Below are 114,489 nucleotides of genomic sequence, written 5' to 3'. Positions count from 1 at the left end.
GCTGAAGCTGCGCGTGACGCCCGACTCGCTGCGCCTGCTGCGGCAATACCGCTACCAGCCGGGCGCAGCTAACAGCCTGCGCGTGAACTACACCTGGCCGCTGCTGCTCGACCGCCAGCACAACCTCTGGATTGGCACCATCGGCGGCGGGCTGCACCAGCTCAGCACCGATGCCCAGGGCCGCGAAACCGTGCGCAGCTACCAGCACTACCTGCCCGAGAGCGACGCCGAAAGCCTGCTCAGCGACGATGCCGGCAACCTCTGGATTGGGGGCACCGGCCTCTACCGCTTCACGCCCCGCACCCACCAGTACCTGCGCTACGACGTGGCCGACGGCCTGCAAAGCAACGCCTTCAAGATTGGGGCCGCCGCGCGCGGGGCCGATGGCACGCTCTATTTCGGCGGCATCAACGGCATCAGCTATTTTCAGCCTTCGGCCATTCAGCCCAACCCCTACGCGCCGGTGGTGCAGCTTACGGGCCTGCGCATTGCCAACCAGCCGGTGGCGGTGGGCCAGCCGTTCAATGGGCGGGTGGTGCTGGCTAGCCCCTTGTCGCAGCCCCAGACCGTTACGATTAAGCCTTCGGAAAACGACTTTTCGGTGGAGTTTGTGGGCCTGAACTACGCCAACCCGCAGAAAAACCGCTACGCCTACCAGCTCGAAGGCTACAACGACGACTGGGTATACCCGGCGCCCGGCCAGCGCACCGCCAGCTTCGCCAACCTGCCGCCCGGCCACTACACCCTGCGCGTGAAGGCCAGCAACGGCGAGGGCGTGTGGTCGGCCCGACCCGCTAGCATGGCCTTCGACGTACTGGCGCCATGGTATAAAACCGGCTGGGCTTACCTGCTATATGTCAGCGTATTGGCAGGTGGCATTATACTCTATCGACGCTTCGAGATAACCCAGCAGGAATTGAAAAATAAGCTCGTGCTGGAGCAGTTTCAGACCGAGAAAGAGAAGGAACTGACCGGCCTCAAGCTGGGCTTTTTCACCAACGTGAGCCACGAGCTGCGTACCCCCCTCACCCTCATCCTCGGGCCGATGGAGGACATCATGCGCAGCCCCGGCCCGGTAGCCGACCTGCGCGGCAAGGTGCGCCTCATGCACCAACAGGCCCGCAAGCTGCTGGATTTGGTTAATCAACTGCTTGATTTTCGAAAGGTTGAGAGCGGCCACGTGCCGCTGCGCGCCAGCCCTGGCGATGCCGGGCACTTCCTCAGCGGGCTCTACGCGGTGTTTCAACTCAAGGCCCAAGAGCGCGGCGTAGACTACGTGCTCGATGTGCCCACCGAGCCGGTGCGGCTCTATTTCGACCGCAGCAAGCTGGAGATTATTCTGACCAACCTGCTGGCCAATGCCTTTAAGTACGTGCGCGACCGGGGCCGGGTCGAGCTAAGCGCCACTATCATCGGTAACGCCGGCGGCGAGGCGGTGTACCAGCATGGGCAGCTGACCGGCAACTACCTCAAAATCAACGTAAGTGACACCGGAATTGGTATTCAGCCCGCCGAGCTGGACCGCATTTTTGACCCCTACTACCAGGCCTCGCACACCAATACGCTGCGCATGGGCGGCACGGGCATCGGGCTGGCGCTGGCCCGGCAGTTTGCCCAGCGCCACGGCGGCCAGCTCGGGGTGGTGAGCGCGCCGGGCGTGGGCACCACCTTCGAGCTGCGCCTGCCCTTCGGCCAGCAGCACCTGCAGCCCGAAGACATTCAGCCCGAAGAAGTTGACACCGAACTCGGGGCTAGCCCGGCCGCCGACGAGCTGCTGGCGCTGGCCGCCCTCGAGGCGGAAGCAGTCCCGGCTAGCCCCGCCCCCGCTGGCCCGCCGCGCCTGCTGGTGGTGGAAGACAACGACGAGGTGCGCCAGTACCTGCGCCAGATTTTTGAGGCCGACTACGAGGTGCTGACTGCCGAAGACGGCCTAGCGGGCTGGACTGCGGCCCTAACCCAGCTGCCCGACCTCATTATTTCGGACGTGATGATGCCGCGCTCCGATGGCCTGGAGCTGTGCCAGCGCCTCAAGCAGCACCCCAAAACGGCCCATATTCCGGTGCTGCTGCTCACGGCCCGCACGGCCGAAACCCACGAGCTGGAGGGCCTGGGCATGGGCGCCGACGACTACCTGAGCAAGCCCTTCAACCCGGCCCGGCTGCAAGCCAAGGCCGAGGGCCTGCTGCGCAACCGGCGCAAGCTGCACGAGTTTTACCAGCGCCACATCCTGCTGCAGCCCACCGAAATAGTAGTGGCCGACGCCGACCGCGAGTTCTTGGAGCAGGCCATGGGCGTGGTCGAAAAACACCTCGGCGACTCGGAATTTAGCGTGCAGGTGCTGGTGCGCGAGATGGCCATGAGCCAGTCGGTTTTTTACCGCCGCATTAAGAGCATCACGGGCCAAACGGCGGTCGAGTTTATCCGCGACGTGCGCCTCAAGCGCGCCGCCCAGCTGCTGGCCCAAACCACGCTGCGCGTCTCGGAAGTAGCCTTCGAAGTGGGCATTGAGGATGCCAAGTATTTCCGCAAAGCGTTTCAAAAAATATACAACTGCACGCCCTCCGACTACGCCCGGCAGCACCGGGCTAGCCCCGCCGCCAGCGAGGCGCGGGTGCTGGATGGCTAGCCACCAACGCTCAGGACCCGTGAACTAGCGACTATTACTCAATTAGTTGCCTATTATCTGCGAAGCTGAGGCTAGCCGAGGCGTGAAAAAAGCCCCGTTATTCTGCGGAAATGCCCCCGGCCCAAACTGGCTGGTCGTGCTACTATTGCGGTCGTATTGTAGCGGCTGGCCGGCGTGGCGCAGCCTTCATTTCCCACCCTTCTCTGGTATGCTCCGCTCTTTCCGGACTACGTGGCTGCTCGGCGGCCTGCTGCTGGCGGCCGGCTTCGGCCCCGCCGTGCGCGCCCAAACTGCCCCGGCCGACGCCGCTTATTTCAAGCCCAAATTCATCAAGGCCCAGCTGCTGAAAACCACCCGCTGGCAGCTGGCCCACCCCCGCCACAAGGTAACGGACTGGACCAACGGCGCCTTCTACTCGGGCGTGTTTGCCGCCTACCAGACTACCAAGTCCAAGCTCATCCTGGACTCGCTGATGGCGATGGGCAACCGCACGCAGTGGCAGCCCGACAAGCGCTACGACCACGCCGACGACATCGTTATCTGCCAGACCTACCTTAACCTCTACCGGCTCAAAAAGGACCGCCGCATGCTAGCGCCCACCCTAGCGGTGGTGGAGAAGCTGCGCACCGTGCCCGGCCCCGAGGTGGCGGGCCACGGCATCACGTGGTGGTGGTGCGATGCCTTGTTTATGGGTCCGCCCGTGCTCGTGAAGCTGGGGATGATTGAAAACCAGCCGCAGCTGCTCACCTTCAGCGACACGCTGTATCAGCAGACATACAAGCGCCTCTTCAACCACCAGCAGCACCTTTTTTCGCGCGATGCCTCTTACTTGCTGAATGCCCAGGGTGAGGGCAAAAAGGAAAGCAATGGCCAGCCCATTTTCTGGAGCCGGGGCAATGGCTGGGTGATGGGCGGCCTGGTGCAAATTCTGCAAGAGCTGCCCGCTAGCCATCCCACGCGGCCTTTTTACGTCAACCTCTACAAGGAAATGAGTGCCCGGCTCATTCAGTTGCAGCAGCCCGATGGGCTGTGGCGCTCCAGTCTGCTCGACCCCGGCGCCTACCCCGGCGGCGAGGCCTCGGGCTCGGGCTTCGACTGCTACGCCATGGCCTGGGGCATCAACCAGGGCATCCTGGACAAAGCCACCTACCTGCCAGTAGTGCAGCGGGCCTGGGTAGCCCTGAACAAGTGCGTATCGGACGAAGGCCGCGTGGGCTGGGTGCAGCCCATCGGCGCCGACCCGCGCCGCGACTTCTCGGCCGATAGCTGGGAGGTGTACGGCACCGGCGCCTACCTGCTGGCCGGCTCCGAAGTCATCAAGCTCAAGCCCTAAGCGCGCATGAACCGCCGCAATTTCGTGGGCCGCGCGGCTACCGGCTTATCGGCTCTGGCGGTGCCGGCCAGCGGCTGGGCCGCGGCTAGCCCGCCCGAGGCGGCGCACTCGTCCGCTCGCCCGACCAACGACCGCGCCTACTGGCTAGCCACCCTGCTGCGCGTAGTCGAGTCGGTGCTCACCAATGCCGCCGCCGGTCGCCTGAAAGCCACCATGCCCGTTGAGGCCGCGCCCGGCCAGCAAGAAGGCCGCCGCGCCGTGACGCACCTCGAAGCCCTGGGCCGCACCCTCACCGGGCTAGCCCCCTGGCTCGAGCTAAAAGACGTGCCGGCCGACGAAGCCGCCCGCCAGCAGCGCGCCGCCGAGCAGGCCCGCCAGGCCATCGCCCACGCCGTTAGTCCGCAGGATGCTGACTTCCTGAATTTTAATCAAGGCGGACAGCCGGTGGTCGATGCCGCTTTTCTGGCCCACGCGCTGCTGCGGGCCCCTAGCCATCTTTGGGAAAAGCTGCCCGCCGCCGCCCAAACGCAGCTGGTACAGGCGCTGCAAAGCACCCGCGTTATCAAGCCAGTGTATAGCAACTGGCTCTTGTTCAGCGCCATCATCGAGGCGGCACTACTGAAATTCACGGGTAGCGGCGACCTCATGCGTATGGACTACGCTATTCGGGAGCACCAAACCTGGTATAAGGGCGATGGCACCTACGGCGATGGGCCTGATTTTCACTGGGATTACTATAACAGCTACGTCATTCAACCCATGCTGCTCGATGTAGTGGGCACGCTGGTAGCTGCCGGCAAAGAGCGCCCCGAACTGCTCGAAACCCTGCGCACCCGCGCCCGCCGCTACGCCGCCGTGCAGGAGCGGCTGGTGGCGCCCGATGGCTCGTTTGCCGCCTTCGGCCGCTCGCTAGCCTACCGCTGCGGGGCATTTCAGCACTTGGCGCAGTGCGCGTTGCAGGGCCTGCTGCCCGAGGCGCTGCCGGCCGGGCAGGCGCGCGGCGCGCTCACGGCCGTCATCCGGCGCACGCTGGAGGCGCCGGGCACCTTTGATGCGCAGGGCTGGCTGCAAATTGGCCTCTGCGGCCACCAGCCGGGCATCGGCGAAACCTACATTTCGACGGGCAGCCTCTATCTGTGCACCACGGCGTTTTTGCCGCTGGGCCTGCCGGCCACGCACGCCTTTTGGGCTAGCCCGGCGCAAGACTGGACTGCCCGCCGCATCTGGTCGGGGCAAGACGTGCATACCGACCACGCCCTCTAATTCAATTAGTTACTTTTTTGCATGCAGCTTTCTTCGTTTGATTTAACCGGCCGGCTAGCCCTCGTGACGGGTGCCAACCGCGGCATTGGTCAGGGCATCGCCCTGGGCTTGGCCGAAGCCGGCGCCGACATCATTGGCGTATCGGCCAGCCTGGCGGCCGATGGCGGCGACACCGGCCGCCAGGTGCAAGCCCTGGGCCGGCAGTTTCACGCCTACCAGGCCGATTTCAGCCAGCGCCCCAGCGCCGACGCCTTCACCCAGCAAGTGCTGGCCGACTTTGAGCGCATTGATATTCTGGTCAACAACGCCGGCATCATTCGCCGCGCGCCGGCCGCCGAGCACTCTGATGCAGATTGGGATGACGTGCTGAGCGTGAACCTCGACGCGCCCTTCCGGCTAGCCCGCGCCGTGGGCGGGCGCATGCTGCAGCAGGGCGGCGGCAAAATCATCTTCACGGCCTCGCTGCTCACTTTTCAGGGCGGCATCAACGTGCCGGGCTACGCGGCCAGCAAGGGCGCCATCGGCTCCTTGGTGAAGGCGCTGGCCAACGAGTGGGCCGGCCGCGGGGTGCACGTGAACGCCATCGCCCCCGGTTACATCGCCACCGACAATACCAACGCCCTGCGCCAGGATGCCGACCGCTCGGCCAGCATCCTTTCGCGCATCCCGGCCGGCCGCTGGGGCGAGCCCGCCGACTTCAAAGGACCCGCCGTGTTCCTGGCCTCCCCCGCCAGCGACTACGTGCACGGCACCATCCTCACTGTGGACGGTGGCTGGATGGGCCGCTAAACCAGTAGCGCGAAGCGCTGGCTTCGCGCTACCTCCTCTTCCTTATTTGCTTCCTACATTATGACCCAACGTTTTGCCATCGGCCCGCGCGAAACCGCTCGCCTCGACACGGCTGGCCTGCGCCAGCATTTTCTGCTTGAGAATATCTTTACGCCCGGCGCCATCGAGCTGACCTACACGCACTACGACCGCATGCTGGTGGGCGGCGCCATGCCTACCGAGGTCCCGCTAGCCCTGTCCTGCCCCGAGAGCCTCAAGGCCAGTTACTTTCTGGAGCGCCGCGAGCTGGGCGCCCTCAACGTGGGCGGCGCGGGCGAAATCGTAGTCGATGGCACGACCTACGCGCTCGGCTCGCAGGACTGCCTCTACGTAGGGCGCGGCAGCCAGCAGGTCGCGTTTCGCAGCCTCGACGCGGCGAGCCCGGCCAAGTTCTACCTGCTCTCAGCGCCGGCCCACAAGGAGTACCCCACCACGCGCCGCACCCAGGCCGAGGCTACGCCGGTGGAAATGGGCGCGCTGGAAACGGCCAACCAGCGTACCATCTACAAGTACATTTTCAGCGAAGGCATTGCCAGCTGCCAGCTCGTGATGGGCCTGACGCAGCTCAAGCCGGGCTCGGTCTGGAACACCATGCCTTCGCACGTGCACGACCGGCGCATGGAGGCTTACCTCTACTTCAACCTGCCCGCTGGCCAGCGCGTGCTACATCTGCTGGGCGAGCCCAGCGAGACGCGCCCGCTGTGGGTCAGCAACGAGCAGGCCATCCTCTCGCCGCCCTGGTCCATTCACACCGGCTGCGGCACCAGCGCCTACGCCTTCATCTGGGGCATGGCCGGCGAAAACCTCGAATACACCGACATGAACGCCGTGGCCCTCGCCGACCTCCGCTAGCCTGCTTTACTCATGAAACCGCTCCTGTTTGCCCTGCCCCTGGCGGCGCTCGGGCTTGGTGCCGCCCTGGCGCCCGCCCCCACCGCCACCATCACCGTGCGTAACAAGCTGAGGCTGGCGCGCCAGTCCGAAACCATCAGCCTGCCGCTGGCGCAGCTGCCGGCGGCCGTGCGCCAGCTGGCGCCGGCTAGCCTGCGGGTGCGCGAGGCTAAGGCTAATAAACTACTGGTTAGCCAATTGATGGACAACAACGGCGACGGCAAGCCCGACGAACTGCTGTTTCAAACCGAGGTGCCGGCCGGCGCCACGCTGGCCTTCACGGTGGCGGCCAGTGGCGAGCCCGTACCCGCTAGCCCCCTCACCACCTTCGCCCGCTTCGTGCCCGAGCGCACCGACGACTTTGCCTGGGAAAACGACCGCGTAGCCTTCCGCACCTACGGCCCCAATGCCCAGGAGCTCTACGACAAAAAAGACCCCGCCGGTACCCTTAGCAGCGGCATAGACTGCTGGCTGAAGCGCGTGAGCTACCCCATTATCGACAAGTGGTATGGCCGCCACGTGCACGAAAAGCCCTTTGCCTATCACACCGACACCGGCGAGGGCTACGACCCCTACCACGTGGGCAGCAGCCGCGGCGTGGGCGGCACCGGCGTTCTGGTGGGTGATAAGCTGTACACGTCACGCAACTTCGCTAGCTATAAAGTGCTGGCTACCGGGCCCATCCGCACCGTGTTTGAGCTGACCTACGCGCCCTGGGAGGCCAATGGGCGGCAGGTAACGGAGAAGAAAATCATCAGCCTCGACCTGGGCTCGAACCTGACCCGCTACGAGGAGCAGATTGCGGCCGACAAGCCCCTGCCCAACTGCACCATCGGCCTGACCCTGCACGAAGCCAAGGGCGACGTGAAGGCCGACCGCCCCGCCGGCTGGTGCCGCTACTGGGAGAAAATCGACGACTCGTACCTGGGCACCGGCGTAGTAGTGGCCCCGAGCTACGTGCTTGACTACCAAGACCACCGCAGCGCCGAAAAAGACCAGAGCCAGCTATATATGGTGACCAAGCCGCAGCAGGGCACCGTTATCTTCTACGCCGGTTTTGGCTGGCAGAAGAGCGGGCAGTTTGCCTCAGCTGCCGCCTGGGACGCCTACCTGGCCGAGTTTGCGCAGCGCCTGGCCTCGCCGCTGGTCGTGACCTGGAAATAGGCTAGCCCTGGTTTTTGGCGGGCATTTGCCGGGTTCCTATCAAAACCACCCGATAGCTGTTTTCTTTGCGGGCGCGGAGCCTGTTGTTCCGCCTTTTTTACTTATGGCAAATTCCACCCTTACCGGCCTGCGCGCCGGCGTGCTGCACGGCGACGAAGTGCAGGCCCTCTTTCAACACGCCAAAACCCACGGCTACGCCCTGCCCGCCGTGAACGTGACCGGCACCGACACCGTGAACGGCGTGCTTGAAGCCGCCCGCGACCTCAACTCGCCGGTTATTATTCAGTTCTCGAACGGCGGCGCGCAGTTTTTTGCCGGCAAGGGGCTAGCCAACGACAAGCAGCAAGCCAGCATCGCGGGCGGCATTTCGGGTGCCCACCACGTGCACCTGATGGCCGAAGCCTACGGCGTGCCCGTGATTTTGCACACCGACCATGCCGCCAAAAAGCTGCTGCCTTGGATTGATGGTCTGCTCGACGCCGGTGAGAAATACTATGCCGAGCACGGCCAGCCGCTGTTCAGCTCGCACATGCTCGACTTGTCGGAGGAGCCGATTGAGGAGAACATCCACATTTGCAAAGAATACCTGGCCCGGATGGCCAAAATCGGCATGACGCTCGAAATCGAGCTGGGCGTGACCGGCGGCGAGGAAGACGGCGTAGACAACTCCGACGTGGACTCGTCAAAGCTCTACACCCAGCCCGAGGAAGTGGCCTACGCCTACGAGCAGCTGAGCGAAATCAGCCCCCGCTTTACCATTGCGGCGGCTTTTGGCAACGTGCATGGCGTGTACAAGCCCGGCAACGTGAAGCTGCAGCCCAAGATTTTGCACAACTCGCAGGAGCACCTGCGCCAGAAGCACAGCATCGAAGCCGCGCTGCCCATCGACTTCGTTTTCCACGGCGGCTCGGGCTCGTCGCAGGAGGAAATCCGCGAAGCCATCGGCTACGGCGCCATCAAGATGAACATTGACACCGACCTGCAGTGGGCGTTCTGGGAAGGCATCAAGAACTACTACGTGAAAAACGAGGGCTACCTGCAAAGCCAGATTGGCAACCCCAGCGGCCCCGACTCGCCCAACAAGAAGTACTACGACCCCCGCGTGTGGCTGCGCGAAGGCGAAAAAACGTTCGTGGCGCGCCTCAAGGCGGCCTTCGAAGACCTGAACGCCGTGAACCGCCGGCCCTAGCCCGCCGCCCCATAACCTTCGCCCCCCGGCTAGCCGTATAGCGCCCACACCTTGTATTGTTTCTGATTATGACAAAGACACTTTTCTCCGCGGTAGCCCTCGGCCTGCTGGCCGCTACTACGGTACTGGCGCAGACGACTCCCACCACGGTTACCAAAGATGGCGGCGATAAAACCATTACGACGGCCGACGGCATGACCGTAAAAACCAAAGTAGCCAGCGATGGCAAAATGAAGGTTAAGGGCAAAGACGACGCCGGCAACAGCATGAAAGCTACCACCAAGCCCCGCAAGGGCGATATGAAAATGGATGGTGACGATATGAAAATGCATCACAAAGGCATGCACCGCAAAGGCATGATGAAGGACAGCGCCGCTATGCGCTCGTCGTCGGGCATGTAACTGCGGGCACTTGCCTTTATTGAAAAGGCCTGGCTTTCGCTTGAAAGCCAGGCCTTTTGCGTGTTTGCGGGGCTGGCTATTCGCGCACCACGCGCTGCACCAAGCTGGTGCCTACTACACGCACTATGTACAACCCGCGGGATAAGCTAGCCAGGTCCAGCTCACCACCACCGCTAGGCAGCCCCGCCGAACTCACGGTTTGCCCCAGGGCATCGAGTACCTGCACCGTGGCCGGCCCCAGGCTGGCGGGTAAGGCCACGTGCAGGCGGCCAGTGGTTGGGTTAGGATAAAGCTGCCACGTGCCCCCCGCCGCCACGGGCACGGCAGCCAGCGGTTGCTGGTAGGCCGCCGTAGCGGCCTTAGCCGCCGCCTGCAGCTCGGCCAGCGTGGGTGCCACCAGCACGGCAAAGGCCACCGTGGCCGAGTCGCCGGGGGCTAGCCGGGGCACCAGGGTGCTGACCACCTGCGACACATCGGAGCCCTGCGCATCGGTGCCGGCCTGGCGGTGCGCCCGGCCGAAGCCATCGCGCAGGGCCAGGTATTTTTCGGCCGGACTAAAGCCATCGCCGAGGTAGATGGGCGTACCTACCGGTGCGGCATTGTCGATGGAGTAGATGCCCGTCGGGCGCGGCCCCAGCACCTGCACCCCAGCGTAGAAGCGCGGGGCCAAGGGGTCGTAGCAGTAGCCCATGCGGCTGACTGAGTCCCAGCGGGCCACGTTGCGGGCGGCCTCACCGGGCAGGTCCCAGTCGGCAAACAGGCCGGCGTAGAGGGGTTTCAGGGTATCGGCGGTGAGGTTGCGCAGCGAATAATCAAGCAGAATTACGTTGCGCCGGGCGGCCGGGCTAGCCCAGCTCTGGCCGCGCTGGCGCACGCGCACGCCCACCGAGCGGGGCAGCTTGGCATCGGGCAGCGAGTCGCGAAACACTCCGCGCGCCTCCTGGTCGGCGCGGGGGCCGGGGGCTAGCCGCCGCACCTGGGCCAGCGTAAAAAATGACTGCCGCACCGTGCCGGGGCTAGCCCGCAGGTGGTCGGCCACGCGGGTGGGCGAAGTAGCCAGCAGCAGTCCCCCTTCGCTGAGCAGCGGCGTGCTGCCCCGGTAGCTCAGGCCCCGGCCCACGGCGGCCGTGGGGTCGTCGTAAGCGAGATTGCCCCGGCTGGTCAAGCTCAGGCTGATATTGCCGGCATCAAGCTGCACGTAGTCAGGATTAAGCAGCACATCTACGTATTGGTCTGACACATAACCGTTATCACCTACCAGGTGGTAGTTCAGGGTGGCCGTAGTATTGAGCGGTACCGTGCCCGCTACCGCTAGTCGAAAAGGTGCGGCGTCGTTGCTGGCCTCGTTCAGCGTAGCAAGATTACCAGCCGCAAACGTACCCCGGCGCACGGTGAGGTAAGGCGACAACGAGCGCAGCGTCACGGTAAGGCCCCCGACGGGCAGCAGCAGGTTGCGCACCGTAGTGGCTAGCCGGATGGTATCGCCGGGCGCGTAGCCGGCCGGCTGCACCGGGCTGAATGCGCTACGCACCACCCGCGCCTCACGCTGACTGAGCCCGGCCACGGCCCGGGCAATATTAAGGCGGCCGGTGCCCAGGTAGCCCTGGTAATTGCCATTGGCCGCTAAGGCATAGATGCTGGCATCGGCGGTGCGGCGCAGCTGAGCCATCACCTGCTCGGCCGTGAGCTGCGGAAAGCGTGCCCGCACCAGTGCCGCCGCGCCCGCTACCTGCGGCGCCGCAAAAGAGGTGCCCGAGCCGTGCCAGTAGTCGGTATCGGGCGGGCCGGCGGCGGTGGTCGTGGGCCGGCCATACGCAATAGCAATATTGACGCCCGGTGCCACTAGGTCGATGCGCCGGCTGTAGGTAGCAAAGCTGGCCTTGCTATCGGTAGCATCGGTGGCCGACACCGACAGCACGTGGTCGTAGGAAGCGGGGTAAAACAGGATGTCGCCGGACGTGTTGCCGGCGGCGGCCACCAGCACGGCATCGCGGTTCACGGCGGCGTAGGTGCACACATCCTGCTCGAAGCGCGAGTAGCCCCCTGCTCCACCCCACGACATATTGATAACCCGGCAGCCGTGGTCGGCCGCGTACACAATGGCCTCATAGCCCGCAAACGAGCCCGTAGGCGTACCCGGAAACACCTGCAGGGGCAAAAATTTACTCTTAAACCCCACCCCGGCTAGCCCCTTGCCGTTATCGGCCTGGCCGGCCACAATGCTCGACGCCTGCGTACCATGCCCGGTGTAGGCCTCGTACATGGGGTCATTGTTGTTGTTCGAAAAGTCCCAGCCCCGGAAATTGTCTACGTAGCCGTCGCCATCATCGTCCTTACCATTGATAGGGTCGGCATAATTGTACTTTACCTGATGCAGCAACTCCTCGTGGGTGTACCGGATGCCGGTATCCGTCATGCCAATCACGATGCTCGTATCGCCCTTCGTAAAATCCCAGGCGCGGTAGGCCTGCGTCAGGCGCAAATGGTACTGATTATTGGCGGCCGTCGAGTCGGCCAACGGGTCGTTAGGCTGGTACTGCGGCTCGCGGATGTAAAGTGGCTCGACATATTCTACCACGCCGGTAGCCAGCAACTGAGCGCGCGCTTTGGCCAGCGCAAGGCTAGCCGGCACGGTTAGCTCGTATACCTGGCGCAGGTTTACACTACCGGGCCGCTCGGTGTTAGGTAGCTGGCTAAGAGGGAATTTCTGCGTAATACTGGTAGCGTGCAGCGCGGCTAGCGCGGGGCGCAACGCGCCGAGACCCGCCGCCGCCGAACCCGCCTCGGCGTGTAGCTTCAGCACCAGCCGGCCCGGAACAGTGGGCGGCCCCGCGAGCCCCGGCAGGGCCAGCAGCCAGCAAACAAACCCGAGTAACGTATAAAATAATCTCATGCTCAAGAACACCTCAAATAGGACTACGGGTAAATATACGACCACCGCCCGCCCTACTTACGCAAAGAAGCGGCTTCTTGCGCGCGCAAAGCGCTCCTTTTTTGCGATTCAGTAAATTACTCGTATTTGTACCTCTCCGCCCCGCGCACTGTTTGGAATTTTTACGGGTCACGCGCCTTTGCGGCAGCCAGTACGGATTGCGGCGGCAATGCAAGTGTACTTTGCAACCCATGCCCTCAGTGGGGTGGGCAAAAGTATACTCACTCCGTACCGTGGCAGGTGGGTAGCTAGGGTGTTTTCAGTGGCAAACAAGACGGCGCTACCCCGTCGCAAACACAGCATTTTTATCTGGAGTCAAGCTAAATCCGCAGCCAAAGCTAGCCTTGGTAGCTGGCCGGTTTACACCACTGCTACCCACTCAACTGCTAGCCAACAGCCCCAATAAGCGCCTGATAGTGAATGAGTACGCGCTAGCCATGCGTAGCTACCCCCAGTGCGCCACGCTGGCCGGCAGGCCGGCCTCGCGGGCCAGCGGCGCGGCCCCCGAGGCAAACAGCCCTGCCAGCACGGCATTGGCGTCAGCGGCTAGCCCCAGGTGGTAGTCGGGGTGCAGCTTCTCGGCTTGCTTCACAGCTTCTTGGGCACGGCGCACCAGATGCTGCAGCAGCGGCTGCGTGGGGCCGTGCAGCCGCGCCACCAGCCCCGGCTGATGGGCAAACACATTGGCCAGCAGCCGCAAGCTCAACTCGACTTCGCCAAAGGCATCTTCCGTAATGCGGGCGTGGTAGGCTAGCCGCGCCTGCAATTGGCGCAGGATAACCAGCAGGTCGTTAGGCGTTTGGTGATAGCCGCGCACGGGGTCATCTACCTGCTGGCGCAGGGCGGCGCGGCGGGCTTCGAGGGCATCGGGGCCTTCGAGCAGGCGGTAGGCTAGCTGTTCGGTCAGCACGGCATCCTGGGCTACGAGGCGGGCTAGCAGCTGGTCTTTTTCCTTTTGCGGCAGGTCAAAAAGGGCGCGGCGGAGGGCGGGCGGCAGGGCAGGCAAAGATTGTAGAGCTAATAGCTTATCAAAGGTTCATGCGGCGAGTTTACCACATAAAGCGTCATTGCATTATGGCGAGCGTCAACCCAATAATTTTTGTGGTCGCGCCAGACACGTAAGGTATGCAGCACCGCCACGAAGCCGGCCTAGCTTGCCCGCTGCCCGAATCTACTGCGCCCTCCCGTTTCGGGGCAGTTGCCACTACCTATACCTAAGGTATGCAGGTATTGCCGCGTATTATCGAGCCTAATAAAATTTTTTATTCCAATACTCGTCAAATTTATTGCTTACCAGCGCCGCGTCTTACCTAACTCACTGTTGTATAGAATATTAATCTCTGCGAAAAGGGCGACTGTTGTAATTGGCCTTAGGGGCGGTATAGTCAGCTGAATAATACCGCCTGAACTCTTTCTTCGTGTAGCGGCCACTGAATACCTGATGAGCTACGTATTTCAAACTTCGGCATTGGGCTGTTGCAAAAACTCAGCAACAGCAAAAACCACGGAGCCATTCACCACGAGGATAACCTATGTCTCATTGGGAAACGGCGGAGCGGAAGCATGACCTACTTGATAAGGGCTAGCCTCAAACTGCACAAAAAAGCCCGCAGCCGGGAAGGCTACGGGCTTTTCTCAACTGGCGAGCCAGTTTATTTATCATCGCCTTCGGCCGTCAGGGTTTTGCCCTGGTGCTGGGTTTCGGGCAAGGTATAGCTAGCCTCGCTGGGGCGCGCCAGCTCGTCGGGCACGTTTTCGGAGGATGCGGCCATCGGCGCCTGCATATCCGAGCGCATCGAGTCATCCATCATATCAGCCATTTGCTGGCCGCTATTGTCGTCGAATACTTGGCCGGCCGTTTCGCGGTCGAGAAAGCTGTCCGACTCCTTTTCGGTTTCGGTGCGCGCGGTGGTCTTGTTGTCGTCGGCCGACGATTTACCGTTGAGGTCGTTGCCGGGGGCAGTTTGCGGAATGGAAGCCATAATGCGCTAATCTTTAGAATGTTCCTTGTCGTTATTTTCCTGCCAGGTAGCTTTCTGCTTGCCACCGGCGTAGCGCGGGTCGTCGTCTGACCAAGCGGCGCGCTGCGCGTCGGTATCGGCGTGCTGGGCGGAGCGCACGGCGGCGGGGTCTTGGTTTTGGGTTACGTGACCGCGCTGGTCGGTGGGATTAACGGGAGCCTTTGCGGCATCCTCGGGGTCACGTATCTCACTGAATTCGTCGGGGTTATCATTTGAGCCATCACGGCCCCGGCCAGCGGAAGCAGCCGCCGCAACTACTTCGGGCTTGCCAAAGTCACCGTAGACCGGTGTGCCGGCTTCGGCCTGGGTGGCGGATTCATTGGGGTTGAGATGAGCTTCCTCGGCGCGTTGGCGCTGGCCGATGGGCAGTTGGTCGTTATCTTCGGCAGAGGCAGAACCAGGATTCATTGGGAAGGAGGAAAGAAGTTCGGGGGTCGCCGGTAGCCCGGCGTCGGGGGTGTTTACTGTAGTTTGCGGGTTCGCGTTGCTGCCGACGCGCTATTAGCGCCGTATTTTTCGCCGCGCCTACGTACACCAGGCAGCCACTCCGGCTTTGCACCTCCTTTCTTACCCGCATGACTATTCACCACAACGCTGCTAACCAAGAATTTACCGTCGGCGCGGCCGACCAGCAAGCCGAGCTGGCCTACTCGCTGCCCGCCGCCGGGGTCATCGATTTTGTGCACACCTACGTGCCCGAAAACCAGCGCGGCCAGGGCGTGGCCGACGAGCTGGCCAAAACTGGCTTGGCTTACGCCCGCCAGCAGCACCTGAAGGTGCGCACCAGCTGCCCCTTCATGGCCGACTATGTACAGCAGCACCATAAAGAGTACGCCGACCTGCTAGCCAGCTAGTTAGTGAGCGGGCTCAGCGTTCAATAGGTCGAGCTGCCAGGCCAGTTCTTCTGCCCGAATAGGGTAAGGCTGGTCGTGGCGAATGGCCTGATAAACAGCTTCGAACAAGCTCATATAGCTAGCTGGCGCGGCCTCCTCGGCCACGGGCGGCAGCAGCTGGCTGGGGTCGGCCGGGTTGGCCAGGGTCAGGCGGCCTTCCTGGCCGGGCTGCTCGCGGCCGTAGGCGGGGTCGGTAGGCTTGATACCGGCCAGCAGCTGGGGTTCCTGGGGGTCGGTGCGGTCTTTCTTGTAGCTGCCCCGCGTGCCGTGCAGGATAAACGCCGGGCCAGGGTCGGCCACGAGCAGGCTCGACGTTACCCACACGTGCAGGCCTTCTGGGTAGCGCAGACGAAACGCAAAAAAATCATCAACCCGCGAGCCAGCGCGGTAGCAGCCGGTTGTTTTTTCGAACGACAACGGCTTGCCAAACAGCGCTATAGCCTGGTCGAGCAGGTGCGGCCCCAGGTCGTAGAGCACGCCCGAGCCGGGGCGGCCATCTTCCTTAAATACTTTGGTATGCAGCACCGGCCGGTAGCGGTCGAAGCGAAAATGCACCTCGATAAGCTGGCCTAGCCGGCCGCTTTCCACTACCCGGCGCACCGCCCCAAAATCGGTGTCCCAGCGGCGGTTCTGGTAGCCTAGCAGCAGGCGGCCCTGCTGCCGGGCCAGAGCGCATAGCTCTTGCCACTGGGCCACGGTAGTCGCCACGGGCTTCTCGACCAGCACGTGCCGGCCGGCCAGCAGGGCCTGCCGCGCGAGGTCGTAGTGCGTATCGTTGGGCGTATTCACCACCACTAGCTCGATGGCAGGGTCGGCCAGCAGGGCCTCGGTGCTGGGGTAGCTGATAATTGCGGGGTAGTCGGCAATCATGCGCTGCTGGGTGCGCTCGACCACCGCGCGCAGCGCAAAGCCGGAATGCGCGGCCAGAAACGGCGCGTGAAAAAGCTTGCCCGACATGCCGTAGGCCAGCAAGCCAGCACCGATGGGTGCGTCAGAGGAAGGAGTCATGCCCAAAAGTAGGGGGTGGTGGGGCTAAGCAGTAGCAGTTTCAAGCGCGGCGGGCACTGCCACGGCGGCGCGCAGCGGCTCGGCTAGCCTGATGACGCACACGCCCGGCGCCCGCAGCCAACTCGCCCGCGCCAGCTGCCCCAGCCTGATAGTGCCGGTGAGGTAATTGCCACGCTGCGCCGAGCGAAACTCCTCGTGCACGGCCGTGAAATCGGCCCGGTCGGGCGCACCGCCAGCTTCGTCAAACGTCACGAGCACGTCGAGTTCGGCCGCGTCGGGCGTGAGGGCTAGGTGAGCGTTCTGGTGAATTTTCTTGTAGCCGTAGCGGTAGCCGTAGGTGAGCGCCGAAAGGTCGCTGAGCACCGCCGAGGCCGTGGGGAACGCCCCCGCCCCGCGCCCCAGAAAAAACTGCCGGTCGGCAAAGCCGCTCTGGGTGATGAGGCCATTAAACTCGTCGTGTACCTGCGCCAGCTCGTGGCCGGGGCGCACCAGCGTGGGTAGCACGGCCGCCGCCAATCCGCCGCCCGGCAACCGCCGCGCCTCGGCTACCAGCTTGATTATCAGACCCTGCTCACGGGCGTAGGCCGTGGCTAGCCCGCTGATATTTGTGATGCCCACGGCCAGCAAATCGGTGGGTGCTACCACCGCGCCGAAGGCGTGGGCCAGCAGCAGCACCAGCTTGTTGCGGGCGTCGATGCCTTCCACATCGAGGGCGGGGTTGCTTTCGGCAAAACCCAGCTCCTGGGCCCTAGCCAGGGCCGCGGCGTAGGGCTGGGCGTCGCGGTGCATGGCCGTGAGGATGTAATTGGTCGAGCCGTTCACGATGCCCTCCACCGATTCGAGCAGGTCGGTATCGTAATATTCTTCCAGGTTGCGGATGACCGGCAGGCTGGCGCAGGCCGCCGACTCGTAGAGCAGCGGCGTACCGGTAGTCTGCTGAATCTCAATCAGCTCGGGCAGGTGCTCGGCCAGCATCTTCTTGTTGGCCGTTACCACGGCTTTGCCGCGCAGCAGCGCCTCTTTCACAATCAGGTATGCTTCGTCGGCATCGTCAATCAGCTCCACTATCACCGTGAGACCAGGGTCGCTCAGCAGGTCGTTTTTATCGAAGGTGAACAGTTCGGCCGGCAGCGAGCGGACTTTATCCCGGCTTTTAACGGCGATGCGGCCAATGCGGGCGCGCAGGCCCGGCGTGCGCTCCAGCACGGCGTGCAGGCCCTGGCCCACCACGCCAAAGCCAAAAAGACCAATGTTGAGGTCGGTACGAGTCATGTAAAAAGAGAGAAATAGAACGGTTGAAACGCGCGCCGCCTACCCTACTCTCATCCAAAACTCCTTACCGGAAGAGCCCAAAAAAAGCCCTTCCGACAAGTCAGAAGAGCCACGCGGCCGCTAGGGTCCGCCTCACCTCTCATAACTTATCTGCTTCCGAAACTTGGCCGGGGCCGCGTTTCGAAACAGGAATTAGCACCTTCGCATTGCTGCTGGTTGCTAAGGCATCGCCGGGCCTGTCCCTCCGCCTTTCTGGATAAGAGCCCCGGTGCCGGAGCGTGCCGCAAAGGTAAGGCCGGGAATGTCGCTTCTCCCAACTACGGGGCGCGGTGCCGGTAGCCAGCGCCATACGGCACCAACTCACTTCCACCACGAAACCTTGCGTTGTATATCTTATAATACAACGCCTTGGCTTGTTTGCTGTTGCTATTTTAACCAAGATTTTTTCCTGGGTACCAGTCTGCGAACCTAGGTTGCGTCTAAACTGAGCTTCAGACCATCAGCGTGCTAACTGCCGGGGCTAAAAGTTTATTTAGAATAAGTAAAAACATCGAAAGCTCACGGGGAGCCGTAGGGTTTGGAATCAGCCAAAAACGCTGGCTGCCGCTGCGCTGGCCGGCTTTATTTCCTTTTCCACTCTCCTGCCCTATGAGTGCACACTTCATTCAAGAGCCCCTTGATAAAGCGGCGCCGCGCGTGGTGCCCGCCCAGGCCGTAACGCTCAACGTCAACGGCGAAGACCACACCATCCAGCTTGCGCCCTGGACCAGCCTGCTCGACGCCCTGCGCGAGTACCTGGACCTGGCCGGCACCAAAAAAGGCTGCGACCACGGCCAGTGCGGCGCTTGCACCGTCCTCGTTGATGGCAAGCGCATTAACTCGTGCCTGGCCCTGGCCACGGTGTACCAGGGCAAGAAAATTCAGACCATTGAGGGCCTGGGTACGGAAGACAACCTCTCGCCGCTCCAGCAAGCGTTTGTCAACCACGACGCTTTCCAGTGCGGCTACTGCACGCCGGGGCAGATTTGCTCGGCGCAGGGCCTCATCAACGAGGGCCGCTGCAAGACCGAAGACGAGGTGCGCGAGCACATGAGTGGCAACCTCTGCCGGTGCGGCGCCTACACCAACATCCTGTCGGCCGTGATGGAAGTACTGCACGACGGCCAGGTAGTGGTCGATAACGGCACGCTGGTAACCATTCCGGCCCAGCCCACCAAATCCAGCTCCGCTAGCTAAGTAATTCGCTATGAATAGTTTCACTCTTATCCAGGCCACGGCCGCCGACGAGGCCGTGCGCGACCTGACCAGCCACGATGGCGCGGCCTACCTGGGCGGCGGCACCAACCTCGTGGACTTGATGAAGTACAACCTTGAGCGGCCGACCCACCTCACCAGCCTGGGTTTGCTGCCGCTCACCGACATCACGAGCCTGCCCGACGGCGGCCTGCGCCTGGGCGCCCTAGCCACCAACGCCGACACTGCCTGGCACCCCGAGGTAGAAAAACGCTACCCACTGCTGAGCCAGTCCATCCTGGCCGGGGCTACGCCGCAGCTGCGCAACGCCGCCACCAACGGCGGCAACCTCAACCAGCGCACCCGCTGCTACTACTTCTACGACCTCGCCGCGCCCTGCAACAAGCGCGAGCCCGGCACGGGCTGCTCGGCCCTCACCGGCCCCAACCGCGTGTGCGGCGTGCTGGGCACCAGCGAAAGCTGCATCGCCACCAATCCTTCGGATATGTGCGTGGCCCTAGCCGCCCTCGAAGCCACGGTGCGCGTGCAAGGCCCCGATGGCGAGCGCACCATCAAGTTCGACGACTACCACCGCCTGCCGGGCGATAAGCCCGAAAAGGACAACACCTTGCAACCCGGCGAGTTGGTAACGGCCATCGACCTACCCGAGGAAGGCTACGCCGACCACTTCACTTACCTCAAGCTGCGCGACCGTAGCAGCTACGCCTTTGCGCTGGTGAGCGTAGCGGTAGGCTTGAAGATGAACGGCAACGTCATCGAAAAAGCCCGCTTTGCCCTGGGCGGCGTGGCCCACAAGCCCTGGCGCGACCAAGAGGCCGAGCAGCTGCTGGAAGGCCAAACGACCTCGCCCGACTTGTTCCGCCAAGTGGCCGCCAAGGTGTTTGCCGATGCCAAGGGCTACGGCGAAGGCTCGCTGCACAACTCGTTTAAGCTTGAGCTAGGCAAGCGTGCCATCGTGCGGGCGCTCAAACAGGCTACCGAGATGAGCCAGGTCGTGAACCCGAACGTGTTTTTGAATTCTAATCCGTAAGCTAGTATGAGCCAGACTATTGCCGCCCCGCCTACCGTGCGCCTCGACAGCGACGTGATTGGCAAACCTATTAATCGCACCGATGGCCCGGCCAAAGTGAGCGGCGCGGCCAAGTACGCCGCCGAGTTTGGCGTGACCGGCCCGCTGTGGTACGGCTACATCGTGAGCAGCCCAGTAGCCAAGGGCAAGATTATCAAAATCCACGCCGCCGAGGTGCTGGCTATTCCGGGCGTGCAGCGGGTTTTCTCGCACGAGAATGTGCCCTCGCTAGCCTGGTTCGACCGCAATTACAAGGACGACGTGGCTCCCGGCGGCTCGCCCTTCCGCCCACTGCACGAGCCCGAAATCATGTTCAGCCAGCAGCCGGTGGCGCTGGTAGTGGCCGAGACGTTTGAGCTGGCCCGCTACGCCGCCTCGGTGCTGCGCATCGAGTACGACGTGGAAGAATTTAACACCGACCTGGCGGCCGCTGCCCCCAAAGCATTTGAAGCGCCGAAGGGCAAAACCGGCTTCCTGCCTCCACCCAAGCCCAAGGGCGACATGGAGCAGGCCTACGCCGATGCCCCGCACAAGATGGCTGGCGAGTATGTACACCACGCGCAGCACCACAACCCAATGGAACTGTTCGGGACGACCGTGGACTGGCTGGGCGACGGTAAGAAGATGAAAATCTACGATAAGACCCAGGGCGCGCCCAACGTGCAGCAGTACATCGCCAAGATTTTCGGCCTGAGCAAGGAGGAGGCACGTATTATCTCGAAGTTCACGGGCGGCGGCTTCGGCGCGGGCTTGCGGCCGCAATATCAGGTGTTTCTGGCCGTGATGGCCGCCTTAGAGCTGGAGCATTCGATACGGGTGGTGATGACGCGCTCGCAGATGTTTAGTTTGGGCCACCGCCCCCACACGGTGCAGAATATTCGTCTGGCTAGCGACGACCAGGGCTACCTGCAGGCGATGGAACACAACGCGCTGGGGGAAACTTCGCAGTTCGAGAACGAAACCGAAACGGTGGTGAATTGGTCGGGCATTTCATACACCGTGCCCAACAGCCAGTTCGATTATAAGCTAGCCAAAATTGACGTGAACACGCCGGCCGACATGCGCGCGCCCGGCGCCGCCACCGGCAACTTCGCCATCGAAAGTGCCATTGACGAGCTGTCGTACAAGGCGGGCAAAGACCCGCTCGATTTCCGCCTGCTTAACTACACGTATTCCGACCCTACCGAGAACAAGCCCTTCAGCAGCAAGCGCCTCGACGACTGCTACCACGAAGGCGCCGCCCGCTTCGGCTGGGAGCAGCGCAACCCCGCGCCCCGCTCGATGCGCGACGGCAACCTGCTGGTAGGCTGGGGCGTAGCCGCGGGCTGCTGGGATGCCTCCATGCAGAAAGCCGAAGCCAAGGCGGTAATTTCGGCCAACGGCCACCTCACCGTGCGCAGCGCCACCAATGACCAGGGCGCGGGTACTTACGTGATTATGACCCAGATGGCTGCCCAAACCCTCGGGCTGCCGATGGCGCAGGTCACCTTCGAGCTCGGCGATACCGAGATGCCCGCCGCTCCTATCCAGGGTGGCTCCTGGACGGCCAACTCGGTGGGTGCCGCCGTGCAGAATGCCTGCCAGGAGCTCGGCAAAAAGCTGCTCAAACTGGCCCAACAACTGGACGACTCGCCCCTAGCCGGCGTGAACTTTGAGGACGTGCAGTTTGCCGACGGCCACATCCGCGCCAATGAGGACATCAGCCGCACGGTTGCCATCGCCGACATTCTGGCAGCGAGCGGCGAAGCCAAAATCGAAGCCGACGGTAAGGCCGGCCCGAACCCGATTAACATGCTGAAGTACTCGATGCACTCGCACAACGCGGCCTTCGTGGAAGTGAAAGTGGACGAGGACCTGGGCACCGTGCACGTCACGCGCGTGGTAAACGCCGTGGCCGCCGGCCGCATCATGAACCCCAAAACCGCCCGTAGCCAGGTGCTGGGCGGCACGGTTTGGGGCATCAGCATGGCCCTGATGGAGGAGGCCTACCTCAACAACGACCTGGGCCGCTACATCAACCACAACTACGCCGAGTACCACATCCCGGTGAATGCGGACATTCACAAAATCGACGTAATTTTTGTGGAGGAGGAAGACGACATCGCCAGCCCCATCGGCGTCAAAGGTGTCGGCGAAATCGGGATGCTGGGCGTAGCCGCCGCCATCGCCAACGCCGTGTACCACGCCACCGGCAAGCGCGTCCGCGAATTACCGCTGACGATTGATAAGCTGCTGTAAGATTTGGATTAGGTTAAATAGCAAAGCGCCCCGTAGCCGATTGGCTGCGGGGCGCTTTGCTATTTAACCTAATCTTGTTTTTCATTTACCTGAATTTCACCTTCCCAAAAACAGCCCACTAGACAATTGGTGTATGGGTCAGTGCCATTATAATTTAAGCACCACTGCCAATCAACGATTTCTACGTTCGTTGGGAATAACAAACTAAAATTATTATCGAATCCGATTTTCAGGTTATACAACTCATCAAGTTCTACGCCAACAATGTCTCTTCTCATAGCAGCAGCAACTATGGCACACTTACTAATATAACCTTTGTCAACTGTCGTTTTAAAGTGAGAATAATTATTCTCAAAAAACTTGTTGAGATAATCCTCGTCTCCTGATATTACCTCTTGAGCCACTAACCAATAGCCATCGATATACAAATTCCAGGTATCACCTACACTGAATCTTGATATAAAAGAGCCAATTAGCTTACTTTTGAGTACTTCGAGTGCCTGCATCTTTAGTGTTAAAACCAGACAAAAGCTATTCTGCTTGAATCACCAACGGTCCATTCAACAAATTCCCCTTTATCAATGCAGCATTGACTTGAGCCGAAAGCAGCGTGAGTACCGCGTAAGTATTTGCAGGAGCGTTTAGCACAAAAACCGTGAGCGTGTATTTCTGAAAATTCTGCTGGTATTGCAAATTTTTGTCAAACGTGAGCAAGGCGTCAAAGTCGTCAGCTACCATTAATTCCAGCAGTTTGCCATTCTTGATGCCGTTCCAGCCTTTATCGCGCACCGTAAAAACCTCGTGCTCGGGAAAGTCTAACTTCAGCTTCTTCGGCAGGTTCTCATCAAGCAGCAGCCGCATATAATTGCACTACATTCTTGGCGGTAAGGAGCTTAGTAGCCATATCCAGCAAGGCTATGGCCTGCGCTCTGGTAACAGTGGGAAAGTCGTCTAAGAACTCATCCAGCGGTATGCCCGCTTCCAGATGGTCAAATAAGGTTTCTACTGGTACGCGCGTACCCGCAAATACAGGTTGACCACCGAGTATATCCGGGTCAGTAGTTATCAGGTCGGCGACGTTCATTGCTTACACTAGTTACTTTTTAGGCGCTGGAAACTTCGGCGGGCCGGCTTTTTCAAGAAGGGCGTTGACTTTTGCTAGCAGCTCAGGAAATAGAACGACGTTGTCGTATTTGTCAAGGCTAGGGTCAATCCGAATATTGGGCACCTTAGACTTCTCCATAGCGAGCGTTTTTCGGAGTACTACCGCCAATGCTTAGCGTCATGGCGTTTGCGGTTAGGTGCCTAAAACTACTATAAAACGCCTCGAAACTACAGAGTTCCGAGGCGTTTTACTTTTCGCTGGCAAGGTGTTTTTCAGGTTTCGCCCAAATTCTAGGCTGCCACGCAGACGGCACCAGTAAATTTGTGGCCGTGGTGACGGCCTTTCCAGTGAATGCCCGTTACCCTGGCGGGATGATGCGCAGCCCGGTAGCTGGCTGCCCGGCGGCGGGGGCTAGCCCGCGCTGACGTCCGCAATCCCGCTTTTTTCGACCACTCAGGGCTACCCTGCCCCTTACGATAAGGCTCACTATGAGTACTCTTGCTACCCCCGACGCCCCCAGCCCCCGCGCTACCCCCGGCCAGCCAGTGATTGGCGTGGTCATGGGCTCCAGCAGCGACTGGGACACCATGCAGCACGCCGTGCAGATTCTCACGCAGTTTGGCGTGGCCCACGAAGCGCGCGTGGTATCGGCCCACCGCATGCCCGACGACTTGTTTGCCTACGCCGAGCAGGCCGGCCCGCGGGGCTTGCAAGCCATCATTGCCGGGGCGGGCGGGGCCGCCCACTTGCCGGGCATGCTAGCCGCCAAAACGACGGTGCCCGTGCTGGGGGTGCCGGTGGCCAGCCGCCACTTACAGGGCGTCGATTCGCTGCACAGCATCGTACAGATGCCCAAGGGGATACCGGTGGCCACGTTTGCCATCGGCACGGCCGGGGCAGCCAATGCCGCGCTGTTCGCCGTGAGCCTCCTGGCCCTGCACGACCCGGAGCTGGCGACCAAATTGCGGGCCTTCCGCGCCGACCAAACCGAGGCCGCCCGCGCCATGACCCTGCCCGTATGAGCGCCGCTACACACGCGGCGACGATGACGCCGATTTTTCCGGGTAGCCGGGATGCCGCCGGCCGACCGGCTACCCTAGGGGTGCTGGGGGGCGGCCAGTTGGGCCGGATGTTTGTGCACGCCGCCCAGCGCTTAGGCTACTTCACCGCCGTGCTGGAGCCCGACGCGCAAAGCCCGGCCGGGCTGGTGAGCCACCACCACATTCAGACCGCTTACGACGACCCGGCTGGCCTGGCGCAGCTAGCCGACCTATGCCAAGCCATCACCACCGAGTTTGAAAACGTGACGGCCCAGGCCCTGCACACGCTGGCGCAAACCCGGCCCGTGGCGCCGGGCGCGGCCGTGGTGGGCATTGCCCAAAACCGCATCGAGGAAAAAGCCCACTTCGCGGCCTGCGCCGAGGTGTCGGGGGTGAGCTGCGCGCCCTACGCGGTGCTGGAAACGCCGGACCACCTGCAAACCGTGCTAGCCGAGCGGGCCGATTTGCTGCCCGGCATCCTGAAGACCGCGCGCCTGGGCTACGACGGCAAGGGCCAAATCCGGGTGAAGACCGCCGCCGAGCTGGCCGCCGCCTGGGCCGAGCTGGGCAACGTGGCCTGCGTGCTGGAAAAGATGCTGCCGCTCACCGCCGAGTGCTCGGTGCTGGTAGCCCGCGGCTGGGATGGGCAGGTTGTGAGCTTCGCCCCGCAGCGCAACGTGCACGAGGCGGGCATTCTGGCTGTGACCCACGCCTACGAGGGCGCGGTGCCCCCGGCCCTGGCCGAGCGGGCGCGCGAGGCGGCCATCGCCATCGCGCAGCACATCAACTACGTTGGAGTGCTGTGCGTCGAGTTTTTTGTGGTGGACAACGGCAGCGCGCACGGCGGCCTGGTAGTCAACGAGATGGCTCCGCGCCCGCACAACAGCGGCCACTACACCATCGACGCCTGCGACGCCTCGCAGTTTGATTTGCAAGTGCACGCGATGGCGGGCCTGCCCCTACCCCAGCCGCGCCAGCACTCGCCGGCCATCATGCTCAATCTACTAGGCGACGTGTGGTTCGGCCCCGACGGCCAGCCGCGCGAGCCGGACTGGTACGCCGTGCTGAGTCTGCCCGGCACGCACCTGCACCTGTATGGCAAGCTGGAAGCCCGCGCCGGCCGCAAGATGGGCCACCTCACAATCACCGGGCCGGATGTAGCCAGCGTTAAAACCACGGCGCGCCGCGCGGCGGAGCTACTCGGCTTGCCGGGACTGGATGCTATTTAGGTAGTAGCATTTTTGAGGAACCGAAAAACCCGTTTGTCATGCTGAGCTTGCGAAGCATCTCGCCCGCCGCGTTAGGAATACTACCCTAGCAGCGCAAGCGAGATGCTTCGCAAGCTCAGCATGATAAGCGGGTTTTTGCTTTACTTCTTGAACAGCTTTACAAACTATTCTCTGGTATTTCCAAAAGCCGCCGCGAACTCCTGGGCAAATTCTTCCAGCTTCACCCTACCTAGGGCGGGCTTGTGCTGCGCGTAGTCCTCGGCCAGGGCGCTGCTGCTCATGCTGGCGTAGATGTCCACAATGTCGGCGGCGGTGCTGGCGGGCAGGCCATTTTGGAGGAGGTTGGCGCGCATTTGCTCGTCGGTGAAGGCGACCCAGCGCAGGTCGGGCCGGCCGATGGCGGCGCCCAGGGCTTGGGCTACCTCGTCCTGGGTGCGCTCGTCGCTGGCTACGTAGCGGACGGTGCGGCCGGCCGGGGCAGATTTGCCCAATTCCTCGGCGGCCGCGGCGGCGATGTCGCGGGGGTGCACCAGCGCCACCCGGTAGCTGCCGGGGCAGTTGGCTCCCATAAAACCAGCGCCCTTTATCATGCCCACGAAACCGTAGTAGTTGGTATAGAAGGACGTGGGACGCAGGTGGGTGAGCGCCAGGCCCGGCACCCTGGCCAGGATTTCCTCCACATCGTGCGAGCCCAGAATGCCGCCGGTGCCGTGGTCGCGGTGCGCGCCCCAGCTGCTGAGCTGCACCACCCGCCGCACGCCCGCCTGCCCGATGGCCTGCGCGTAGTGGCGGCCGATGCGCTGGAAATACGCCCGCGAATCGGGCTCGCGGTGGCCGCCCCCTATCATGGCATACAGAGCATCGGCCCCGGCGCAGGTGGCGGCCAGGAAGTCCGCATCTTCAAACGAGCCAATGGCGGCGGTGGCCCCCAGGGCTTCGATGGCGGCCCGGCGCTCGGGCTGGCTGCTGATGACTGTGACGGTGTGGCCCTGCTGCACTAGCGCGGTGGCGAGCGGCTGGCTGACGTTCCCGAGGGAACCAGTGACAATTATTTTCATAGTGCAAAGCTGCGGCTGGCTAGGGTGCGGTGGAAGGGCAAAAGGGCGGGAAGATTGGGCCAAAGGGCGGGGGTAGCGCGGACGTTCAGTCCGCGAGTAATGGCTTGCTTCCTTTACTATCCACTCGCAGACTGAACGTCCGCGCTACTGCGCTGCCGATACCCGGCCGGCGACACGCCGGTATTATTCCGAAAAAACCGGCCGAACGCCGACTGGTCGGCGAAGTGCAGCGTGTCCGCAATCTGGGCGATGGTGAGGGCGGGGTTTTGCAGCAGCACGCGGGCTTCAAGCAGCACGGCTTCGGCCAGCCAGGCTACGGCGCGCTTGCCGGTGGCTTCCTTCACGGTTTCGGCGAGGTGCTTGGGGCTGATGCACAGCTTATCGGCGTAGAATGCCAGGCTGCGCTCGGCGGCGTAATGGGTGTTAACCAGCTTCTTAAAATCGGCGGCAATGAGCTGGCTGCGCGTTTGGATGGTATTCGGCGCAGGGTGCTGCGCGCTGTAGATGGGCGCCGTTTCGTGCAGCAAAATGTGGATGAGGCTGCGCAGAATCTCCTCGCGGTAGGCGTGCGGCGCGTCGTATTTCTGCGCGATGGTGTGCAGCAGGGCCGTGATACTCGCCGCTTCAGTGGGGGGTAGGGTAAACACGTGGCGGGCGTCGCGCTCGAAGAACGCAAACGCATCCAGGTTTAGCCCGCCGCCCGCCGAAATGAACTCCTTGGTAAAGAAAATGCTCAGCGAGTCACAGTCGTCCGACATAAATGGCCACTGTTTGATGACGTAGGGCGAGAGCACCATCAGCGAATCGGGCCCTAGGTCATAGGTTTCGAGGTTGACTTGCAGGCGGGCGCTGCCGCGCAGCACGATGCCGATTTTATAATAATCGCTGCGATACGGCAGGTTGATAGGCAGGTGCGGCGCCGTAGAATTTGGCCCCAGAAAAAACACGGCGGCCGGTTTTTCCGTGGCTTCGGCAAGAGCAGGTAGCTGATAAACGGGGACGTTGGCGGTCATACAGGGCAAAGTACTCGCGGCTGGTCGAGAAGCAAACAGCCGCCGGTGCTGCAGCGCGCAGCGAAGCATCTCGCGTGGCCAGTAACCAGTGACGATTGCAACCGCTGCGCGCTGCAGCACCTTCGTTAAGTTACAACCTCTGGCCGGAAACCCTACCTCTGGCCGGGCGGTTCACATAACCCCGCCCCGCTCTGGGGCGTACTGCCTACCCAGCCTTTTCCGCTCCGATGACCGAACTTCAACGCCTGCTTCTCGCCTACGACCAGCACCGGGCGGCCCGCCGCCCCTGCGCGCTGGCTACCGTGGTCGAAGTACTGGGCTCGGCCTACCGCCGCCCCGGCGCCCGTATGCTCGTGACCGAAGATGGCGAGTTGACCGGGGCCATCAGCGGGGGTGCCTGGAGGGCGACGCCCGGCAGCGGGCGCGGCGGGCCATTTTTCAGGGCGAGCCGGCGCTCGTCACTTACGACACCCGCGACGAGGACGACCCGCGCCACGGCCTCGGGCCCGGCTGCCAGGGCGTGGTGCGCATCTTGCTCGAGCCCTTGCATTTTGATAATGCTGACAACCCGCTGGAGCTGCTGCGCGGCTTCGCCCAGCACCCTAGCCCCGCCGTGCTGGCTACCGTGTTTGCAACCGATGCCAGCGGGCTGAAAGCCGCCGTGGGCCAACGGGTGCTGCTTTCCGAAACGGGCGTAGTGCGCGGCACGCCGCTGCTGGCCGCCCCGCTGGCGGCCGCCGCCCATGCCACGCTGGCGCAGGGCCAGTCGCGGGTGCTGGATATTGAAACCGATGCCGGCGCGGTGCGGGCTTCGCTCGAAGTTCTGACGCCGCCGCTGCGGCTGGTGGTGTACGGCGCCGGCAACGACGCCCAGCCGCTGGTGCACCTGGCGGCTTCGCTAGGGTGGCACATTACAGTAGTCGATGGCCGGCCCAACCTGGCCACCGCCGCCCGCTTCCCCGAGGCGGCCGAGGTGCGCATCGTGCCCGTGCGCGAGCTCGAAACTGCCACGCCCGACCCGCTAGCCTACCACGTGCTGCTCAGCCACAACTACGCCTACGACTTGGCCGCGCTGCAAACCCTGCTGGTTTCGCCCGCGCCCTATATCGGGCTGCTAGGCCCCAGGCTCAAGGCCCAGCGCCTGCTCGATGAGCTGGCCGCCTTTCCGGCCGCCCAGGTGCAGCAGCTGCGCCAGCGCCTGCGCAGCCCCATCGGCCTCGACCTGGGTAGCGAAACCCCCGAGGAAATTGCCCTGGCCATCGTGGCCGAAATTCAGGCGCAGCGCAGCGGGCGCCAGGGGCGGCCGCTGCGCGAGCGGGCCGGCACGGTACACGTGCCGGCCACCAGTACAACTACCAGATGACTTGCGTTTTGCGGTGAACGGGTAGACTACTACCAGCTTTATAGCGTAGACCCAGGTGCGGTGTTCTACGCCAGGTCATCTTTATTTTGAAGTACCCTATCGGCGTAGGCATTGCCTTTATGAAGCACCCTACGCTAGCCCACACAGGTATCCCAATTGCCCCCTCCCTCGATTTTACCCTGGCTGATGATGGGGTGCGGCCCCGCGTGACGCCCGATAAGCAACGGCTGGTGCGCCTGTCGGCGCTGGCGGTACTGGTGGCCCTCACTATCAGCATAGTGGCGCGGGGGCTGGTGTATCTGATTAACCTCGTGACCAACCTGGTATTTCACGGCGAAGTTTCGCTGGCCTACCACAGCCCGGCCGATAACCACCTCGGCTGGTGGGTGGTACTAATGCCAGTTCTGGGTGGCCTGGTGGTGAGCCTAATGGCTCTCTACGGCTCCAAGGCCATCCGGGGCCACGGCATTCCGGAGGCAATGGAGCAGATTCTGACCAACCAGAGCCGCATCAAGCCGTCCATTATGTACCTCAAGCCGCTGTCGGCCGCGGTGTCGATTGGCACCGGGGGGCCGTTTGGGGCCGAGGGGCCGATTATTGCCACGGGCGGGGCGCTGGGCTCTACGCTGGGCCAGCTCATTCCCATCACTCACCACGAGCGCAAGGTGCTGCTGGCGGCGGGGGCTACGGCCGGCATGTCGGCCATTTTTGGCACGCCCATCGCGGCGGTTTTTCTGGCTATCGAGCTGCTGCTGTTCGAGTTTTCGCCCCGCTCGCTACTGCCGGTGGCGCTGGCCTGCATTACGGGGGCGGCGGGCCACCACCTGCTGTTTGAGCAGGGACCGGTGTTTGAAATGGCGGCGCTGGCGGCGCCCAGCAATGCGGCGCTGGCTACGTACAGCGCCATTGGACTGGTAATCGGCCTGGCGGCGGTGCTGATTACCAAGCTAGTTTACTTCATCGAAGACCTATTTGAAAAGCTGCCACTGCACTGGGGCTGGTGGCCGGCGCTGGGCGGCCTGGCTGTGGGCATTATTGGCTATTTTGCCCCGCACACACTGGGCGTGGGCTATGAGAATATCTCCACCGTGCTTTCGGGTACAGCTCCGCTGAACTTGCTGCTAGCCCTCTGCTTTTTGAAATTCGCGTCGTGGGCCATTTCGCTGGGCAGCGGCACCTCGGGCGGCACGCTGGCCCCGCTGCTCACCATCGGCGGAGCGGCCGGCGCCCTATTGGGCCTAGCCGTGCGACACTTCTTTCCAGCTTCCGACATTACGCTGCCGCTGGCGGCGCTGGTGGGTATGGCGGCTATGTTTGCGGGAGCCTCACGGGCGCTGCTTACTTCCATCGTCTTTGCCGTAGAGTCGACGGGGCAGGCCCAGGCGCTGCTGCCGCTGCTGGGAGCGTGCACAGGGGCCTACCTGGTGTCATTTCTGCTGATGGGTAACACCATTATGACCGAGAAGATAGCCCGCCGGGGCGTCAAAACGCCGGTTGACTACGAGCCTGACCTGCTCGACAAAGTACGCGTGGAGCGCGTGCTGCAAAGCTCAATGATAGCCATCAGCACCGACAACACCATTGGCGAGGTGCGCGAATGGACCGAGCGCGAGCCCGAGCGCACCACCCCGCACTTGGTGATGGTGCACCCCGATGGCACGTTTGCCGGCATCCTGAGCCTGCTCACGCTGGCTAGCTGGCACGCCGACGACACCGCGCCCATCAGCACCCTGCTGGAGCCGCGTACCACCGCCGTGCTGGCCACCGATTCGCTGCGCACCGCCGTCGAACGCATGGCCCGTGAGGGAGTTGACGTGCTGCCCGTACTTGCCACTGGCGACCAGCCGCAGGTAAGCGGCGTTATCTCCTACCGCGACATTCTGGCGGCGTACCGCAATCGCCTGGAAGATGATGGCAAGCGAGCACCGCACATTCTGCTTAAGCGCAAGAGCCTGCGGGTGCTGCTGCGGGGCCAGGCGCTGTTTCAGAGGCAGCGCTCGGGGGCGCAGTAGCCGCATCCGCAACCGGCTTTACTGCCGCTACTCGAACCCGCGCCCGGTGTCCTCTTTTTCCTCCTTGCGCTTCGACTTGGCGGCCTCGCCATCGCGGCCGAAGCGGTAGCTGAAATTGAGGAAGGCTACCCGCGACTCGCGCTTGTTGTAGCTCTGCGAATCGAGGCCGGCAGCGTAGGCCAGAAAGTTGTATTGCAAGGTGTTGAACACGTCCGACACGCGCAGCGTGAGCGTGCCGCGGTCTTCGGGCAGGAAGGTGTATTTGGCGGCGGCATCCACGTTGAACGAGGTGAGGCGGCGGCCCTGGGCCGTGACCACCGGCGAGCGGTAGTTGAGCGACACCTGCACGTCGAACTTCTTGGTGAGCGTGAAGGTCGAGTTGAGGCGGGCGGTGCCCACGATGTTGCTGTTAGTGTAATCCGAATTAGTCACCGTGGTGCGCACGAGGCGCCGGAAAGTTGAGGCCGAGCCGCTCACCTTCCACCACGCCGCCAGGGGTAAGCTGCCCACCAGCTCCAGGCCATAGTTGGTTTCCTGGCCGATGTTGAGGCGGGTGCTGCTCGTGACCTGGTTGCCGGTGAGCGGGTCGGTGATAACCTGGCGGAAGCTGGTAATCGTTTGCAGCTCCCGGCTGTAAAAGCCCGTCACGGCCACCGAGGCTTTGTTGGCAAAGCCTTTTTGGTAGCCCAACTCGGCCTGGCCTTCGTACTCGGGCAGCAGGGCGGGGTTGCCGGCGCGCAGATTTAGCGGGTCGGAGCGGTCGAGGAAGGGATTGAGCTCGCCCTGGTTGGGGCGCTGCACCCGGCGCGAGTAGCTGAGCTGCACCTGGCGCTCCTTGGGCAGCTCGTAGGCCAGCGTGCCGCTCGGAAACAGATTGAGGTAGCTGCGGCTAAACTCCTCGCCCGTCAGCTGTTGCTGGCCGTGGGTGTTGGTTTGCTCCAGGCGCAGGCCGGCCTGGTAGTGCAGCTTGCCGCGCTCGCCGCCCAGGCTGGCGTAGGCTGCCTGCACGTATTCCTGATACAGAAACACCGACTGCTGCGTGAGCGCCGGGCTGGTGCTGCTGAAGTCGTAGCGGTTGTCGGAGCGCTGCCAGGTGCTCTTGAGGCCCGTTTCAAAGCGCCCCTTCTCCCCTAGCGGCTGCGTAAAATCGACCTGCGCCGCACCCTGGTGCAGGTAAGTATGAAAGGCCTGCTGCTGGGTAGCTAGCGTGCCATCGCCCAGGTAGCGCAGGTTGGCGGCCAGGGCATTGTCGGCAGATAGGGGCGTGTACACGGCGCCGGCCGTGAGCTCGCGGCCGGGCCTAGCGGGCCAGCTGCGGCGGTAGTCGAAAGTAAAATCAGCCGAGTTGTTACGGCCTAGGCTGGCATTCTGGCGGTCATTGGTGCCCACGTACACCGGCTGGCCGAGCGTGAGGTCCTGCTGGCGCGAGAGAATAATTTCGTCGTTCTGATAACTATTGAAGCGCGGCTGGGCGGCCAGCGTCAGCGTCTGGTCGTGGGGCAGGGCGTATTCCAGGCCCACGCGCACGGCGTGCGAGGTCTGGGTGGCTAGCCCATCGCGGCCCTGGTGCAGGAACAGCGTGTGGGCATCGGTGGTCGGCAGGCCGGTGGCGGGGTCCGTTACCGGGCCGATGGTGGTCTGGTCGAGGCTGCTGTTGGTGAAGCGCTGGTCGTAGCGGAAGTCATACGAGCCAAATATATTAAGCTTGCCCCGGCGGTAATTCAGCGTGAGCGAGGTATTGTACTTATTGCGCGTGCCTACTCCGGCCGCAGCCACGCCATTGAGGCCGTCGCGCTGGTTTTTCTTGAGAATGATGTTGATAATACCGGCCGAGCCTGCCGCGTCGTAACGGGCCGAGGGGTTGGTAATAACTTCAATGCGGTCGATGCTGCTGGCCGGAATCTGGTCGAGGCTACCCCCACCCGCGCCGCCCGCCGCGCCGGTCGGCTTGCCATCGATGAAGATGGTGACGCCGCTTTTGCCGCGCAGGCTCACGGCGCCGGTCTGGTCCACGGCCACCGAGGGCACGTTTTGGAGCACATCGGTGGCCGTGCCGCCCACGGCGGTGAGGTCCTTGGCCACGTTCACCACCCGCTTATCAAGGTCAGTCGTGACGGGCGGGCGCTCGCCCTGCACCACTACTTCGGTGAGCTGGGTAGCGGCCGGGCGCAGACGCAGCGTGCCGAGCTGCGCCACCGGCGCGGCCGTAGTTAGGCTCAGCTGGCGCTGGCCCACGCGGTAGCCCAGCACATTAGCGCGCAATACATAAGACCCTAGCCGCAGCTTTTCGAGGGCAAACGCGCCGGCCTCGGTGGTCTGGGCATCGGCTACGGCCGTAGAGTCGGGCAGGTGCAGCACTACCACGGAGGCGAAGGGAATAGGCTGACCGGTGGCCGCATCGAGCAGCGTGCCGCGCACGGCGCCGCTCTGGGCCTGGGCTAGGGTGGGTGCGCCCAGCAGCACCAAGGCTAGCAGCCCGGTTATTCTTTCAATAAAGGACATGAATAATTTTCTCTAAAAGCGCCCGAAACTACCGGCCGATTCTGTGGCGATTTGGACAGCGCAGGAGGAGTTTACCTTCTTTGACGCCATACGTTTGCTTAGCGCTGGCTTCCTTTACCACCACTCCTTAGTGCTGCCACACGCTCATTCTATTATTTCTGGACCTGCCGCCCCCTCGATGCGACGGTCGGGGCCGAGCGACTGCTCGAACAACTCTGGCGCGCTCAACTGGGCGCCTATTATCCCCTACCCCGCCAACGACGGCCCACCTGCACCACCACTTGCAGGCGTACTTTGCCTACTGCAAGCACCGGCGCCAGGCTTCGGCAAACTCTCTATTTATCCAACCAGCTATTTTTATTTGCTAATCCCCACTACAGTGTCCAGTTGTTGGGGAGTAATACAATTATCATCAACAACGTCGGTATTTTCGAGCCTAAGAGCCCTTCGAGCGAGATGATGCACTACGGCGTGGCCAAAACCGCCCAACTGGCCGCATCGCGCGGCCTGGCCGAGCTTACCAAGGGCATTAACGTAACTGTAACCTCATTACTGCCCGGCCCCGCGGCCTCGGAGGACGCGGAAGGTTTTGGGGAGAAGCTAGCCGGCGAAGGCAAAACCCGCGAAGAGACCGAGCACGAGTTTTTTCGCGATGCGCGGCCCTCATCGCTGCTCCAGCGTTTTATCACGGTGGAGAAAACTGCCAGCACCGCCGCCTACTAGCTGCGCCAGATTTAAGTTTTAGTAAGCAGCCTTGCTCCCAAGCATTAGTCATTAATCCTCTTGTTCGGGGCCGCCGAGCAGCTTCCAGGCTACTTCGTTGCCTTGCTGGCCGGCGAGGTGCAGGGCCGACATGCCCCGGTAATCGTGGATGGAGGCGTCGGCGCCGGCGTCGAGCAGGATTTTTACGATTTCGTTGCGGCCAAAGAGAGTGGCAAACATGAGGGCCGTGCCCCCGTTGCCGTTGCGCAAGTCGAGGCTGGCGTGGCGCTCGATGAGCAGGCGCGCAATGTCGGCGTAGCCCTTAAAACTCACACCCATGAGGGCCGAGTTGCCGCTGGCATCCTGCAGATTGGGGTTGGCGCCGGCATCGAGCAGGGCGCGGGCCGCATCGAGGTGGTTGTCGTAGGTAGCTAGGATGAGGGCAGTGTAGCCCTTGCCATTCTGGGCGTTGAGGTAGACCTGCGGGTTTTGCAGCAGGTCTTTGATATCGGCCACGTCGCCGCGCCGGGCGGCGTCGAAGAGCAGTTCGTTGAGTTGGGCGGAGGTGGGAGACATGGCGTTTTTGGAATTCGGAACTGCTACGACAAACCGGGGGCGCGGGATGTTTGGCGGCAGTTTATTGCAGGTTTTTAATCAGCGCGGCGTAGAAGCGAATAACCTCCTGGTAGGCGCTGGGGTGCAGGCGCTCGTTGGTGCCGTGCAGGCTTTCGATGGCCGCCTGGTCCATGAGCAGGGGCATGAAGCGGTAAGTCGCCTGCGGGCAGAGGCTGGCGTAGGCGCGGGCATCGGTGGTGCCTACCACCACGTAGGGTGCCACCAAGGCCTGCGGAAAAACGCTTTTGATAGTGCGGGTGAGCGTGGCAAACGCCGCATTATCAGTGCCCGACACGGGCGAGGCGGCGCGGCCTGCGCCTACTATTTTTACTTGCACTAGCGGGTCGTTGATAATTTCTTTGACCCGCCGCACCACAGCCCCGACCGAGTCGCCGGGCAGCAGCCGAAAATTGACGGTGGCCGTAGCCCCGCTGGGCAGCACGTTGTCTTTGTCGCCGCCCCGGATGATGGTAGGGGCCGTGGTGGTGCGCAGCGCCGCATTGCCTGAGGGCGTGGCCGCCAGCGATTTCTGAATGAGCGGCCCAAACAGCCATTGATTAGCAAAAACGAGCCGCTTGCCAAACGGCACGGCCGGGGCCAGGTAGGCGAGCAGGCCGCTCACGCCGCCATTGAGCCTAGCCGGAAAGGGCTCGGCTTCGAGCCTAGCCACGGCGGCGGCCACCCGGCCCACGCTCGTGAGCGCGGGCCGGGTGGCCGCCCGGCCCGGTGGCCGCCAGCTCCAGACTGAGGTAGCCCTTTTCGCTCACGCCCACCAGCGCCACGGGCTGGGTGAGGCCGGCCACGCCATCGGCTTTCACGAGGCCGCCCTCGTCGAGTACCAGTTCGAGCTGCGGGTGCTGGGTTTTGAGCAGCGCGGCCAGGGCCGTGGCGCCGCGCAGACCCAGGGTTTCTTCGTCGTGGCCGAAGGCGAGCAGCACCGTGCGCCGGGGCCGCAGGCCAGCGCGCAGCAGGGCTTCCACGGCTTCGAGCTGGCCCAGCACGTTGAGCTTGTCATCGAGTGCGCCGCGGCCGTAGAGGTAGCCGCCGGCCTGCTGGCCGGCAAAGGGCGGGCGCGTCCACTGGCTTTCGGTGCCGGGCAGCACGGGCACCACATCCTGGTGGGCCAGCAGCAGCAGTGGCTTCAGGGCCGGGTCGGTGCCGGGCCACTCGTAGAGCAGCCCGTAGTGGTTGACCGTCTGGCGCTTGAGCCGCTGGTGCACGAGCGGAAAGGTGCGCTGCAAATAGGCCTGAAACTGGTCGAAGGGCACGGTGTCCGTCTCGGCATAGTGGCTGCGCGACACCGTGGCAATGCGCAGCGCACCCGCCAGGTGGGCCGTGGCCGAGTCGGGCACCACGGCCACGGCCGGCGCGGCGGGCACCGGGCCAAGCTGGTGGTTGGGCAGGCGCAGCGTGTTGACGAGCAGCACGGCGGCTAGCCCAACGAGAACCAGAAGCAGCACGAGTAGGAAGCGACGCATAGGCCTGTGTTCACTTAAAAGTCGTAACTAAACAAACATTGTGATGCTGACGAAGAAAGCGTTTTGCCAGCGTAGAGTTATATAACTTATCCTGCCAAGATGCTCCTGATAATGCGTGGGATATTCCGCTACTCACCCCACCAGCCGCTGCGCCAGGCGGCGCAGGCCGGGCAGCTGGGCTAGCCGCGTGCCCAGGTTCAGGAGCCAGGGCCGGGTGCCGAGCAGGCGCTGCAAGCGGAAGCTGTGGGCGAGCTGCGGCCCCAGCTGGCGCTGCAATTCCTGGTCGTAGGCCAGCATACTTTCGGCGCTGAAGTCTTGCTTCGCAAAGCATTCGCGGGCCTGCCCGGCCGCCATGATGCCACTGCGGATAGCCAGGTCGATGCCGTGGCCCTGCAAGGGGTCGATGAGCGAGGCGGCATCGCCGCACAGCAGAAAGCGCGCGCCGCTGGCCGGCCGCTGCCGCCCGCCGCCCATGGGCAGCCCGAACCCTTGAATGGGCCCTATCTGGCGCGCCTCACGAAAGCGGCTGGCTAGCCCTGGGTGGGTGGCCAGCTGCTCCAGCAGCAGCTTTTTGAGGTCGATTTTGTGCTTGGAAACCAGTTCGGAGAGGATCCCCAGGCCCACGTTGCAGCGCCCCGCCCCCACCGGAAATAGCCAGAGGTAGCCGGCCAGGTGACTGCGGCTGAAGAAAAACTCAGTAGTGCCGCTCTCGGCGTCGGCCACGTTTTCGAAGTAAGCGCGCACGCCGGCGCTGTGGTGGGCGCGGGCTAGCCGGGGCTCGGGCAGCAGGCGGCGGCCCACCACCGAGTTGGCACCGTCGCAGCCAATGGCGAGGCTAGCCGTGATTTCCTGGCCGCTGGCCAGGTGCAGCCGGGCGCAATCAGCGGTTATTTCAATAGTTTTCAGCGCCGCATTTTCGAGCACTTCGGTGGCGGTGTGCTGGCGCACGAGGGCGAGCAGGGCGGCATCAAAATCGAGGCGCGGACTGTTGAAGGCGGGCAGTTTCCAGTGCAAATAAAAGCTACCGCCGCTGGGCGCCACCAGGCGGCTGCGGTGCACGTCGTCGCGCGGCTCCAGCTGCCACAGCGCCGCCACGTAGGCCGGGTCGAGCTGGCCCAGCGCCTTGAAGGCGTGGCCGGGCACGGCATCGCCGCACACTTTATCGCGCGGGAAAGTGGCCTTATCGAGCAGCGCCACCCGCAGGCCGCTGCCGCGCAGGGCCAGCGCGCAGGCCGTGCCGGCCGGGCCGGCGCCCACGATGGCCACGTCGTAAGCGGGTAAACTGGGAGCAAAAGCAGACACGCGGTAAAGGTAAAAGCCAGCCTGACTTTGGAGCCGGCCCCAGAAAGCTAGCCGGACCAAATCCGGCGTTAATTGGATTGTCGTACCTACTTTTCCGCCCGTCTTCTTCACCGGCCGCTACTTCGGATATGGATTGCGGCTTTTTTGGCAAGTACCTTGCTCAACTTAGTATCTGTTTGTTGGATTCTGCCGTTAGCTACCTCGTATGGACGACCTCACGCACGCTAATTACGGCCTCTCGGCCCCGCCCGAAGCCAATACTACCGAAGAAGTAGATAACTCGCTGCCGCGCGCCGTGCTGCGCTCGGGCACGCATTTTCTGCTCGACGGTACCTGGCGCTTTGGCCTCGACCCCGACGACGCGGGCCTCATCGAAGAGTGGTTTGAAGGCCACGACTACCGCTACACGGCCCAGTGGCCGGGCTCGATTGAGGAGCATATTGTGCAGGCCCACGCCAATGAGGCCAGCACCGGCTGGCAGGATAAGGTAGTGGCCTGGTACGAGCGCGAGTTTCCGCTGCCCGAGGTGGCTAGCAGTGGCAGCGGCAATTCGCGCTCGCTCATTCAGCTCACCTTCGGGGCCTGCGGCTACGAAACGCGGGTGTGGCTCAATGGCAAGCTGCTGCGCACCATTGAGGGCGAAGACGTACACTACGGCGAGTATACCTCGTTTACGTACGAATTGCCCGAGGCCGACCTGCACCTGGCCAACCGCCTCACCGTGCGCATTGCCGACACGATGGATGCCGAAACCACCCGCGGCAAGCAGGAATCGCACGTGTATAAGCGCGGCGGCATCTGGTATCAGACGCACTCGGGCGCCGTGCGCTCGGTGTGGCTCGAAGCCGTGGAGCGCAACCGCCTGCGCTCCAGAGTGGGCGTGGTGAGCACCATCGAGGACCAGTTGGTGCGCTTCAACCTCACCATTCGCATCCACGATGCGGGCGACTACACTGTGCGCCTGCAAGTATTCGAGCCCGACGCGGCACCTACCGATGCCCCGCTGGCTAGCTCCGATTTTCCCATGCGGCTAGCCGCCGGCCAGCAAGAGCAGCGCTTTTCGCTGGAGGTGCCCGGCGCCGAGGTGTGGTGCCCCGAGAATCCGCACCGCTACCGCCTCGTGGCCCAGCTCATTGACAGCACCAACTACTCGGCTCAGATTGAAGCCCGCTTCGGCCTGCGCAAGATTGAGGCGCGCGGCCGCAAGGTGTATCTGAATAACGAGCCGATTTATCTCGACGGTATTCTTTACCAGCCGGGCACGGCCACCTTCGCCGAGATGCAGCGCCACATGCACGCCATGAAAAAGCTGGGCTGCAACCTCGTGCGGGTGCACATCGCCGGCATCGACCCGCGCATCTACAACCTGGCCGACGAGCTAGGCCTGCTGCTGTGGGTAGAGGTGCCCAGCCCGCACAGCAGCACGCCCCGCAGCCGCGAAAACCACCGCGCCGAGCTGCTGCGCATGCTCAGCCTCATGGAAACGCACCCCAGCATCATCATCTGGAGCCTCTACAACGAGGATTGGGGCGCCCAGGACATTGCCACCAACCCGGCCACCCAGCGCTACATCGTGCAGATGTACAACTTCATGCAGCTGGCTCACCCGCAGTTTCTGGTGATTGACAACGACGGCTGGCACCACATTTCCGACCGGGGCGCCCTCAAGAGCGACCTGCTCACCGCCCACCTCTACACCCCCGACCTGGGCCGCTGGCGCGAGCTGCTCGACCGCCTCATCCACGGCGAGCTGGAGGGCACCGCCGCCTTCCCGCTCGTGGTGGGCGACCCTTACTTCTACCGCGGCCAGCGCCCGCTGCTCGTGAGCGAGTGGGGCGGCTTCGGCTTCAGTGACTATGGCGGCCCCGCCGATGCCGAGGCCCGCACCAACAGCATCCGCGACTTCAAGCGCGAGCTGCGCGCTAGGCCCATCGCGGGCGACGTCTACACCCAGGCCACTAACATCGAGGACGAGCGCAACGGCCTCATCGGCTTCCACTCAGGCGAGCTGGAGGTGCCGGCCGGTTTGCTGCACTCGGAGCCGGGGCAGCCGGGATAGGTACTATTGCTACAAATTGCTACAAAAAGAAAAGCCTAAGCAGTTGCCGAGGCTTTTCTTTTTGTAGCAATAATACATAGCTAGTTTAGGTCGCTAAGTTGAATATTGCGATTTCGGCCCGCGCCATGAAGCGTACAGGTAAGATACTCGTTCCTATACCTTTCGACACGTACATTTTCTTCGTACCATCCTCATACCAACCTTTTAAATATCTACCACTTCCTTGTGGGGTGAATGGCACGTAACCGAAAATATTTACTTGCCCACCATGCGTATGGCCAGCCAGAATAAAATTAATAGGCTGTTTTTTACCGCTTAGCTCAAAAATCCTGTCGCTATATTCTGGGCAGTGATTCAGCACGATATGAAAATCGCTTTGCTGGTATGATTCTAATGCAGCAGCTATGTCTGCACGCCCACCTACGTAGTCATCAACACCCGTTATGGCTATTGTTTTCTTATTAAAAGCGTAACGTTTAGACTCGTTAATTAATAAATCGCAGTTATTACTATTGTAAATCTGCTTTAGCGCCTCCAGATTCACGTGTCCCCAGTACTCCCAATTACCAAGTATTGCTACCTTTTTAATATCAAGATTGATGAGCCCAAGAAATTTATCCAAGACGTGTAGTTTCTCTGTCTTATCGACTGCGTCACCAGTAATAAGGATAAGGTCTGGCTTTAACGTATTCAATCGCTTAGCAAGTTGCCGCAACTGATAATTCACAGATTGTATATGCAAATCTGATAGCTGGACAACTTTAATACTAGATACTCCGCCTTCTGAAGAACCAAGAAAAAACTCGTTCGTTTCGATGAAGAACTTCTCGACCCATACTGAATCTATTAGTCCTATTATAGCCATCGTCAATAGTCCGGCCTTAATAAATTTTCTTCTTGTCCAATGCATACGCTATATTTTATCTTGCTAATAAACTAAGTTGGCTTCAACCGCATTCAGCAATGAACCAAATATAGACTCTTAATAACTCCCCGCCCCCGAAACCCATCCCCCGCCCGGCGGGTTATCTTTGCAGCTACGCCCCTAGCGGCGCATTTGCTTATGCCTGAGATAACGATAGAAGCCGTCCGCCACGCCCTGAGCTTCGTGGAAGAGCCCGACCTGGGACAGGATTTGATTACCCTTAACATGGTGGAAGACATCAAGGTAGACGGCCGCACGGTGTCGTTTACCGTGGTGCTCACCACGCCCGCCTGTCCGCTCAAGCAGCTCATCCACGACGCCTGCGAGCGCGCCGTGCACACGATGGTGGACAAAGACGCCAACGTGGTGATTCAGATGACCTCGCGCGTGACCACCATGCGCAACAACAACACCATTTTGCCCGGCGTGAAGAACATCATCGCCATTGCCTCGGGCAAGGGCGGCGTGGGCAAAAGCACCGTCACGGCCAACCTAGCGGTGGCCCTGGCCGCCGCCGGCGCCAAGGTGGGCCTCATCGACGCCGATATTTCGGGGCCGAGCATGCCCACCATGTTTGGGGTGGAAGATGCCCGGCCGCACGTGTACCAGACGCCGGCCGGCAAGAACCTCATCGAGCCGATTATTAAGTACGGCGTGAAGCTAATGAGCATCGGCTTTCTGGCCCCCAGCGAGCACGCCATTGTGTGGCGCGGACCGATGGCCTCGTCGGCGCTCAAGCAGTTTATTACGGAAGTAGACTGGGGCGAGCTCGACTACCTGCTGCTCGACCTGCCGCCCGGCACCTCCGACATTCACCTCACGATGGTACAAACCGTGCCCGTGACCGGCGCCATCATCGTGACCACCCCGCAGCCCGTGGCGCTGATGGATGCCCAGAAGGGCTTACAGATGTTTCGCCAGCCACAGATTAACGTGCCGGTGCTGGGCATTATCGAGAATATGGCGTGGTTTACGCCGGCCGAACTACCTGACAACAAGTATTATATCTTTGGCGAGGGCGGCGGCCAGCGGCTGGCCACCAAGCACGACGTGCCGCTGCTGGGCCAGCTGCCGCTGATTCAGGCGGTGCGCGAGGCCGGCGACGAAGGCCGCCCGGCCGTGCTGGCTGATGTAAATTCGCCGGCGGCGGCCACCTTCCGCGACCTGGCCGAAAGCCTGGCCCGGCAGGTGAGCATTCGCAACAACGTGGCCCCTAAAACCAGCGTTGTGCAGATGAACAGCTAATCGGCGCGCACGAACTACCAGCCTAGCCAGGTAGTACGCAGTGCACATTTTGCTGCTTCCACCTGTTTATAGCACATTGCTAACTGTTAATTGATTGAAAATGGATTCTGTTTTGTCCCGCGTCGAGCAAGCCCTTGATTCTCTGCGTCCTTACCTGGCCACGGATGGCGGCAACGTGCGCGTGGCCGAAATAACCGATGCTGGCGTATTGAAGCTGGAGTGGGAAGGTGCCTGCGGCGCCTGCCCCATGTCGCCGATGACGCGCGCCGGCCTCGAAGACACCGTGCGCAAGGCCGTGCCCGAAATCACGGCCGTGGAGGCCCGCTAGCCCTCTTTTTGGTGATTCCCCCTACCGTCTGTCATGCTGAGCTTGCGAAGCATCTTGCTCGCACCGTTAGGGTTAGTTTTCCTAGCAGTGCAGTAGCGATGCCTCGCAAGCTCAGCATGACAGACGTTTTTTTGGCCGACGCGTAAGTTTCGGCCCAGCTTACTTTTGCCTATGCCTGCTTCGCCCGCCAACGACCCTAGCCTGCGCTCCTGGATTGACATCCGGCCAACCGACGATTTTCCGATTCAAAACCTACCCTTCGGAGTGATGGAGGTACCCGAGTGGGGCCCGCGCCTGGCGGTGGCCATCGGCGGCTACGCCTTGGATTTGTACGCCTGCGCACAGCTAGGGTACTTCGACAGCCTGGCGGCCGATGTGCCCGCGCTGGGCGCGGCGCTGCCCAAGGTGTTTCGGCGGCGCTCGCTCAATGCGTTTTTGCGGCTGGGGCCGGCGGCGTGGCGGGCCGTGCGCGAGCGCGTAAGCGAGCTCCTGCGCCACGACAACCCCGCCCTGCGCGACAACGAACTGGCCGTGCGCACCTGCTTGCTACGCCAGCGCGATGTGACCATGCTGCGCCCGGTGAAGCCCACTAACTACGTCGATTTTTACAGCAGCCTGGAACACGCCACCAACGTAGGCGTCCTGTTTCGGCCCGATAACCCGCTGCTGCCCAACTGGCGGCACCTGCCCATCGCCTACCACGGCCGGGCCAACTCCATCGTGGTGAGCGGCACGCCCGTGCGCCGGCCCAGCGGCCAGTATAGGCTAGCCGGGCAGGAAACGCCGGTTTTTGGCCCCACCCAGCAGCTCGATTTTGAGCTGGAAACCGCCTTCATCGTGGGCCAGGGCACCGCGCAGGGCACTACAGTACCCCTAGCCGAGGCCGAGAGTCACATCTTTGGCCTCGTGCTGTTTAATGATTGGAGCGCCCGCGATATTCAGAGCTGGGAGTACCAGCCGCTAGGGCCTTTTCTGGGCAAGAATTTCGCCAGCAGCGTTTCGCCCTGGGTCGTCACGCTCGATGCGCTGGAGCCTTTCCGGGTGGCCGGGCCGGCGCAGGAGCCGCAGCCCCTGCCCTACCTGCAAGAAACAGGGGCGCATCATTTCGACATTGAACTCGAAGTGCTGATTCAGCCGGCTGGTGCCACGGCGGCGCCGTTCGTTATCAGCCGCACCAATATGAGGCACCTCTATTGGACCATGGCTCAGCAGCTGACGCACCACGCCAGCAACGGCTGCCCGCTCGACGCGGGCGACATTTATGCTTCGGGCACTATCAGCGGCCCCACACCCGGCTCGCTAGGCTCGCTGCTGGAGCTAACGCAGCGCGGCACCCAGCCGCTCAACCTATCGGACAATTTGCAGCTCGGCTTCTTGCGCGACGGCGATACGGTCATTCTGCGCGGCTTTGCCGAAAGGAATGGCCTGCGTATTGGGCTAGGCGAGGTGAGCGGCACGGTATTAGGGCCGGCCTAGGCAAAGGAGCATAGGCGGCCCGGCTCTGCCAGCACAAAAAAACCGCACTTCTGGCAGAAGCGCGGTTTTTTCAGTAGCCAGCGCCCGCCCGTCAAGGCACGAGCGCGCTGGGCCAGCTCAGCTACCTTTACCGGCCAGGTAGCTATCAGTAGCTTGCATTATCGCTTTTTGCGCCTCTTGGAGCCGGCTCGGGCGGGACATCCGGGCGTAGTAGCTCTGTAGCTCTTGGTTGACGCGTTGCAGGCGCTTCTTCACCTCATTGCGCTGCGACTTCTGGTTTTGGGGCGTGGCTGGGTCAGCAGCCAGCTTTGCCCCCACCTCCGTAAAGTCCTTCACTGCCTGTGCTAGCCGCTCGCCCTCCAGGCGCTTGTCGGCCAGGGTAGCCTCGCGGATGAGCTGGGCGGCAGTGGCTTGGTCAAACGCGTCGTGGCTTAGCATCTCCTGAAGAGCGCTGGCCGAGAAAGGGGCCGGGGGCGACGGCAGTTCGGCAGCACTGAAGCCGAGCAGGTCGGCCGTGAGCCCGGCCAGAGTCTTGCTATAGGCTGCCACCTTTTCCTGCATTTGCGCTGCCTCTTGCTGGCGCCACCACGCGTTGCGCAGCAAGTCGTTGTTAAGCGCTTGCAGGCTTTGCTGCGCTTGGGGCGCGAGTGTCAGCGATTGCAGTGCGCCGCGCATCTGGCCGGGCAAAAATACCTCTTGGTAGCTCTTCACGGCGAGTCTGGTGCGTTGCCGGGCATCTTCTTTTTGCTGATTTTCCGCTTCTTGGGCGTTAGCAGCCGGATGCTCTTGCCGCCGGTGCTGCTGCTCCTGGGTTAGTTGCGCGAGCTGCTCGTTGGCCCGCTGCTCGGCCTGCTGCTGCTGGGCTTGCAGTTGCTCTAGCTGCTGGGCGCTTGGGGGCCGGCGCAGCGCCAGCGGCTGCCGAGTTAAGTATCGCTGCTGATTGTAGTAATACTGCTGCATCTGCTGCCGCTGCTGGTCCTGCATCCGCTGAAAATTCTGGTGCGCCTGCTGCTGCTGTAGCTGTTGCGCCCGGTAATTGCTGCTAGGGCCAGTTAGGGTGTTGTTGACGGTTGAGGGCCGGTAGCTGGGGGTATAGCTGGGCCGGGAGGGCGAATACATGGGGCGGTATTGCGCCACGGCAGGCAGCGCTAGCAACAATAGCAAGGGTAATGGATATTTCATGGGTAACGCAGCTATAAGTGGTTCATCAACTTCTCATTCCACAAAAGTGAGTTATATAGTTGATTATGCCAAGTTGAATACCAATTAATTTCCAATTATTTTGCAGTATATCGCTTCGGCGCCGGCTGCTTACTTCCTGCCCGCCACAATCTCGTCCACAATCAGCGGGTCGAGCAGCGTGGTTGTGTCGCCCAGGTTCGACGTTTCGCCTTCGGCCACTTTGCGCAGGATGCGGCGCATGATTTTGCCCGAGCGGGTTTTGGGCAGGCCGCTCACCAGCTGAATCTTATCGGGCTTGGCGATGCGGCCGATGGCGGCCACCACGGCTTCGATGATGCTAGCCTCCGTTTTCTGAATCTCGATATCGGTGGTGGGCAGGCCGTGCTGGCAAATGACGTAGGCGTAGATGCCCTGGCCCTTCACCTCGTGCGGGTAGCCGACCACGGCGCTTTCCACCACGTACTCGCTTTCGTTGATGGCATTCTCGATTTCGGCGGTGCCGAAGCGGTGGCCGCTCACGTTTATCACGTCGTCGACGCGCCCGATGATGCGGTAGAGGCCGTTTTCGTCGCGCCGGGCGCCGTCGCCGGTGAAGTAGTAGCCGGGATAAGGCTGAAAATACGTCTGACGGCAGCGCTCGTGGTCGCCCCAGGTAGTGCGGATAACACCCGGCCAGCTCGCTTTGATGGCCAGGTAGCCTTCCTGGTCGTTGCCCTCGATTTTGGTGCCATCCTGGTTGAGCAGCACGGGCTGCACGCCGGGCAGCGGCAGGCCGGCCCTAGCGGGCACGCTGGGTGTAATGCCGGCCATCGCCGAAATCATGATGCCGCCGGTTTCGGTTTGCCACCAGGTGTCCACGATGGGGCAGCGGCCTTTGCCCACGTGCTGGTGGTACCAGTGCCAGGCTTCCTCGTTGATGGGCTCGCCCACCGACCCTAGCACGCGCAGGCTGCTGAGCGAGTAGGCCAGCACGTGGTCGAGGGGTGCGGCCATGAGCGAGCGGATGGCCGTAGGCGCGGTATAAAACGCCGTAACGTGGTGCTTGTCAATGACTTCCCAAAACCGACCCGGCGATGGGAACGTGGGCACGCCCTCAAACAAGAGCGTGGTGCAGCCGGCCAGCAGCGGCCCGTAGAGGGCGTAGGTGTGGCCCGTAACCCAGCCGATGTCGGCGGTGCACCAGTAGACGTCGTTTTCCTCGATTTGGAACACGTTGCGGAACGTGTAGTCGGCCCACACCATGTAGCCGGCCTGGGTGTGCACCACGCCCTTGGGCTTGCCGGTGCTGCCCGAAGTGTAGAGGATGAACAGCGGGTCTTCGGCCTGCATTTCCTCGGCGGGGCAGTCTTTCTCCACGTCCTTCACCTCGTCGTGGTACCACACGTCGCGGCCGGCTTGCAACTGCACCGGCCAGCCCGTGTGCTCGATAACGATGACGCGCTGCACGCTAGGGCAGTTCGCCAGCGCCTCGTCCACCACACTCTTCACGGGTATTTGCTTGGCGCCCCGGTTCAGGCCGTCGGCCGTGATGACGCACACGGCATCGGCGTCGTTGATGCGGTCGGCAATGGCCGAGGCCGAGAAGCCAGCGAATACCACTGAGTGCACCGCCCCGATGCGGGCGCAGGCCAGGGTGGCCACGGCCAGCAGCGGTATCATGGGCACGTAGAGGGCCACGCGGTCGCCCTTGCGCACCCCGTTCTTTTTCAGCACGTTGGCAAACTGGCACACCTGCTCGTGCAGCTCGCGGTAGGTGAGGCGCAGGTGGCGCGTCTTCGGGTCGTTGGGCTCGAAGATGATGGCTAGCTTGTTGGCGCGGCTGGCCAGGTGGCGGTCGAGGCAGTTCTCGGTGAGGTTGAGCGTGGCGCCGGCGTACCAGGTGCTGGTGCCAGCCGGCGAAAACTCGCCGCCGCGCACGGTATCCCACTTTTTGCGCCAGGTGAAGGGCTCGGCGGCAGCGGCCCAAAAGGCATCGGGGTCTTCAATAGATTGGGTGTAATCGGCGTGGTACTCTTCCAGAGTGCGCGTGCGAATGGCAGACATGTTGGGAGTGGTAGTGATGAAAAGAGAAGTAGAAATCGGTTTATGGAGCAGGCGCTAGCCTACTGATAGCCAGCACGTGGCGGGCTTACTGCCTCACGTTAGGGGGTGAATGCCTGCCCCACCCCGCGCCGCTCAAAGCCCGCCCGGATTTCCTCCAGAATAAGCGGGTCGTCGATGGTAGCGGGCAGGGCAAAGGCTTCGCCATCGGCCAGCTGGCGCAGGGTTTTGCGCAGGATTTTGCCCGAGCGGGTTTTGGGTAAGCGCTTCACGGCCAGCACCTGCCGGAAGCAGGCTAGCGCGCCAATGCGCGCGCGCACGGCCGCCACCAGCTCGGCTTCGAGCAGGGCCTCGGCCAGCGCGTGGCCGTCTTTGAGCACCACCAGGCCCACGGGCACTTGGCCGCGCAGCGCGTCGGCGAGGCCCAGCACGGCGCACTCGGCCACGGCGGGGTGGGCAGCCAGAATTTCTTCCATCTCGCCGGTGCTGAGGCGGTGGCCGGCCACGTTTATTACGTCATCGACGCGCCCCATGATGTAGACGTAGCCCTCGGCATCGCGGTAGCCGCCGTCGCCGCTCAGGTAGTAGCCCGGAAACACGTCGAAGTAGGCCCGGTAGCGCGCCTCATCCTGCCACAGCGCCGGGAAGCAGCCGGGCGGCAGCGGCAGCTTTATAGCCACCAGCCCCGTGGTACCAGCCGGCACGGGCTGGCCTTCCTCGCTGAGAATCTGCACGTCGTAGCCCGGCACCGGGAAGCCGGCGCTGCCGGCGCGGGGCGGCGGCATTTCCTCCAGGCCCACGAGGCTGCCCACGATGGGCCAGCCCGACTCGGTTTGCCACCAGTGGTCGACTACCAGCACGCCCAGCACGTGCCCGGCCCAGGTGAAGGTAGCGGGGTCGCAGCGCTCGCCGGCCAGAAACAGCTGGCGTAGGCTGCCGAGGTCGTAGCGGCGGGCTAGCTGGCCGTCGGGGTCTTCCTTTTTGATGGCCCGGATGGCCGTGGGGGCCGTGAACAGCACGTTGACGCGGTGCTGCTCGACTAGCCGCCAAAAAGTGCCCGCGTCGGGCGTGCGCACGGGCTTGCCTTCGTAGAGCACTGAGGTGCAGCCCCGCAGCAGCGGCCCGTACACGATGTAGGAGCTGCCCACCGCCCAGCCAATATCGGAGCCGGTGAAAATGACCTCGCCGGGGGCTAGCCCATACACGGCCTCCATGCTGAAGCGCAGGGCCACGGCGTGGCCGCCGTGGTCGCGCACCACGCCCTTGGGCCGGCCGGTGGTGCCGCTGGTATATAAGATGTAGAGCGGGTGCGTGGCCGGCACCGGCACGGCGGCCACGGGCTCCGCCTTTATCACTTCTTGAAAATCAACATCGCGCCCCGGCTGCATGGCCGCCGCGCAAAAGTCACGCTGCAGCACCACCACGTGCGCCGGCTGGTGGCTAGCCTCGGCCAGCGCGGCATCGACCAGGGGCTTGTAGGGAATAACCCGGTCGAACTCCAGCCCGCCCGAGGCGTAGATGAGCACGCGCGGCCGGGCATCGTCGATGCGCACGGCCAGCTCGTGCGGCGCAAAGCCCCGAACACCACCGAGTGAATGGCCCCTAGCCGGGCGCAGGCCAGCATGGCCACCACCGCCTCGGGCATATTGGGCATGTAGAGGATGACGCGGTCGCCTAGCCCCACCCCCAACGCCCGCAAGCCGCCGGCGAAGTGTGCCGTCATATCGAGCAGCTCGGCGTAGGTGTAGGTGCGCAGGGTATCGGTCACGGGCGAGTCGTAGAGGAGGGCCGGCTGCGGGCCCCGGCCGTGCGCCACGTGGTAGTCGAGGCACAGGTAACAGGTGTTCAGCTCCCCGTCCGCAAACCAGCGCGCGGCCCCGCTGGCCTCCTGCCGCAGCATGGTGGCGGGCCGCTTGTGCCAAGATAGCCGGGCCGCCTGAGTGGCCCAAAAACCCGCCGGATTAACCAGGCTAGCGGCGTAGGTAGCAGCGTAAGAGCAGGCGCGTTTCATGGGTGGGAAGAGGATGCAGCGCGGACGTTGTGGTCCGCGCCAGGGTGGAAGGAGCGGCGCGGACTACAACGTCCGCGCTGCATCGCCCAGCAGCTCGCGCACTTTTTGCATGAGCTGGCGGGTGCTGAAGGGCTTAGGAATGTAGAGGTCGGCGCCGGCGTCGTAGCCCTTTTGTACGTCGGCGGGCTGGCTTTTGGCCGAGAGAAAGATGACTTTGGTGGCCGTGCGGTCGGGGCGCTGGCGCAGCTGGCGGCACACTTGGTAGCCGTCCACATCGGGCATCATCACATCGAGTAGCACGAGGTCGTAGGGCGTTTGATTGATGGCGGCCAGGGCCTCGGTGCCGTTGCGGGCAATGCCAACCTGGTAGCCATTCTTGCGCATCAAAAACTCCAAGGACATGACAATATTCGGCTCATCATCAACCAGTAAGATAGCGGGCGCAGTCATAGCGAAAAGGACGGAGAAAAGGGAGCCACCGCCCGCGCGGGCACGGCCAGCGGCAGCTCAATAAAGAAGCGGGCTCCTAGCTCGGGGGCACTCTCGACCCAGATGCGGCCCTGGTGCAACTCCACTATTTTTTTGGTAATGGCCAGGCCCAGGCCCGAGCCCTCGGGCTTGCGCATGGTCTGGTGGTGGGCCTGAAAAAACTTGTCGAATATCTGATGCTGCTCGGCCAGGGCAATGCCCTTGCCGTTGTCTTCCACGCACAGCAGCAGGGCATCGGCGGCGGGCCAGGCCAGCACCGCAATGTGCCCCGGCCGGCCCGGCACGGTGGCCTTGATGGCATTGGAAAGCAAATTGATGAGCACCTGCATCAGGCGGTCGCGGTCGGCGGGCAGCAGCGGCAGGCTAGCCGGCACCTCCACGCGCAGCTCGGTGCCGCGCTCGCGGGCTAGCTGGGCCACGGCCTCGGCGGCCTCCTGCACTACCTCGGCCAGGACCAGGGGCGTGCGGTCGAGGCTAGCCTGGCCGCTCTCAAATTTCTCCAAATCGAGCACCAGCGAAATAAGGCGGGTGAGGCGCTCGGCCTCGCGGCTGATGGTGAGCTGGAAGCGCTCGCGCTCTTCCACCTCCAGCTCGGGGTTGTCGGCCAAAATTTCGGCCAGGGCGCGGATGCTGGTGAGCGGCGTGCGCAGCTCGTGGGTTACGGTGTACAGAAACTCGTCTTTCTGCATATCCAGCTCCTGCAGCTGCTGGTAGGCCTGGCGCAGCTCGTCGGTGAGGCGCTGCAGCTGGCGGCGCTGCTTTTGCAGCTGGCGGTTGGCTTCGAGCAATTGCTGGCTTTCCCTGAGAATTCCCACCACGTTGTCGTAGCTAATTTGCTCGGCCCCCGCCACCGAGGCCAGCAGCAGGCGGGCCGAGGCCGGGCCGAGCGTGCCGGCCAGCAGCTTTTCGGCGTAGGTGAGCAGGCGCGGGTCGGCGGGCGGAATGGGGGCCGGGCTGCCGGCGGCCGGCGCGGCGGCACCAGGGTCGGCGGCCGGCAGGGCATCGGGAAAGCGCTCGGCGAAGGCGCGCAGTGCCTGGTTGGTACGCTTCTTCCCCAGAAAGCCGAGCAGCAGCGCGCGCACGTCGGGCAAGGGCGTGCGGCCCTGCCAGCCGGCAATTTCTTCGGCCAGGCTGCGGCGCCGAAACACATCGACAAACACGTCGGCCTGGCGCAGCTCCAGGGCCGTGGGTGGCCAGGCCAGCGACAAGCCTACGTAGAGCCCGATGTTGAAAAACCAGCTCCAGAACAGCCCGTGCGACAAATAATCGAGGCCATCGAGCCCAAACAGCGCGCCCGGCCGCAGCCAGCCCAGCCCCCCCACCCCGTCGCTGAGCAGGCTCACCGGCAGGCGCCCCGGCCCCACCAGCGTGGGCACCACCAGCGTGAAAAACCAGATGGCAAACCCCGCCAGAATGCCTAGCGTGGCCCCGCGCCGGGTGCCACCCTTCCAGTACAGCCCGCCCAGCACGGCGGGCAGAAACTGCGCCACTGCCGCAAACGACACCAGCCCGGTATTGACGAGCGGCAGCTGCCGGCCCACCCCGGCGTAGTAGCCGTAGGCCAGGGCCAGCACCAGCACCACGGCCAGCCGCCGGCTCGTGAGGGCCACCCGGCCCAGGTAGGCAAACCAGCGCCGCTGGCCTTCGGGCCGGGCGGCCGGCACCCGCACCAGCAAGGGCATCAGCAAGTGGTTGCTCATCATCACGCTCAGGGCAATGGTTTCGACGATAATCATGCTGCTGGCCGCCGAGAGGCCCCCCAGGTACGTGAGCAGGGCTAGCCACGAATGCCCCGTAGCCAGCGGCAACGCCAGCACGAAGGTATCGGCGTCGAAGCCCCGGCCGCCGAGCCGCAGCATGCCGCCAAAAGCAATGGGCAGCACGAAGATGTTGATAATGAGCAGGTAGAGCGGAAACAGCCACATGGCCTTGCGCAGGTGGTTTTCGTCCACGTTCTCGACCACGGCCACCTGAAACTGGCGCGGCAGCAGCAGCACTGCCGACATGCTAAGGATAAGTAGCGTGAGCCACTCGGCCCCGCTGGTGCCGGTCCCTTGCAGGGTAAAAAGCTGGCGCAGCGCTGGCACCCCCGCCGCCTGGTCAAACACCTCGGCAAAGCCCCCAAACAGCCCAAACGTGACGAAGCCCCCTAGCAGCAGAAACGCCAGCAGCTTCACGAGGCTTTCGAGGGCCACGGCCAGCACCACGCCCTCGTGCCGCTCGGTGGCCTCGACTGAGCGCACCCCGAACAGCACCGTGAACGCGGCCAGCACCCCGGCCGCAAACAGCGCCGCGCCGCTAGCCCCCGCCCCCTGGTCGCCGCCCGTGAGCACCACAAACGAGCTGGCAATGGCCTTGATTTGCAGCGCGATGTAGGGTACCACGCCAAGCACGCACACCGCCGTAACCAGCGCGCCCAGGCTGGCACTTTTGCCGTAGCGGGCCGAGATGAAGTCGGCAATGGAAGTGAGGCGCTGCTGCCGGCACACCCGAATTATCTTGCGCAGCACCAGCCACCACGCCGGCGCCAGCAGCCCCGGCCCCAGGTAAATGCCCACAAAGCTGAGCCCCTGGTGCGCCGCCCGCCCCACCGAGCCGTAGTAGGCCCAGGCGGTGCAGTACACCGCCATGCTCAGGGCATACACGTAGGGGTTGGCCACCAGGCTTTTGCGCGCGGCCGAGCGCCGCTCGGCGGCGTAGGCAACGCCGAAAAGCAGGGCCAGGTAGCCGAACGAAAACGCGATGACGAGCAGCTTATTCACCGTACAAAATCCGCCGCGAAGCTCCGCGGGGTACTAAGAAAATTGTGTGAAGTGGGCAGGGCTAGCCGGCTTTGCGCACCAGCCAGCCCGTGAGGGTAATGAGCAGCAGCCAAGTAAGCAGCACGTAGAGGTACAGCACGGGCACGCCCGCCACCCGCCCGTCGTGGTCGAAAGCGGCGAGCAAGGGGTAATTAAGCAGCACCGCAAACAGCCCCGCTACAAAAAGCAGCCGCTGGCCGCGCTGCTGGCTGCTATCCGGGGGGTTGGGCGTGGGGTTCATGGCTAGGGCTAGCGAGTGGGTAGAAGGCAAAAACCCGCCCGGCGGGCTGCCTGACGGGTTTTTGACTGCAAATCAAGCCGTTATTAGCTGTCCATGAGCTTCACGTCGCGGGTGTCCTTCATCAGGGCCATGCCCACAAAGAAGCAAATGAAGGCGATGACTACCGGGTAGATGAGGCCGATAATACTCTTGTGCTCGTTGGCGAAAGTGCCGGCCGGCTGGGCCGCGGCCCACACGCCGATGGAAGTAGCTACCAGCGGCACAAAGCCGCCAAAGATGCCATTGCCAATGTGATAGGGCACCGACAGCGAGGTGTAGCGCACGCTGGTTGGAAACAGCTCGACGAGGTAGGCGGCGATGGGGCCGTACACCATCGTGACGAACAGCACGAGGCAGAAGGTGAGCGCAATCATGGCTGGCAGGTTGGGGTTAAGGGCTTTCATCACGGCGGGCACGGCCTTGCCGGCGGCGTCCACGGTGGCGGGCGTTACTTCCGTAATCGGGCCGGCGAATGCCTGCAGGCCGTGGAAGAGCGGCATGGTAAACAGCGCGCCGCAAATCATGCCCGTCATGATGATGCGCTTGCGCCCGATACGGTCGGAGAGCGAGCCGAAGTATACGAACAGCGGCGTGGCCAGCAGCATCGATACCACCATGATGATGCTCGAATGCACGGTATCGAGCTTAAGCGTGGCATTCATAAAGGTGAAGGCCTGAAACTGGCTGGTGTAGAAGATAACGCCTTGGCCCATTGTTACGCCGAAGAGGGCGATGAGCACGAGGCGGCGGTTCACGGGGTTCACGAACGAGTCGCGCAGCGGGCTCTTGCTGGTGGTGCCGGTAGCCTTGGCCTTGGCAAACAGCGGCGACTCGTGCAGGCGCTTGCGGATGAAGTACGAGGCGATTACCAGGAAGCCCGAGAGCAGGAACGGAATGCGCCAGCCCCACTCCTTGAAGGCCGGCTCGCCCATCAATTTGCGGGTAATGAGAATGACGGTGATGCTAAGAATGAGCCCGCCGGTGGCCGTAATCTGAATGAAGCTGGTGTAGTAGCCGCGCTGCTTGTCGGGCGCATATTCAGCTACATAAGTGGCCGCGCCGCCGTACTCGCCGCCCAGGGCTAGCCCCTGCAACAGGCGCAGCACCACTACGATGAGCGGCGCCGCAATGCCAATGGAGTCGTAGCTCGGGATGAGGCCCGTTACAAACGTGGCCCCTCCCATGATGAGCAGCGTCACCAGGAAAGTGTATTTGCGCCCAATCATGTCGCCGATGCGGCCGAAGAACACCGCCCCGAACGGCCGCACCACGAAGCCGGCACCAAAAATAGCTAGGGCCCCGAGCAAGGACTTGGTAAGGTCGCCGGACTGCCCAAACAGTACCGGCCCGATAATGGCCGCCAGCGAGCCAAAGATGTAGAAGTCGTACCACTCGATGACCGTGCCCACCGACGAGGCCGTAATGACCTGCCAGATGGTTTTCGAATCGACCTGGTTGTTGTCGTGCGCCGCCGGCGCGTCCAGCGCCGCCCCGTAGGCGGCTGGGTTCAGGCTTTGTTCCATTAGTAAAGGGTGGGGAAAGAAGTTGTGGAAGCCAGGCATTCAGCCGGTTGGTCGCCCCATCGGCTGAGGGCTGCTTTGCTTATAAATATACCTGCGTTTGCAGCGTGATTTCGGGGCGATACTGCACGCTGTTGACCCGGATAGTACCGTCCGCGTTATTGGTCTGGTCGCTGAAATCGGGGCGGAAGCGATAGTTGAGCGTGATTTTGGCGTTGTGGCCATCGAGTAGCAGGTTCAGGCCGGCATCGTACACATTCACACCCCGAATGCTGCCATCGGTATCAAGCAGCCCGTTGAGGCTATTGTGCAGGTAGGCCACGTAGGGCTGGAGCTTGGCCTTGGGACCAAGCAGATTTTTGGGCAGCAGCAGGCCCAGCTGGGCATAGTAGCTTTGGCCGGTACCAATGAGCGGCAGGGCATTACCCGTCAGGCCGGCCTGCCCGGTGCTAACCCCCGTGCCGGGGTTCAGCACTCCCGCATTGCGGACGTAGTTGGGGCCGAAGTTGTAGTTGTAGTACACCGCATAGGCCGTAAGGGCCGTGTTCGAGGCCGTATCGAGCGGAGCATCGTAGAATACGTCTGCGCCGAACAGTTTAATATCGTGGGTATTGTAGGGAATAGTAAACGTGTTGGCCGGAATGGTAGTGGGGTTAGCAGATGGGCGCGAATACGTGCCGCTGGGGTTGTAATGAAAGCCCGCCCCAATATTCAACACCCGCTTGGTACCCAGGTAAGTGCCCGTAAAAAAGGGCAGCAGGTTGGCCTCTTTATCCAGAAACGAGTAGCTGAAATAACCCTGGTAGATTTTATTGGAGTTGCGCGGATAAAACTGCGCCACATTAGTGCGGAGCGTCGAGGGATTACTCGCCTGATTGGTAAGAAAGGCATCGTCAACTGCCAGGCGGTAGTCGAAGCTCCCAATCCGTCCTTTGGCATAAAATCCCAGGAAGTAGCCAAACTGGTCCGTTTGGTCGAGGGTAGGAAAATTGACAACGGGCACGTCCAGGGTCAGCATGTTGAGCGTGCTGGCCGAGGTCATCCGGGAGATGCCATTCTGGTAATGCAGGCCCCCCCCCAGGTTAAGATATTTATTGATGCGGTACTCGCCCACGGCCTCGTGCATGTACACTTGAGGCCTTTTGCCAGGGCCGGTAGCGTCGAGCGGTGCTTCGCCGCTTACCGAGTTCTGGTTTTCCATCCCTACGTCGATTATCAGCAGAAACCGGGGATTGAGCTGCGCCAGCGTAATAAGACGCGTCCGCCGCAGGTTGAAAGTCAGCTGGTCGTCCGTCGGCACGCCATTGCGCAGGGTGTTGCTGTTGTTTTGAGTGTACTGTGCCCAGGCCTGCGTCCAACCGATAAAGCGCAGGTATTTCGAGCCGTCGGGCGAGAGGTTCACCTTCATCCCCGCGCCGTAGGGCACCGACTTGGCCGGGGCAGCGGGCGTGGGTGGCGGAGCCGGCGTGGCGGGCGCGGGTGGCGTGCCCGTGGCCGGCGGCGTTACCTGCCCGAAAGCGGCCCCGGTCCCGGTCAGCAGCAAGCCGCTAATTGCCAGAGCGTAGCGATTATTTCGCATAAAGAAGACGTGAATGGTGGGAAAAAAGCAGCGTGACGGCGCGCACCGCGCCCCGCAGCCTGGTTTGGTTCGGCTAAGTAGCAGCGCTCGTCTATAGGTTGGTACACCTGTGCAGTCGTTTTGCAAAGTACTATAGCTGCCGGCCCAAGGCCAGAAAGCAGATGCAAAAAAGGCAATAACATTCATATCAGGCACTTATTACCGACGCACTAGTAAGTCTGTGCCTGCTGCCTTGTCGGTTAATGCGCCTGGTCTGCCCGTGAAAGGAGCTAGCCGGCTGCCACGACTTCTGAAATTATGCCCATCTAAGAGTATTCAGACCATATTTTGGGCAAAAAATCTGGCAACTATACTTAATCAGCAAACCTATAGCTAATAAGCGACAAAACCACCGTAGCCCGGCTCCAAGCCACTTAGCCAGCTAATTTCTAACAAACGCAAAGCGGCAGCCCCGTTAGGAACTGCCGCTCAGTTACTTTGCAAACCGTATTGGCACTAGCCGCCTACTCTACATAGTCGAGGTCCTTGCCATAGGTTTCGGGCAGGGTGCTGGCGCTGAAGAAAGCCAGCAGCAGCAGTACCGCCCCGATGAGGCCAGCCGCCCCCACCATGCCCAGCGACGGGTTGGCCTTCAGCATCTTGTACACCGGGGCAATGATAACCGTGGCGCCGCGCGCAAAATTGGGCGCCGTAGTAGCTACCGTGGAGCGCAGGTTGGTGCCGAACTGCTCGGCCGCTACCGTCACAAACAAGGCCCAGAACCCCCCGTAAAGCCTATCATAAAGCATACGGCGTAGAAAACCGTGGTGCTAGCCCCGTTGAGGGCAAAGAGGTAAGCCGCCACCGTGCAGGCCGACGAGATGATGAAGACTTGCAGCGTTTTGTTGCGGCTCTTAAACACTTGGCTGAGGCCGCCGCTCGTGAAATCGCCCAGCGTGAGGCCGAAGTAGCACCAGAAGATACTCAGGCCGCCCGTTACGGGCCCTTGCAGCCCAAACTGCTTGCCAAACTCGGGCGCAAACGTGATGAGAATGCCCACCAGATACCAGAAGGGCGTGCCCACCAGCAGGCAGCGCAGGTACTTATAAAAGCGCGGCCCGCTGCTAAAGAGGCTCAGGAAGTTACCGCGCGACACGTCGGAGTTCTTGGTGCTCTCAAACATGCCCGACTCGAACACGCCGGCCCGCAGGGCCAGCAGCCCCAGGCCCAGCGCGCCCCCGATAAAGTAGGCATTGCGCCAGCCAAACTCCTGCCCTACCAGGTAGGCCACCATCGCGCCGCTCACGCCCACCGAGGCCACAATCATGGTGCCGTAGCCGCGCTTTTCCTTAGGCAGGGTTTCGGCCACCAGCGTAATGCCTGCGCCCAGCTCGCCGGCCAGGCCCACGCCCGCAATCAGGCGCAGCCAGCCGTACTGCTCCACCGTTTGCACAAAGCCGTTGGCAATGTTGGCCAGCGAATAGAGCAAAATCGAGCCGAACAACACCGACAGGCGGCCGCGCTTATCGCCCAGCACGCCCCATAAAATACCCCCTAGCAGCATGCCCCACATCTGCATGCTCAGCAGGTTCAGGCCCTGGTCGGTTACGGCCGTTGGGTCGGTTATGCCAATGCCGTTCAGGCTCTTAACCCGAATAATACTAAACAAAACCAGGTCGTAGATGTCGACAAAATAGCCTAGCGCCGCCACAATGACGATGGCGCTGAATAGGCCCACCGGTGGCCGCTCGGCCGGGGCAAGGGTAGGTTGGGGAGAACGCATGGAAAAAGCTGAAAAAATGAGTGGGAAAGGAATATCGGGACAAGGCCCCACCGCAACTACCTGAGATTTATCCGGCTAAGTAGCAGCTTTTTTTTCGTTTGTGCGCCGGCCAGACTCGCGCCCTGCTCAGTAGTATAGCCGAGCCCGCCGCTAGCTTGCCCGGAAACGCTCCCAGCGTATCATCATGTACTTGTCGCCGAGTTCGGTCACGACCAGGCCGGCGCTTTTCAGGTTTTCGGGTTTCTGAAAAAACTCGGCTAACTCTTTTTGATTGAGAATCTTATACGTCGGGTGGTAGTCGGTCTGGCGCGGGGCCTTCACACCGTATTTCTTCACCCAGTTCATCACGCTCACGTGGCTCACGCCCAGCAGGCGCTCAATCTCCCGGTAGCTCACTCCTTCGATGTAAAGCTGCAAGGCCTTCACCACATAATACGGATTAACCTCACGCCCCACCTTGGCCACGGTGTAATGGTAGCCGCAGCTTTTGCAGCGAAAGCGCTGGCGCTCATTGATTACCCCACTCTTGGTGGCTTCCTTCGAGTCGCATTTGGGGCAGGCGGGCGCGGTCATGGCAACGGTGGAAAGCGGGGTGGGAAGGTCAGCAAGAGGCTAGCGGCAAATGTATAGGAATTTAGCAAAAAACTGTGCGTTGCGACCAAAGCTACCGGGCAGGGCTTCGGTGCGCCCTGGCCGTAGCTTTGACTGGTCAATCCTCCCCCACCCCATGCCTGCCCCCGCCTACCGTGCCATTGCCCCGGCCGACTTATCGCCGGCCGATTTTTACCAATACCTTATCGGCGCGGTGGCGCCGCGCCCCATTGCATTTGCCAGCACCATTTCGGCGGCCGGCGAAGTAAATTTAAGTCCGTTCAGCTTCTTCAATGTGTTCAGTATAAGCCCGCCCATTCTGGTGTTTTCGCCCACCAGCCGGGGGCGCGACAACTCCGAGAAGGATACACTGCACAATGTGCGCGCCGTGCCCGAGGTCGTGATTAACCTCTGCGACTATCCGCTGGTCGAGCAGCTTTCGCTGGCCAGCGCCGAATATCCCAGCGGGGTAAATGAGTTTGTTAAGGCCGGCCTCACCGAGGCAACATCCAGCCTGGTGCGCCCGCCGCGCGTGGCCGAGTGCCCGGTGGCCTTCGAGTGCGTAGTCGAGCAGCTTATCGCCCTCGGCAACGGTCCTGGCCACGGCAACCTGGTGGTGTGCCGGGTGGTGCAGGCCCATGTGCGCGAGGCAATTCTGCTCACCGGCCGGCCCGGCATCGACCCGCACAAGTATGAGGCCGTATCGCGCCTGGGTGGCGACTGGTACAGCCGCCTGCGCCCCGAAAACCTGTTCACCGTGAGCCGCCCCAACCGTCACCTGGGAATAGGTTTCGACGAGCTGCCCACGCACATTCGCCACAGCGACCTACTCACCGGTAACGACCTGGCCAAGCTAGCCAACGTGGAGCGCGCCGCCCTTCCCACCCCCGCCCAAATCGAGGAAATTAAAGCCGAGCCGATGGTAGCGTATTTACTCAATAAGCACCGCACCGACCTAGCCGAGCAGCAAAAGCAGCTGACCCTGCTAGCCCGCCAGTGGCTGGAAGAAGGCCGCGTAGCCGAGGCGTGGCGGGTATTGCTGATAGGCTAAACCTGAAGTCATAAGTATGACTTGCTCACTTACTCCCATCTACAGCTTTCCGTCGGCAACTAGCTTTGCCGCGCTTGACGTTGATTTAACGCATAGATTATCAAGCAAACAGCTTACCGTCATATCGGCGCCGGCCTTACCGAACGTGAGCGCCACCTACTACTGCACCGATTGTCAGCAAATCTGGGTTTTGTCAGAGCCTGATAATGCTTGGCGGGGTTTCTTTTTACCCCAAACAGAAGCGATGCATCATTTACAACACATGCAAAAAGCCACCACTACCCGCCAGCTAGGCTGCTTGGTACTGGTGGCTTTTATTATCCTGCTACTTATCTGGCAAAATTGGAAATGAGTCATTTACCTCAGCCATTTGATGCGCTTAATTCCGCACCGCAATCAGCAGCCCTAGCTCCTTATAGCGCATGTTGAATTTTTTGGCGATGGCAGCATTGGTGAGCGAGCCTTTGTAGATGTAGACGCCCGAGCGGAAATGCTCGTTCGTGAACAGCGCCTCGTTGATGCCGCCCTGCTGGCTGATGTCTTGCAGAATGGGCGTGAAGATGTTGCTGAGGGCGTTGGTGGCGGTGCGGGGCACGCGCGAGGCGATGTTGGGCACGCAGTAGTGCACCACGTCGTACTTGCGGAAAACCGGCTTGCTGTGCGTGGTCAGCTCGCTGGTTTCGAAGCAGCCGCCCTGGTCGATGCTGATGTCGATGATGATGGAGCCGGCCGCCATGCTAGCCACCATCTGCTCGGGCACCATGAAGGGGATGCGGCCTTCCTCCACGGCCAGCGCGCCAATCACCACGTCGGCTCGCCGAATCTGCTGGCTCAGGGCGAAGGTATCGAGGGTGCTGGTGTAGAGCTGCGCGCCGAGGTTATGCTTGAGACGGCGTAGCTTATACAGGTGATTATCAAATACTTTTACCTCCGCTCCCAGCCCGATAGCGGCGCGGGCGGCGTACTCGGCCACGGTGCCGGCGCCCAGAATCACGACCTGCGACGGCGGCACGCCCGTAATGCCGCCCAGAATAATCCCCTTGCCTTCGTTGGAGCGGGCCAGGTACTCGGCCGCCACCAGCATCACCGTCGAACCCGCAATTTCGCTCATGGCGCGCACCACCGGGCGGGCGCCGCTAGGGTCCTTTATCAGCTCGAAACCGATGGCATTCACCTTTTTGCGGGCCAGCGCATTGACGAATTCGGGCGTCATGGTGCCCATTTGCAGGGCCGAGATGAGCGTCTGGCCGGGGCGCATCAGCTCAATTTCATCCATCACGGGCGGGGCCACTTTCAGGATGATGTCGGCCTTGTAGACTTCCTCCGTGGAGTAGGCAATGGTGGCACCGGCTTCGGAGTAGTCGTGGTCGGAGTACTTGCTGGGCTCGCCGGCCCCGCTTTCCAGCATCACTTCGTGGCCTTCGGTCACGAGGTGATGCACGGCTTCGGGCGTGAGGCCGAGGCGGTTTTCCTGCAACGAGGTTTCCTTGGGCAGGCCGATGAAGAGCTTACGCTTGCGCGTTTCCACGGCCAGCATCGACTCCTGGGTGAAGTAGGCGCGGCTCGTAGCCAGCGCGCCAAAGCCGGAGGGTAGCTGTTCGGCCATAACTTATTTCAGTGAGCGGGGCGCAATAACCAGTGAGCAGCTTCTGGCTGCCAGGTACTCATTGCGCACTGCTCATTACTCACTGTTAATTGATAATTGTCTTGATTCGGGGCCGGTTACGGTCAGCTCCACCAGCAGTCGCTGCGGGGGTAGCAGGCTGGCCACGCGGCTAGGCCATTCTACTAGGCAAAGATACCCCGAATCGAAGTACTCGGCCGCGCCCAGCCGGGCAGCTTCTTCTTCGGAGTCGACCCGATAAAAATCGAAATGATAAAGGGACTGGCCCTGGCCGTCGCGGTACTCGTTGACCAGGGCAAAGGTGGGGCTGCTCACATCGTCTTTGACCCCTAGCGCGGCGCACAGGGCCCGGATGAGCGTGGTTTTGCCCGCCCCCATCTCGCCCTCAAAAGCCACCACGGAGCGGCCCGACTCGGCAATGGCCGTGGCGAGCTGCTGGGCGGCCGTGGGCACGGCGGCTAGAGTCGGAATTTCAAGTACAATAGGTGTCACGCTTGGCTAAGCTATAAACTAGTTGTCATGCTCATCTGGCTTCCCGAAGGAGGCATGACACCGTGGAGTTAGTGCATACGGTCGTCGCGCACGGGCAAACTCACTACAATCTCACCCTCGATTTTGAGTAATTCCTGCAAGCGGGCATCGACCTCGGCGGAGTCGCAATATTCTTTGGCCAGGTCGACGTAGCTCACGAAGTGGCCGGCCTCGCTCGCCATCAGCTCGTAGTAGAACTGGCTCAATTCGGGGTCGCGGTCTTGCAAATGCAGCCACAGCAGCTTGAAGCGCTCGCAGCTGCGCGCCTCAATGAGCGATGACACAAGCAGCTGGTCCAGGAGCTGGCGCTCGCGCGGGCCGCCTTTGCGCACGTGCGCCATGAGCTGCACCACGTACTCGTCGCGGCGCGGGCGACCTAGCGGCAGGTTGCGCTTGCGCAGCTCCTTCACCACGCGGTCGAAGTGCTCCCATTCCTCGGCCACGAGGGCAGTAAGCTCGTCTACCAGGCGCTCTTTTTCGGGGTAGTGCACGATGAGCGAGATGCCGGTGCTGGCCGCCTTTTGCTCGCAATAGGCGTGGTCAACCAGGATTTCCTCCAGGTTTTTGCTGGCCAGGTCGGCCCAGCGCGGGTCGGAGTTAAGCTTAAGCTTGAGGATGGTTTTTTCTTTCATCACGAAGAATTTAGCTAAAGAACCGCCACCGCACCCCAAACTGGAAGCGGCGCGGGTAGCCGGTATAATACGGGGCCGTGAAATAGCCGTCGCGGCCCAGCCCCTGGTTGAGGTAGGCCACTTTCAGGAAAAGGGAGGCCGAGCTGATATCGGCGGCCACGAACACGTTAGCCACCGCGTAGTTGCCGATGGTAAAGCGGTCCTGCACGTAAAACTGCTGGGTGCTCGGCGCATAGTTGTAGCCCCGGTAGCTCGACTGGTAATACAGCTCGCCGCCCACCTGCGCAAACAGCGCGTGCCCAAACACCCGCCGCTGGTAATACACCCGCGACTCGGTGACGAGCGCCGGAATGCGCAGGCCCGCACCATCGCCCCCCCGCGTGTAAGTAGCCTGGTTATCAAAGTACACATTGCCTAGCCGGGCGCGGTGCCGCGCAAAGCCGATGAGCAGCACCTTGCTGTCGGCAATGGCGCTGGAGAGCTGCTCGGGCACGCCGTACTGATTATAAAACAGCAGCCCGGCGATGCGCGCGGCGCTGGCGCTCAGCTCAATAGAATGCTCGGCCAGGAAAGGCAGGCGCTGGCGCAGACGCCCCGTGAGCTGCTGGGTAGTGGTGTTGCCAAAGGTGCTCTGCCATTTGTTATCGCTCAGGTTAGTCCAGGTGTAGTTGTTGCCGATAAATACGCGCTGGGTGAGCGTAGCCGAGTAAGAATTAAGTAGCAGCTCGGCCGAGAGCGGGCCGGTGCGGATGCGGCCACGTAGCCAGTACTCGGCGCCCGCGCCCGGCACTTTCACGCTGCCGTTGTCGTAGGGCAGGTACTCGCCGGCCACTTCCACGGCGTAGATGCTGCGGTAGTTAAACGAGGCCGTGCCGCCCACGAACAGCTGCCCGAAGTAGTGCGGCGCCACGATGGTATCGGCCGGGGAGCTGCCCACCGTTTGGAGACGCAGGCCGGTGCCCGAGCGGCCGAGCGGCGTGGTGAGCTGCGAAAGCCAGGCGTTGCGGTAACGGCCGTACACGTTGTACTCGATGCGGTCGGTGCGGCCCAGCAGGCCAAAGGTGTTCTCAATCTGGCGGAAGGTGGCGCGGTCGTCGGTGGCTACCGAGTTGCGCAGCGTGCCCGAGCCGGGAAAGGTGGTGGCCTGCGGATAAAAAAGCAAGAAGCCGCTGGCATCGCGCGGCAAGGCATTGTCGGTATAGCCATTGTACTGCCGCCGCACGTCGAGCACATGGTAGGCCGTGAAACCCTTCTGCGCCAGCCGGTAGCTCTGAAACACGTGCACCTGGTCGCGGTCGTCGATGTTGATGCCCGGCGAGAGGTACACGCGCTCCAAGTCGTACTTGAAGAAGCTGTTGAGCCCCTTCAGCTCCGTAAGGCTTTCGGTGGCAGTTGGCCAAATGCCTCCTAGCTCGCGGGTGCGCTGCCGGCTGGCCGAGTAGTTGGCGAGCAGATGGTAGCGGCCGTCTTCGGTCTGGAAGCGGCTGTAAAGGGTAAAGTTATTGTGCTCGACCTGCCACTGCGACGTATTCACGGCCAGCACCTGATTGCCGGCAATACGCTCGTAATCAATGCCAATACTAAAATTTTTCTTCAGCGAGCGCGAGTAGTTGATTTCAAATACCTGCTCGCCGCGGCTGCCCTGCACGTAGCGAAAAAATGAGTAGGGCGAGCGGCTGTCGTAGTACGGCACCTCGCTCCCGTCGCGGGTATTGCGGTCGAAGGCATTGCGCCCGAAGCGCGCCCCCAGCTGGTAGTTGGGCTGATACAAGAGCGGGTGTGAGGCCGAGCCCAGCACGCCCAAATCTTGCTGAAACGTAGTATCGTGGGCCCAGAAGCGCGCCTGCGGCCACTGCGTGAGGGCGGTATCGATAGGGGTGCCGCCCGTCGAGTCGCGCCGCACCTCGGCCTCGGAGATGACGCGGGTCGTTTTGGGGCCGTAGAGCACCTTGGTCGAGTCGTCGACAATCTGCGCCCGGGCGGCCAGGGGGGCACCCAGCCCCAGCAGCAGCAGTAACAGGAGCCAGCGGCCGGCCGCGTTTTTAAAAGAAACCATGCAGAAATAAACGCTCGATAATAGAAGACGCTGGCGCGCCCAACTCAGCAGTTAAAGGTACTAGCGGCTGGCTGGCCCGGTAGCGGCGGCTACCAGGCTAGCCAGCCGCGCCGCACCGTCGGCCAGCAACGCCACCCGCACCGGAATGGTATAGATATGGCCAGCCAATACCCGCTGCGGCCCGGCCCACAAGCCAGGGCTAGCCAGGCGGGTCGCATCTTTTTCGGTGGTAAAAATAGGCCAGCCCGGCTGCCAGTGCCGCAGCAGAGCGGCGAGGTCGGCTGGCTGAAAGGCGTGGTGGTCGGGTAATTCTTCGTGGTGCTCAATGGTATAGCCCTGTCTATCGAGGTAGCTGCGTAGCGGGCCGGGCTGCGCAATGCCCGTAAGCAGCAGCGCCGGGCCAGGCGTGGGCGGCGGGGCGGGCACTCGCACCAGCTCGGAGCTTAGCCACTCCAATTCGGCCAGAAGCGGCTCGGGTGCCCCATAGGCATACGCCGAAAAAAGCACCGGCACGCCGGGCCGGGCGTAGCGCCGCACCTGCGCCTCGGCGGCGGCCTGCGCTTCGGCCGGCAGGGTGGGCGGGCACTTGGTGAGGATAATTACATCGGCGCGGGCGGCCCCGGGGCGGCTTTCGCGCAGGCGGCCGGCCGGCAGCACAAAGTCCGCGTAAAAAGGTCTGGCCAGCTCAGTGAGCAGGAGGTTGAGTGCCGGGCGCACGCGGCGGTGCTGGTAGGCATCGTCGAGCACCACGCACGTAGTTTCGGGATGGTGCTGACGTAGCAAGTCGAGGCCTAGCCGGCGGCTTTCGGCCACAGCTACGGGCACCTGCTGCGCATCAAATTCCCGGAAGTACTGCCAGGGCTCGTCGCCCACGGTAGCGGCCGAGTCGGCCGCGGTGGCTAGCCTCGGGCCGGTGGTTTGGCGGCCGTAGCCCCGGCTCAGAATGGCCGGGCGCTGGCCCTGGCGCCGCAACTCTTCGACTAGCCAGGTTACGTGGGGCGTTTTGCCGGTGCCGCCCACCCGCAGATTGCCCACGCCCAGCAGCGGCACCCAGCCGGGCGCCGAGGCCTTCCAGCCGTGGTCGTAGAGCCAGTTGCGCACCGCCAGCACGGCGGCATAAAGCCAGGAAAACGGGAGCAGCAGCCAGGCCGGCCAGGGAGGAAGCATGGGGCAAAGGTCGGCCAGCGCCCCGACCTTTGCCCCATGCCCGACTTTGCCGCCCGCTTGCTCAAGCTGCTTTCCACGTTTCCGCTGCCTGCCGCGCCGCTACCGGGCGGCGTGGAAGTGCGCAACTCTTACCACGACCCGGCCGTGCGCGACATTTTTAAAGAATTCGCGCAAAAATTTTATACTCAGGACGCCCCGCGCGTGGGCATCTTCGGCATCAACCCCGGCCGCTTCGGTGGCGGGCGCACCGGCGTCGCCTTCACCGACCCGGTGGCGCTGAGCACCCTCTGCGGCATCAGCCACGCGCTGCCCAAGCAGCGCCGCGAGCTGTCGAGCGAGTTCGTTTATCAGTTCATCGCCGCGCTGGGCGGCCCGGCCGAGTTCTACCGGCATTTTTTCCTCAGCTCGGTGTATCCGCTGGAGTTGACTCGTGAGGGCAAAAACTATAACTATTACGATGCGCCCGCGCTCATCAAAGAACTATGGCCCGCTATGCGGCTATCGCTGACTGAGCAAGCCCAGCAGCTACACCTGCGGCGCGATGTGGCCGTGAGCCTGGGCCGGCGCAACGGGGAGTTTCTGCGCAAAATCAACGATGAGCTAGGTTTATTCGACCGAATTGAGATTCTGGACCACCCGCGCTTCCTCATGCAGTATCGCCGCAAGGGCCTGGCCGAAAACGTGGCCCGCTACGTGGATGTACTGGGCGGGCTGCTCGAATAAATTTGCACAAATTTTGGATTATACCTTAACGTGGCGTATCCTTGTCCTCCCATTCGCTCCGCTAGCTATTCTATTGACTATTACTGCTATTATGCCCACCATTCAGGACCTATCCCGCCTACTAGAGTCTGCCGCCCCCCTCGCCTACCAGGAAAGCTACGATAACGCCGGCCTGCAATGTGGCCTCCCCGAAACCGAAATCACCGGCGTGCTCCTGGCCCTCGACTGCATGCCCGCCGTGGTAGCCGAGGCTAGCCGGCGCGGCTGCAACGTAGTGGTGTGCCACCACCCGGTTATTTTCCGGCCACTCAAGCGCCTCACCGGCAAAGGGTTGGTTGAGCAAACTATCATGGCCGCCCTCAAGGCCGACGTGGCCATCTACGCCGCCCACACCAACCTCGACAACGTGCGCCCGGGCGTAAATGCCAAGCTGGCCGAAAAGCTGGGCCTGGTAAACACCCGCATCTTGGCTCCTAAAAGCGGGACGCTAGCCCGCCTCAGCACCTACGTACCCGACCAGCCCACCAACGATGGCCAGCAGCTGGCCGATAAGGTGTTGCAGGCGCTGTACGCGGCCGGGGCCGGCCAGGTCGGCAATTACCGCGAGTGTAGCTTTCAAACGTTGGGCCTGGGCACCTTCACGCCGGGCCCGGGCACCCACCCCACCATCGGCCGCAAAAACCAGCCTACCGCCGTGGCCGAAACCAGAATTGAGGTGCTGCTGCCCCTGCACTGCCAGACGGCCGTGCTCGCTGCCCTGCGCCAGGCCCACCCCTACGAAGAGGTTGCCTATGAACTGGTTAAGCTGGAAAACCAGCATCAGGACGTGGGTGCCGGCATGGTGGGCGAGCTGCCTGAAGCCTTGCCGCCAACCGCATTTCGCCAGCTGCTGAAAGCTGAGCTGGGGGTACCCGTGGTGAAGTACACCGCGTTCGAAAAAACTATTAAAAAAGTGGCTCTGTGCGGCGGCGCGGGCAGCTTTCTGACCGGCGCTGCGCTGGCGGCCGGGGCCGACGCCTACGTGACCGGCGACGTGAAGTACCACGAGTTTTTCGCGCCCGAAGGCCGGCTCATGCTCTGCGATGTGGGGCACTTTGAGAGCGAGCAGTTTACCGGCGAGGTATTCCGCGATTTGCTGCTGGCACAGTTCGGTCGTACTTTTGCGGTCTTATTCGCTGAAACCCCCACGAATCCCGTTCAGTATGACTGCTAATTCTGCCGCCGTGGCAAATCCGGCCGACGCGCCTATTTCCGCCAAGCTCGAAGCTTTGCTCAACCTGCAACGCATTGATTCGCAGCTGGATGAAATTCGTCGCGTGCGCGGCGACCTGCCCGAGGAAGTGCGCGACCTCGAAGACGAAATTGCCGGCTACGAAGCCCGTGTCAAGCGCTTCGACGAAGAAATTGGTGGCCTGCAAGACCAAATCAAGCAGCGCAAAGCCGCTACCAAAGAGGCCGAAGGCCTTATTAAGCGCTACGAAGAGCAACAAACTAACGTGCGCAATAACCGTGAGTACGAGGCTATTGCCAAGGAAGTGGAGCTGCAGCGCCTCGAAATTCAGATTTCGGACAAGAAAATCAAGGAGGCGCAGTACCTCATCGACCAGCGCAACACCGAGGCCAACGTGACCCGCCAGCGCCTCGACGAGCGCCGCAAAGACCTCGAAACCAAGAAGAGCGAGCTCGACACCATCGTGGCCGAGAACGAAGCCGACGAGAAGCAGCTTATGCACGAGCGCGAAACCGCCGTGCAGCCCGTAGAAGCCCGCCTGCTGACGGCCTACGACCGCATCCGGGGCAATATGCGCAACCGCCTCGCGGTGGTGCTGGTGCGCCGCGACGCCTGCGGCGGCTGCTTCAACACGGTGCCCCCGCAGCGCCAGGCCGACATTATTTCGCACAAGAAAATCATCGTGTGCGAGCACTGCGGCCGTATTCTGGCCGACGTGGAAGGCAAACAATCGGCTAACTAAGGCTAGGTTTGTTTGGCAAGAAAAAGGAACGGCCCCGGTCGTTCCTTTTTTTGTAGCAAGTGATTGGTCTTTAATTAAATAAGCGCTCGTGCTGGAAGTTTCCGCTGAGGTACGCAGAAGAGTTCGCCGAGGTGCGCTGAGCGTAATGGTTGTGCTGGGCAGTGCCTCAGCGGCCCTCAGCGATTCTTTTTGCGTGCCGCAGCGAGTACTTACCGCCCAGCCCGACACCGGGCAAGTGCTCTCCCCCACCGCCCGCCGCGCCTACACCGAGCTGCTGAAGCTGAAAGCCGGCACCTGCCGCCAGTTGCTGGCTAGCGAGCCGGCCAACGCCCCCGGCACGCTACTGGTGGCCGACTGCGCCGACTTTCTGGAGCTACTCATCAGCCTGGATATCAGCCGCTACGATGCCACTGTGGCCGCTCAGGATGCCCGGCTAGCCACCCTCGACAAAGCGCCGGCCGGCGCGCTGCGCGACTACGCGCGGGCTGAAATCCGACTGCACCAGGCGGCGGCCCAGCTGGCCTTTCACCACGAGGTGCGTGGGGCCTGGAACCTGCGCCAGGCCATGCTGCTGACGCAGGCCGTGGCCCAGCGGTACCCCGGCTTTTTACCAGCCCGCAAAACCCTGGGTTTGTGTCAGTTCGGCATCGGCTCGCTGCCCGAGGGCTACCACTGGCTGCTGCGGCTGCTCGGCCTGCGCGGCAGTATTGACGAAGGCCTGGCCAACCTGAGCCTGGCGGCGGGGCAGCCGCACGATTTTCAGGCCGAAAGCCAGATTATCCTGGCCCTCGTGCGGGAGTCGTACTATAAAAAAGGCGACGAAAGCCTGGCACTGGCCGGCCGCCTGGCTCGTGAGCAGCCCGACAATCTTCTGTATAATTATCTGGTTGTCAGTTTAAATAAGCGCCAGCATCATGGCGAGGAGGCCCTGGCTGCTTACCGCGCCCGGCCCACCGGCCCGGCATATTTGCCGCTGGCCTTTCTGCACCATCTGGCGGCCGACCTGCTGCTGTATAAGGGCGACTATGCTCCCTCAATTGCTGAGAACCAGCAGTTTTTGCGCGAGTTTCGGGGCGACTACTACCGCAAGGATGCGGCCTTTAAGCTCTACCTGGCCGCCTGGCTAGGGGGCGACCCGGCCGCCACCACCGAGCGCTACCGCCAGCAAATCAACCTGGCCGGCCCGCTTACCATCGAGGAAGACATCTACGCCCAGCGCTTCTACCACGATGCGCAGCTGCTCAACCCCTCCCTCACCCGCGCCCGGCTACTCACCGATGGTGGCTACTACACGCAGGCAATGGGCATTTTACAGAAATTTCGAGCTACGCCCGCTACGCCCGTGCGCGACCAGCTCGAAGCGCCCTACCGCCGCGCCCGCGTGTGGCAGGGGCTGGCGCGGCCCGACTCGGCGCGGGCCGACTACCTGCGCACGCTGCGCCTATCGGCTGCCCTGGGCGACCCACCCTACTACTTTGCCCCGCAGGCCGCCTTGCAGCTCGGCTACCTGGCCCTGGCGGCTGGCCAGCGGGCGGCGGCCAAAAACTACTTCGAGCGGGCCACGACTTACCAGAAGCACGAGTATAAAAACAGCACCGACCAGAAAGCCAAAGTGGCTTTGCGCGGGTTATAAGCGGAGTTTATGCTGACTATTCCGCTCGCCGACCTCCCGGCCGACTTTCGCATCCGCGCCCTGCAATGGGCGGCTCAGTTTGCGCATTGCGCTTATTATGAGCCTAATGACTTGCAGCAGTCGGCCGCCGGCACTTTCAGCCGGCTGCTGGCCGTGGCGCACGCCGCGCCCACGGCGCCCGGCTCGCTGGCTAGCCTGGCCACGTACCTGGCTAGCCCGGCGGCGCTGCCGCACTGCGGCTTCGTGACCTACGATGTTAAAAATGAGATTGAGCAGTTGAGCAGCCAGAATTTTTCGGGCTTTGACTGGCCGGCGCTGCACTTTTTTCAGCCCGCAATCTGCCTGCGCTGGCACGCCAATACGCTCACCATCGAGGGCCAAACGGCGGGCGTGCTGGCCGCGATTCTGGCTACTGAGGTGGCTAGCCCGTCCCGGCCCGCCGTGCCGCCGCTGCGCCCGCGCCTGCCGCGAGCCGACTATCTGCAAGCTGTGGCCGACGTGCGTGAGGACATTCTCAACGGCGAGGTGTACGAACTGAACCTATGTCAGGAATTTTACGCCGAAGGCGGGCGGCTCGACCCGGTCGCCACGTTCTGGCGGCTCAACGAGGCCTCACCTGCACCCTACGCAGGCTTTCTGCGCCACCACGACCACTATTTACTGTGCGCCTCGCCCGAGCTGTTTATTGCTAAACAGCAGTCGGTTATCACCTCCCAGCCCATCAAAGGCACCCGGCGGCGCGGCACCACCCCGGCCGACGATGAGCAGCAGCGGCTAGCCCTGCTGCACGACGAAAAGGAACGCGCCGAAAACCTGATGATAGTAGACCTGGTGCGCAACGACCTAGCCCGCGTGGCGCGCACCGGCACCGTGCGCGTGCCCGAATTGTTCGGCACCTACGGCTTCCGGCACGTCTGGCAACTGATTTCGACCGTATCGGCCGAGTTGCGGCCGGAGGTAGGGCTAGCCGATATTCTGCGCGCCACTTTCCCGATGGGCTCCATGACGGGCGCGCCCAAAATCAGGGCCATGCAGCTTAGCGAGCACTACGAGGCTAGCCGGCGCGGCCTCTACAGTGGCAGCCTGGGCTACGTGCTGCCCGATGGCGATTTCACCTTTAACGTGGTGATTCGCAGCCTGCAATACCGCGCCGATACCGGCTACCTCAGCTTGCAAGTCGGCTCGGCTATTACTTATGACTCGGTGCCTGCGCAGGAATACGCCGAGTGCCTGCTCAAAGCCCAGGGCGTGCTGGAAGCACTCGGGACGGTTATCAGGGAGTAGTAATACTAGCTACCTGACCCTGCCATTCTGTCATTTACCGGGGCTGCTTCGTATCTTTGTTACTTGCCGCGCACCCGGCTAAGGTGTTTGTTTGCTATGTCCCAACCGCTCATTACGTTAGATTTTCTCGATAAAGCGCCGACCACTGAGGCGCTGGCCCTGCCCACCGAGGTGCGCGTAAGCACCGCCACTCGCACCGGCGGCGCGCGCAAGCTCTACATCGAGAGCTATGGCTGCCAGATGAATTTCTCGGACTCCGAAATCGTGTCCAGCATTTTGGCCGATGAAGGGTTCGACACGACCGAAGACCTGGCCACGGCCGACCTCGTGCTGCTCAATACCTGCTCCATCCGGGAGAAAGCCGAGCAGACGGTGCGCATGCGCCTCAAGCAGATTAACTCGCACAAAAAGCGCAAGCCGGGCATGCTGGTGGGCGTGCTGGGCTGCATGGCCGAGCGCCTGAAAAGCAAGTTCCTGGAAGAAGAGAAAATCGTGGACCTTGTGGTGGGCCCCGATGCTTACCGCGACTTGCCGCAACTTATCAGCCAGGTTGATGGTGGCCAGAAGGCCGTGAACGTACTGTTGAGCCGCGAGGAAACCTACGCCGACATTACGCCCGTGCGCCTAAACTCGAACGGCATCACGGCCTTTATCAGCATTATGCGCGGCTGCGACAACATGTGTTCCTTCTGCGTAGTACCCTTCACCCGGGGCCGCGAGCGCAGCCGCGATGCCCACAGCATCGTGCAGGAAGCCCGCGACCTCGTGGCCGCTGGCTACAAAGAAGTTACCCTGCTGGGCCAGAACGTGGACTCCTACAAGTGGGCTAGCGAAGACGGTGCCGAGCGCGTCAACTTCGCGCAGCTATTGGAGCGCGTGGCACTGGTGAGCCCCGAGCTGCGGGTGCGTTTCTCAACCTCGCACCCCAAGGATATAACCGACGAGGTGCTGCACACGATGGCCCGCCACGACAACATCTGCAAGTACATTCACCTGCCCGCCCAGAGCGGCAACTCGCGGGTGCTGGAGCTGATGAACCGCACCTACGACCGGCCCTGGTACGAGCAGCGGGTGCAGGCCATCCGCCGCATTCTGGGCGAGAACTGCGCCATCTCGACCGACATGATTGCCGGTTTCTGCTCCGAAACCGAGGAAGAGCACCAGGACAGCCTGAGTCTGCTCGACTTCGCGCAGTACGACATGGGCTATAATTTCTTCTACTCGGAGCGCCCCGGCACCCTGGCCGCCCGCAAGCTCGAAGATGATGTTCCGCTCGAAACCAAGAAGCGCCGCTTGCAGGAAATCATCGACCGCCAGCAGCTGCACGCCCGCGCCCGCTACGCCCGCATGGTGGGCCGCGTGCACCAGGTACTGGCCGAAGGCCCCAGCAAACGCTCGCAGGAGCACCTGAGCGGCCGCAACAGCCAGAACCAGGTGGTTATTTTCCCGAAGGGCAATCACCAGAAAGGCGACTACGTTAACGTATTTGTGACTAGTACGACCGGCGGTGCGCTGCTGGGGGAGGCAGTTTGATTAGATGGCGCGGAATAAATGGGCTGAGCTAGCTCCTGAGCGAAAAAGGAAAAAGCGACTAAAAATTATTAGGGCTGGCATAGGATGCTTACTCCTTGCGCTCATTCCCATTCTTATTCCGGCTGGCTTTATAATTTATTCCTCTATTGGCAACCACTATCTGCGAACAGAGGGTGTTATTACTGAAGCAGTGATAATCGACGAAAAAAATTATTTCGGCAATAGTCCTGTTTCTCATGACTTTTCTTACTCGTATCAATTCGCAGTTGATGGTAAACAATACACGGGCAACAGCCTCAACAGCAAATACGCTGTAGGGCAGATTGTCAAAATAAAGTACGTAGCTGGGTTTCCACGTTTTAACGAGATACTTAAAACTGAATAAGCTCACTGCTAAAGAAACAGAAGCCTTGACCAACCAAGAAATTCAATCCATCAAGCTGCGCTTCGGCATCATCGGCAATGCGCCGGCGCTGAACTACGCCATTCAGGTGGCTAGCCAGGTGGCGCCGACCGACATGACCGTGCTCATCACTGGCGAAAGCGGGTCGGGTAAGGAGTCGTTTTCCAAGATTATTCACGCACTCTCACCGCGCAAGCACGGGCAGTTTATCGCCATCAACTGCGGCGCCATTCCGGAGGGCACTATCGACTCGGAGCTGTTTGGCCACGAGAAGGGCGCCTTCACGGGGGCCAATGAGGCGCGCAAGGGCTACTTTGAGGTAACCGACGGCGGCACCATCTTCCTCGATGAGATTGCCGAAATGCCGCTGGGCACCCAGGCCCGCCTGCTGCGCGTGCTCGAAAACGGCGAGTTTATCCGTGTCGGCAGCAGCAAGGTGCAGAAGACCGACGTGCGCGTGGTGGCCGCCACCAACGTCAATCTGCTCGACCGCGTGCAGGCCGGCAAGTTCCGCGAGGACCTGTATTATCGCCTCAACACGGTGCCGATTACGGTTCCACCCCTGCGTGAGCGCGGCGATGATATTTACTTGCTGTTCAGGAAGTTTACGGCCGATTTTTCGGAGAAGCACCGCGTGAAGCCCATTAGCCTCACGCCCGATGCGGTGCGGCTGCTGACGCGTTTCCGCTTCCCCGGCAATATTCGCCAGCTCAAGAATATCGCCGAGCAGATTTCGGTGCTGGAGTTCGACCGCGAGGTCGATGCCGCGCGGCTGGCCACCTACCTGCCCGCCGCCCAAACCTCGCAGTTGCCGGCGCTGCTGCCCGGCCATGGCGGGGCTAGCGGCGGCGACTTCGGCTCGTACTCGGAGCGCGATATTTTGTACCGGCTGCTCTTCGACATGCGCCGCGACATGACCGACCTCAAAAAGGTGGTGCTGGAGCTGGCCACCGGCAACCGCCCCGCCGCCGCCGACACGCAGGAGCTGCTGCGCCAGAACAGCCACCTGTTTACCAACCTCAGCGAGGCTTCGCCCTTCGCTAGCCCCGATGGCCCGGCCGAGGCTGGCGGGGGCTACTACCTGCCCGCCAACCCGGCGGCGCCGCTGCGGGTCGATGTAACTTCCTCGGGCGCCTATGCCGATGACGACGAAAGCGACCAGACCGAGGATATCTCGCACGAAACCGAGGAGGAAACGCTGTCGCTCGATGCTATTGAGAAGGAAATGATTCTCAAGGCGTTGAAGAAGCATCACAACAAGCGCAAGTATGCCGCCCAGGACCTGGGTATTTCGGAGCGCACCCTTTACCGCAAGCTCAAGCAGTATGACCTGGAATCGGCCTAACACTACGCGGCGCCGGGCGCTGAGCCTGCTGGCGCTGGCTATGCTGCCGCTGTGCGGCTGCGGCATCTATTCGTTTAACGGTACGAATATCGACCCGGCCGTGAAGACGATTTCCATCCAGACCTTCCAGAACAGCGCGCCCAACGCGCCGGCGTACCTGGCCCAGCGCTTTACGGAGGATATCAAGGATTATTTTCAGCGCAACACGACCCTGAAGCTGGTGCCGCGCGATGGCGACCTGCAATTTGACGGCAACATCGCGGCCTACGATTTCGCGCCGGCCCAGATTCAGCAAAACGGCGGCCTGCCCGGTGCGGGTGCCAACCGCCTCACCATTCAGGTGCAGCTGCGCTTCACGAATACCAAGAATAACAAGCAGGATTTTGAACAGACCTTCCAGAGCCAGAAGGATTTTGCCTCGACCCAGGACATTGCCACGGTAAATAACGACCTGGCCTCGGTGCGCGAAATCACGCGCAACATCATCAGCGACATGTTCAACAAGTCGGTGGCCAACTGGTAAGCTCAACTGTGAGCCCGGCCGCCGGCGCCATATTCTGCTCGCTTTGCCGTAATGTTGCGGGTCCAAAGCCCCCTGATTAAAGGCTAGCCGCCTTTTCTTCTTCCATGACCCGCGCCACGCTGCTTCAACTGCTCGCCCACCCCACGGCCCTCACCGGGGCCGACGTGCGCGCGCTGGAAGAGCTGGCCGAGGCCTTTCCTTACTGCCAGACGGCCCACCTGCTACTCGCCAAGGCGGCGCACGACCAAAGCTCGATGCTGGCCGGCCAGCGCCTGCGCCGCGCCGCTACCTACGCGGCCGACCGCACCCGCCTGCGCCAGCTTATCGAGATGCCCGCGCCAGTTGCAGCTGGGGCCGTCCCGGTTCCCGCGCAAGCTGATACCCTTCCGAGCTTGCCGCTAGCCTCCTCGCCGGGCAATTCTAGTAACGCTTCTGCTTTCAATGATTTAACCACTGAGGAACAAGCACTTGACAGGCTAACTACTACCCTACCGGAAGATAAGCCCGACCAGGTAATCGGCTTGACTACACCCGAGATGGTAGCACCCGCACCCGCACCAGTCGAAGAGGAGCTGCCCGCCCAGGCACCGCCCATCCGGCCACCGGCCGAAGCCGCCGCTGCGCACGCTGAGTTTGGGCTAGCCCCTGCCGAGCCGGCCGAGACCATTGCTTACCAGCTGCCAGAGTTGGAGACTGCGCTGCTGCCGGCCGAAGTCATGCCGGCCACTACGCCCTACTTGCCGCCCTTTAGCGGCTTAGCGCAGGTGCACTATGCCCCCAGCGAAGGCAGCCGGCTAGGCTTCGGCCTGGTGAGCACCGAAGCAGTTGATACCATGCCTGGGGCTAGCCTGCCGCCCACCGGCGAGTTCTTCGCACCCGATACGCTGCTGCTAGCGCATCTGGCCGAGCATCAGTCGCCGCCCGTTCTGAAACCCAGCTCGCTCGACTTAATCAACAGCTTTTTGCAGCGCGCTCCCGCCCCTACCCGCCGCCGCGCTGCTCCTTTGCCAGGCACGCCCGAGCCCGACGAACAGGCCGACCTCTCGGTGCGCAGCACCCGCGCCGAACCCGACTTGGCCTCCGAAAGCCTGGCTAAAATCCTGGCCCGGCAAGGCAAGCCTGACCGTGCTATCGCAGTTTATGAGCGCCTTATGGTGAAACACCCAGAAAAAATGGCGTACTTTGCAGCCCAGATTGACTCTTTGCGCCCCTCGGCCTAGCCTTTTATTTTTTCCATGTACCTCTTTCTCGTCATTTTCATTCTCCTGATTTGCTTTCTGCTAGCCCTCGTGGTGCTGGCGCAAAACCCCAAGGGCGGCGGTATTAGCAGCCAGTTTGGCGCGGGCGGCGCGGCCAATCTCATGGGTGTGAAGCGCACCGGCGACCTGCTCGAAAAGCTAACCTGGGGCTTTGCCGTGGGGCTGATTGTCCTTTCGCTGGCTACGCACGTAATCACCGGCAGCGCCGGCCCCACCCGCAGCATCAACCAGCAGGCGGCCCAGCGCGCCGTAGTGCCTGCGGCGCCGGCCGCCCCGGCACCGGCCCCGGCCGGACAGCCGTCTACCATTCCGGTCCCGGCGCCCCAGCCGGCCAAATAGGTAGCATTTGATTTGTTTCCCTCCCAAAGCCAGGAGCTTCCGCTGAAGACGGAAGCTCCTGGCTTTTCTGCTTTTTGACCTATTGCGGCAGGCTAGCGGCCAGGCATCTGCCAATCCGGCGAGTTGCGGCGCGCATTCTGTCAGGTTTCCGGGGTTGGCACATTTCGTGTCAATCGCGCCGCAGGAGTTTCCAACTTCTTTGTACCCAAAACATCCATTTCCCATTTTACCCAATGGCACTGAGCATTAAACCGCTAGCTGACCGCGTAGTCATTAAGGCCGCCGCCGCCGAAGCCACCACCAAGTCTGGCATCATCATCCCCGACACTGCCAAAGAAAAGCCCCAGCGTGGCGAAGTAGTGGCCGTGGGCGATGGCAAAACGTCGGACAACGGCACCGTTATCAAGCCCGAGGTGAAAGTAGGCGACCAGGTATTGTACGGCAAGTGGACCGGCACCGAAATTACCGTGGATGGCGAGGACTACCTCATCATGCAGGAGAAAGACATTCTGGCCGTGCTCTAAGCCAGCCTGCACCTTACTTAATATCAACCTAACCTACCACTTAACCACCCAATGGCTAAGAACATCCAATTTGACACCGAAGGCCGCGACCGCCTGAAGCGGGGCGTCGACAAGCTCGCCAACGCCGTTAAGGTTACCCTCGGCCCGAAAGGCCGCAACGTTATCATTGACAAGAAGTTTGGCGCTCCTTCCATCACGAAGGACGGCGTAACCGTAGCTAAGGAAATTGAGTTGCGCGACCCCATCGAGAACATGGGCGCCCAGCTCGTGAAGGAAGTGGCCAGCAAGACGGCCGACCAGGCCGGCGACGGCACCACGACTGCTACCGTACTGGCCCAGGCCATCTACACGGCTGGCTCGAAGAACGTAGCCGCCGGTGCTAACCCGATGGATTTGAAGCGCGGTATCGACAAAGCTGTATTGGCCGTTGTGGCTAACCTGAAGCAGCAGTCGAAGCCGATTGCTAACAGCGCCGAAATCGCGCAGGTGGGCACCATCTCGGCCAACAACGACGCCGAAATCGGCAAGATGATTGCCGATGCCATGGATAAGGTTGGCAAAGAAGGGGTTATCACGGTAGAAGAAGCCCGTGGCACCGAAACCGAAGTAAAAACGGTGGAAGGCATGCAGTTCGACCGCGGCTACCTCTCGCCCTACTTCGTGACCAACCCCGAGAAGATGGAAACGGAGTTTGAGAACCCCTACATCCTCATCTACGACAAGAAAGTGAGCACCATGAAGGAGCTACTGCCCGTGTTGGAGCAAGTGCTTCAGACTGGCAAGCCGCTGCTCATCATCTCGGAAGACGTAGACGGCGAGGCCCTGGCCACGCTGGTAGTAAACAAGCTGCGCGGCTCGCTGAAAATCGCAGCCGTGAAGGCTCCGGGCTTCGGCGACCGCCGCAAGGCCATGCTCGAAGACATCGCCACCCTCACGGGCGGCACGGTGATTTCGGAAGAGCGCGGCTACAAGCTGGAGAACGCTACCCTCGATTACCTCGGCACAGCTGAGAAAATCATCATTGACAAGGACAACACGACCATCGTCAATGGCAAAGGCCAGAAAGAGGATATCACCGCTCGCGTGAACCAGATTAAGGCCCAGATGGAAACCACCACCTCGGACTACGACAAGGAGAAGCTGCAGGAGCGCCTGGCCAAGCTGAGCGGTGGCGTAGCCATCCTCTACATCGGCGCCAGCACCGAGGTAGAAATGAAGGAGAAAAAAGACCGCGTAGACGATGCCCTGCACGCGACCCGCGCCGCCGTTGAGGAAGGCGTGGTGCCCGGCGGTGGCGTGGCCCTGGTGCGCGCCATTGAGGCCCTCGACGCCGTGCAAACCCACAACAGCGACGAGAAAACCGGTGTGCAAATTGTGCGCACGGCCCTCGAAGCCCCCCTGCGTACCATCGTGGCTAACGCCGGTGGCGAAGGCTCGGTAGTGGTGCAGAAGGTGCGCGAAGGCAAAGGCGACTTTGGCTACAATGCCCGCGAGGACCGCTACGAGAACATGACGGCCGCCGGCATCATCGACCCGACCAAAGTAACCCGCCTGGCGCTCGAGAACGCCGCTAGCATCGCCGGCCTGCTGCTGACGACCGAAGCCGTAATCTCGGACGAGCCCGAGCCGAAGGAAGCCGCTGGCGGCCACGGTGATGGTGGCATGGGCGGTATGGGTGGCATGGGCGGCATGATGTAATCGCCAATTGACATAGATTTCGCTGATTCAGTAGCCCAACAAAGAGCCCCGCCGGACGATGTCCGGCGGGGCTCTTTGTTGTCTGTAAAGTAAGCCTAGGCTTGTGCTTGGGCCGGAGCCGGGTAGTTACGGGCATCCATCATCTTGGCCAGGCGACCGCTGATGAGAAAAAGAATGGCCGCCGCAACCGACGCCGACACGACGAACACCATAAAGAAGTCGTAGAGATTCGTGATGTGGAAGCCTAGTACCGAAGGCGCGGGGGCCGTCGATTTGGGGTCGGGGTAAAGGCTGCTCATGTAGCCCGCTAGATAGTTAGCGGCTGCGTTGGCCAAGAACCAAACGGCCATTAGCAACGAAGCGAATTTGACCGGGGCCAGCTTATTGACGAGCGAAAGACCAATGGGCGACAAGCATAGCTCGCCGGCCGAGTGTAGGAAGTAGAGTGCTACCAGAAAAAACATGCTCACCTTGACGCCGGGCATCAGATTATGCACCCCAAAGCACATCACCAGGTAGCCCGCCGCCAGCAAGGCTAGCCCAATTGCCATTTTCACGGGCGAAGCCGGCTCGGCGCCGCGCTTGCCTAACGCCGTCCAGACTAGGGCCATAAGCGGGGCACCTGCCACGACGAAGATGGCATTCAGGTTCTGAAAAAGACTGGGCGGCAGTTCGTGACCGAATATAGTACGGTCCATGCTTTCCTTCGCAAAAAAGGTAAGCGAGGCCGGAGCCTGTTCGAAGGCCGCCCAAAAAAACACGACAAAAAAGGATACGATAAAAATTACCATGACTCCTTGCACGTCGGCACCTACTAGTGATTTATCGCTGAAAATCATGATAACAATGGCAACCAGCGCAATAGCTAATAAGGGTGCAATAGTTGGAAACCGCGCCGTATCCAACCACAGAATACCGAGTACTAAAGCAAAAAATACCGGCAGTAGCGCGTAAACCCCTTTGATGCCCCCCGATTGAATAGGGGTAAGCCCTACCTGCTCGCCAGTTGGAGTGTGCAGGTATTTTCCCTTACCCCAGTTGAAAATACCCGTACCGAGTAACATCGCAATACCACAGGCTAGAAAGGCCCAACGAAAATCACTGGGGTGACCCGTATCGCCAATGAGGCTGGTAATGGTATTGCCGATAAAGGAGCCCAAATTGATACCCATGTAAAAAATGGTGTAGGCGGCATCCTTCCGCTTATCGTCAGCCGAATAAAGCGAGCCGACCATCGACGAAATATTAGGCTTAAAAAAGCCATTACCCATAATCATGGTGCCCAAGCCAGCATAGAGGAGCCAGTGACTCAACGGATGGGTAGCAGCCGGCCCATAGTTGCTGGCCGAAGCAAACAGCGTAAACTGCCCTATCGCCATTAAGATACCGCCTACTGTGATGGAGCGCCGGTTGCCCCAGTACCGGTCAGAGATAAAGCCCCCAATGAGCGGCGTGAGGTAAATTAAGCTAGTATAGCCCCCGTAAAACTTCGACGCGAACGCCTTGTCCATCATCATCGCGTCGGTGAGAAACAGCACCAGCACGGCGCGCATGCCATAATAGCTGAAACGCTCCCACATTTCGGTGGCAAACAAAAGGTAGAGGCCGCGCGGGTGGCTGGCCGAGGCCGTTTGGGGCGGTTGCGGGCGCAGGCTGGCGGTAGCAGGTTGCATGCAATAAACGAAGAAGTAAAAGGAAATAAAGAAAAGCTCCCCCGCCGCGACGGGTTGGGGGTGGGTAAAGCTAAGAAAACTTTACGTAACAGCCGGGCCGGCACACTTTGCGCCTTGCCACAGCCCTTAGGCTATCAAGGCGCAAGGCTGATAACTACCAGCTTTTTCCTCCTTTTCCAACGGCCGCCGCACTGCCAATCAGCCACGCATAATCGGTACTTGATTTTTAGCAGCCTACTAACTTTTGCTTACCGCAAACGTTTGCGGGCAAAATTTCCAACGCCTGGCTTACCTTTACGGCACTATTTCTCTTCCTCCCACCCACATTTTTGTTCTTTTTACATGGCAGACCAAAAAGCTGTCGCTGCGCGCCTGGCCCCGCTAGGGTTCGCGCAGGCTCCTACCCAGGCTCACCTCAACCTGCCGCCGGCCGCACTCGTCAGCCACGCGCTGCGGCGCGGCGAGGGCACACTCACCGACACCGGCGCGCTCATGGCCGACACTGGTCAGTTTACCGGCCGCTCACCCAAGGACCGCTTTGTGGTGCGCGATGAAAATACTGCCGACAGCGTGTGGTGGGGCGATATCAACCTTGCCTTTGACCCGGCCAAATTTGCGCAGCTGCATCAGAAAATGGTGGCTTACCTGGCAGGTAAGGAAGTGTTTGTGCGCGACGCTTACGCGGGCGCCAATCCCGACTATCAGCTTAAGCTGCGCGTAGTGAACGAGCTGGCCTGGCATAATCTATTCTGCTACAATATGTTTCTGCGGCCGGAAACTGGCGCCGACACTTCCTGGACGCCTGATTTCAGCATCATTTGCGCGCCGGGTTTTGAGGCCGACCCGGCCGTGGACGGCACCCGGCAGAAGAATTTTGCCATCATCGACTTTACCCGCAAGCTGATTCTAATTGGCGGCACGGGCTACGCCGGGGAGATGAAAAAGGGCATTTTCGGAGTGCTCAACTACCTGCTGCCCCACGAGCGCGCCACGCTGCCCATGCACTGCTCGGCCAACGTGGGGGCTAGCGGCGACACGGCCATCTTTTTTGGTTTGTCAGGCACTGGTAAAACCACGCTCTCGACAGACCCCAACCGTGGCCTTATCGGCGACGATGAGCACGGCTGGACGCCCGACGCGGGCATTTTCAACTTTGAGGGCGGCTGCTACGCCAAGGTCATCGACCTGAGCCGTGCGAAAGAGCCCGAAATCTGGGATGCCATTCGCTTCGGGGCCATCGTGGAGAATACGCGCTTCGTGCCCGGCACCCACACCGTTGATTTTGCCAATAAGTCAATAACGGAAAACACGCGCACGGCCTACCCTATCAGCTTCATTGCCAATGCCATTGAGCCCTCGGTGGCGGGCGCGCCGACACATATCTTCTTCCTCACGGCTGATGCCTTTGGGGTGCTGCCGCCCATCAGCAAGCTCGACAAGTGCCACGCCATGTACCACTTCATGTCGGGCTACACGGCGAAGGTAGCGGGCACCGAAATGGGCATCACCGAGCCGCAAACTACTTTTTCGGCTTGTTTCGGGCAGGTTTTCCTGCCCCTGCACCCCACGCGCTACGCCGAGATGCTGGGCCAGAAAATGGACGAAAACCCGGAAATCAATGTCTGGCTCATCAATACTGGCTGGACGGGCGGCAGCTACGGCACCGGCCACCGCATGAAGCTGGGCCACACCCGCGCCATGATTACGGCGGCCCTTTCTGGGGTGCTAACGGAGGTTCACTTCAAACAACATCCCATTTTTGGGGTAGCGGTGCCGGGCGCCGTGCCGGGCGTACCAACCGAAATTCTGGACCCGCGCAACACCTGGGCGAACAAAGCTGCCTACGACCAAACGGCCGCCGAGCTAGCTGAGAAGTTTGTCAAGAACTTTGAAAAATACGCCGACTTTGCCAGCGCTGATATTTTGGCCGGCGCGCCCAAAATGGCGGTTGAAGCTTAACACTTGCTACCCGGTTTAAAGGGAAGAAAGCCCTTCAGCTGCTATGCGTAGCTGAAGGGCTTTCTTCCCTTTAAATTTTTCTTTATCAGCGCTTTGCTTTGCGCTTCTTCAATTAATAGGTACTATGCGCAGGCCCAGCAAGTAATTGGGGCGGTTGCTGGCAAATACTGGCAGCACCAGATATTGAGTAGCACTGGAGCGTAACGTGGCCCTGGCCATCAGGCTATCCTCGTGGTGGCCGAGCAGCAGCAGGTCGCGTACCTGGCGGGTACTGGCGTTGAAGTTAGCGATAAGCGTCAGACCTCCAGTCTTAAAAGTAGCCAGAGAATCCTGCTTGGTTGCCTGATTTACGGCGCTTAGCACTTCGGCTGCATTGGCCAAGCTAACCGGCAAGGGCTGCTTAGCGCCCAGGCGGCTATATAGGTCATCGATGGACAGGCCTACCAGCGCCGGCACATTGGTAGTAGGAGCCGCGCCCGCGTGCACCGCCGTGGCGGTTTGCGTTGACTCGTGGGCGCCCGAGCACGCGCCCAGCCACCCGCTGGCCAGCAGCAGCCCCATCGTACGCAGTGAGCGGGCGAGTCGCATTAGTCGGGGGTAGCGGCTTTGGCGGGCTTGCCGGCCATCTCGCTGAGGTAGTGGCGCACTACGAGCGTAATAGAGGCATACGACTCTTCGAGGCGGGCTAGCGCGTCTTGCGGTGACATCCAGCGCACTTCTTCAATATACTCTTCGGTTTGGGGACGCATTACCGAGTCGTCGAGGCATTTCATTACAAACCAGCTCGTTTTTTTCAGCATTTTATTGCCCTTGTAGGCGTAGGAATGCCAGGTGCTGGGCAGCTCTTCGCCGAGCTCTACCTTGATGTTGCACTCCTCCTCCACTTCGCGAATGGCCCCCAGGGCCACGTCTTCGTCCTTATTGAGCTTGCCCTTGGGCAGGTCCCACTTGCCGAGGCGGTAAATCATGAGCACCTGGCCTTCTTTTACTACGAGGCCGCCGGCCGCCTTGGCAATTTTAAACTGGTCCTTGAGGTGCAAAATCAGGTTCTTCTTCTTGCGGGCCATCAGGGTCAGGGTCTTCAGCTTCTTTAGCTTCTTAACTTCCATGAGCCGCAGCAGCCGGTCGAGAAAGGCCGCCGAGGCCTCGCGCACCAGCACGTCACCAATCAGGTCTTTGCTCGTAAACTCATCCTCAGGACCGAGCACGAGGTCGTATTTATGTTTATACACTTTGTCGCTGGCTTTTTTAATAATCAGCGGCACATCGTTGATGAAGACGTTCATCGGAAGTAATGCAAAAGAAGACGGCAAAATGGGCTAGCGCCCGTGCCAATACCTGCCCCATACGGTGGGGCGCGCCGCAAGATACGGGCTGGCCGGATTTTCGGCGCACCCGGTGTCTGGCTGCATCTTTGTAATCACTATGACGCGTATTGCCCTGCTTTCCGATACTCACGGTTACTTCGACGCCCGCATTGCCCACCACCTGCGCGGCGCCGATGAAATCTGGCACGCCGGTGATTTTGGCTCGTCGGAGTTGATTTTAAAGCTCACCGCGCTAGCCCCCATGTTCCGGGGCGTGTATGGCAACATTGATGGCACCGACGTGCGCTGCACCGAGCCGCTGGTGCAAGACTTCACCGTGGAGGGCCTGCGCGTGGTGATGACGCACATTGGCGGCTACCCGGGGCACTACGCCCCGGCGGCGCGCCAGCTGCTGGCCCAAACGCGGCCGGGACTGTTTGTGAGCGGGCACTCGCACATCTTACGGGTTATCCCCGACCCCAAGCTGGGGCTGCTTACGCTGAACCCCGGCGCGGCCGGGCGGCACGGCTTTCACAAAGTGCGCACGCTGCTGCGCTTTGGCGTCGACAGGGGCAAGGTAGTCGAGATGCAGGCGGTGGAGCTTGGCCCGCGCACTGCCATTCTGGACACGGAAGGACACTAAAAAAGCGTCTGGCTAAGCTAGCCAGACGCTTTTTTTAGTATTTAACGAGCTGTATTACAAGGCAATTTCGGGCTTGGGGTGCTCACCAGCCTGGCCGTCTTCGGTAACGGGCTTGGTTTCAGCCTCAGCGGCGTCGAAGCCGGTAGTGCCGGTCTGGTTGGCTTCGGTAGCCTGGTTGTGCTCGGGGCTCTTGCTATCGAGAACGTGCTTGGCGCCTTCTACCACGTTGTGAGCGGCTTCCTGCACGGCTCCGGTGGCTTTTTCCACGAGGCTGTTGTGGGATACAGCATCAATCGCCTCGCTGGCGGCGTGCTTCACGGTGTCGGCAGCAGCCGAAGCGGCGTGGGCTACTTTGGCCAGCAGGCCTTCTTGCTTAGCGGCGGGCTTGGCAGCCTCGGCCGCTACGCTAGGATTTTTTTTTTCGTCAGCCTCCGCGGGGGCCGACGTGGTGAAACGCGCTTTCAGCTCGTCCAGGTCCACGTTTTTCAGCACGGGCGTACGCAGCAAGTTTTTGATTTTGCGCGTTTCATTGTTGGCACGGGCAATGTTTTTGCGGTGCTTGCGCTTCAGACGGGTAACGGACATGATTTCCGGGGCAATTAAAGTTCTAGGGGGGACTTCTGGCAAATGAGGTGCAAAAATAAGGCTTTACTTTTGGAATTCCAAACCTCTTGCTCAATCCCTTGGCTTTAGCTTCTTCTCCCCTGCCCCTTATCGACTTGCGCTCCGATACCGTGACGCGCCCCACCCCCGCCATGCTCGCCGCCATGCAGGCCGCCGCCGTGGGCGACGACGTGTATGACGAAGACCCCACCGTGCGCGAGCTGGAAACCAGCCTGGCCGCCCGCTTCGGTATGGAAGCCGGTTTGTTTTGCCCCTCGGGCACGATGACTAACCAGCTGGCTATCATGGCGCACTGCGCGCCGGTATCGGAGGTTATCTGCGAAGCCACGGCCCACGTGTACTTATGGGAAGTGGGCGGCATTATGCACCATGCCCGCGCCTCGGTGGCGCTGCTGCCCGGCGAGCGGGGGCGCCTCACGGCCAGCCAGGTGGCTAGCGCCGTGCGCCCGGCGGGCAACGTGCACTACCCCACCACCCGGCTCGTGTGCCTCGAAAACACCCACAACCGCGGCGGCGGCAGCTGCTACGCCTGGTCTGACCTGGAGGAAATCGCGGCTTTCACTAGAAAGAATAATCTCGCGCTGCACCTCGACGGCGCACGTATCTTCAACGCGCTCGTGGCCATGGGCCAGCGCAGCGAGGACTACGGCCGGCTGTTCGATTCTATTTCGGTGTGCCTGAGCAAGGGGCTGGGAGCACCGGTAGGCTCGGTGCTGCTGGGTTCGCGAGAGTTTATTACTGGCTGCAAGCGCCTGCGCAAGCTATTTGGCGGCGGCTGGCGGCAGGCGGGCTATCTGGCAGCGGCCGGGCTCTACGCTTTGGAGCACCACGTAGCGCGGCTGGCCGACGACCACCGCGCCGCCGCGCAGCTGGCCGAGGCGCTGCGCCCGCTGCCTTACGTGGCCGAAATACTGGAGCCTGAGACCAACCTCGTTATTTTCCGCCTCGACGAAAGCCGGCTGACGGTGGCCGATTTTCTGGCCCGGCTGGAGGCGCAGGGCATCAAGGCCAGCGGCTTTGGCGGCAGCTGGGTGCGCTTTGTGACGCACCTCGACGTGAGCGCGGCCATGCTGGCCCGGGTTCTTGCGGCCCTGCCGGGGCTTGCGGCTTAAGCAGCCGAATACTACTATTTTTAATCGCTCGGGGGCTGCCTGCGTATGCGTAGGCAGTCCCTACGGCTTTCTGATGAATTTATACAACGCGCTGGCACTCTTGCTGGTATTGGCCGCGGCCTTTGCCTACCTCAACCACCGCTTCCTCAATATGCCGCCGGCCATCGGCCTGATGAGCCTGGGGCTGCTAGGGTCGCTGGCGCTGGTTGGGCTGGCGCAGCTGGGCGTGGGCGCGGTGCTGAACCTGGCCCGGCTGGTGGGCAAAATCGACTTCAGCGCCCTCGTCATGCAGGTGATGCTGGGGTTTTTGCTCTTCGCCGGGGCCATTCACGTCGATGCCCGGCGGCTGGGCAGGCTGCGCTGGCCGGTGGGCGTGCTCTCGCTCATCAGCACGCCGCTGAGCACGGGGCTGGTAGGCGGGGCTATGTACCTGGTGCTGCCCGCGCTGGGGCTGCCCACGCCGCTTATCTACTGCCTGCTGTTTGGGGCGCTCATCTCGCCTACCGACCCGGTGGCAGTGCTCAGTATTCTGACTAAGGCCAATATTTCCAAAGACCTGGAAATAAAAGTAGTAGGCGAGTCGCTGTTTAACGACGGCGTGGGCGTGGTGCTCTTCGTGGTGGTGGCCGAAGTAGCGCAGTTTGGCCCGCGGGAAGTATCGCTGGGTCACGCGCTGGCCGTTTTCATGCAAGAGGCCGTGGGCGGCCTGGCCCTAGGCACGGCACTGGGGCTAGCCACGGCCTGGTTGCTGCGCACCGTCGATAACTACCAGGTAGAGGTTCTCCTAACGCTAGCGCTGGTGGCGGGCGGCACGGCGCTGGCTCAACGCCTGCACACCTCGGGGCCGCTGGCGATGGTGATGGCCGGCCTGCTGGTAGGCCACCTCAGCCGCAGTGGCGGCACCATGTCGGAAGAGTCGCAAGATTATGTGGACAAGTTCTGGGAGCTGGTCGATGAGATTCTGAACGCCCTGCTCTTCGTGCTGATGGGGCTGGAAGTACTGGTACTGCACCTGCCGGGCCGCACGGTAGTGGCTGGCCTGGCGGCAATCATGGTGGTGCTACTGGCACGGCTGCTGGCCGTGGCGCTGCCGCTGGGTCTATTGAAGCTGAGCCCGGTATTTCAGCCCTCGCGCCACGGCGTTGCCGTGCTCACGTGGGGCGGGCTGCGCGGTGGGCTGTCGGTGGCGCTGGCGCTAGGGTTGCCGGCCAGTGCCCCGCGCGAATTACTGGTGGGCATTACTTATGTGGTGGTGGTGTTTTCTATTATCGGGCAAGGACTTACGATTGGCCCGCTAGTGCGCTGGCTAGGGGTGAGCCGGCCAGTACCCCCACCCGCCGTGGCCGAGGCCGAATAGCGTTTTTAGGTTAGCTGCGTACATAGTCGGAATGAATTTCTTCGTAATCGGCGACGTTCACGGTTGCCTGCACACCTTTCGCAAGCTCCTCACGCATTGGCGGCCGGCCGAGGAAATCCTGGTGCAGCTCGGCGACCTGGTAGACCGCGGCAACTACTCGCCCGACACCGTGGAGCTGTGCCGCCAGCTCAGCCAGGATTTTCCGGATAAAACCATCTTCCTGCAAGGCAACCACGACTGGGCCATGGCCGAGCACGTCGGACCAAATGGTCCTTACAAAGCCTGGCTGGGCTGGGGCGGCCGCGCCACCCTGGCGCAATATCAGCGGCACCGGTCCCTGCTAGCCCCGCACGCCGCCTGGCTGAGCCAGCGCCCGCTGTGTTGGCAAAACGACCACCTGCTGTTCTCCCACGCCGGCCTGGCCGACGTGCCCAATCCGCTCGACCCGGCTAGCTCGGAGGGTGTGCTCTGGCGGCGCGGCCCGCTGCGCAATACCGGCCAGCTGCAAGTGGTGGGCCACACGCCTACCCCTAGCCACCGGCCCGAGCGCGATGAAACGGCCCAGGCCATTTACCTCGATACCGGCGCGGCCGATGGCCACTTTCTCACCGCCCTGCGTCTGAGCGAAACCGGCGCGGTGCTGCAAACTGTTGCAATTCACACTGCGCCGGAGGATGTTTACTCGTTTGGCAAAATTCATTAGTGGCTAGCCTATTACTGGTTAGCTGCTGCTCAAAATCCAATGACAGATTTGAATACCGAGCCCCACTGGCACGCGGCCGCGCTGGCCCACCTGCACCAGGCCGACCCTATTTTATCGAAAGCCATTGCCCGCGTGGCCGGCCCGGTGCGCCCCGCCGCCCACGAAGACCTGTACCTGGCGCTGCTGCGCGCCATCGTGAGCCAGCAGATTTCGACTAAGGCGGCGGCGGCCATCTGGCGGCGCTTCACGGCCCTTTTTCGGCCCGATGGCTACCCCGAGCCCCGCGAGGTGCTGCGCCTGGAAGAAGATGAGCTGCGCGAGGCGGGCCTTTCGCGCCAGAAAATCGGCTACCTCAAGGCCGTGGCCGAGTACCAGGAGCGCGGCCTGCTCGACCACGAGCACCTGAGCCAGCTCGATGCGGAGGCCTTTACGGCTCACCTCACCGCCATTAAGGGGGTAGGGCGCTGGACGGCCCAGATGCTCCAGATGTTTGCCCTCGACCAGCCCGACGTGTTCAGCGAAGGCGACCTGGGCATCCAGAACGCCATGCGCAAGCTCTACGGCCTGGAAGAAACCGGCCGCGCCCTCCACAAGAAAATGCTGCTGCTGGCCGAGCCCTGGCGGCCCTACCGCTCACTGGCCTGCAAATATTTGTGGAAGTCGCTCGATGCCACACCACCCATTAACGCCGACCTGGGTTGGGAGTAGCGCAGACTTTCAGTCCGCAGATAGGGTAGCTCGCTCAACTACTCTCTTGGCAGACTAAAAGTCCGCGCTACGGCCGCCTATCTTTGGCTTTACGTTAAAGTTACCCCAACCTCCCCGCTTTCCCCAATGGCCGACCCCCACGTAGCCGCCCACCCCACCTTCTCCAAAACCGAGCTGCTCGCCGCCAAAAACCAGGAAGCCCTGCTAGGGGGCGGCCAGGCCCGCATCGACGCCCAGCACAAAAAAGGCAAACTCACCGCTCGCGAACGCCTTGATTTGCTGCTCGATGAGGGCTCGTTCGAGGAAATCGGCAAGTTTGTGATGCACCGCGCCAAAGACTTTGGCCTCGATAAAGAATACTACCTCGGCGACGGCGTCGTGACGGGCTACGGCACCGTGCACGGCCGCCTGGTGTACGTTTTCTCGCAGGATTTCACGGTATTCGGCGGCTCGCTGAGCGAGACGCACGCCGAGAAAATCGTAAAAATCATGGACCTCGCCATGAAGAACGGCGCGCCCGTTATCGGCCTCAACGACTCGGGCGGCGCCCGCATTCAGGAGGGCGTGGTGAGCCTCGGCGGCTACGCCGACATCTTTTATAAGAATACGCTGGCCAGCGGCGTGGTGCCGCAGCTTTCGGCCATTATGGGGCCGTGCGCGGGCGGCGCGGTATACTCGCCGGCCATTACGGATTTCATTCTGATGGTCGAAAACACGAGCTACATGTTCGTGACCGGCCCCAACGTGGTGAAAACCGTGACCCACGAAAACGTGACCAGCGAGGAGCTCGGCGGCGCCAGCACCCACTCGGCCAAGAGCGGCGTCACGCACTTCACGGCGCCTAATGAGGTCGTCATCATTCAGCAGCTCAAGCAATTGCTGAGCTACATGCCCCAGAACTGCGAGGAAACCGCCCCCGCCGTGCCCTACGAGGCCGGCCAGGACGAAAGCCGCCCCGCGCTCGACACGCTCATCCCTGACAACGCCAACCAGCCCTACGACATCCGCGAAGTAATTGAGGGCCTGATTGATGCCAACTCCTTCATGGAGGTGCACCAGAACTTCGCCGAGAACATCGTGGTAGGTTTTGCGCGGCTAGCCGGCCGCAGTATCGGCATCGTGGGCAACCAGCCGGCGGTGCTCGCCGGCGTACTCGACATCAACGCCAGCACCAAGGCCGCGCGCTTCGTGCGCTTCTGCGACTCATTCAACATCCCGCTGCTCGTGCTCGAAGACGTGCCCGGCTTCCTGCCCGGCACCGACCAGGAGTGGCGCGGCATCATCACTAACGGCGCCAAGCTGCTCTACGCCTTCTGCGAAGCCACCGTGCCGCGCATCACCGTCATCACCCGCAAGGCCTACGGCGGCGCCTACGACGTGATGAACAGCAAGCACATCGGCGCCGACCTCAACTTCGCCTGGCCCACCGCCGAAATCGCAGTCATGGGCGCCAAGGGCGCGGCCGAAATCATCTTCAAGCGCGAAATCGCCGCCGCCGCAGACCCCGAAGCCAAGCTCCAGGAAAAGGTAGACGAGTACCAGCAGAAATTTGCCACGCCCTACCGCGCAGCCCACCGCGGCTTCGTGGACGAGGTAATTCTGCCTTCGCAGACGCGCCAAAAATTAATTCGCGCCTTTAAGATGCTGGAAAACAAAGTGGATACTTTGCCGCGCAAGAAGCACGGTAATATTCCGCTGTAAATCAAAAAACTCACTGTCATGCTGAGCTTGTCGAAGCATCTCTACCACGCCGCTAGGGTGTCGTTCGGTAGAGATGCTTCGACAAGCGGACGCCAGATGAGCATGACGTTCTTATTTTGTAATTAATAGTTTTCTTTATGCGTCCCGAGTCATTCGAGTTTCTTGAGAAATACCTGAATAACCCCTCGCCCACCGGCTTTGAAAAGGAAGGCCAGAAGCTGTGGCTAGAGTACATTAAGCCCTACATCGACGAGTATTTTGTCGATACCTACGGCACCGTAGTTGGCGTAATTAATCCCGAGGCGAAATACAAAGTCGTCATTGAGGCGCACGCCGACGAGATTTCCTATTTCGTGAATTACATCACGAAGGAAGGCTACCTGTACCTGCGTCGCAACGGCGGCTCCGATGCGCTGGTGGCCCCTAGCAAGCGTGTGAATATTTTCGGCGAAAAAGGCATCGTAAAAGGCATTTTTGGCTGGCCGGCTATCCACGTGCGCAAGGTGGAAAACGATAAGGCGCCGACCATCGAAACCATTTTCCTCGACTGCGGGGCTAGCAGCGCCGACGAGGTGGCCGAAATGGGCATTCACGTGGGCTCGGTGGTGACGTTTGAGGACGAGTTTACGGTGCTCAACGACAAGTACTATGTGGGCCGCGCCCTCGACAACCGCGTGGGCGGCTTCATGGTGGCCGAGGTGGCCCGGATGCTGAAGGAAAACGGCAAAAAGCTGCCCTTCGGCCTCTATATCGTGAACGCGGTGCAGGAGGAAATAGGCCTGCGCGGCGCCGAAATGGTGGCCCACCGCATCAATCCCGACGTGGCGATAATCACCGACGTGACGCACGACACGCAGTCGCCGATGTACGAGAAGAAAACCAGCGGCGATATTTTCTGCGGCAAAGGCCCGGTCATCACCTACGGCCCCGCCGTGCAGAACAACCTGCGCGACTTGATTATCAATACGGCCAAGGAAACGGACATTCCCTTCCAGCGCGCCGCCGCCACCCGCGCCACCGGCACCGACACCGACGCCTTTGCCTACTCAGGGTCGGGAGTGGCTTCGGCCCTTATCTCGCTGCCGCTCAAGTATATGCACACTACTGTCGAAACCGTGCACAAGGACGACGTGGAGAACGTGACGCGCCTTATTTACGAAACGCTGCTGCGCATCGAGGACAAGCAGGACTTCCGGTATTTCAGCTAGGTCCTGTTACCCACAATAGCTTAAAACAGCACGTCATGCTGAGCTTGCCGAAGCATCTCTACCGAACGACACCCTAGCGGTGCGGTAGAGATGCTTCGGCAAGCTCAGCATGACGTGCTGTTTTCGGGGCTAGCGGCCGTTTTCAATTTACTCATGGCTTATAATTCGCACCAACGATTGCGCATCGTAACTGACCAGATGGGTAGGGAGGTACAATATCATTATCCCCCGCTGCGCATTGTTTCACTAGTGCCTTCCCAGACCGAATTATTATTTGACTTGGGGCTAAGCAAGCAGGTAGAAGGCGTAACCAAATTCTGCATTTACCCACCCACGGCGCGCCACTCGGCCAGCGTGATTGGCGGCACCAAAAACTTTGATTTTGCGAAAATCAAAGCCGCCCAGCCCGATTTAATTATCGGCAATAAAGAAGAAAACTATCGGGAAGGCATTGCGCAATTAGAACGGCATTTTCCGGTCTGGCTGAGCGATATCGTGGACCTGCCCGACGCGCTCGATATGATACGCCGCGTGGGCGACCTTACGGGCAAGACCCAGCTGGCGGAGCCGCTGGCCGCCGAAATCAAGCACTCCTTTGACAAGCTCCGCCTGGCGGCTACGGCACCCCTGGCCACGGCCGCGTATTTCATTTGGCGCAAGCCCTACATGGTGGCGGCCAGCGGCACATTTATCGATGATATGCTGCGGCAGGCGGGCTTTCGCAACGCGTTCGCGGGCCTCGGCCGCTACCCCGAAATCACGCCGGAGCAGCTGGCTAGGGTGGCGCCGGCGCATATTTTTCTGTCGTCGGAGCCATACCCGTTTGGCGAAAAGCACGTGGCGGAATTTCAGGCAATCTGCCCGGCGGCGAAAATTCAGGTGGTGGATGGCGAGTTGTTCAGCTGGTACGGCAGTCGGCTGCGGCATTCGGCGGCGTATTTTCAAACCTTGCGCGCTGGGCTGGGCGCGGAATAAGCTGGCCGGCAATACCTTGCGCGCCTAACCCCTCCCCGCCCGCATGGACCAGCGCATCATCAACCTCTTCGACGAGTACACCCACCGCCCGCTGTCGCGCAAGGAATTTCTCGACCGCCTCTTGGTGCTGGCGGGCAGCGCGGCGCTGGCCACCACGGCCCTCTCGGTGCTGGAGCCCGGCTACGCGCGGGCAGCTACTATCTCGCCCCTGGCCGAAGACCTAGTGGAAGAAACCGTGACCTGGCCCGGCGACGGCGCCACCGTGAGCGGCTACCTGGTGCACCCCAAGGGCCGGAAAAAGCGCGGCGCGGTGGTCGTAATCCACGAAAACCGGGGCCTTACGCCGCACATCAAGGACGTGACGCGCCGCGTGGCGCAGGCCGGCTACCTGGCGCTGGGCGTGGATGCGCTGAGCGTAGTGGGCGGCACGCCCGCCGACGAAGACCAGGGCCGCACGCTCATCGGCCAGCTCGACCCGGCCAAAAACCTGCACAATTACCTGGCCGCCCTCACCTACCTGCGCGCCCGGCCCGATTGCAACGGCCGCACCGGCTGCGTGGGCTTCTGCTGGGGCGGCGGGCTAGCCAACCATCTGGCGGTGCACGACCCCAGCCTCAACGCCGCCGTGGCCTACTACGGCCAGCAGCCCAAGGCCGAAGACGTGCCCCAGATAAAAGCCAACGTGATGCTGCACTACGGCGGCCTCGACCAGCGCATCAACGCCGGCATCCTGGCCTACGAGGCGGCGCTCAAGGCCGCCCACATTCCCTACGAGCTGTTTATCTACGAGGGCGTGAACCACGCGTTCAACAACGACACTTCCCCCGCCCGCTACAATGCCGAGGCCGCCAAGCTGGCCTGGGAGCGCACGCTGCGGCTGTTTAAGGAGAAGCTGGGGTAGACTGAAACTGCAATTGATAAGTTATCAAAAAGCTAATATGAGCTCTGTAACAAACTTGATGCTCTCTTTTTCAGTCAGCGAAGAGGAGCAAACCATTGCATCACAATTAAATAGCTACCCTAATAAAGAACGGGGATTTCTATTAGTATCAATTGATGATGACAGACTTCCCAGAGGTTGGTACGGTGGCTCTAAAATGATGGAAACTCGTATTTACCTAGGGGCTTATAATTACTTAGACGTTGATGATTTCATTAACTATTTACGCAGTATTGAATGGGAATCGCCAGAAGAAGTACAATTGTTCACCAAAGGGCAGTATGAAGACAAGTTTACAGTATACAACTTGCTTTCCGAATGATTCAATTCAAAGAATAATCACTATTGAACCTGTAAAGCTTTTTGTCATCCAGAACCAAGTTTTAATCTGACAAGATGCTTCGCAAGCTCAGCATGACAGACGTTTTTTAGATAAGTTTATCCGGGGTAATTGGCAAGTTCCGCACGCGCTTGCCGGTGGCATTAAATACCGCGTTGGCGATGGCGGCGCTGAAGCCGACGATGCCGATTTCGCCCAGGCCTTTGGCGCCCATCGGGTCGAGGTAGGTATCGGGCTGGTCGATGAAAATGACGTCGATGCTGGGCGGCAGGTCGGCGTTGACGGGCACGTGGTAGTTGGCCAGGTCGGCGTTGGTGAGGCGGCCGAAGCGGTGGTCGAGCACGGCGTCTTCGAGCAGGGCTAGCCCCAGGCCCCAGGTGATGGCCCCGTACACCTGGCTGCGGGCCGTTTGGGGGTTCATGATGCGGCCCGCATCCACGGCCGAGAAGACGCGGCTCACGCGCACCTCGCGGGTGTGGGCGTGCACGCGCACTTCCACAAAGCTGGCGCAGAACGACTTGCCCGACTTCTCGCCCTGCTCCGGCACCTCGGGCGACTCATGCGTGACTTCGAGCGCCGGCTGGCCGGCCCGGCGCAGCACCTCGCCGTAGGCTAGGCCAGTAGCGGGGTGGCTAGCCAGGCGCACGGTGCCGCCCTCGGCCACCAGGTCGGCGAGCCGGGCCTGGGCGAAGGGCGAGCCGGGCGTGCTGAACGCCAGGTTGACCAGCTGCTGGCGCAGGGCCGCGCAGGCCGCGTGCACGGCCGCGCCCACCGAGGCCACGGTGTGCGAGCCAAACTGGCCGGGCGCCTCCGGGAAGGCCGCGTCGCCGAGCTCGAAGCGGATGTTTTCGGGGGCCACGCCGCTGGCATCGGCGGCAATCTGGGTCATGATGGTGGCGGTGCCGGGGCCGCCGTCGGCCGTTGCACTCTGCACTATTAAGGTGCCATCGGGCAGCAGGCGGGCGCGGGCGCTGGCCTTGGTGCGCGAGGCGTGGTAGATGCCCATCGCCATGCCCTGGCCCACCAGCCAGTCGCCGGCGCGGGTGGCGCCGGGCGTAGGGTTGCGCTGTTGCCAGCCGAATTTCTCGGCGCCCCGGGCGTAGCACGCGCGCAGGTAGTTACTGCTCCAGGGCTTGCCGTTGTCGGGGTCGGTTTCGGCGAAGTTTTTCAGGCGCAGGGCCAGCGGGTCCATCTTGAGGGCGTGGGCCAGCTCGTCCATCGCCGACTCGATGGCGAAGGAGCCGGTGGTTTCGCCGGGGCCGCGCGTCCAGCAAGGCGAGCTCATGTCGAGCGGCACGAGGTGGTAAGTCAGCTCGGCATTGGGGCAGCGGTAGCCCGACTTGGTGGGGTGCAAAATGCGCTCGGTGAACTGCTCGTAGCGCGAGGTAGCCCCGAACGCCTCGTGCGCAATGCCCACCAACGTGCCGTCGGGCTGCGCGCCCAGCGCCACGCGTTGCACCGAGCGCGGCCGGTAGCCCACCATGCTGAACTCGTGCTCACGCTGGTTCAGCACCTTCACCGGGCGGCCCACCACCCTGGCGCCGATAATGGCGGCCATCTCGGGCGGCCAGATGCGCGAGGCGCCCCCGAACGCCCCGCCCACGAACGGCGAATGCACCTGCACGCTTTCCTTGGGCAGAGCCCAGAGCTTCATCAAATCCTTCTGGGCCAGCGACGGAGCCTGGGTTTTGTTCCAGACCGTGAGCTTATCGCCCTGCCACTCAGCGATGGCGGCGTGCATTTCCAGCGGGTTGTGCACTTGCAGCGGCGTCTGGTACTCGTGGGCGATTTGCACCGGGGCCGTTTTGTAGGCCTGGGGCTGGCCGCGCAGGTGGTCTTTTTCTTTCTTGGGCTTGTAGCTGCTGGTCAAGCCTTTGGTGATATCCATATGTGGCGCGGCCTGCTCATACTGCACGCGCACGAGCGTAGCGGCGTGCTGCGCCTGCTCCAGCGTGGCGGCGATGGCCAGCGCCACCGGCTGGTTGCTGTAGTGGATTTCAGCGTCGAAAAACACCCGAAACTGCTGGCCTTCCACCCGCGCGTCGGGCTGGGGGTTTTCGTAGCCGGGCACCTTGGGCGAGTTGAGGTGCGACACGACGGCCAGCACGCCGGGGGCTTTGGCCGCCGCTTTCGTATCGAGCTGCGTGATGCGGCCGGTCGCTACCGGGCTCGTTACCAGCACCCCGTGCACGCAGCCCGGCACGGCGTGCTCGGCGGCGTAGCGGGCCTGACCGGTTACTTTGAGGCGGCCGTCGACGCGGCGGTGGGCTTGGCCAATCTGAGGAGTAGCAGACATAGTTTTACGCAGATGCGAATTACGTCTACGCCATTTAGGACGGGGTGTTTGCGCGCTAGCCGCCAGCAACTCGCACCACAAGTGCCAGCCAGAGGCCGGCGAAGTAATCGGCACGGAGCAGGGCCCCGCGCCATTGGCGCTGACTTAAGTAGCTATCGGTCAAGCCTGATTTAGAGCTGCCGGTAGCGGACTTCGAACGCCTCAATCTGTGTTTCGCTGCCAAGCACCAGGATAATGTCGCCCGGCTCCAGGTTGTAGTTCGCGTCCGGGCTCACCAGCAGGGCGCCGTTTTGCTGGCGCAGGCCGATGACCGTGGCGCCGGTCAGGGAGCGGATATCCAACTCGCGGATGCTGCGCCCGCGCAAATCCTGGCGCATTTGCTCGTAGCTCAACTCTTCGAGGCGCAGCTTGTCGGCGCTCAGGCCCGAAATCATGTCCAGAAACCGGATTACTTCGGGGCGCACCACCAGGTCGGCCATCTGCGAGCCGCCAATCTCGTCGGGCATCACCACCGAGTTGGCCCCGGCCGCAATCAACTTGCGCTCCGACACCTTGTGCGACGCGCGGGCGATGATGTTGAGCCGCGGGTTGAGCGCCCGCGCCGACAGCGCCACCGACATATTATCCGAATCGTTGGGCAGGGCCGCGATAATGGCCGAGGCCCGCGCCACGCCGGCCTGCTCCAGCACGGGGTCCATAGTAGCATCGCCCAGCACCGAAAATATTTTGCCGCCGGCCACGCCGTCGCCGTCCACATCGGCGCCGTTGCGGCCTTCCGTCAGCTCTTTCAGCAGCTGCTCGTTCAGCTCGATAACGACCACCCGCACGCTGTTGAGCAGCAGGCGCTGGTAGGCCTTGCGCCCATTGCTGCCAAAGCCGCAGATGATGACGTGGCCGCTGAAACGCTTGATTTCCTGGTCGGTACGGTACATATTAAATAATCGGCGCAGCTCCCCATCAAAAATAAACGTCGTAATTACCGACACGAAGTAGGCAACTACCAGCAGGTTGTAGAGGATGTAGCAGCCCGTAAAGATGCGCCCCGCTTCGGAGAGTGGGCGCAGCTGCTCGTAGCCGCCCGGCGAAACGGTAATGACGCTCATGTAGAACGCATCGGCCAGGTTGAAGTGCTCGATGCCCATGAAGCCCGCCAGCCCGATGAGCAGGCTAGCCAGCGTCAGGGCAGCGGCGTATTTCAGGCGGTTTAACTGAACGCGTTGCAGCATAAGCGGAGCGCGCGGGCCGCGCCGGGCTAGCCAAGGCCACCGACGAAGCACCGCGCGCGGCGAAGTTCGGCACGAGCGCCGCGTATTTAAGCCGGCGGCGGCTCAAAAGTCGGGCCGCTTAGCTAACGGGGGCGCTGGCGCGCGTTTCCGGCATAAAGACCCAAAACACGACCAAGCCCACCGCCGCGATGCTGGCCAGCGTGAGAAAAGCGAAATTATCGCCTTGGTTTTTAGCCAGGTAGCCCGCCACCGAATTACTCAAAAAAGCCCCGATGCCCTGGGCCGTGGCGATGGCGCCCTGCGCGGCGTTGAAGCGGCCGGTGCCCTTGGTAAGGTCGGCGATGATAAGCACGCCCACCACGCCGAAAATGCCGGCGCCCAGCCCATCCATGCACTGCACGGCGATGAGCGCGGCCGGGTGATGGCTGAGCGTGTAGAGTACGCCCCGCGCCGCCAGCGCCGCAAACCCAAAGAGAAACAGCGGCTTACGCCCCAGCTTACCGGCTAGCCGGCCACTGGCCGCCGCTACCACCATAAACACCAGCTGCGAGGCCACCATGTAGCCCGAGGTGAATAGCACCGCCTGCTTGGTGCCCACGCCCGTGGCCAGCAGCTGCGTTACGAGGGGCACCATCGCGGCATTGGCGAAGTGGAAGATGACCGCCGAAATCAGAAAAACAACCACCGGCTTTTGCTTCAGCAAGTCGCGGAAGCAGTATAGTAGCTCCCTGATGCCCTCCCAAACGCTGCCGCTGGGGGCGGCCGCGTCATCGGCGCCCTTGTCGGCGCCGCGCGCCTGGTCGAAGTCGATATCGTCGGCCTTGATGCGCAGCACGCACAGCACCGCGCCCACGCACAAGATGCCCACGAAGTAGAACATCCAGCGCAGGCTGAAATAGTAGCCCACGGCGCCCAGCGCCAGCGCCGCAAACATATTGCCCGCCGCATTGAAGGCCTGGTTGGTGCCCTGCGCCCGGTCAAACTTCTGCCGCCCCACCAGCCCGAGCGCGATTGCTGACAGGCAAAGCGGAAAAATGGCCCCGGCCACGCCGATGAGCGCCTGCCCGCTCATTACCACAGGCTCGGTGGTTAAAAATGCCGTGGCTATCACCGCCAACGCAATAAACCCGATACCCACGAGCAGCAGCGCCCGCTTCGGGCGCAGGCGGTCGATGAGCACGCCGGCCGGCGTTTGGGCCAGCACCTGGGCAATATTGCCGACGGCCAGCGCCGAGCCAATCCGGGCCGGCCCCCAATGCACGCTCGATTGCAGAAAGAGCGCCATGTAGGGTCCCATGCCGTTCTGCACGTCGGCAATGAAGAAATTGAGCGCCCGCAGCGCCCGAATGCTGCCCTTCTTGGGGTCATTGGCTAGGTCGAGCGAGGCGTTTTGTTCGGCAGCAGGTTTGGGGTCGGGCATAACGCCAGCTGAGAAAGGCAAAATGAAACCAAATGGCGCTACTGCCTACGGCTCAGCCTAAAATAAGCTTCAGCCTAGCAGCAAAAAGGCCATTCTACGCCTGGAATCATGCAGCAGAATGGCCTTTGCGGATGGCAGATTATCGGAGGCAGCTTCTTCACTGCCAGTGCGTTATGTGGTCGCTAACGAATCAGGAACGACTCGCCGCCTACCGTGAGCAGCTCTAGGTGCAGCGGGGCCGCGTTGCCGGGGGCGCGCACTTCGCCGGGGCGGTCGGCACGGCGCGAGCCGCTAGCCTGCACTACCGCGCCAATTGCCAGATAAGCAGCCAATTGCTCGCCCAGGTGCGGCGGAAAGCGCAGCTCACTCGCCTCGCCTTCGAGGCGCAGGGCGCGCGGGTGACCCTGGGGGTCGCGCAGCAGCTCGGCTACTTTACCCTGGGCGGTAAAGGGCTCGGCGGCGGGGCCAGCGGACTGGGGCCGCAAGTGCTGGCCGCTTACTTCGAGGCTAGCCAGGTGCAGGTGCTCGTCGCCTTTGGGCGTGGTGTGGGGGTAGGCCAGCACCGTCACGGCGGCGCCCGGCTGGGCCGCTTGGTGCAGCGCCTGGCCGAAGTGCGGCGGAAATTTAATGGTGTGCCTAGCGCCGGCGGCAGTCAGCGTAAACCGGTCGTAGATACCGTCGGGGTTGGCACCGTACTCGCCTACCGTGCCGGCGTGAGTGGTGAGCTTACGCAGCTGGGCCTTAAGTTTATCGTGCTTGTGGTCAGGCTTTTGGGGGTTGTCTTTTTCCGACTTATCGGCCGGGGCCTTGGGGACGGCCTTGGCGGTTTTTACTGCATTTACTTCGAGGTTTTTGATTTCGCTGGACATGACAAAGGGGAGGTTTGCAACAGCAATCGGTTGCTGATGGTGCTGCAAACCTCCCCCGGGCAACTTAACCCGGCCTTAAGTCAAGGTTAATTTTTCTTCAGCAACGTGGGTGGCGGGTGAACTCTGACTTTTTATTATTTCAATATTCCTGTATTTTTAACAAAGAAAGACTGCCAATCGGTTAGGTATGCTCAAAAATGCGCCCGTTGCCTACTGCGGCTTCACGGCCGCGGGCAGCGGCTTGCGGGGCAGCTTCTGGTCGCGCATGGCAGCGTTGTAGGCAAATGAGGCTACCACAACCGAGGCTTGCTTAAGGTCGTCGGCCACGAGGCGGTCGTAGGTATCCTGGTTGGAGTGGTGAGTGCGGGCGAAGTAGTCGAGGCCGTCCTGGATGAACTGGAAACCGGGCAAACCCACGGCATCGAAGGCGATGTGGTCGGTGCTGCCGGTGTTGCGCAGCGTCACGGTGCTGGCACCCATGTCGGCGAAGGGGGCTAGCCAGGCGGTGAAAATGGGCTTCACGGCCTCGTTGCCTTGGGCGTAGATACCGCGGATTTTACCCGCACCGTTATCGAGATTGAAGTACGCGGCCAGCTTCTCGTGGTCGGGCTTGAGCATCATCGTGGCGGGGTCGGCGAAGTGGTTTTTCACGTAGTTGCGCGAGCCGTGCAGGCCTTCCTCCTCCTCGCCCCACAGCGCAATGCGGATGGTGCGGCGCGGCTTGAGGCCGCTAGCCTTCAGAATACGCACGGCCTCCATCATCACGGCCACGCCGGCGGCGTTGTCGGTAGCGCCGGTGGCGGCGTGCCACGAGTCGAGGTGGCCGCCGAGCATGACCACTTCACCTTTGAGCTTCTTGTCGGTACCCGGAATCTCGGCCACCACGTTGTAGCCTTTCAGGTCCTGAGCCTGGAAATGGGTTTTGGTTTCCAGCTCTACTTCGACCGGGATGCCGGCTTCCACGAGGCGGATGAGGCGCAGCTGGTCCTCGCTCGACATTTCCAGCTCGGGCAGTACCGGCTTGGCATCGGCGGCGTAAGGCGCGCCGTTGGTGGTGAAAACGGTGCCGTCGGAGCCGCGGCCGGGGCTGAGGATGGCGGCGGTGCCCTCAGCCATAAGCATGTCGCCCAGCTTTTGGCGCAGCTCGCGGGCGGCGAGCATGGCGGCGCGGCGGGCTTCGGGATTGGCCTCGGCGGGGCGGTTGGCGGCGGTGGGGGCACCGCCCCCGGCGGGCGCTTCGGTGAGCTTTTGCAAGTCGTCGGCAGTGAGGCGCTTGGCGTCGGGCTCGAAGTTGGGCTGGGGCGGCGTAGCTACCGGCAGCACCACGATTTTATCGCGCAGCTGGCCCTTATACTTAGCAAAGTCAGCTTCCTCCTTTACATTCACGTAGGCCACTTGCCTGCGCAGGCTGCCAGCGGTGCTGGGCGTCCAGGCCTTGGGCACGCCGATGAGGGCGTGGTAGTAGGGCGCCGTCATGGCCACGTAGCTCTTGTCGATGTCCCAGCCGCGGCCGAAGTCCCCCCAGGCTTCGACATTAGCGTTGGCCAGGCCGTAGTCGGTGAGGCGCTTTTTGGTCCAGGCGTTGGCGCGGGCCAGGCCTTCGGAGCCCGCCAGACGCGGGCCGCACACATCGGTGAGGTAAAAGGCAGTTTCCATCACCTTCGAGCGGTTTAGGCCCTCGTCTTTGATTTTGGCCAGGGCGGCGGCGTCGAGCTTTTCGGGGGCGGGCGTTTGGGCTACGGCGGGCACTGCCAGCAGGCTAGCGGCGGCGAGGGTAAGGAAAAGAGTTTGCATCCAGCTGGGTAGTTGTTTAGCGAATGGGGAGTGGAAATAATAACAATTGCCAAAGACACTGCGGCCTGGTCCCACGTTGCGCGGCCCCTGCGTGTCGCTTCCCCAACCCCAACGATATGGCTAGCGGATAAAAAGCCTTTTCCACTCAATTAAGCTTATTTTTCCTGGCAGACCAACAGCATTCGGATTACTGCACTCGCAGCTTGTAACCCAAGGGCACTAGGGCGAGCTTCGAGATACCGACACGAAAGCGAGACCTTCGTGGCGTCGTTCACCGACATTAATCAGCAGATAGCAAGGTCGAAGGTCAGGCTTGGCTTACTGGCTTATTTTGTCGCCCGAAGTGACTGAGCCAGTGGGCCGGCTCTTCTCACCCCTTCCGCCAGTTATGCGCACTCGCCTTCTCATCCTGCTGTTGCTCAGCTCTTTCGTCCACGCCTGGGGCCAGACGTTTTCTAACCCGCTGCTGCCCGGTGGGGCCGACCCGTGGGCCATCTACCACGACGGCAGCTACTACTACATGCACACCACCGGGCGCGACCTCACCATCTGGAAAACGCCCAACTTGGCCCAGCTTGCCCAGGCTGAGAAAACGACTATCTGGACGCCGCCCGCCACCGGGCCGTATTCCAAGGAAATCTGGGCGCCCGAGCTGCATTTTCTGGCCGGCAAATGGTACGTGTACTTCGCCGCCGACAATGGCAGTAATAACAATCACCGCCTCTACGTGCTCGAAAATTCTTCGCCCGACCCCACTACCGGCAAGTGGACGCTGAAAGGCCAGCTTAAAACGCCCGATGACAAGTGGGCCATCGACGGCTCGGTGTTTGAAAACAATGGCCAGCTCTACGTCATCTGGTCGGGCTGGGAGGGCGATGAAAATGGCCGGCAGGACATCTACCTGGCCCGCCTCAGCAACCCCTGGACTGCTACCGGCCCGCGCCTACGCATCTCCGACCCGCGCTTTGGCTGGGAGCAGCACGGCTTGCTACCGCGCTTCGGCCCCGGCGAGCCGGCCTACGTGCTCGTCAATGAAGGCCCGCAATTCCTGGCTAGCCCCAGCGGCCGGGTCAACATCGTGTATTCAGCCAGCGGGTGCTGGACCGACTTCTACGCCCTGGGCCTGGTATGGGCCGAGCCCGGCGCCGACCTGCTCAACCCTGCCTCCTGGCACAAGGAACCCGAGCCCGTATTCCGGGCTCAAAACGTGAAAGGCACCTACGCCGCCGGCCACAACTGCTTTTTCGACTCACCCAACGGCAAGCAGCACTGGATACTCTACCACGCCAATGCCGAGCCCGGCCAGGGCTGCGGCCGCGAGCGCACGCCCCGCATGCAGCCCTTCACCTTTGCTGCCGATGGCACGCCCGTGTTTGGCGACCCGCTGCCGCTGGGCCAGGAATTATCGGCGCCACAAGGGGCAAAATAAAACCTTGTCCTAACAAGTAGTTTAATACAAAGCTAGTGCAACTATTTTTAGCTTCTACTTATCTTAATAAGTACTTATCAACTTCGCTTATGAAAAGACTGTTAATTTTCCTTGTGCTGCCAGGTTTGCTACTAGCCACAACGAGTTGCTTCAGCACTGATGAATCGCTACAAACTTACCCTGGCTCTTGCACTACGGTAATGGGGCGCCTCGTTACGAACAATGGTCAAATAGGTGTGCAAGGTGCTACTGTTCAAATAGTTTGGCGCAAATTTCTGGGCTCCGTCGCTGTAACCACGAAAGCGAAGGCAACTACTGATACAAATGGAAATTATCGGGCTACTTTCTTTATAAAAGACGCTGAATTGAACTCGGGCTTTTATAACGTGGCATTTACAGTCGATACCAATAAGTATCTGGCCAGCGATGACGAAAAACTGTACCTGCTAAAAGTAGAGCGCGACACAACTATACAAGCGGCTGATTATCTCATTCCTCGCAAAGCATTCGTCAATCTCACTCTTACCAACCAAAGCAAACTCAGCGACTTAGTAGATGTTCAGTTTGCTAGTGCTCACGGCGAACCGCTACTACCCAGTGCATCTCGTCTAATTATGACAGTTGGGTACACAAGCGATAAGCTACCAGGCATAAATCCTTTTGCGGTGGCGGCCGACCAACCACTGTTTTTCACTTTATTCAACAGCCGCAATGGTGCCATCGTACGCAATACCGATACACTACATATTGCTGCTGGTACTACCCGTACTATATCGGTCAGCTACTAAAAACAGGAAACCCTAGCTAGTGCAGCTAAGACTTCCTGTTTTTTGATTATTCGGGCAATTACTCGCCGGTTTTCTCCATCAGGTCGGCCATTGCCTGCGAGATGCCGGTGCTGCTGAAGCCGCCGTCGTGCATGAGGTTTTGCATGGTCACGTAGCGGGTCAGGTCCGAGAAGAGCGCTACGCAATAGTCGGCGCAGGCCTCGGCGGGCGCGTTGCCGAGCGGCGACATCTTGTTGGCGTACTCGTAAAACGCGTTGAAGCCCGAAATGCCGGTGCCGGCCGTGGTTTTGGTGGGCGACTGCGACACCGTATTCACGCGCACCTGCTTGAGGTGGCCTAGCCGCTGGCCGTAGCTGCGGGCAATGCTTTCGAGCACGGCTTTGGCCTGCGCCATGTCGGTGTAGTCGAGAAACGCGCGCTGGGCCGCGATGTAGCTGAGGGCCACCACGCTACCCCATTCGTTGAAGGCATCCTGCTTTTCGGCCACCGCCAGCATCTTGTGCAGCGACAGGGCCGATACGTCGAGCGTCTGCTGGAAAAACTTGTAGTCCAAGTCGCCATAGCTCTTGCCTTTACGGATGTTGGCACTCATGCCAATCGAGTGCAGCAAAAAGTCGATTTTGCCACCAAAGTGGCTCTGTGCTTCCGTAAAGAGCGTCCCCAATTCCTCTATCGACGTGGCATCGGCCGGAATAATGGGCGCGTCAATCTCGGCGGCCAGGGCCTTGATTTCGCCCATCCGCATGGCTAGCGGGGCGTTGGTGAGCACGATGCGCGCACCTTGTTCATGGGCTTTCTGGGCTACTTTCCAAGCAATAGACTGCGAGTTGAGAGCGCCGGAGATGATGCCGACTTTGCCGGCAAGCAGGTTGTTAGACATGAGGAATCGTCAGGTGAGTATACAAAAGTACACCAGCCCGTCATGCTGACGAAGAAAGCATCTTATCGGGGCTGAAAGCAGGTAAGCCTACCAAGATGTTTCCCTCGACAGCAGGACAATTTTTGAGTTACCCCACTACTTCTTCCCCACGTAAGGCCAGCAACTCGCGGGCGCTTTGCAGCGCGTTTTCGCTAGGCTTGGCGCCCGCAATCATGTGCGCAATTTCCTTGATGCGGTCTTCGGGCGAGAGCTGCCGGATGCGGCTCACGGTGCGGTCGGCGCGGTCTTCCTTGTACACGAAGTAGTGGGTGTCGCCGGCCGCCGCCATCTGCGGCAGGTGCGAAATGGCCACCAGCTGGTGCTTGTGCGCCATCTGCTGCATCATGCGGCCCACTTTCACGGCAATCTCGCCGCTGATGCCGGTGTCAATCTCGTCGAAAACTATCGTCGGCAGCGCCGTTTTATCGGCCAGCATATACTTGATGCACAGCATCAAACGCGAGAACTCGCCCCCTGAGGCAGCCTTGCTCAGCGTCTGGGGCTGGGCGCCTTTATTAGCCGTGAATAGAATGCTCACCACGTCGGAGCCGCTGGCCGAGAGCGGGCCGGTTTTGTGCTCGACCACGATGCGGGCGTGCGGCATGCCGAGGTCGGCCAGCAGGGCGCTCAGCTCCTTTTCAAACTTGGGGAAGGCCTTGCGGCGGCTCTCCGACAGCTTGGCGGCCTGGGCGGTAGCCTGCTTCAGAGCGGCATCCGAGTCTTTGCGCAGGCGCGTAATTTCCTTGTCCAGGTTCAGCACCGAGCCTACTTTCTGGCGTAGCGTTTCGCGGGTTTCGAGCAGGCCCTCCACGTCGCGGCGCTGGTGCTTGCGCTGCAGGTTATAGAGCACAGTGAGGCGCGCCTGCAGCTCCTCGGCGCGGGCGGGGTCGCCCTCGGTGCGGCGCTCGGCGGTTTCGACCTCGTCGGCAATGTCGTGCAGCTCAATCAGGCAGCTTTCCAGGCGCTGGCGCAGCTCGCGGAACGCCTCCGCATAGCCCGATACCTGCCCTAGCAGCGTCGAGGCGTCCTTCATGGTGCCGGTGGCGCAGCTTTCGCTGTCGCGCAGGCCGTGCAGCGCCTGGCTCAGCTTGTACTTGATTTCCTCGGCGTGCTCGAGCTGCTTTACTTCCTGCTCCAGCGCGTCCTGGTCTTCCTTGTCGAGGCTGGCTTCTTCCAGCTCATTCAGCAGGAAGCTATTGTAATCCAGCTCTTTGCTAGCCTGGGCCGACTGGTCCTCCAGCGCCTTGAGGTCGGTTTCGAGCTTGCGGTACTGGCGGTAGGCGTTGCCGTATTGCGTGCGCGTGGGCACGAGGTTGGCGTAGAGGTCGAGCAGGTTGAGCTGAAACACGGCATCGCCCAGCAGCAGCGTATCGTGCTGCGAGTGAATGTCCATGAGGTTTGCCCCAATCTTACGCAGAGCATCGAGCGTTACGGGCGTGTCATTTACAAAGGCGCGTGACTTGCCCGACGGACTGATTTCGCGCCGCAGAATGCACTGCGTATCGTAGTCCAGGTCTTCCGACTCAAAAATATCCTGAAGCTGGTAGTTCGTAATATCAAACTGCCCCTCAATCACGCACTTGCGCTCGGTGTGGAAGAGCATGCGCGAGTCGGCCCGGTTGCCCAGCAGCAGCCCGATGGCCCCCAGCATGATGGACTTACCCGCCCCGGTTTCGCCGGTAATAATATTGAGTAGCGGCGAAGGCCGCAGCTCCAGCTGCTCGATAAGGGCGTAATTCTGAATGCGTAAATCGACTAACATAAATCGCTGATTTGGCAGATTAAGCGGATTCAATCGGCTCCGTCTAGCTTGCTGTTACTTATACTTATTTCCAATAACTCTTTTTGCTTGCGAGTATACAATTTGCGCAAAACCTACCTTTAGCAGTTAGCTAAATCTGCCAAATCAGCGATTCAAGACAGTTTGATATTTTGTCAGGTTGCCAGGGTCTACGTCCGTCAGCAAGGCGATAAGTTGCTGCTTCTGCTGCGAGTCGGTGCTGGTGCGGAAAATATTGGTAATCTCATCGGCCTTGGCATCAAAGAAAGCCCGCACAAATAGCGTACTCGGGCGCACTGCATTAGCTTTTTGAATGCCGGTGAGCGCCGCCAGGATAGACGTGCGTGCCTCATCGGGCTTCTCGATGAAAATATCCATTCCCTGCCGGTAGTAGGCATACAAACCGGTGCGGAAGGCTTCGAGCTGCGGGTCGGTGAGGTTATTGAGCAGCCAGTAGCGGTTGCGCGAGCTCGTATCGCGCCAGCCTTCGTCAGCTTCGTTAGTAAGTGTTTGGTTGGCTGAGTATTGCAGTATATTTCGCGCCTGGTCGTAGTAGGTGCTGCCTCCGAGCCGCGAAAAGGTATCCTGGTCGGTGCCAATGACCATGTAGGCGTAGAAAGCCAGCAGCGACGAGAGGTTGTTAACGAAGTTGCTGGGCGAATAGTCCAGCTGAATTTGAGGAGTGTAAATAAAATTAAAACTCCGGTCGTTGATACTCAATAAGTTGGTTTCATAGCCGGTGCCGTACACCGGCCGGGTGGCAATGAGGCGCATAGTAGCCTGGTAGGTGCCATTCTGCGGAATGGCGGTGATGCCCACAAACATGCGCAGCTTGATGCGCTCTTCGGACCGATAAGTCTGGCGCGTCCAAGTGCGGGTATTGAGGAAGGCCATCATGTCCTTCTGCAGCTGTGCCACCAGCGTGGGGTCGGTTATCGTCACGTTTTCCAACGAGATGGCAACCTGGGCATTCAGCTCCTGCGCCTGGCCGGGCCGGGCAGCCAGGCTAGCCAGCAAGCAGAAAAGGGCGAAAATCTTACGCATACACGGCGGTAAAACGGGTCAGAATAAGGGCTACCAGCGTGCGCGCCAGCTCCGACTTGGCTTGTAGCTCAAAGTTAAGCACCTGCCCGGCGCGGTCGAGCACGGTCACCTTATTGGTGTCGTGGCCGAAGCCCGCGCCCGCATCGCGCAGCGAATTGAGCACCACTAAGTCGAAGTTTTTGCGCGCCAGCTTGCCCCGGGCGTGGGCCAGCTCGTTGGTAGTTTCCAACGCAAAACCGACCGAAAATTGTTCAGCCCGCTTGGCTTGGCCCAGCGTGGCGGCGATATCCACGTTCTTGACCAGCTCCAGCGTCAGCGTATTGCCTTCTTTCTTAATCTTTTCCGGGGCTACGGTGGCTGGCCGGTAATCGGCCACGGCGGCGGCAAATACCCATACGTCGGCCAGCGGCGCGGCCTCGGCGGCAGCTTCGTACATCTGCTGAGCCGTTTCGACGCGCACCGTGCGGATGAGCGGGCTAGCCGGCGCGGGCAGCGCCGTGGGCCCGCTGATAAGTGTCACCGTAGCGCCCGCAGCGGCAAAGGCTTCGGCCAGGGCGTAGCCCATTTTGCCCGTCGAGCGATTGCCGAGGAAGCGCACGGGGTCGAGGGGCTCGTAGGTTGGGCCAGCGGTGAGGAGAACGCGCATCTGTCTTCTGAATTTTCACAAAAGAACGTCATGCTGAGCTTGCCGAAGCATCTCGCTCGCGCCGCTAGGGCTGCGAATCCTGACGAAGCGAGCGAGATGCTTCGGCAAGCTCAGCATGACGTTCTATTATTTTTTACTGTTGAAAAACTGCGTTAGCTCGGTTACTATCTGCTCGGGCTCGAGCATGCGGCCGGGGCCGCTAAGGCCACTGGCCAGCTCGCCCGCTGGCGAGTCGAAAACGTGGTTGCCGAACGAGCGCAGGCGTTGGATATTCTGCTGCACGGCCGGGTGGGCGTACATATCGAGGTCCATCGCCGGGGCCAGAAATACTGGGCAGCGGGCCGACAAATACACGGCACTCAGCAGGTTTGGGCACAGGCCGTTGGCTAGCTGGCCGATGGTATTGGCACTGGCCGGCGCAATGACGTAGGCCTCGGCCCACAGACCCAGCTCGACGTGATTGTGCCACTGCCCGCTGGCCGCATCACGCAAAAAGCCCGTCAGGACGGGCTTTTTGGAAAGAGTGCCGAGCGTGAGGGGCGTGACGAACAGCGCGGCGGCCTCAGTGAGCACAACCTGCACGTCGGCGCCGGCCTGCACCAGCAGCCGCACCAGCGGCGCAGCTTTGTAGGCGGCAATGCTGCCGCTCACCCCTAGCAGGATGCGGCGGCTATGCAAGGGTAGCTGCTGATTGGTAGCTGTCGATTGTTGAGGAGTAGCCATCGGGCAAAACGGTAACAATCAACAAATAATAACCAGCAACTACTTAGAACAGCTCGCGGGGAATGATAACGGGCGCGGCCTCGGGCGTTTCGTAGTGCAGCTCGCCAGCGATGAACTCCTCGATGGCCTGGCTGGTGGGCTTGGGCTGGCGCTCGTACTGCTTGCTGATTTCAATCTGCTCGCGGTTTTCGAATACTTCTTCGAGGTTATCGACGGTAGTGGCAAACTCGGCCAAGCGGTCGGTCAGCTCTTCTTTCAGCTTCACCGACAGTTGGTTGGCGCGCTTCGAGATGATGGAAATCGCCTCGTACACGTTGTTGTTGTCCGTAGTAATGTCGGCCAGGTTGCGGGTGATGATGGAGGCAGAAGCGGGGGTCTTCATGAGAAATACGCTGTTAGTAGACAAGTAGAAAGTGGGAGGGCTAGCGGCCGCGACGGCCGCCCTTGCCCGACGAAGATTTGGGCGCGGCGGGCGCGGCGGGCGCGGCGGCATTGGGTTGGTCAACCACTGCCTGAGCCGCGGCCTGGGCTTCGGGGATGCTCTTGAGACGCTCCAGCTCGGCGCGGCTGTCGTCGTACATGGTTTGGGCCAGGCGCAGGTTTTTGCTCTGCGGATAGGTATCGACAAAGTGCTGGTAAAAAGCTACGGCATCGACAAAGCGCTCGCGCTGCTTCGCCTCGATGCTTTCTTTGGCCCAGGCATACTGTGCCTGAAGGCGAATGTAGTCGGCCTGCTCGCTATACACCGAGCCGGGATATTGCACCACAAAGTTGCCGAGCGACGTCACGGCCGCCTGGTTGTAGCGCAGCGCGTAGTACAGCTTCGCACTCTGAAAAGCTTTGTTTTCCAGTTTTTTCTGCAGTTCCTGCGACATACTCTCCGCCTCGGCCTTAAACGGGCTGGCCGGGTAGGTGTTGAGAAAGTCCTGGATGGTTTCGACCGCCGTAATGGTATTGGTCTGGTCGAGCTCGTAGCCCGGCGAATCGCGGTAGAGCGACTTGGCCCGCAAAAACGACGCCTCCTCCACCTGCGGCGAGTTGGGGTAGGTGTCGATAAACTGCTTGAAGTAGTAAGCGCTCAGCACGTAGTTGCGCTGCTTGTAGTTGGTGTTGGCGAAGTAAAACTGCGCCTTCTCGGCTTCGGGGCGGCCCTTGAGCAGCGGAATTAGCTCTTCGAGCAGCGTGCCCGAGCGGAAGAAATCGCCCTTGTCGTAGTACTTGATGGCGGCCTCATACTTCTCATTCACACTGCCGTTCTTGAGCAGTTTTTGGTAGCCCGTGCAAGACCCTAGCGAAAGGGTGCCGGTGAGCAGGGCCGCAGTAATCAAACGGGAGAATCGCATACAAAGGGCAAAGGTACAAGTAAAACGGCAGCTGACCGGCGGGTAGTTCCGGCCAGGAGTCGGCTAACTCAGGAGCCACCGGGCTAGCGGGGGGTTGCAATCGCCGCCGGCGGCGCAGGCGCGGGCCGGCCCAGGGGCTTGGCCGGCGGGTTTTTGGGGGCAGTGGCTGGCTTGACTTTCGAACGGGACCGGGCTTTGGGCTTCGTTTTTGTGGCTTTAGGCTTGGCTTTGGTTTTGGGCTTGGCGCGCTTGATATCGGCGGCGAAATGCTTGCCAAAAACTACGCGCCGGGTGGGCCGCTCGGTGGGCCGCCAGCGGAAGCCTTTCAGCTCTTTATCAGCTGGTTTGAGCTCGTGCACCGGCGTGTAGCTGGCTTCGGGGTTGGTGAGCCAGGTGAGCTGCTTGATTTTATTATCGGCAAAGCGCAGTGTCATTGAGGCCGAAAACGACTTATTCATACCGCTCATGCTGGAATCGCCTTCCAGAGTAAAATACAGGCTCTCGGCGTTGCCGAGCACGTTGATGCGGGCCAGTTGACTGCGCCGGAAGTAGGCCACCATCGTGCGGCCCTTCACCTGGTTGTAGTCCTGCACGGTATCCTGCTGAATGGCAAAGGCATTGGCAAACAGGCTAGCCCGGTCGAGCTGGCCGTGTTTAAAGCGCAGGTTCATCGAGTCGGCGGTGAGCTGGTTATGGGCCTGCCAGATTACCGGGTCACGGTTCAGGTAAATAATACTATCCTGGCGGTCGTAGGTGAGCGAGTCGCAGCGTCCCTGCATCTTACCCCTGAAAATCTGCACCTTAGGCCAGGCGTACAAAATGGGCCGCTGGCTAGCCCGCCCCACCCGCGACTCTATGCTGAGCAGCGTATCGGCGGCCAGGTAGAGCGTGTCCTTACCCGAAATGTTGCGCACCACCGGCCGGGCGCCAAACAGCTTGGTGCGGCCCAGCGCCCGCCAGTAGCGGCCCTGGTCGCCGCGCAGCACTAGGTTATCCTTCTTGGAAATGAGCGAGACGTGGCCCGTCGCCACGCCGTAGAGCTTCACCTGGTCATACACCAGCACGTCGCCCCCCAGCAGGTAGCCCGGCGTTTCAATCTGGGCCTTGCGGGCAAAGTTGGATACCCGCGTCACGGTGTTATAAGTCCCCTTTTCGGCGTAGAGGTCGCCCTGCGTGCTTTTAATGCGGGTGGGGCCGTCGAAGTAGGCAATTTTAGTGCTCGTATTAAAGGTCAGCGTATCGTTGCGCAGGTCGGTGGGCTGGCCCTGCTCGTCGAGCGAAACCAGGTGCACATCGCGCTTGAAGACAAAGACTTTGCTATTGGTATCGTAGAACCCCTGTTGACTATCGAGGGTATTCTTGGGGTCCACGATGTGCCCACCCACGGTATAGAAGGCCGTTTTGCGGGTCAGGTCATAATCGAGGGCCGTGGTAGTGAGCGTCATGCGCGGGTCGCGCATGGTTACGACCTGGCCGGTCATGCGGGCCGTGCGCTTGTTGCCGTCATAAAAGCCACGGTCGCCGGTGATGGTCATGGTATCGCTCTGCACAATACGCACGTTGCTAAACGCCTCAATCTCATTGCGGTCGAGATATTGATAAGCCGAGTCGCAGTACAGCAGTACGTCCTGCTGCTTGAAGATGACGTTGCCGAGCAGCTTACGGATTTTCACGCCGTTGAAGTCGCCGCCGCTCAGCTTACCGGCATTTTGTAGGTCGACGGGCGTGCCCTTCACGGGCTGGGGGCGCGGGCCGGGCGCGGCGGGCCGGGGGGCGGCAGCCGGCCGGTGTTGGGCCCACGCGGCACCTAGCGGCAGCAAGAAAAGCAGGTATAGGAAAAAGCGGGACAGCGGCATTCGGGCCAAAGTTACGGCGGCGGGCGGGGGCTAACGCGCATCTTTGCGGGCTAGTGCCCTTTCCTATTTGTCATGCTCGACCAGGTTCGCCAATTCATTACTGATAACAAGCTTTTCGACCTCGAAACTGATGCCGTGCTGGTGGCCGTGAGCGGCGGCCTCGACTCGGTGGTGCTGCTCGACGTGCTGCACCGGCTAGGGGTGTCGCTGGCCGTGGCGCACGGACACTTTGGCCTACGCGGCGCCGAGGCCGACGCCGACGAGCAGTTTGTGCGCAAGCTGGCCAAGCAGTACGAGGCGCCCTACTTCGCCGAGTTTTTCCAGACCAAAGCTTTTGCCGAGCGCGAGGGCATCTCGACCCAGATGGCGGCCCGATTGCTGCGCTACCGCTGGTTTGAGCAGGTGCGCGCGGCCAACGGCTACGCCGCCATCGCTACCGGCCACCACCGCCGCGACCAGGCCGAGACGATGCTGCTCAACCTCACGCACGGCACCGGGCTAGCCGGCCTGCACGGCATTCAGGCCAAAAATGGCCACATCATCCGCCCCCTGCTAGGCCAGGCCAAAGACGATTTGTACGATTACCTGGTCGAAAATCGCCTCATCTGGCGCGAGGATGCCTCCAACGACAGCCCCGTGTACCAGCGCAACCGCCTGCGCCAGCAGGTGCTGCCGGTGCTGCGCGAAATCAATCCCAACCTCGACAACACCCTGGCCGCCACCGCCGAGCGCGTGGGCGGCGCCGAAGAAATCGTGCGTCGCTACGTGGCCGACACCGCCGCCCAGGCCCGCCGCGACGCGCCCGAGGCCACGTACTTCAGCATTGCCACGCTTCAGAACACGGCCGCTACCACCCTGGTGCTACACGAGCTGCTGCGGCCCTTTGGCTTTTCGTGGCCCGTGACCAAGGAAATCGTGGCTAGCCTCGGTGGCCTCTCGGGCAAGCAGTTCGACTCGCCCACCCACCGCCTAGTTAAGGACCGCGACCAGCTCGTTATCACGCCGCGCCGGCTAGCCCAGTACGGCACCTTCCAGCTCGCCGAAAACCAAGAAGACCTGCTGGCCGATGGCCTGCGCCTGCGCGCCACCACCCACGACGGCGCGGGCTACGATATTCCGCGCTCGCGCAGCACGGCGGCGCTGGATATCGACAAGCTCAAATTCCCGCTCACGCTGCGCCGCTGGCGCGAGGGCGACGCATTTATGCCGCTGGGCCTGAAAGGCAAGAAGCTAGTCAGCGACTTCCTCATCGACCAGAAAGTGCCGCTCAATCTCAAAGATGAGGTGCGCGTACTGACCTCGGCCGACGGCAAAATCTGCTGGGTGGTGGGCTTCCGCGTCGATGAGCGCTTTAAGGTGGAGGAAGCCACGGAGCGCGTGCTGGCCGTGCAGCGGCTGTGAAGCGCAGCTGAAGTGAGGTCTGCTCGTAGCCGCCGCCCAATTTTCGGCCGTACTTTTACCGCGCCAGACTTTGCTGGCACCGTTCCCTCCTACCCTTCAATTTTTCCCATGAAAGTTACCGTAGTTGGGGCTGGCAACGTGGGCGCTACCTGCGCCGACGTGCTCGCCACCCGAGAAATTGCCAACGAAATCGTTTTGGTTGACATCAAGGAAGGCTTCGCCGAAGGCAAAGCCCTCGATATCTGGCAGAAAGCCCCCATTATCGGCTACGACTCGCGCACCGTGGGCGTGACGAATGACTACGCCCGCACCGCCGGGTCTGATGTGGTAGTCATTACCTCGGGCCTGCCCCGCAAGCCCGGCATGAGCCGCGACGACCTTATTGCGACCAACGCCGGCATCGTGAAATCGGTGACCGAGCAGGTGGTGAAGCACTCGCCCAACGCCATTATCATCATCGTGAGCAACCCACTCGACGTGATGACTTACCAGGCCCACCTCACCGCCAAGCTGCCCCGCGAAAAGGTATTCGGCATGGCCGGCATCCTGGACACGGCCCGCTACCGCGCCTTTTTGGCCGAGGCCCTGAACGTGAGCCCCAAAGACATTCAGGCCGTACTAATGGGCGGCCACGGCGACACCATGGTGCCGCTGCCCCGCTACACCACCGTGGGCGGCATTCCGGTGACCGAGCTCATTGACAAGGATAAACTTGACGCCATTGTGGAGCGCACCAAGAACGGCGGCGGTGAGCTGGTGAAGCTTATGGGCACCTCGGCCTGGTACGCGCCCGGCGCGGCGGCCGCCCAAATGGTGGAGGCCATCGTGCGCGACCAGCGCCGCGTGTTCCCGGTGTGCCTGGAGTTGCAAGGCGAGTACGGCATCAACGGCGTGTACCTCGGCGCCCCGGTTATTCTGGGCAAGAATGGCATCGAGCGCGTGATTGAGCTGCAACTCAACGACGAGGAAAAGGCGCTGCTCGAAACCTCGCGCGGCCACGTGAAAGAGGTAATGGACGCGCTGGACAAGATGAGCGCTCAGCCGGCGGCGTAGCACCTATAGTTTTACTAATAGAAGCCCCGTCAGCCAGTGTCGACGGGGCTTTTTTTACGTTAGTCAAGTATACAGAGGTAATCATCTATCAGCGCCTTGGCCAGGTGCATGGGGAAGGGATATAGCGTATTAGCGGTATCCCAGGCGGGTGAGGTGCGCAGATAATGCAGAATGCGGCACAAGGCTAAAAGCTTAGCTTCTTCCTGCAAATCAGGATGCACGAAGAAAGGCACAAACTCTACCACCTGCTGGTGCCGGAATGAAA

General features: G+C 61.6%; 98 protein-coding genes, 3 pseudogenes and 1 riboswitch (2 of these 102 only partly in view). Of the genes and pseudogenes, 51 read left to right on the top strand and 50 right to left on the bottom strand.

The window, feature by feature from the left end; all coding sequences use genetic code 11:
* From GKZ68_RS06410 to GKZ68_RS06375, 8 genes are all read left to right on the top strand, one after another.
* Positions 1-2,626, top strand: partial view of a hybrid sensor histidine kinase/response regulator transcription factor gene (locus GKZ68_RS06410; RefSeq protein ID WP_173112164.1) — the 3' portion only. Its footprint begins 1,616 nt before the window's first position; the window shows 2,626 of its 4,242 coding nt (coding positions 1,617-4,242); its start codon lies off the left edge, out of view; the stop codon is at positions 2,624-2,626.
* A gap of 208 nt (positions 2,627-2,834) precedes the next feature.
* Entirely contained in the window at positions 2,835-3,959 is a 1,125-nt protein-coding gene (locus GKZ68_RS06405; protein WP_173112161.1) for a glycoside hydrolase family 105 protein, read from the top strand.
* Positions 3,960-3,965: 6 nt separating this feature from the next.
* Complete coding sequence (locus GKZ68_RS06400) at positions 3,966-5,222, top strand: DUF2264 domain-containing protein (protein WP_173112158.1); 1,257 nt, start codon at positions 3,966-3,968, stop codon at positions 5,220-5,222.
* Between the two features lie 21 nt (positions 5,223-5,243).
* Positions 5,244-6,011 carry a 2-dehydro-3-deoxy-D-gluconate 5-dehydrogenase KduD gene (gene kduD / locus GKZ68_RS06395; RefSeq protein WP_173112155.1) on the top strand — a complete coding sequence of 256 codons (768 nt, stop codon included), beginning with the start codon at positions 5,244-5,246 and terminating at the stop codon, positions 6,009-6,011.
* A 60-nt stretch (positions 6,012-6,071) separates the two neighbouring features.
* A complete protein-coding gene (kduI, locus tag GKZ68_RS06390; protein WP_173112152.1) occupies positions 6,072-6,902 on the top strand; it encodes a 5-dehydro-4-deoxy-D-glucuronate isomerase in 831 nt (276 codons plus the stop codon).
* A gap of 12 nt (positions 6,903-6,914) precedes the next feature.
* A complete protein-coding gene (locus tag GKZ68_RS06385) occupies positions 6,915-8,105 on the top strand; it encodes a DUF4861 domain-containing protein (RefSeq protein ID WP_173112149.1) in 1,191 nt (396 codons plus the stop codon).
* 103 nt (positions 8,106-8,208) lie between these two features.
* Positions 8,209-9,294 (top strand): class II fructose-bisphosphate aldolase, encoded by a 1,086-nt coding sequence (gene fbaA / locus GKZ68_RS06380; protein ID WP_173112146.1) that lies wholly within the window; start codon positions 8,209-8,211, stop codon positions 9,292-9,294.
* Positions 9,295-9,362: 68 nt separating this feature from the next.
* The gene (locus GKZ68_RS06375) at positions 9,363-9,695 is read left to right on the top strand and encodes a hypothetical protein (protein ID WP_173112143.1); all 333 of its coding nucleotides are present in this window, start codon (positions 9,363-9,365) and stop codon (positions 9,693-9,695) included.
* A 76-nt stretch (positions 9,696-9,771) separates the two neighbouring features.
* Here the strand turns inward: GKZ68_RS06375 and GKZ68_RS06370 are convergent, their stop codons facing one another.
* The 4 genes from GKZ68_RS06370 to GKZ68_RS06355 form a co-directional block, all read right to left on the bottom strand.
* Complete coding sequence (locus GKZ68_RS06370; protein WP_173112140.1) at positions 9,772-12,588, bottom strand: S8 family peptidase; 2,817 nt, start codon at positions 12,586-12,588, stop codon at positions 9,772-9,774.
* Between the two features lie 484 nt (positions 12,589-13,072).
* Positions 13,073-13,633, bottom strand: a complete 561-nt coding sequence (locus GKZ68_RS06365; RefSeq protein WP_173112137.1) for a hypothetical protein — start codon at positions 13,631-13,633, stop codon at positions 13,073-13,075.
* Positions 13,634-14,279: 646 nt separating this feature from the next.
* The gene (locus tag GKZ68_RS06360; RefSeq protein WP_173112134.1) at positions 14,280-14,609 is read right to left on the bottom strand and encodes a hypothetical protein; all 330 of its coding nucleotides are present in this window, start codon (positions 14,607-14,609) and stop codon (positions 14,280-14,282) included.
* A 6-nt stretch (positions 14,610-14,615) separates the two neighbouring features.
* Positions 14,616-15,056 (bottom strand): hypothetical protein, encoded by a 441-nt coding sequence (locus GKZ68_RS06355; RefSeq protein ID WP_173112131.1) that lies wholly within the window; start codon positions 15,054-15,056, stop codon positions 14,616-14,618.
* Positions 15,057-15,223: 167 nt separating this feature from the next.
* Between GKZ68_RS06355 and GKZ68_RS06350 the strand changes: the two genes are divergently transcribed.
* Positions 15,224-15,502: a GNAT family N-acetyltransferase gene (locus tag GKZ68_RS06350; RefSeq protein WP_173112128.1), complete on the top strand. Its 279-nt coding sequence runs from the start codon at positions 15,224-15,226 to the stop codon at positions 15,500-15,502.
* On the opposite strand, the gene GKZ68_RS06345 is transcribed toward GKZ68_RS06350, so the two are convergent.
* Positions 15,503-16,549: a Gfo/Idh/MocA family oxidoreductase gene (locus tag GKZ68_RS06345; protein ID WP_173112125.1), complete on the bottom strand. Its 1,047-nt coding sequence runs from the start codon at positions 16,547-16,549 to the stop codon at positions 15,503-15,505.
* Positions 16,550-16,573: 24 nt separating this feature from the next.
* Positions 16,574-17,821, bottom strand: a complete 1,248-nt coding sequence (locus GKZ68_RS06340) for a homoserine dehydrogenase (protein WP_173112122.1) — start codon at positions 17,819-17,821, stop codon at positions 16,574-16,576.
* A gap of 143 nt (positions 17,822-17,964) precedes the next feature.
* Positions 17,965-18,084: riboswitch (SAM riboswitch) on the bottom strand.
* Positions 18,085-18,469: 385 nt separating this feature from the next.
* Between GKZ68_RS06340 and GKZ68_RS06335 the strand changes: the two genes are divergently transcribed.
* Genes GKZ68_RS06335 through GKZ68_RS06325 form a run of 3 tightly spaced genes read left to right on the top strand, consistent with a single transcriptional unit; the run spans position 18,470 to position 22,382 of the window.
* Entirely contained in the window at positions 18,470-19,057 is a 588-nt protein-coding gene (locus tag GKZ68_RS06335; protein ID WP_173112118.1) for a (2Fe-2S)-binding protein, read from the top strand.
* A 10-nt stretch (positions 19,058-19,067) separates the two neighbouring features.
* A complete protein-coding gene (locus GKZ68_RS06330; protein ID WP_173112115.1) occupies positions 19,068-20,105 on the top strand; it encodes a xanthine dehydrogenase family protein subunit M in 1,038 nt (345 codons plus the stop codon).
* A gap of 6 nt (positions 20,106-20,111) precedes the next feature.
* Entirely contained in the window at positions 20,112-22,382 is a 2,271-nt protein-coding gene (locus GKZ68_RS06325; RefSeq protein WP_173112113.1) for a xanthine dehydrogenase family protein molybdopterin-binding subunit, read from the top strand.
* 68 nt (positions 22,383-22,450) lie between these two features.
* Here the strand turns inward: GKZ68_RS06325 and GKZ68_RS06320 are convergent, their stop codons facing one another.
* From GKZ68_RS06320 to GKZ68_RS06310, 3 genes are read right to left on the bottom strand one after another with little or no spacing between them, the layout of a single operon-like run.
* Positions 22,451-22,888, bottom strand: coding sequence for a hypothetical protein (locus GKZ68_RS06320; protein ID WP_173112110.1), 438 nt, complete (start codon positions 22,886-22,888; stop codon positions 22,451-22,453).
* 25 nt (positions 22,889-22,913) lie between these two features.
* Entirely contained in the window at positions 22,914-23,243 is a 330-nt protein-coding gene (locus GKZ68_RS06315) for a DUF5615 family PIN-like protein (protein ID WP_173112106.1), read from the bottom strand.
* Positions 23,227-23,466, bottom strand: a complete 240-nt coding sequence (locus GKZ68_RS06310) for a DUF433 domain-containing protein (RefSeq protein ID WP_173112102.1) — start codon at positions 23,464-23,466, stop codon at positions 23,227-23,229. The genes GKZ68_RS06315 and GKZ68_RS06310 overlap by 17 nt, the downstream gene beginning before the upstream one ends.
* 509 nt (positions 23,467-23,975) lie before the next feature.
* Between GKZ68_RS06310 and purE the strand changes: the two genes are divergently transcribed.
* Together purE and GKZ68_RS06300 are read left to right on the top strand one after the other, a co-directional pair.
* On the top strand, positions 23,976-24,509 hold the full coding sequence (gene purE / locus GKZ68_RS06305; protein ID WP_173112099.1) for a 5-(carboxyamino)imidazole ribonucleotide mutase: 534 nt from the start codon (positions 23,976-23,978) through the stop codon (positions 24,507-24,509).
* Complete coding sequence (locus tag GKZ68_RS06300) at positions 24,506-25,756, top strand: 5-(carboxyamino)imidazole ribonucleotide synthase (protein WP_217275322.1); 1,251 nt, start codon at positions 24,506-24,508, stop codon at positions 25,754-25,756. Before purE ends, GKZ68_RS06300 begins: the two co-directional genes overlap by 4 nt.
* A gap of 164 nt (positions 25,757-25,920) precedes the next feature.
* Here the strand turns inward: GKZ68_RS06300 and GKZ68_RS06295 are convergent, their stop codons facing one another.
* Both GKZ68_RS06295 and GKZ68_RS06290 read right to left on the bottom strand, forming a co-directional pair.
* Positions 25,921-26,814: an SDR family oxidoreductase gene (locus GKZ68_RS06295; RefSeq protein ID WP_173112096.1), complete on the bottom strand. Its 894-nt coding sequence runs from the start codon at positions 26,812-26,814 to the stop codon at positions 25,921-25,923.
* A 116-nt stretch (positions 26,815-26,930) separates the two neighbouring features.
* On the bottom strand, positions 26,931-27,827 hold the full coding sequence (locus tag GKZ68_RS06290; protein WP_173112093.1) for an AraC family transcriptional regulator: 897 nt from the start codon (positions 27,825-27,827) through the stop codon (positions 26,931-26,933).
* Between the two features lie 227 nt (positions 27,828-28,054).
* Between GKZ68_RS06290 and GKZ68_RS22600 the strand changes: the two are divergent.
* From GKZ68_RS22600 to GKZ68_RS06275, 3 genes and pseudogenes are all read left to right on the top strand, one after another.
* Positions 28,055-28,213: pseudogene (locus tag GKZ68_RS22600) on the top strand (XdhC family protein); the annotation flags it as partial.
* A gap of 137 nt (positions 28,214-28,350) precedes the next feature.
* A complete protein-coding gene (locus GKZ68_RS06280) occupies positions 28,351-29,190 on the top strand; it encodes an XdhC family protein (protein ID WP_254244185.1) in 840 nt (279 codons plus the stop codon).
* An 86-nt stretch (positions 29,191-29,276) separates the two neighbouring features.
* The gene (locus GKZ68_RS06275) at positions 29,277-31,202 is read left to right on the top strand and encodes a chloride channel protein (RefSeq protein WP_254244184.1); all 1,926 of its coding nucleotides are present in this window, start codon (positions 29,277-29,279) and stop codon (positions 31,200-31,202) included.
* 27 nt (positions 31,203-31,229) lie between these two features.
* On the opposite strand, the gene GKZ68_RS06270 is transcribed toward GKZ68_RS06275, so the two are convergent.
* On the bottom strand, positions 31,230-33,704 hold the full coding sequence (locus tag GKZ68_RS06270; protein WP_173112085.1) for an outer membrane beta-barrel family protein: 2,475 nt from the start codon (positions 33,702-33,704) through the stop codon (positions 31,230-31,232).
* Positions 33,705-34,094: 390 nt separating this feature from the next.
* On the opposite strand from GKZ68_RS06270, the gene GKZ68_RS06265 reads away from it, so the two are divergent.
* Positions 34,095-34,427, top strand: coding sequence for a hypothetical protein (locus tag GKZ68_RS06265; RefSeq protein ID WP_173112082.1), 333 nt, complete (start codon positions 34,095-34,097; stop codon positions 34,425-34,427).
* 51 nt (positions 34,428-34,478) lie between these two features.
* Here GKZ68_RS06265 and GKZ68_RS06260 read toward each other — a convergent pair whose 3' ends face one another.
* The 4 genes from GKZ68_RS06260 to GKZ68_RS06250 form a co-directional block, all read right to left on the bottom strand.
* Positions 34,479-34,982, bottom strand: a complete 504-nt coding sequence (locus GKZ68_RS06260) for an ankyrin repeat domain-containing protein (RefSeq protein ID WP_173112079.1) — start codon at positions 34,980-34,982, stop codon at positions 34,479-34,481.
* A gap of 61 nt (positions 34,983-35,043) precedes the next feature.
* Positions 35,044-35,712, bottom strand: a complete 669-nt coding sequence (locus GKZ68_RS21935; protein WP_254244183.1) for a M20/M25/M40 family metallo-hydrolase — start codon at positions 35,710-35,712, stop codon at positions 35,044-35,046.
* Entirely contained in the window at positions 35,684-36,481 is a 798-nt protein-coding gene (locus GKZ68_RS21930) for a M20/M25/M40 family metallo-hydrolase (protein WP_254244182.1), read from the bottom strand. Before GKZ68_RS21930 ends, GKZ68_RS21935 begins: the two co-directional genes overlap by 29 nt.
* 150 nt (positions 36,482-36,631) lie before the next feature.
* Positions 36,632-37,801, bottom strand: a complete 1,170-nt coding sequence (locus tag GKZ68_RS06250) for an NAD(P)/FAD-dependent oxidoreductase (RefSeq protein ID WP_173112076.1) — start codon at positions 37,799-37,801, stop codon at positions 36,632-36,634.
* A 205-nt stretch (positions 37,802-38,006) separates the two neighbouring features.
* Between GKZ68_RS06250 and GKZ68_RS06245 the strand changes: the two genes are divergently transcribed.
* Positions 38,007-39,860, top strand: a complete 1,854-nt coding sequence (locus GKZ68_RS06245; RefSeq protein WP_173112073.1) for a glycoside hydrolase family 2 protein — start codon at positions 38,007-38,009, stop codon at positions 39,858-39,860.
* Between the two features lie 85 nt (positions 39,861-39,945).
* Here GKZ68_RS06245 and GKZ68_RS06240 read toward each other — a convergent pair whose 3' ends face one another.
* Complete coding sequence (locus GKZ68_RS06240; RefSeq protein ID WP_173112070.1) at positions 39,946-40,770, bottom strand: metallophosphoesterase; 825 nt, start codon at positions 40,768-40,770, stop codon at positions 39,946-39,948.
* Between the two features lie 153 nt (positions 40,771-40,923).
* Between GKZ68_RS06240 and GKZ68_RS06235 the strand changes: the two genes are divergently transcribed.
* The 3 genes from GKZ68_RS06235 to fahA all read left to right on the top strand — a co-directional run bounded on the left by GKZ68_RS06235 (position 40,924) and on the right by fahA (position 43,834).
* Positions 40,924-42,030 carry an Mrp/NBP35 family ATP-binding protein gene (locus tag GKZ68_RS06235; RefSeq protein WP_173112067.1) on the top strand — a complete coding sequence of 369 codons (1,107 nt, stop codon included), beginning with the start codon at positions 40,924-40,926 and terminating at the stop codon, positions 42,028-42,030.
* Between the two features lie 100 nt (positions 42,031-42,130).
* The gene (locus GKZ68_RS06230) at positions 42,131-42,358 is read left to right on the top strand and encodes a NifU family protein (RefSeq protein ID WP_173112065.1); all 228 of its coding nucleotides are present in this window, start codon (positions 42,131-42,133) and stop codon (positions 42,356-42,358) included.
* A 171-nt stretch (positions 42,359-42,529) separates the two neighbouring features.
* Positions 42,530-43,834, top strand: coding sequence for a fumarylacetoacetase (fahA, locus tag GKZ68_RS06225; protein WP_173112063.1), 1,305 nt, complete (start codon positions 42,530-42,532; stop codon positions 43,832-43,834).
* Between the two features lie 117 nt (positions 43,835-43,951).
* On the opposite strand, the gene GKZ68_RS06220 is transcribed toward fahA, so the two are convergent.
* The 11 genes and pseudogenes from GKZ68_RS06220 to GKZ68_RS06175 all read right to left on the bottom strand — a co-directional run bounded on the left by GKZ68_RS06220 (position 43,952) and on the right by GKZ68_RS06175 (position 58,071).
* Positions 43,952-45,016: a hypothetical protein gene (locus tag GKZ68_RS06220; RefSeq protein WP_173112060.1), complete on the bottom strand. Its 1,065-nt coding sequence runs from the start codon at positions 45,014-45,016 to the stop codon at positions 43,952-43,954.
* A 129-nt stretch (positions 45,017-45,145) separates the two neighbouring features.
* On the bottom strand, positions 45,146-47,059 hold the full coding sequence (acs, locus tag GKZ68_RS06215; protein ID WP_173112057.1) for an acetate--CoA ligase: 1,914 nt from the start codon (positions 47,057-47,059) through the stop codon (positions 45,146-45,148).
* A 98-nt stretch (positions 47,060-47,157) separates the two neighbouring features.
* Positions 47,158-49,005, bottom strand: a pseudogene (locus GKZ68_RS06210) (AMP-binding protein); the annotation flags it as partial.
* A gap of 125 nt (positions 49,006-49,130) precedes the next feature.
* Positions 49,131-49,517, bottom strand: coding sequence for a response regulator transcription factor (locus tag GKZ68_RS06205; protein WP_173112054.1), 387 nt, complete (start codon positions 49,515-49,517; stop codon positions 49,131-49,133).
* Positions 49,514-52,318, bottom strand: a complete 2,805-nt coding sequence (locus GKZ68_RS06200; protein WP_173112051.1) for a sensor histidine kinase — start codon at positions 52,316-52,318, stop codon at positions 49,514-49,516. Before GKZ68_RS06200 ends, GKZ68_RS06205 begins: the two co-directional genes overlap by 4 nt.
* A gap of 61 nt (positions 52,319-52,379) precedes the next feature.
* On the bottom strand, positions 52,380-52,628 hold the full coding sequence (locus tag GKZ68_RS06195) for a hypothetical protein (RefSeq protein ID WP_217275405.1): 249 nt from the start codon (positions 52,626-52,628) through the stop codon (positions 52,380-52,382).
* Between the two features lie 53 nt (positions 52,629-52,681).
* Complete coding sequence (locus GKZ68_RS06190; protein ID WP_173112048.1) at positions 52,682-54,160, bottom strand: MFS transporter; 1,479 nt, start codon at positions 54,158-54,160, stop codon at positions 52,682-52,684.
* Between the two features lie 79 nt (positions 54,161-54,239).
* Complete coding sequence (locus tag GKZ68_RS06185) at positions 54,240-55,736, bottom strand: hypothetical protein (RefSeq protein ID WP_173112045.1); 1,497 nt, start codon at positions 55,734-55,736, stop codon at positions 54,240-54,242.
* 503 nt (positions 55,737-56,239) lie between these two features.
* Entirely contained in the window at positions 56,240-56,482 is a 243-nt protein-coding gene (locus GKZ68_RS22595) for a hypothetical protein (RefSeq protein ID WP_367949208.1), read from the bottom strand.
* Positions 56,479-57,498 (bottom strand): MFS transporter, encoded by a 1,020-nt coding sequence (locus tag GKZ68_RS06180; RefSeq protein ID WP_367949207.1) that lies wholly within the window; start codon positions 57,496-57,498, stop codon positions 56,479-56,481. The genes GKZ68_RS22595 and GKZ68_RS06180 overlap by 4 nt, the downstream gene beginning before the upstream one ends.
* A gap of 150 nt (positions 57,499-57,648) precedes the next feature.
* On the bottom strand, positions 57,649-58,071 hold the full coding sequence (locus GKZ68_RS06175; protein ID WP_173112042.1) for an IS1 family transposase: 423 nt from the start codon (positions 58,069-58,071) through the stop codon (positions 57,649-57,651).
* A 154-nt stretch (positions 58,072-58,225) separates the two neighbouring features.
* On the opposite strand from GKZ68_RS06175, the gene GKZ68_RS06170 reads away from it, so the two are divergent.
* Positions 58,226-59,140 carry a flavin reductase family protein gene (locus GKZ68_RS06170; RefSeq protein WP_173112039.1) on the top strand — a complete coding sequence of 305 codons (915 nt, stop codon included), beginning with the start codon at positions 58,226-58,228 and terminating at the stop codon, positions 59,138-59,140.
* Between the two features lie 379 nt (positions 59,141-59,519).
* On the opposite strand, the gene GKZ68_RS06165 is transcribed toward GKZ68_RS06170, so the two are convergent.
* The 5 genes from GKZ68_RS06165 to lpxK all read right to left on the bottom strand — a co-directional run bounded on the left by GKZ68_RS06165 (position 59,520) and on the right by lpxK (position 65,150).
* Entirely contained in the window at positions 59,520-60,746 is a 1,227-nt protein-coding gene (locus tag GKZ68_RS06165; RefSeq protein WP_173112036.1) for an alanine dehydrogenase, read from the bottom strand.
* 75 nt (positions 60,747-60,821) lie between these two features.
* A complete protein-coding gene (gene tsaE, locus GKZ68_RS06160; RefSeq protein WP_254244181.1) occupies positions 60,822-61,256 on the bottom strand; it encodes a tRNA (adenosine(37)-N6)-threonylcarbamoyltransferase complex ATPase subunit type 1 TsaE in 435 nt (144 codons plus the stop codon).
* A gap of 68 nt (positions 61,257-61,324) precedes the next feature.
* Positions 61,325-61,927: a tRNA-(ms[2]io[6]A)-hydroxylase gene (locus GKZ68_RS06155; RefSeq protein WP_173118228.1), complete on the bottom strand. Its 603-nt coding sequence runs from the start codon at positions 61,925-61,927 to the stop codon at positions 61,325-61,327.
* A 10-nt stretch (positions 61,928-61,937) separates the two neighbouring features.
* Entirely contained in the window at positions 61,938-63,983 is a 2,046-nt protein-coding gene (locus GKZ68_RS06150; protein WP_173112033.1) for a putative porin, read from the bottom strand.
* Between the two features lie 60 nt (positions 63,984-64,043).
* A complete protein-coding gene (gene lpxK, locus GKZ68_RS06145) occupies positions 64,044-65,150 on the bottom strand; it encodes a tetraacyldisaccharide 4'-kinase (RefSeq protein ID WP_173112030.1) in 1,107 nt (368 codons plus the stop codon).
* Between the two features lie 36 nt (positions 65,151-65,186).
* Between lpxK and GKZ68_RS06140 the strand changes: the two genes are divergently transcribed.
* The 13 genes from GKZ68_RS06140 (at position 65,187) to groL (ending at position 78,387) form a co-directional block, all read left to right on the top strand.
* Positions 65,187-65,873 (top strand): uracil-DNA glycosylase family protein, encoded by a 687-nt coding sequence (locus GKZ68_RS06140; RefSeq protein WP_173112027.1) that lies wholly within the window; start codon positions 65,187-65,189, stop codon positions 65,871-65,873.
* A 91-nt stretch (positions 65,874-65,964) separates the two neighbouring features.
* Positions 65,965-67,086, top strand: a complete 1,122-nt coding sequence (locus GKZ68_RS06135; RefSeq protein WP_173112024.1) for a Nif3-like dinuclear metal center hexameric protein — start codon at positions 65,965-65,967, stop codon at positions 67,084-67,086.
* Positions 67,076-67,846, top strand: coding sequence for a zinc ribbon domain-containing protein (locus tag GKZ68_RS06130; RefSeq protein ID WP_173112021.1), 771 nt, complete (start codon positions 67,076-67,078; stop codon positions 67,844-67,846). Before GKZ68_RS06135 ends, GKZ68_RS06130 begins: the two co-directional genes overlap by 11 nt.
* A 193-nt stretch (positions 67,847-68,039) precedes the next feature.
* Positions 68,040-69,479 (top strand): DUF3808 domain-containing protein, encoded by a 1,440-nt coding sequence (locus GKZ68_RS06125; protein WP_173112018.1) that lies wholly within the window; start codon positions 68,040-68,042, stop codon positions 69,477-69,479.
* Positions 69,480-69,488: 9 nt separating this feature from the next.
* Positions 69,489-70,763, top strand: coding sequence for an anthranilate synthase component I family protein (locus GKZ68_RS06120; protein ID WP_173112015.1), 1,275 nt, complete (start codon positions 69,489-69,491; stop codon positions 70,761-70,763).
* 96 nt (positions 70,764-70,859) lie between these two features.
* A complete protein-coding gene (gene miaB / locus GKZ68_RS06115; RefSeq protein WP_173112012.1) occupies positions 70,860-72,296 on the top strand; it encodes a tRNA (N6-isopentenyl adenosine(37)-C2)-methylthiotransferase MiaB in 1,437 nt (478 codons plus the stop codon).
* Between the two features lie 4 nt (positions 72,297-72,300).
* Complete coding sequence (locus GKZ68_RS06110; protein WP_173112009.1) at positions 72,301-72,681, top strand: hypothetical protein; 381 nt, start codon at positions 72,301-72,303, stop codon at positions 72,679-72,681.
* 25 nt (positions 72,682-72,706) lie between these two features.
* Complete coding sequence (locus tag GKZ68_RS06105; RefSeq protein WP_173112006.1) at positions 72,707-74,044, top strand: sigma-54-dependent Fis family transcriptional regulator; 1,338 nt, start codon at positions 72,707-72,709, stop codon at positions 74,042-74,044.
* Positions 74,025-74,567, top strand: coding sequence for an LptE family protein (locus tag GKZ68_RS06100; RefSeq protein ID WP_254244180.1), 543 nt, complete (start codon positions 74,025-74,027; stop codon positions 74,565-74,567). The genes GKZ68_RS06105 and GKZ68_RS06100 overlap by 20 nt, the downstream gene beginning before the upstream one ends.
* Positions 74,568-74,671: 104 nt before the next feature.
* Positions 74,672-75,787, top strand: coding sequence for a hypothetical protein (locus GKZ68_RS06095; RefSeq protein WP_173112003.1), 1,116 nt, complete (start codon positions 74,672-74,674; stop codon positions 75,785-75,787).
* A 15-nt stretch (positions 75,788-75,802) separates the two neighbouring features.
* Entirely contained in the window at positions 75,803-76,165 is a 363-nt protein-coding gene (gene secG, locus GKZ68_RS06090) for a preprotein translocase subunit SecG (protein ID WP_173112000.1), read from the top strand.
* A gap of 233 nt (positions 76,166-76,398) precedes the next feature.
* Complete coding sequence (gene groES, locus GKZ68_RS06085; RefSeq protein WP_217275321.1) at positions 76,399-76,689, top strand: co-chaperone GroES; 291 nt, start codon at positions 76,399-76,401, stop codon at positions 76,687-76,689.
* A 51-nt stretch (positions 76,690-76,740) separates the two neighbouring features.
* Positions 76,741-78,387 carry a chaperonin GroEL gene (groL, locus tag GKZ68_RS06080; RefSeq protein ID WP_173111996.1) on the top strand — a complete coding sequence of 549 codons (1,647 nt, stop codon included), beginning with the start codon at positions 76,741-76,743 and terminating at the stop codon, positions 78,385-78,387.
* Positions 78,388-78,482: 95 nt separating this feature from the next.
* Here the strand turns inward: groL and GKZ68_RS06075 are convergent, their stop codons facing one another.
* Positions 78,483-80,060, bottom strand: coding sequence for a peptide MFS transporter (locus tag GKZ68_RS06075; RefSeq protein ID WP_173111993.1), 1,578 nt, complete (start codon positions 80,058-80,060; stop codon positions 78,483-78,485).
* Between the two features lie 342 nt (positions 80,061-80,402).
* Here GKZ68_RS06075 and pckA point away from each other — a divergent pair, with 342 nt between their 5' ends.
* The gene (pckA, locus tag GKZ68_RS06070) at positions 80,403-82,019 is read left to right on the top strand and encodes a phosphoenolpyruvate carboxykinase (ATP) (protein WP_173111990.1); all 1,617 of its coding nucleotides are present in this window, start codon (positions 80,403-80,405) and stop codon (positions 82,017-82,019) included.
* A gap of 108 nt (positions 82,020-82,127) precedes the next feature.
* Here the strand turns inward: pckA and GKZ68_RS06065 are convergent, their stop codons facing one another.
* Both GKZ68_RS06065 and GKZ68_RS06060 read right to left on the bottom strand, forming a co-directional pair.
* The gene (locus tag GKZ68_RS06065) at positions 82,128-82,607 is read right to left on the bottom strand and encodes a hypothetical protein (RefSeq protein WP_173111987.1); all 480 of its coding nucleotides are present in this window, start codon (positions 82,605-82,607) and stop codon (positions 82,128-82,130) included.
* Entirely contained in the window at positions 82,607-83,305 is a 699-nt protein-coding gene (locus GKZ68_RS06060) for an NUDIX hydrolase (protein ID WP_173111984.1), read from the bottom strand. Before GKZ68_RS06060 ends, GKZ68_RS06065 begins: the two co-directional genes overlap by 1 nt.
* A 139-nt stretch (positions 83,306-83,444) precedes the next feature.
* On the opposite strand from GKZ68_RS06060, the gene GKZ68_RS06055 reads away from it, so the two are divergent.
* The gene (locus GKZ68_RS06055) at positions 83,445-83,969 is read left to right on the top strand and encodes a metallophosphoesterase (protein ID WP_173111981.1); all 525 of its coding nucleotides are present in this window, start codon (positions 83,445-83,447) and stop codon (positions 83,967-83,969) included.
* A 54-nt stretch (positions 83,970-84,023) separates the two neighbouring features.
* On the opposite strand, the gene GKZ68_RS06050 is transcribed toward GKZ68_RS06055, so the two are convergent.
* A complete protein-coding gene (locus tag GKZ68_RS06050; RefSeq protein WP_173109575.1) occupies positions 84,024-84,554 on the bottom strand; it encodes a hypothetical protein in 531 nt (176 codons plus the stop codon).
* Between the two features lie 98 nt (positions 84,555-84,652).
* On the opposite strand from GKZ68_RS06050, the gene GKZ68_RS06045 reads away from it, so the two are divergent.
* From GKZ68_RS06045 to GKZ68_RS06005, 9 genes are all read left to right on the top strand, one after another.
* Entirely contained in the window at positions 84,653-85,705 is a 1,053-nt protein-coding gene (locus tag GKZ68_RS06045) for a low specificity L-threonine aldolase (RefSeq protein ID WP_302052008.1), read from the top strand.
* Positions 85,706-85,778: 73 nt separating this feature from the next.
* Positions 85,779-87,062 carry a sodium:proton antiporter gene (locus tag GKZ68_RS06040; RefSeq protein WP_173111978.1) on the top strand — a complete coding sequence of 428 codons (1,284 nt, stop codon included), beginning with the start codon at positions 85,779-85,781 and terminating at the stop codon, positions 87,060-87,062.
* Positions 87,063-87,093: 31 nt separating this feature from the next.
* Entirely contained in the window at positions 87,094-87,765 is a 672-nt protein-coding gene (locus GKZ68_RS06035; protein WP_173111975.1) for a metallophosphoesterase, read from the top strand.
* A gap of 39 nt (positions 87,766-87,804) precedes the next feature.
* Positions 87,805-88,473: a DNA-3-methyladenine glycosylase gene (locus GKZ68_RS06030; RefSeq protein ID WP_173111972.1), complete on the top strand. Its 669-nt coding sequence runs from the start codon at positions 87,805-87,807 to the stop codon at positions 88,471-88,473.
* A 126-nt stretch (positions 88,474-88,599) separates the two neighbouring features.
* Positions 88,600-90,174, top strand: coding sequence for an acyl-CoA carboxylase subunit beta (locus tag GKZ68_RS06025; RefSeq protein ID WP_173111970.1), 1,575 nt, complete (start codon positions 88,600-88,602; stop codon positions 90,172-90,174).
* 137 nt (positions 90,175-90,311) lie between these two features.
* Positions 90,312-91,382: a M42 family metallopeptidase gene (locus tag GKZ68_RS06020; RefSeq protein WP_173111967.1), complete on the top strand. Its 1,071-nt coding sequence runs from the start codon at positions 90,312-90,314 to the stop codon at positions 91,380-91,382.
* 153 nt (positions 91,383-91,535) lie between these two features.
* Positions 91,536-92,357: an ABC transporter substrate-binding protein gene (locus GKZ68_RS06015; RefSeq protein ID WP_254244179.1), complete on the top strand. Its 822-nt coding sequence runs from the start codon at positions 91,536-91,538 to the stop codon at positions 92,355-92,357.
* Between the two features lie 43 nt (positions 92,358-92,400).
* Positions 92,401-93,258: a dienelactone hydrolase family protein gene (locus tag GKZ68_RS06010; protein ID WP_173111964.1), complete on the top strand. Its 858-nt coding sequence runs from the start codon at positions 92,401-92,403 to the stop codon at positions 93,256-93,258.
* 37 nt (positions 93,259-93,295) lie between these two features.
* Positions 93,296-93,619: a hypothetical protein gene (locus GKZ68_RS06005; RefSeq protein ID WP_173111962.1), complete on the top strand. Its 324-nt coding sequence runs from the start codon at positions 93,296-93,298 to the stop codon at positions 93,617-93,619.
* 106 nt (positions 93,620-93,725) lie between these two features.
* Here GKZ68_RS06005 and GKZ68_RS06000 read toward each other — a convergent pair whose 3' ends face one another.
* The 5 genes from GKZ68_RS06000 to GKZ68_RS22370 all read right to left on the bottom strand — a co-directional run bounded on the left by GKZ68_RS06000 (position 93,726) and on the right by GKZ68_RS22370 (position 101,242).
* A complete protein-coding gene (locus tag GKZ68_RS06000) occupies positions 93,726-95,933 on the bottom strand; it encodes a xanthine dehydrogenase family protein molybdopterin-binding subunit (protein ID WP_173111959.1) in 2,208 nt (735 codons plus the stop codon).
* A gap of 170 nt (positions 95,934-96,103) precedes the next feature.
* Complete coding sequence (locus GKZ68_RS05995; protein ID WP_173111956.1) at positions 96,104-97,159, bottom strand: TrkA family potassium uptake protein; 1,056 nt, start codon at positions 97,157-97,159, stop codon at positions 96,104-96,106.
* Between the two features lie 118 nt (positions 97,160-97,277).
* Positions 97,278-98,579, bottom strand: a complete 1,302-nt coding sequence (locus GKZ68_RS05990; protein ID WP_173111954.1) for an MFS transporter — start codon at positions 98,577-98,579, stop codon at positions 97,278-97,280.
* Positions 98,580-98,761: 182 nt separating this feature from the next.
* A complete protein-coding gene (locus tag GKZ68_RS05985; RefSeq protein WP_173111951.1) occupies positions 98,762-99,448 on the bottom strand; it encodes a hypothetical protein in 687 nt (228 codons plus the stop codon).
* A gap of 210 nt (positions 99,449-99,658) precedes the next feature.
* The gene (locus GKZ68_RS22370; RefSeq protein ID WP_173111948.1) at positions 99,659-101,242 is read right to left on the bottom strand and encodes a M20/M25/M40 family metallo-hydrolase; all 1,584 of its coding nucleotides are present in this window, start codon (positions 101,240-101,242) and stop codon (positions 99,659-99,661) included.
* A gap of 388 nt (positions 101,243-101,630) precedes the next feature.
* Here GKZ68_RS22370 and GKZ68_RS05975 point away from each other — a divergent pair, with 388 nt between their 5' ends.
* Entirely contained in the window at positions 101,631-102,671 is a 1,041-nt protein-coding gene (locus GKZ68_RS05975) for a family 43 glycosylhydrolase (protein ID WP_173111945.1), read from the top strand.
* Positions 102,672-102,760: 89 nt separating this feature from the next.
* Entirely contained in the window at positions 102,761-103,459 is a 699-nt protein-coding gene (locus GKZ68_RS05970; protein ID WP_173111942.1) for a hypothetical protein, read from the top strand.
* A gap of 58 nt (positions 103,460-103,517) precedes the next feature.
* Here the strand turns inward: GKZ68_RS05970 and GKZ68_RS05965 are convergent, their stop codons facing one another.
* The 7 genes and pseudogenes from GKZ68_RS05965 to GKZ68_RS05930 all read right to left on the bottom strand — a co-directional run bounded on the left by GKZ68_RS05965 (position 103,518) and on the right by GKZ68_RS05930 (position 111,770).
* Complete coding sequence (locus GKZ68_RS05965; protein ID WP_173111938.1) at positions 103,518-104,339, bottom strand: enoyl-ACP reductase; 822 nt, start codon at positions 104,337-104,339, stop codon at positions 103,518-103,520.
* A 127-nt stretch (positions 104,340-104,466) separates the two neighbouring features.
* Positions 104,467-106,140, bottom strand: coding sequence for a DNA repair protein RecN (recN, locus tag GKZ68_RS05960; RefSeq protein WP_173111935.1), 1,674 nt, complete (start codon positions 106,138-106,140; stop codon positions 104,467-104,469).
* A gap of 144 nt (positions 106,141-106,284) precedes the next feature.
* Positions 106,285-107,202 (bottom strand): DUF4835 family protein, encoded by a 918-nt coding sequence (locus GKZ68_RS05955; protein ID WP_173111932.1) that lies wholly within the window; start codon positions 107,200-107,202, stop codon positions 106,285-106,287.
* Positions 107,195-108,571, bottom strand: a pseudogene (locus GKZ68_RS21920) (bifunctional phosphopantothenoylcysteine decarboxylase/phosphopantothenate synthase). Before GKZ68_RS21920 ends, GKZ68_RS05955 begins: the two are co-directional and overlap by 8 nt.
* A gap of 43 nt (positions 108,572-108,614) precedes the next feature.
* Positions 108,615-108,953: a DNA-directed RNA polymerase subunit omega gene (locus tag GKZ68_RS05940; RefSeq protein ID WP_173111923.1), complete on the bottom strand. Its 339-nt coding sequence runs from the start codon at positions 108,951-108,953 to the stop codon at positions 108,615-108,617.
* A gap of 40 nt (positions 108,954-108,993) precedes the next feature.
* Positions 108,994-109,914: an outer membrane protein assembly factor BamD gene (locus tag GKZ68_RS05935; protein ID WP_173111920.1), complete on the bottom strand. Its 921-nt coding sequence runs from the start codon at positions 109,912-109,914 to the stop codon at positions 108,994-108,996.
* An 83-nt stretch (positions 109,915-109,997) separates the two neighbouring features.
* Positions 109,998-111,770, bottom strand: coding sequence for an OstA-like protein (locus tag GKZ68_RS05930; protein WP_173111917.1), 1,773 nt, complete (start codon positions 111,768-111,770; stop codon positions 109,998-110,000).
* Between the two features lie 72 nt (positions 111,771-111,842).
* Here GKZ68_RS05930 and tilS point away from each other — a divergent pair, with 72 nt between their 5' ends.
* Both tilS and mdh read left to right on the top strand, forming a co-directional pair.
* Positions 111,843-113,171 carry a tRNA lysidine(34) synthetase TilS gene (gene tilS / locus GKZ68_RS05925; RefSeq protein ID WP_173111914.1) on the top strand — a complete coding sequence of 443 codons (1,329 nt, stop codon included), beginning with the start codon at positions 111,843-111,845 and terminating at the stop codon, positions 113,169-113,171.
* 108 nt (positions 113,172-113,279) lie between these two features.
* A complete protein-coding gene (gene mdh, locus GKZ68_RS05920) occupies positions 113,280-114,224 on the top strand; it encodes a malate dehydrogenase (protein ID WP_173111911.1) in 945 nt (314 codons plus the stop codon).
* Between the two features lie 59 nt (positions 114,225-114,283).
* Here mdh and GKZ68_RS05915 read toward each other — a convergent pair whose 3' ends face one another.
* A protein-coding gene (locus GKZ68_RS05915) for an RNaseH domain-containing protein (RefSeq protein WP_173111908.1) crosses the window boundary here: on the bottom strand, positions 114,284-114,489 show its final stretch. The gene runs 2,671 nt beyond the window's last position; the window shows 206 of its 2,877 coding nt (coding positions 2,672-2,877); its start codon lies off the right edge, out of view — the gene reads right to left on this strand; its stop codon occupies positions 114,284-114,286.

Source organism: Hymenobacter sp. BRD128 (assembly GCF_013256625.1).
In the GTDB taxonomy this organism is placed as follows: domain Bacteria; phylum Bacteroidota; class Bacteroidia; order Cytophagales; family Hymenobacteraceae; genus Hymenobacter.
This window is presented reverse-complemented; position numbering and strand designations above follow the sequence as displayed.

What these genes read in the sequence shown, in the direction of transcription:
- GKZ68_RS06005 (WP_173111962.1), top strand. Translation starts at nt 93,296, where the DNA reads ATGAGCTCTGTAACAAACTTGATGCTCTCTTTTTCAGTCAGCGAAGAG.
- GKZ68_RS06035 (WP_173111975.1), top strand. Translation starts at nt 87,094, where the DNA reads ATGAATTTCTTCGTAATCGGCGACGTTCACGGTTGCCTGCACACCTTT.
- GKZ68_RS06170 (WP_173112039.1), top strand. Translation starts at nt 58,226, where the DNA reads ATGCCTGCCCCCGCCTACCGTGCCATTGCCCCGGCCGACTTATCGCCG.
- GKZ68_RS06325 (WP_173112113.1), top strand. Translation starts at nt 20,112, where the DNA reads ATGAGCCAGACTATTGCCGCCCCGCCTACCGTGCGCCTCGACAGCGAC.
- GKZ68_RS06260 (WP_173112079.1), bottom strand. Translation starts at nt 34,982, where the DNA reads ATGTCTCCCACCTCCGCCCAACTCAACGAACTGCTCTTCGACGCCGCC.
- GKZ68_RS05975 (WP_173111945.1), top strand. Translation starts at nt 101,631, where the DNA reads ATGCGCACTCGCCTTCTCATCCTGCTGTTGCTCAGCTCTTTCGTCCAC.
- GKZ68_RS06095 (WP_173112003.1), top strand. Translation starts at nt 74,672, where the DNA reads ATGACCCGCGCCACGCTGCTTCAACTGCTCGCCCACCCCACGGCCCTC.
- GKZ68_RS06020 (WP_173111967.1), top strand. Translation starts at nt 90,312, where the DNA reads ATGCGTCCCGAGTCATTCGAGTTTCTTGAGAAATACCTGAATAACCCC.
- groL (WP_173111996.1), top strand. Translation starts at nt 76,741, where the DNA reads ATGGCTAAGAACATCCAATTTGACACCGAAGGCCGCGACCGCCTGAAG.
- GKZ68_RS06100 (WP_254244180.1), top strand. Translation starts at nt 74,025, where the DNA reads ATGACCTGGAATCGGCCTAACACTACGCGGCGCCGGGCGCTGAGCCTG.
- GKZ68_RS06270 (WP_173112085.1), bottom strand. Translation starts at nt 33,704, where the DNA reads ATGTCCTTTATTGAAAGAATAACCGGGCTGCTAGCCTTGGTGCTGCTG.
- GKZ68_RS06150 (WP_173112033.1), bottom strand. Translation starts at nt 63,983, where the DNA reads ATGGTTTCTTTTAAAAACGCGGCCGGCCGCTGGCTCCTGTTACTGCTG.
- GKZ68_RS06310 (WP_173112102.1), bottom strand. Translation starts at nt 23,466, where the DNA reads ATGAACGTCGCCGACCTGATAACTACTGACCCGGATATACTCGGTGGT.
- GKZ68_RS22370 (WP_173111948.1), bottom strand. Translation starts at nt 101,242, where the DNA reads ATGCAAACTCTTTTCCTTACCCTCGCCGCCGCTAGCCTGCTGGCAGTG.
- GKZ68_RS06385 (WP_173112149.1), top strand. Translation starts at nt 6,915, where the DNA reads ATGAAACCGCTCCTGTTTGCCCTGCCCCTGGCGGCGCTCGGGCTTGGT.
- GKZ68_RS06190 (WP_173112048.1), bottom strand. Translation starts at nt 54,160, where the DNA reads ATGGAACAAAGCCTGAACCCAGCCGCCTACGGGGCGGCGCTGGACGCG.
- acs (WP_173112057.1), bottom strand. Translation starts at nt 47,059, where the DNA reads ATGTCTGCCATTCGCACGCGCACTCTGGAAGAGTACCACGCCGATTAC.
- GKZ68_RS06375 (WP_173112143.1), top strand. Translation starts at nt 9,363, where the DNA reads ATGACAAAGACACTTTTCTCCGCGGTAGCCCTCGGCCTGCTGGCCGCT.
- GKZ68_RS06060 (WP_173111984.1), bottom strand. Translation starts at nt 83,305, where the DNA reads ATGAACGTCTTCATCAACGATGTGCCGCTGATTATTAAAAAAGCCAGC.
- GKZ68_RS06175 (WP_173112042.1), bottom strand. Translation starts at nt 58,071, where the DNA reads ATGACCGCGCCCGCCTGCCCCAAATGCGACTCGAAGGAAGCCACCAAG.
- fbaA (WP_173112146.1), top strand. Translation starts at nt 8,209, where the DNA reads ATGGCAAATTCCACCCTTACCGGCCTGCGCGCCGGCGTGCTGCACGGC.
- GKZ68_RS06075 (WP_173111993.1), bottom strand. Translation starts at nt 80,060, where the DNA reads ATGCAACCTGCTACCGCCAGCCTGCGCCCGCAACCGCCCCAAACGGCC.
- GKZ68_RS05995 (WP_173111956.1), bottom strand. Translation starts at nt 97,159, where the DNA reads ATGCTGCAACGCGTTCAGTTAAACCGCCTGAAATACGCCGCTGCCCTG.
- GKZ68_RS06400 (WP_173112158.1), top strand. Translation starts at nt 3,966, where the DNA reads ATGAACCGCCGCAATTTCGTGGGCCGCGCGGCTACCGGCTTATCGGCT.
- miaB (WP_173112012.1), top strand. Translation starts at nt 70,860, where the DNA reads ATGTCCCAACCGCTCATTACGTTAGATTTTCTCGATAAAGCGCCGACC.
- GKZ68_RS06065 (WP_173111987.1), bottom strand. Translation starts at nt 82,607, where the DNA reads ATGCGACTCGCCCGCTCACTGCGTACGATGGGGCTGCTGCTGGCCAGC.
- recN (WP_173111935.1), bottom strand. Translation starts at nt 106,140, where the DNA reads ATGTTAGTCGATTTACGCATTCAGAATTACGCCCTTATCGAGCAGCTG.
- GKZ68_RS06010 (WP_173111964.1), top strand. Translation starts at nt 92,401, where the DNA reads ATGGACCAGCGCATCATCAACCTCTTCGACGAGTACACCCACCGCCCG.
- GKZ68_RS06110 (WP_173112009.1), top strand. Translation starts at nt 72,301, where the DNA reads ATGGCGCGGAATAAATGGGCTGAGCTAGCTCCTGAGCGAAAAAGGAAA.
- kduD (WP_173112155.1), top strand. Translation starts at nt 5,244, where the DNA reads ATGCAGCTTTCTTCGTTTGATTTAACCGGCCGGCTAGCCCTCGTGACG.
- GKZ68_RS06040 (WP_173111978.1), top strand. Translation starts at nt 85,779, where the DNA reads ATGAATTTATACAACGCGCTGGCACTCTTGCTGGTATTGGCCGCGGCC.
- GKZ68_RS06290 (WP_173112093.1), bottom strand. Translation starts at nt 27,827, where the DNA reads ATGACCGCCAACGTCCCCGTTTATCAGCTACCTGCTCTTGCCGAAGCC.
- GKZ68_RS06235 (WP_173112067.1), top strand. Translation starts at nt 40,924, where the DNA reads ATGCCTGAGATAACGATAGAAGCCGTCCGCCACGCCCTGAGCTTCGTG.
- GKZ68_RS06220 (WP_173112060.1), bottom strand. Translation starts at nt 45,016, where the DNA reads ATGAAATATCCATTACCCTTGCTATTGTTGCTAGCGCTGCCTGCCGTG.
- GKZ68_RS06180 (WP_367949207.1), bottom strand. Translation starts at nt 57,498, where the DNA reads ATGCGTTCTCCCCAACCTACCCTTGCCCCGGCCGAGCGGCCACCGGTG.
- GKZ68_RS06130 (WP_173112021.1), top strand. Translation starts at nt 67,076, where the DNA reads ATGACTGCTAATTCTGCCGCCGTGGCAAATCCGGCCGACGCGCCTATT.
- GKZ68_RS06030 (WP_173111972.1), top strand. Translation starts at nt 87,805, where the DNA reads ATGACAGATTTGAATACCGAGCCCCACTGGCACGCGGCCGCGCTGGCC.
- GKZ68_RS06015 (WP_254244179.1), top strand. Translation starts at nt 91,536, where the DNA reads ATGGCTTATAATTCGCACCAACGATTGCGCATCGTAACTGACCAGATG.
- GKZ68_RS06165 (WP_173112036.1), bottom strand. Translation starts at nt 60,746, where the DNA reads ATGGCCGAACAGCTACCCTCCGGCTTTGGCGCGCTGGCTACGAGCCGC.
- tilS (WP_173111914.1), top strand. Translation starts at nt 111,843, where the DNA reads ATGCTCGACCAGGTTCGCCAATTCATTACTGATAACAAGCTTTTCGAC.
- GKZ68_RS06315 (WP_173112106.1), bottom strand. Translation starts at nt 23,243, where the DNA reads ATGCGGCTGCTGCTTGATGAGAACCTGCCGAAGAAGCTGAAGTTAGAC.
- GKZ68_RS05955 (WP_173111932.1), bottom strand. Translation starts at nt 107,202, where the DNA reads ATGCGTAAGATTTTCGCCCTTTTCTGCTTGCTGGCTAGCCTGGCTGCC.
- GKZ68_RS05985 (WP_173111951.1), bottom strand. Translation starts at nt 99,448, where the DNA reads ATGTCCAGCGAAATCAAAAACCTCGAAGTAAATGCAGTAAAAACCGCC.
- GKZ68_RS06155 (WP_173118228.1), bottom strand. Translation starts at nt 61,927, where the DNA reads ATGAAAGAAAAAACCATCCTCAAGCTTAAGCTTAACTCCGACCCGCGC.
- GKZ68_RS06240 (WP_173112070.1), bottom strand. Translation starts at nt 40,770, where the DNA reads ATGCATTGGACAAGAAGAAAATTTATTAAGGCCGGACTATTGACGATG.
- GKZ68_RS06245 (WP_173112073.1), top strand. Translation starts at nt 38,007, where the DNA reads ATGGACGACCTCACGCACGCTAATTACGGCCTCTCGGCCCCGCCCGAA.
- GKZ68_RS06230 (WP_173112065.1), top strand. Translation starts at nt 42,131, where the DNA reads ATGGATTCTGTTTTGTCCCGCGTCGAGCAAGCCCTTGATTCTCTGCGT.
- fahA (WP_173112063.1), top strand. Translation starts at nt 42,530, where the DNA reads ATGCCTGCTTCGCCCGCCAACGACCCTAGCCTGCGCTCCTGGATTGAC.
- GKZ68_RS06120 (WP_173112015.1), top strand. Translation starts at nt 69,489, where the DNA reads ATGCTGACTATTCCGCTCGCCGACCTCCCGGCCGACTTTCGCATCCGC.
- GKZ68_RS06330 (WP_173112115.1), top strand. Translation starts at nt 19,068, where the DNA reads ATGAATAGTTTCACTCTTATCCAGGCCACGGCCGCCGACGAGGCCGTG.
- GKZ68_RS06345 (WP_173112125.1), bottom strand. Translation starts at nt 16,549, where the DNA reads ATGACTCCTTCCTCTGACGCACCCATCGGTGCTGGCTTGCTGGCCTAC.
- GKZ68_RS06050 (WP_173109575.1), bottom strand. Translation starts at nt 84,554, where the DNA reads ATGTCCGTTACCCGTCTGAAGCGCAAGCACCGCAAAAACATTGCCCGT.
- GKZ68_RS06025 (WP_173111970.1), top strand. Translation starts at nt 88,600, where the DNA reads ATGGCCGACCCCCACGTAGCCGCCCACCCCACCTTCTCCAAAACCGAG.
- groES (WP_217275321.1), top strand. Translation starts at nt 76,399, where the DNA reads ATGGCACTGAGCATTAAACCGCTAGCTGACCGCGTAGTCATTAAGGCC.
- GKZ68_RS05990 (WP_173111954.1), bottom strand. Translation starts at nt 98,579, where the DNA reads ATGCCCGACCCCAAACCTGCTGCCGAACAAAACGCCTCGCTCGACCTA.
- GKZ68_RS05930 (WP_173111917.1), bottom strand. Translation starts at nt 111,770, where the DNA reads ATGCCGCTGTCCCGCTTTTTCCTATACCTGCTTTTCTTGCTGCCGCTA.
- GKZ68_RS06205 (WP_173112054.1), bottom strand. Translation starts at nt 49,517, where the DNA reads ATGACTGCGCCCGCTATCTTACTGGTTGATGATGAGCCGAATATTGTC.
- kduI (WP_173112152.1), top strand. Translation starts at nt 6,072, where the DNA reads ATGACCCAACGTTTTGCCATCGGCCCGCGCGAAACCGCTCGCCTCGAC.
- GKZ68_RS06350 (WP_173112128.1), top strand. Translation starts at nt 15,224, where the DNA reads ATGACTATTCACCACAACGCTGCTAACCAAGAATTTACCGTCGGCGCG.
- GKZ68_RS06355 (WP_173112131.1), bottom strand. Translation starts at nt 15,056, where the DNA reads ATGAATCCTGGTTCTGCCTCTGCCGAAGATAACGACCAACTGCCCATC.
- GKZ68_RS05935 (WP_173111920.1), bottom strand. Translation starts at nt 109,914, where the DNA reads ATGCGATTCTCCCGTTTGATTACTGCGGCCCTGCTCACCGGCACCCTT.
- GKZ68_RS06135 (WP_173112024.1), top strand. Translation starts at nt 65,965, where the DNA reads ATGCCCACCATTCAGGACCTATCCCGCCTACTAGAGTCTGCCGCCCCC.
- mdh (WP_173111911.1), top strand. Translation starts at nt 113,280, where the DNA reads ATGAAAGTTACCGTAGTTGGGGCTGGCAACGTGGGCGCTACCTGCGCC.
- GKZ68_RS06405 (WP_173112161.1), top strand. Translation starts at nt 2,835, where the DNA reads ATGCTCCGCTCTTTCCGGACTACGTGGCTGCTCGGCGGCCTGCTGCTG.
- GKZ68_RS06140 (WP_173112027.1), top strand. Translation starts at nt 65,187, where the DNA reads ATGCCCGACTTTGCCGCCCGCTTGCTCAAGCTGCTTTCCACGTTTCCG.
- pckA (WP_173111990.1), top strand. Translation starts at nt 80,403, where the DNA reads ATGGCAGACCAAAAAGCTGTCGCTGCGCGCCTGGCCCCGCTAGGGTTC.
- purE (WP_173112099.1), top strand. Translation starts at nt 23,976, where the DNA reads ATGAGTACTCTTGCTACCCCCGACGCCCCCAGCCCCCGCGCTACCCCC.
- GKZ68_RS05965 (WP_173111938.1), bottom strand. Translation starts at nt 104,339, where the DNA reads ATGTCTAACAACCTGCTTGCCGGCAAAGTCGGCATCATCTCCGGCGCT.
- GKZ68_RS06340 (WP_173112122.1), bottom strand. Translation starts at nt 17,821, where the DNA reads ATGACTCGTACCGACCTCAACATTGGTCTTTTTGGCTTTGGCGTGGTG.
- GKZ68_RS06370 (WP_173112140.1), bottom strand. Translation starts at nt 12,588, where the DNA reads ATGAGATTATTTTATACGTTACTCGGGTTTGTTTGCTGGCTGCTGGCC.
- GKZ68_RS06300 (WP_217275322.1), top strand. Translation starts at nt 24,506, where the DNA reads ATGAGCGCCGCTACACACGCGGCGACGATGACGCCGATTTTTCCGGGT.
- secG (WP_173112000.1), top strand. Translation starts at nt 75,803, where the DNA reads ATGTACCTCTTTCTCGTCATTTTCATTCTCCTGATTTGCTTTCTGCTA.
- lpxK (WP_173112030.1), bottom strand. Translation starts at nt 65,150, where the DNA reads ATGCTTCCTCCCTGGCCGGCCTGGCTGCTGCTCCCGTTTTCCTGGCTT.
- GKZ68_RS05970 (WP_173111942.1), top strand. Translation starts at nt 102,761, where the DNA reads ATGAAAAGACTGTTAATTTTCCTTGTGCTGCCAGGTTTGCTACTAGCC.
- GKZ68_RS06320 (WP_173112110.1), bottom strand. Translation starts at nt 22,888, where the DNA reads ATGCAGGCACTCGAAGTACTCAAAAGTAAGCTAATTGGCTCTTTTATA.
- GKZ68_RS06055 (WP_173111981.1), top strand. Translation starts at nt 83,445, where the DNA reads ATGACGCGTATTGCCCTGCTTTCCGATACTCACGGTTACTTCGACGCC.
- GKZ68_RS06335 (WP_173112118.1), top strand. Translation starts at nt 18,470, where the DNA reads ATGAGTGCACACTTCATTCAAGAGCCCCTTGATAAAGCGGCGCCGCGC.
- GKZ68_RS06185 (WP_173112045.1), bottom strand. Translation starts at nt 55,736, where the DNA reads ATGCGAAATAATCGCTACGCTCTGGCAATTAGCGGCTTGCTGCTGACC.
- GKZ68_RS06000 (WP_173111959.1), bottom strand. Translation starts at nt 95,933, where the DNA reads ATGTCTGCTACTCCTCAGATTGGCCAAGCCCACCGCCGCGTCGACGGC.
- GKZ68_RS05940 (WP_173111923.1), bottom strand. Translation starts at nt 108,953, where the DNA reads ATGAAGACCCCCGCTTCTGCCTCCATCATCACCCGCAACCTGGCCGAC.
- GKZ68_RS06295 (WP_173112096.1), bottom strand. Translation starts at nt 26,814, where the DNA reads ATGAAAATAATTGTCACTGGTTCCCTCGGGAACGTCAGCCAGCCGCTC.
- GKZ68_RS06360 (WP_173112134.1), bottom strand. Translation starts at nt 14,609, where the DNA reads ATGGCTTCCATTCCGCAAACTGCCCCCGGCAACGACCTCAACGGTAAA.